At 64.2% G+C, this 113,391-nt stretch carries 109 protein-coding genes, 1 tRNA gene and 1 pseudogene (2 of these 111 only partly in view); 53 read left to right on the top strand and 58 right to left on the bottom strand.

Features of this window, described 5'->3' with window-relative positions; translation table 11 throughout:
- Window positions 1-1,158 carry the 5' portion of a M20/M25/M40 family metallo-hydrolase gene (locus tag G6R19_RS07185; RefSeq protein WP_163163715.1) on the bottom strand. It extends 147 nt beyond the left edge of the window, so only the first 1,158 of its 1,305 coding nucleotides appear in the window; it begins with the start codon at window positions 1,156-1,158; its stop codon lies beyond the left edge, outside the window.
- Between the two features lie 169 nt (window positions 1,159-1,327).
- Between G6R19_RS07185 and G6R19_RS07180 the strand changes: the two genes are divergently transcribed.
- A tRNA-Leu gene (locus G6R19_RS07180) sits at window positions 1,328-1,410 on the top strand.
- A gap of 248 nt (window positions 1,411-1,658) precedes the next feature.
- Window positions 1,659-2,030 carry a hypothetical protein gene (locus tag G6R19_RS07175; RefSeq protein ID WP_163163713.1) on the top strand — a complete coding sequence of 124 codons (372 nt, stop codon included), beginning with the start codon at window positions 1,659-1,661 and terminating at the stop codon, window positions 2,028-2,030.
- A 502-nt stretch (window positions 2,031-2,532) separates the two neighbouring features.
- Here the strand turns inward: G6R19_RS07175 and G6R19_RS07170 are convergent.
- The 4 genes from G6R19_RS07170 to G6R19_RS07155 form a co-directional block, all read right to left on the bottom strand.
- Window positions 2,533-2,805, bottom strand: coding sequence for a hypothetical protein (locus G6R19_RS07170; protein WP_163163711.1), 273 nt, complete (start codon window positions 2,803-2,805; stop codon window positions 2,533-2,535).
- Window positions 2,806-3,079: 274 nt separating this feature from the next.
- Window positions 3,080-3,697, bottom strand: coding sequence for a hypothetical protein (locus tag G6R19_RS07165; protein WP_163163709.1), 618 nt, complete (start codon window positions 3,695-3,697; stop codon window positions 3,080-3,082).
- Between the two features lie 703 nt (window positions 3,698-4,400).
- On the bottom strand, window positions 4,401-4,817 hold the full coding sequence (locus tag G6R19_RS07160) for a CBS domain-containing protein (RefSeq protein ID WP_163163707.1): 417 nt from the start codon (window positions 4,815-4,817) through the stop codon (window positions 4,401-4,403).
- 356 nt (window positions 4,818-5,173) lie between these two features.
- Entirely contained in the window at window positions 5,174-5,695 is a 522-nt protein-coding gene (locus G6R19_RS07155) for a GNAT family N-acetyltransferase (protein WP_240341789.1), read from the bottom strand.
- 218 nt (window positions 5,696-5,913) lie between these two features.
- On the opposite strand from G6R19_RS07155, the gene G6R19_RS07150 reads away from it, so the two are divergent.
- Entirely contained in the window at window positions 5,914-6,606 is a 693-nt protein-coding gene (locus G6R19_RS07150; protein ID WP_163163705.1) for an SGNH/GDSL hydrolase family protein, read from the top strand.
- A gap of 30 nt (window positions 6,607-6,636) precedes the next feature.
- Here G6R19_RS07150 and G6R19_RS07145 read toward each other — a convergent pair whose 3' ends face one another.
- From G6R19_RS07145 to G6R19_RS07135, 3 genes are all read right to left on the bottom strand, one after another.
- Window positions 6,637-6,852 carry a hypothetical protein gene (locus tag G6R19_RS07145; RefSeq protein ID WP_163163703.1) on the bottom strand — a complete coding sequence of 72 codons (216 nt, stop codon included), beginning with the start codon at window positions 6,850-6,852 and terminating at the stop codon, window positions 6,637-6,639.
- Window positions 6,853-6,924: 72 nt separating this feature from the next.
- Window positions 6,925-7,896, bottom strand: coding sequence for a glycosyltransferase family 9 protein (locus G6R19_RS07140; RefSeq protein ID WP_163163701.1), 972 nt, complete (start codon window positions 7,894-7,896; stop codon window positions 6,925-6,927).
- The gene (locus G6R19_RS07135; protein ID WP_163163699.1) at window positions 7,893-9,035 is read right to left on the bottom strand and encodes a glycosyltransferase family 9 protein; all 1,143 of its coding nucleotides are present in this window, start codon (window positions 9,033-9,035) and stop codon (window positions 7,893-7,895) included. Before G6R19_RS07135 ends, G6R19_RS07140 begins: the two co-directional genes overlap by 4 nt.
- 208 nt (window positions 9,036-9,243) lie before the next feature.
- Between G6R19_RS07135 and G6R19_RS07130 the strand changes: the two genes are divergently transcribed.
- A complete protein-coding gene (locus G6R19_RS07130; protein ID WP_066275770.1) occupies window positions 9,244-9,546 on the top strand; it encodes a DUF4193 domain-containing protein in 303 nt (100 codons plus the stop codon).
- Between the two features lie 86 nt (window positions 9,547-9,632).
- Here the strand turns inward: G6R19_RS07130 and G6R19_RS07125 are convergent, their stop codons facing one another.
- Window positions 9,633-10,097: a GatB/YqeY domain-containing protein gene (locus G6R19_RS07125; protein ID WP_163163697.1), complete on the bottom strand. Its 465-nt coding sequence runs from the start codon at window positions 10,095-10,097 to the stop codon at window positions 9,633-9,635.
- Between the two features lie 113 nt (window positions 10,098-10,210).
- Here G6R19_RS07125 and G6R19_RS07120 point away from each other — a divergent pair, with 113 nt between their 5' ends.
- The 4 genes from G6R19_RS07120 to G6R19_RS07105 all read left to right on the top strand — a co-directional run bounded on the left by G6R19_RS07120 (window position 10,211) and on the right by G6R19_RS07105 (window position 14,454).
- Window positions 10,211-10,969: a M50 family metallopeptidase gene (locus G6R19_RS07120; RefSeq protein ID WP_163163695.1), complete on the top strand. Its 759-nt coding sequence runs from the start codon at window positions 10,211-10,213 to the stop codon at window positions 10,967-10,969.
- A gap of 9 nt (window positions 10,970-10,978) precedes the next feature.
- Window positions 10,979-12,070 carry a glutathione S-transferase family protein gene (locus tag G6R19_RS07115; RefSeq protein WP_163163693.1) on the top strand — a complete coding sequence of 364 codons (1,092 nt, stop codon included), beginning with the start codon at window positions 10,979-10,981 and terminating at the stop codon, window positions 12,068-12,070.
- A 30-nt stretch (window positions 12,071-12,100) separates the two neighbouring features.
- Window positions 12,101-13,210 (top strand): serine hydrolase domain-containing protein, encoded by a 1,110-nt coding sequence (locus tag G6R19_RS07110; protein WP_163163691.1) that lies wholly within the window; start codon window positions 12,101-12,103, stop codon window positions 13,208-13,210.
- A 146-nt stretch (window positions 13,211-13,356) separates the two neighbouring features.
- Window positions 13,357-14,454, top strand: a complete 1,098-nt coding sequence (locus tag G6R19_RS07105; protein ID WP_163164140.1) for an FUSC family protein — start codon at window positions 13,357-13,359, stop codon at window positions 14,452-14,454.
- On the opposite strand, the gene G6R19_RS07100 is transcribed toward G6R19_RS07105, so the two are convergent.
- The 3 genes from G6R19_RS07100 to G6R19_RS07090 are packed head-to-tail and all read right to left on the bottom strand — an operon-like array spanning window position 14,437 to window position 18,059.
- The gene (locus tag G6R19_RS07100; protein WP_163163689.1) at window positions 14,437-15,348 is read right to left on the bottom strand and encodes a MaoC/PaaZ C-terminal domain-containing protein; all 912 of its coding nucleotides are present in this window, start codon (window positions 15,346-15,348) and stop codon (window positions 14,437-14,439) included. The two genes, G6R19_RS07105 and G6R19_RS07100, sit on opposite strands and share 18 nt — an antisense overlap.
- Complete coding sequence (locus G6R19_RS07095) at window positions 15,345-16,685, bottom strand: 3-oxoacyl-ACP reductase (RefSeq protein WP_163163687.1); 1,341 nt, start codon at window positions 16,683-16,685, stop codon at window positions 15,345-15,347. The genes G6R19_RS07100 and G6R19_RS07095 overlap by 4 nt, the downstream gene beginning before the upstream one ends.
- A gap of 9 nt (window positions 16,686-16,694) precedes the next feature.
- The gene (locus tag G6R19_RS07090; RefSeq protein ID WP_163163685.1) at window positions 16,695-18,059 is read right to left on the bottom strand and encodes an acetyl-CoA C-acetyltransferase; all 1,365 of its coding nucleotides are present in this window, start codon (window positions 18,057-18,059) and stop codon (window positions 16,695-16,697) included.
- An 85-nt stretch (window positions 18,060-18,144) separates the two neighbouring features.
- On the opposite strand from G6R19_RS07090, the gene G6R19_RS07085 reads away from it, so the two are divergent.
- Both G6R19_RS07085 and G6R19_RS07080 read left to right on the top strand, forming a co-directional pair.
- Entirely contained in the window at window positions 18,145-18,819 is a 675-nt protein-coding gene (locus G6R19_RS07085; RefSeq protein WP_163164139.1) for a TetR/AcrR family transcriptional regulator, read from the top strand.
- 61 nt (window positions 18,820-18,880) lie between these two features.
- Window positions 18,881-20,995 carry an acyl-CoA dehydrogenase gene (locus G6R19_RS07080; RefSeq protein ID WP_163163683.1) on the top strand — a complete coding sequence of 705 codons (2,115 nt, stop codon included), beginning with the start codon at window positions 18,881-18,883 and terminating at the stop codon, window positions 20,993-20,995.
- A gap of 70 nt (window positions 20,996-21,065) precedes the next feature.
- Here the strand turns inward: G6R19_RS07080 and glgA are convergent, their stop codons facing one another.
- A complete protein-coding gene (gene glgA / locus G6R19_RS07075) occupies window positions 21,066-22,280 on the bottom strand; it encodes a glycogen synthase (protein ID WP_163163681.1) in 1,215 nt (404 codons plus the stop codon).
- A 102-nt stretch (window positions 22,281-22,382) separates the two neighbouring features.
- Here glgA and glgC point away from each other — a divergent pair, with 102 nt between their 5' ends.
- From glgC to G6R19_RS07060, 3 genes are all read left to right on the top strand, one after another.
- On the top strand, window positions 22,383-23,792 hold the full coding sequence (gene glgC / locus G6R19_RS07070) for a glucose-1-phosphate adenylyltransferase (RefSeq protein WP_163163679.1): 1,410 nt from the start codon (window positions 22,383-22,385) through the stop codon (window positions 23,790-23,792).
- A 95-nt stretch (window positions 23,793-23,887) separates the two neighbouring features.
- Window positions 23,888-25,339 (top strand): SDR family NAD(P)-dependent oxidoreductase, encoded by a 1,452-nt coding sequence (locus G6R19_RS07065; RefSeq protein WP_163163677.1) that lies wholly within the window; start codon window positions 23,888-23,890, stop codon window positions 25,337-25,339.
- A 16-nt stretch (window positions 25,340-25,355) separates the two neighbouring features.
- A complete protein-coding gene (locus tag G6R19_RS07060) occupies window positions 25,356-25,823 on the top strand; it encodes a pyridoxamine 5'-phosphate oxidase family protein (RefSeq protein WP_163163675.1) in 468 nt (155 codons plus the stop codon).
- Between the two features lie 65 nt (window positions 25,824-25,888).
- On the opposite strand, the gene G6R19_RS07055 is transcribed toward G6R19_RS07060, so the two are convergent.
- The 3 genes from G6R19_RS07055 to G6R19_RS07045 are packed head-to-tail and all read right to left on the bottom strand — an operon-like array spanning window position 25,889 to window position 29,280.
- Window positions 25,889-26,740: a transglutaminase family protein gene (locus G6R19_RS07055; protein WP_163163673.1), complete on the bottom strand. Its 852-nt coding sequence runs from the start codon at window positions 26,738-26,740 to the stop codon at window positions 25,889-25,891.
- The gene (locus tag G6R19_RS07050) at window positions 26,737-27,663 is read right to left on the bottom strand and encodes an alpha-E domain-containing protein (RefSeq protein WP_163163671.1); all 927 of its coding nucleotides are present in this window, start codon (window positions 27,661-27,663) and stop codon (window positions 26,737-26,739) included. Before G6R19_RS07050 ends, G6R19_RS07055 begins: the two co-directional genes overlap by 4 nt.
- A gap of 60 nt (window positions 27,664-27,723) precedes the next feature.
- Entirely contained in the window at window positions 27,724-29,280 is a 1,557-nt protein-coding gene (locus tag G6R19_RS07045; RefSeq protein ID WP_163163669.1) for a circularly permuted type 2 ATP-grasp protein, read from the bottom strand.
- Between the two features lie 173 nt (window positions 29,281-29,453).
- On the opposite strand from G6R19_RS07045, the gene G6R19_RS07040 reads away from it, so the two are divergent.
- Window positions 29,454-30,449: a putative sulfate exporter family transporter gene (locus G6R19_RS07040; protein ID WP_240341808.1), complete on the top strand. Its 996-nt coding sequence runs from the start codon at window positions 29,454-29,456 to the stop codon at window positions 30,447-30,449.
- Between the two features lie 19 nt (window positions 30,450-30,468).
- On the top strand, window positions 30,469-33,114 hold the full coding sequence (pepN, locus tag G6R19_RS07035) for an aminopeptidase N (protein ID WP_163163665.1): 2,646 nt from the start codon (window positions 30,469-30,471) through the stop codon (window positions 33,112-33,114).
- Between the two features lie 76 nt (window positions 33,115-33,190).
- Here the strand turns inward: pepN and G6R19_RS07030 are convergent, their stop codons facing one another.
- The 6 genes from G6R19_RS07030 to G6R19_RS07005 all read right to left on the bottom strand — a co-directional run bounded on the left by G6R19_RS07030 (window position 33,191) and on the right by G6R19_RS07005 (window position 37,961).
- Window positions 33,191-34,282, bottom strand: a complete 1,092-nt coding sequence (locus tag G6R19_RS07030; RefSeq protein ID WP_163163663.1) for a biotin/lipoate A/B protein ligase family protein — start codon at window positions 34,280-34,282, stop codon at window positions 33,191-33,193.
- 115 nt (window positions 34,283-34,397) lie between these two features.
- On the bottom strand, window positions 34,398-34,655 hold the full coding sequence (locus tag G6R19_RS07025) for a type B 50S ribosomal protein L31 (protein WP_090956047.1): 258 nt from the start codon (window positions 34,653-34,655) through the stop codon (window positions 34,398-34,400).
- Between the two features lie 142 nt (window positions 34,656-34,797).
- Complete coding sequence (locus tag G6R19_RS07020) at window positions 34,798-35,607, bottom strand: RNA methyltransferase (RefSeq protein ID WP_163163661.1); 810 nt, start codon at window positions 35,605-35,607, stop codon at window positions 34,798-34,800.
- A gap of 7 nt (window positions 35,608-35,614) precedes the next feature.
- Window positions 35,615-36,400 carry a sulfite exporter TauE/SafE family protein gene (locus tag G6R19_RS07015; RefSeq protein ID WP_163163659.1) on the bottom strand — a complete coding sequence of 262 codons (786 nt, stop codon included), beginning with the start codon at window positions 36,398-36,400 and terminating at the stop codon, window positions 35,615-35,617.
- Window positions 36,401-36,417: 17 nt separating this feature from the next.
- Complete coding sequence (locus G6R19_RS07010; RefSeq protein ID WP_163163657.1) at window positions 36,418-37,203, bottom strand: ABC transporter ATP-binding protein; 786 nt, start codon at window positions 37,201-37,203, stop codon at window positions 36,418-36,420.
- A 68-nt stretch (window positions 37,204-37,271) separates the two neighbouring features.
- Window positions 37,272-37,961 carry an LmeA family phospholipid-binding protein gene (locus G6R19_RS07005; protein WP_163163655.1) on the bottom strand — a complete coding sequence of 230 codons (690 nt, stop codon included), beginning with the start codon at window positions 37,959-37,961 and terminating at the stop codon, window positions 37,272-37,274.
- A 63-nt stretch (window positions 37,962-38,024) separates the two neighbouring features.
- Between G6R19_RS07005 and G6R19_RS07000 the strand changes: the two genes are divergently transcribed.
- Window positions 38,025-38,915 carry a class I SAM-dependent methyltransferase gene (locus tag G6R19_RS07000; protein ID WP_163163653.1) on the top strand — a complete coding sequence of 297 codons (891 nt, stop codon included), beginning with the start codon at window positions 38,025-38,027 and terminating at the stop codon, window positions 38,913-38,915.
- 14 nt (window positions 38,916-38,929) lie between these two features.
- Window positions 38,930-39,823 (top strand): phosphoserine phosphatase SerB, encoded by an 894-nt coding sequence (gene serB / locus G6R19_RS06995; protein ID WP_163163651.1) that lies wholly within the window; start codon window positions 38,930-38,932, stop codon window positions 39,821-39,823.
- A 71-nt stretch (window positions 39,824-39,894) separates the two neighbouring features.
- On the opposite strand, the gene G6R19_RS06990 is transcribed toward serB, so the two are convergent.
- Window positions 39,895-40,656 carry an SDR family oxidoreductase gene (locus G6R19_RS06990; protein WP_163163649.1) on the bottom strand — a complete coding sequence of 254 codons (762 nt, stop codon included), beginning with the start codon at window positions 40,654-40,656 and terminating at the stop codon, window positions 39,895-39,897.
- Window positions 40,657-40,847: 191 nt separating this feature from the next.
- Here G6R19_RS06990 and G6R19_RS06985 point away from each other — a divergent pair, with 191 nt between their 5' ends.
- On the top strand, window positions 40,848-41,306 hold the full coding sequence (locus G6R19_RS06985) for a DUF5655 domain-containing protein (RefSeq protein WP_205484287.1): 459 nt from the start codon (window positions 40,848-40,850) through the stop codon (window positions 41,304-41,306).
- On the opposite strand, the gene G6R19_RS06980 is transcribed toward G6R19_RS06985, so the two are convergent.
- A complete protein-coding gene (locus tag G6R19_RS06980) occupies window positions 41,252-41,977 on the bottom strand; it encodes a beta-ketoacyl-ACP reductase (protein ID WP_163163647.1) in 726 nt (241 codons plus the stop codon). The two genes, G6R19_RS06985 and G6R19_RS06980, sit on opposite strands and share 55 nt — an antisense overlap.
- A gap of 152 nt (window positions 41,978-42,129) precedes the next feature.
- Here G6R19_RS06980 and G6R19_RS06975 point away from each other — a divergent pair, with 152 nt between their 5' ends.
- The 4 genes from G6R19_RS06975 to G6R19_RS06960 are packed head-to-tail and all read left to right on the top strand — an operon-like array spanning window position 42,130 to window position 44,207.
- Window positions 42,130-42,564 carry a DUF3099 domain-containing protein gene (locus G6R19_RS06975; RefSeq protein WP_163163645.1) on the top strand — a complete coding sequence of 145 codons (435 nt, stop codon included), beginning with the start codon at window positions 42,130-42,132 and terminating at the stop codon, window positions 42,562-42,564.
- Window positions 42,561-42,830 (top strand): hypothetical protein, encoded by a 270-nt coding sequence (locus G6R19_RS06970; RefSeq protein WP_163163643.1) that lies wholly within the window; start codon window positions 42,561-42,563, stop codon window positions 42,828-42,830. The genes G6R19_RS06975 and G6R19_RS06970 overlap by 4 nt, the downstream gene beginning before the upstream one ends.
- On the top strand, window positions 42,831-43,727 hold the full coding sequence (locus tag G6R19_RS06965; protein WP_163163641.1) for an SURF1 family protein: 897 nt from the start codon (window positions 42,831-42,833) through the stop codon (window positions 43,725-43,727).
- Window positions 43,728-43,730: 3 nt separating this feature from the next.
- Window positions 43,731-44,207 carry a YbaK/EbsC family protein gene (locus G6R19_RS06960; RefSeq protein ID WP_163163639.1) on the top strand — a complete coding sequence of 159 codons (477 nt, stop codon included), beginning with the start codon at window positions 43,731-43,733 and terminating at the stop codon, window positions 44,205-44,207.
- Window positions 44,208-44,340: 133 nt separating this feature from the next.
- On the opposite strand, the gene G6R19_RS06955 is transcribed toward G6R19_RS06960, so the two are convergent.
- Window positions 44,341-45,939 (bottom strand): ABC-F family ATP-binding cassette domain-containing protein, encoded by a 1,599-nt coding sequence (locus G6R19_RS06955; RefSeq protein WP_163163637.1) that lies wholly within the window; start codon window positions 45,937-45,939, stop codon window positions 44,341-44,343.
- A 260-nt stretch (window positions 45,940-46,199) separates the two neighbouring features.
- Here G6R19_RS06955 and G6R19_RS06950 point away from each other — a divergent pair, with 260 nt between their 5' ends.
- Entirely contained in the window at window positions 46,200-46,622 is a 423-nt protein-coding gene (locus G6R19_RS06950) for an SRPBCC family protein (protein WP_163163635.1), read from the top strand.
- 20 nt (window positions 46,623-46,642) lie between these two features.
- Here G6R19_RS06950 and G6R19_RS06945 read toward each other — a convergent pair whose 3' ends face one another.
- Window positions 46,643-47,770, bottom strand: a complete 1,128-nt coding sequence (locus tag G6R19_RS06945; protein WP_163163634.1) for a serine hydrolase domain-containing protein — start codon at window positions 47,768-47,770, stop codon at window positions 46,643-46,645.
- 180 nt (window positions 47,771-47,950) lie between these two features.
- On the opposite strand from G6R19_RS06945, the gene G6R19_RS06940 reads away from it, so the two are divergent.
- The 5 genes from G6R19_RS06940 (at window position 47,951) to G6R19_RS06920 (ending at window position 53,591) form a co-directional block, all read left to right on the top strand.
- Entirely contained in the window at window positions 47,951-48,634 is a 684-nt protein-coding gene (locus tag G6R19_RS06940; protein WP_163163632.1) for a hypothetical protein, read from the top strand.
- Window positions 48,631-50,973, top strand: coding sequence for a multicopper oxidase domain-containing protein (locus G6R19_RS06935; protein WP_163163630.1), 2,343 nt, complete (start codon window positions 48,631-48,633; stop codon window positions 50,971-50,973). The genes G6R19_RS06940 and G6R19_RS06935 overlap by 4 nt, the downstream gene beginning before the upstream one ends.
- A gap of 29 nt (window positions 50,974-51,002) precedes the next feature.
- Entirely contained in the window at window positions 51,003-51,425 is a 423-nt protein-coding gene (arfB, locus tag G6R19_RS06930) for an alternative ribosome rescue aminoacyl-tRNA hydrolase ArfB (protein WP_163163628.1), read from the top strand.
- 132 nt (window positions 51,426-51,557) lie between these two features.
- Window positions 51,558-52,622: a spore photoproduct lyase family protein gene (locus G6R19_RS06925; protein WP_163163626.1), complete on the top strand. Its 1,065-nt coding sequence runs from the start codon at window positions 51,558-51,560 to the stop codon at window positions 52,620-52,622.
- A gap of 159 nt (window positions 52,623-52,781) precedes the next feature.
- Entirely contained in the window at window positions 52,782-53,591 is an 810-nt protein-coding gene (locus tag G6R19_RS06920) for a hypothetical protein (protein WP_163163624.1), read from the top strand.
- Here G6R19_RS06920 and G6R19_RS06915 read toward each other — a convergent pair.
- Window positions 53,588-54,535, bottom strand: coding sequence for an alpha/beta fold hydrolase (locus tag G6R19_RS06915; RefSeq protein WP_240341788.1), 948 nt, complete (start codon window positions 54,533-54,535; stop codon window positions 53,588-53,590). The genes G6R19_RS06920 and G6R19_RS06915 overlap by 4 nt on opposite strands.
- 127 nt (window positions 54,536-54,662) lie before the next feature.
- On the opposite strand from G6R19_RS06915, the gene G6R19_RS06910 reads away from it, so the two are divergent.
- The 3 genes from G6R19_RS06910 to G6R19_RS06900 all read left to right on the top strand — a co-directional run bounded on the left by G6R19_RS06910 (window position 54,663) and on the right by G6R19_RS06900 (window position 56,873).
- On the top strand, window positions 54,663-55,157 hold the full coding sequence (locus G6R19_RS06910) for a hypothetical protein (protein WP_163163620.1): 495 nt from the start codon (window positions 54,663-54,665) through the stop codon (window positions 55,155-55,157).
- 105 nt (window positions 55,158-55,262) lie between these two features.
- Entirely contained in the window at window positions 55,263-55,763 is a 501-nt protein-coding gene (locus G6R19_RS20380; RefSeq protein WP_240341787.1) for a hypothetical protein, read from the top strand.
- 246 nt (window positions 55,764-56,009) lie between these two features.
- Entirely contained in the window at window positions 56,010-56,873 is an 864-nt protein-coding gene (locus tag G6R19_RS06900) for a CPBP family intramembrane glutamic endopeptidase (protein ID WP_163163618.1), read from the top strand.
- A 32-nt stretch (window positions 56,874-56,905) separates the two neighbouring features.
- On the opposite strand, the gene G6R19_RS06895 is transcribed toward G6R19_RS06900, so the two are convergent.
- Window positions 56,906-57,934: a DUF808 domain-containing protein gene (locus G6R19_RS06895; protein WP_163163616.1), complete on the bottom strand. Its 1,029-nt coding sequence runs from the start codon at window positions 57,932-57,934 to the stop codon at window positions 56,906-56,908.
- A 223-nt stretch (window positions 57,935-58,157) separates the two neighbouring features.
- On the opposite strand from G6R19_RS06895, the pseudogene G6R19_RS06890 reads away from it, so the two are divergent.
- Window positions 58,158-58,572, top strand: a pseudogene (locus tag G6R19_RS06890) (VOC family protein).
- Window positions 58,573-58,684: 112 nt separating this feature from the next.
- Here the strand turns inward: G6R19_RS06890 and G6R19_RS06885 are convergent.
- Window positions 58,685-59,458 carry a class I SAM-dependent methyltransferase gene (locus G6R19_RS06885; protein WP_163163614.1) on the bottom strand — a complete coding sequence of 258 codons (774 nt, stop codon included), beginning with the start codon at window positions 59,456-59,458 and terminating at the stop codon, window positions 58,685-58,687.
- A 613-nt stretch (window positions 59,459-60,071) separates the two neighbouring features.
- Between G6R19_RS06885 and G6R19_RS06880 the strand changes: the two genes are divergently transcribed.
- Together G6R19_RS06880 and G6R19_RS06875 are read left to right on the top strand one after the other, a co-directional pair.
- Window positions 60,072-60,497, top strand: coding sequence for a hypothetical protein (locus G6R19_RS06880; protein WP_163163612.1), 426 nt, complete (start codon window positions 60,072-60,074; stop codon window positions 60,495-60,497).
- A gap of 623 nt (window positions 60,498-61,120) precedes the next feature.
- Window positions 61,121-61,441, top strand: a complete 321-nt coding sequence (locus G6R19_RS06875) for a hypothetical protein (protein WP_163163610.1) — start codon at window positions 61,121-61,123, stop codon at window positions 61,439-61,441.
- Between the two features lie 208 nt (window positions 61,442-61,649).
- On the opposite strand, the gene G6R19_RS06870 is transcribed toward G6R19_RS06875, so the two are convergent.
- The gene (locus G6R19_RS06870) at window positions 61,650-62,204 is read right to left on the bottom strand and encodes a suppressor of fused domain protein (RefSeq protein WP_163163608.1); all 555 of its coding nucleotides are present in this window, start codon (window positions 62,202-62,204) and stop codon (window positions 61,650-61,652) included.
- Between the two features lie 250 nt (window positions 62,205-62,454).
- Here G6R19_RS06870 and G6R19_RS06865 point away from each other — a divergent pair, with 250 nt between their 5' ends.
- Window positions 62,455-62,949 (top strand): DUF2199 domain-containing protein, encoded by a 495-nt coding sequence (locus G6R19_RS06865; RefSeq protein WP_346010077.1) that lies wholly within the window; start codon window positions 62,455-62,457, stop codon window positions 62,947-62,949.
- On the top strand, window positions 62,946-63,635 hold the full coding sequence (locus G6R19_RS06860) for a hypothetical protein (RefSeq protein ID WP_163163604.1): 690 nt from the start codon (window positions 62,946-62,948) through the stop codon (window positions 63,633-63,635). The genes G6R19_RS06865 and G6R19_RS06860 overlap by 4 nt, the downstream gene beginning before the upstream one ends.
- Before the next feature lie 207 nt (window positions 63,636-63,842).
- Here the strand turns inward: G6R19_RS06860 and G6R19_RS20370 are convergent, their stop codons facing one another.
- The 4 genes from G6R19_RS20370 to G6R19_RS06840 all read right to left on the bottom strand — a co-directional run bounded on the left by G6R19_RS20370 (window position 63,843) and on the right by G6R19_RS06840 (window position 67,665).
- The gene (locus G6R19_RS20370) at window positions 63,843-64,106 is read right to left on the bottom strand and encodes a hypothetical protein (RefSeq protein WP_240341786.1); all 264 of its coding nucleotides are present in this window, start codon (window positions 64,104-64,106) and stop codon (window positions 63,843-63,845) included.
- Between the two features lie 301 nt (window positions 64,107-64,407).
- A complete protein-coding gene (locus G6R19_RS06850) occupies window positions 64,408-64,932 on the bottom strand; it encodes a hypothetical protein (RefSeq protein ID WP_163163602.1) in 525 nt (174 codons plus the stop codon).
- A gap of 936 nt (window positions 64,933-65,868) precedes the next feature.
- Window positions 65,869-66,198: a carboxymuconolactone decarboxylase family protein gene (locus G6R19_RS06845; protein ID WP_163163600.1), complete on the bottom strand. Its 330-nt coding sequence runs from the start codon at window positions 66,196-66,198 to the stop codon at window positions 65,869-65,871.
- Between the two features lie 21 nt (window positions 66,199-66,219).
- On the bottom strand, window positions 66,220-67,665 hold the full coding sequence (locus G6R19_RS06840) for an MFS transporter (RefSeq protein ID WP_240341785.1): 1,446 nt from the start codon (window positions 67,663-67,665) through the stop codon (window positions 66,220-66,222).
- A 1,757-nt stretch (window positions 67,666-69,422) separates the two neighbouring features.
- On the opposite strand from G6R19_RS06840, the gene G6R19_RS06830 reads away from it, so the two are divergent.
- The 3 genes from G6R19_RS06830 to G6R19_RS06820 all read left to right on the top strand — a co-directional run bounded on the left by G6R19_RS06830 (window position 69,423) and on the right by G6R19_RS06820 (window position 72,910).
- A complete protein-coding gene (locus tag G6R19_RS06830; RefSeq protein ID WP_163163596.1) occupies window positions 69,423-69,860 on the top strand; it encodes a hypothetical protein in 438 nt (145 codons plus the stop codon).
- A gap of 1,096 nt (window positions 69,861-70,956) precedes the next feature.
- Complete coding sequence (locus G6R19_RS06825; RefSeq protein ID WP_163163594.1) at window positions 70,957-71,148, top strand: hypothetical protein; 192 nt, start codon at window positions 70,957-70,959, stop codon at window positions 71,146-71,148.
- A 1,078-nt stretch (window positions 71,149-72,226) separates the two neighbouring features.
- Window positions 72,227-72,910, top strand: coding sequence for a DUF4166 domain-containing protein (locus G6R19_RS06820; RefSeq protein ID WP_163163592.1), 684 nt, complete (start codon window positions 72,227-72,229; stop codon window positions 72,908-72,910).
- A 154-nt stretch (window positions 72,911-73,064) separates the two neighbouring features.
- Here G6R19_RS06820 and G6R19_RS06815 read toward each other — a convergent pair whose 3' ends face one another.
- The 3 genes from G6R19_RS06815 to G6R19_RS06805 all read right to left on the bottom strand — a co-directional run bounded on the left by G6R19_RS06815 (window position 73,065) and on the right by G6R19_RS06805 (window position 75,134).
- Window positions 73,065-74,033: a hypothetical protein gene (locus G6R19_RS06815; RefSeq protein ID WP_163163590.1), complete on the bottom strand. Its 969-nt coding sequence runs from the start codon at window positions 74,031-74,033 to the stop codon at window positions 73,065-73,067.
- Between the two features lie 104 nt (window positions 74,034-74,137).
- On the bottom strand, window positions 74,138-74,662 hold the full coding sequence (locus G6R19_RS06810; RefSeq protein WP_163163588.1) for an RNA polymerase sigma factor: 525 nt from the start codon (window positions 74,660-74,662) through the stop codon (window positions 74,138-74,140).
- Window positions 74,663-74,897: 235 nt separating this feature from the next.
- Complete coding sequence (locus G6R19_RS06805; protein ID WP_163163586.1) at window positions 74,898-75,134, bottom strand: hypothetical protein; 237 nt, start codon at window positions 75,132-75,134, stop codon at window positions 74,898-74,900.
- A 696-nt stretch (window positions 75,135-75,830) separates the two neighbouring features.
- Here G6R19_RS06805 and G6R19_RS06800 point away from each other — a divergent pair.
- A complete protein-coding gene (locus G6R19_RS06800; RefSeq protein WP_163163584.1) occupies window positions 75,831-76,193 on the top strand; it encodes a hypothetical protein in 363 nt (120 codons plus the stop codon).
- A gap of 1,063 nt (window positions 76,194-77,256) precedes the next feature.
- Here G6R19_RS06800 and G6R19_RS06795 read toward each other — a convergent pair.
- Window positions 77,257-77,421, bottom strand: a complete 165-nt coding sequence (locus G6R19_RS06795; RefSeq protein ID WP_163163582.1) for a hypothetical protein — start codon at window positions 77,419-77,421, stop codon at window positions 77,257-77,259.
- 1,401 nt (window positions 77,422-78,822) lie between these two features.
- Here G6R19_RS06795 and G6R19_RS06785 point away from each other — a divergent pair.
- The 3 genes from G6R19_RS06785 to G6R19_RS06775 are packed head-to-tail and all read left to right on the top strand — an operon-like array spanning window position 78,823 to window position 80,829.
- Window positions 78,823-79,467, top strand: coding sequence for a biotin transporter BioY (locus tag G6R19_RS06785; RefSeq protein WP_163163578.1), 645 nt, complete (start codon window positions 78,823-78,825; stop codon window positions 79,465-79,467).
- Between the two features lie 10 nt (window positions 79,468-79,477).
- On the top strand, window positions 79,478-80,209 hold the full coding sequence (locus tag G6R19_RS06780; protein WP_163163576.1) for an ABC transporter ATP-binding protein: 732 nt from the start codon (window positions 79,478-79,480) through the stop codon (window positions 80,207-80,209).
- Window positions 80,206-80,829 (top strand): energy-coupling factor transporter transmembrane protein EcfT, encoded by a 624-nt coding sequence (locus G6R19_RS06775; protein ID WP_163163574.1) that lies wholly within the window; start codon window positions 80,206-80,208, stop codon window positions 80,827-80,829. The genes G6R19_RS06780 and G6R19_RS06775 overlap by 4 nt, the downstream gene beginning before the upstream one ends.
- Here the strand turns inward: G6R19_RS06775 and G6R19_RS06770 are convergent.
- Together G6R19_RS06770 and G6R19_RS06765 are read right to left on the bottom strand one after the other, a co-directional pair.
- On the bottom strand, window positions 80,826-82,025 hold the full coding sequence (locus tag G6R19_RS06770; RefSeq protein WP_163163572.1) for a thiolase family protein: 1,200 nt from the start codon (window positions 82,023-82,025) through the stop codon (window positions 80,826-80,828). The two genes, G6R19_RS06775 and G6R19_RS06770, sit on opposite strands and share 4 nt — an antisense overlap.
- Window positions 82,015-83,421 carry an AMP-binding protein gene (locus tag G6R19_RS06765; RefSeq protein ID WP_163163570.1) on the bottom strand — a complete coding sequence of 469 codons (1,407 nt, stop codon included), beginning with the start codon at window positions 83,419-83,421 and terminating at the stop codon, window positions 82,015-82,017. The genes G6R19_RS06770 and G6R19_RS06765 overlap by 11 nt, the downstream gene beginning before the upstream one ends.
- A 59-nt stretch (window positions 83,422-83,480) precedes the next feature.
- Between G6R19_RS06765 and G6R19_RS06760 the strand changes: the two genes are divergently transcribed.
- Window positions 83,481-84,359, top strand: coding sequence for a neutral zinc metallopeptidase (locus G6R19_RS06760; protein ID WP_163163568.1), 879 nt, complete (start codon window positions 83,481-83,483; stop codon window positions 84,357-84,359).
- 82 nt (window positions 84,360-84,441) lie between these two features.
- On the opposite strand, the gene G6R19_RS06755 is transcribed toward G6R19_RS06760, so the two are convergent.
- From G6R19_RS06755 to G6R19_RS06730, 6 genes are all read right to left on the bottom strand, one after another.
- A complete protein-coding gene (locus G6R19_RS06755; RefSeq protein WP_163163566.1) occupies window positions 84,442-84,774 on the bottom strand; it encodes a metal-sulfur cluster assembly factor in 333 nt (110 codons plus the stop codon).
- A 14-nt stretch (window positions 84,775-84,788) separates the two neighbouring features.
- Complete coding sequence (gene sufC / locus G6R19_RS06750; RefSeq protein WP_163163564.1) at window positions 84,789-85,577, bottom strand: Fe-S cluster assembly ATPase SufC; 789 nt, start codon at window positions 85,575-85,577, stop codon at window positions 84,789-84,791.
- Between the two features lie 79 nt (window positions 85,578-85,656).
- A complete protein-coding gene (locus G6R19_RS06745; RefSeq protein WP_163163562.1) occupies window positions 85,657-86,016 on the bottom strand; it encodes a non-heme iron oxygenase ferredoxin subunit in 360 nt (119 codons plus the stop codon).
- A 24-nt stretch (window positions 86,017-86,040) separates the two neighbouring features.
- Entirely contained in the window at window positions 86,041-87,324 is a 1,284-nt protein-coding gene (gene sufD, locus G6R19_RS06740) for a Fe-S cluster assembly protein SufD (protein WP_163163560.1), read from the bottom strand.
- A 2-nt stretch (window positions 87,325-87,326) separates the two neighbouring features.
- Window positions 87,327-88,790 carry a Fe-S cluster assembly protein SufB gene (gene sufB, locus G6R19_RS06735; protein WP_163163558.1) on the bottom strand — a complete coding sequence of 488 codons (1,464 nt, stop codon included), beginning with the start codon at window positions 88,788-88,790 and terminating at the stop codon, window positions 87,327-87,329.
- On the bottom strand, window positions 88,790-89,623 hold the full coding sequence (locus G6R19_RS06730) for a helix-turn-helix domain-containing protein (RefSeq protein ID WP_163163556.1): 834 nt from the start codon (window positions 89,621-89,623) through the stop codon (window positions 88,790-88,792). The genes sufB and G6R19_RS06730 overlap by 1 nt, the downstream gene beginning before the upstream one ends.
- A gap of 206 nt (window positions 89,624-89,829) precedes the next feature.
- Here G6R19_RS06730 and G6R19_RS06725 point away from each other — a divergent pair, with 206 nt between their 5' ends.
- The 3 genes from G6R19_RS06725 to G6R19_RS06715 are packed head-to-tail and all read left to right on the top strand — an operon-like array spanning window position 89,830 to window position 92,562.
- Window positions 89,830-90,792: an ABC transporter ATP-binding protein gene (locus G6R19_RS06725; protein WP_163163554.1), complete on the top strand. Its 963-nt coding sequence runs from the start codon at window positions 89,830-89,832 to the stop codon at window positions 90,790-90,792.
- Window positions 90,789-91,610 carry an ABC transporter permease gene (locus G6R19_RS06720; protein WP_163163552.1) on the top strand — a complete coding sequence of 274 codons (822 nt, stop codon included), beginning with the start codon at window positions 90,789-90,791 and terminating at the stop codon, window positions 91,608-91,610. The genes G6R19_RS06725 and G6R19_RS06720 overlap by 4 nt, the downstream gene beginning before the upstream one ends.
- A gap of 7 nt (window positions 91,611-91,617) precedes the next feature.
- Window positions 91,618-92,562, top strand: coding sequence for a COX15/CtaA family protein (locus G6R19_RS06715; protein WP_163163550.1), 945 nt, complete (start codon window positions 91,618-91,620; stop codon window positions 92,560-92,562).
- A gap of 46 nt (window positions 92,563-92,608) precedes the next feature.
- Here the strand turns inward: G6R19_RS06715 and G6R19_RS06710 are convergent, their stop codons facing one another.
- The gene (locus tag G6R19_RS06710; protein WP_163163548.1) at window positions 92,609-94,960 is read right to left on the bottom strand and encodes a bifunctional SulP family inorganic anion transporter/carbonic anhydrase; all 2,352 of its coding nucleotides are present in this window, start codon (window positions 94,958-94,960) and stop codon (window positions 92,609-92,611) included.
- Between the two features lie 208 nt (window positions 94,961-95,168).
- Entirely contained in the window at window positions 95,169-96,128 is a 960-nt protein-coding gene (locus G6R19_RS06705; RefSeq protein WP_163164135.1) for a heme o synthase, read from the bottom strand.
- 514 nt (window positions 96,129-96,642) lie between these two features.
- Between G6R19_RS06705 and tkt the strand changes: the two genes are divergently transcribed.
- From tkt to pgl, 6 genes are read left to right on the top strand one after another with little or no spacing between them, the layout of a single operon-like run.
- Window positions 96,643-98,760 (top strand): transketolase, encoded by a 2,118-nt coding sequence (gene tkt, locus G6R19_RS06700; RefSeq protein ID WP_163164134.1) that lies wholly within the window; start codon window positions 96,643-96,645, stop codon window positions 98,758-98,760.
- Window positions 98,761-98,788: 28 nt separating this feature from the next.
- Window positions 98,789-99,904, top strand: coding sequence for a transaldolase (gene tal, locus G6R19_RS06695; protein ID WP_163163546.1), 1,116 nt, complete (start codon window positions 98,789-98,791; stop codon window positions 99,902-99,904).
- Between the two features lie 6 nt (window positions 99,905-99,910).
- Window positions 99,911-101,545, top strand: coding sequence for a glucose-6-phosphate isomerase (locus G6R19_RS06690; RefSeq protein ID WP_163163544.1), 1,635 nt, complete (start codon window positions 99,911-99,913; stop codon window positions 101,543-101,545).
- Between the two features lie 14 nt (window positions 101,546-101,559).
- Entirely contained in the window at window positions 101,560-103,131 is a 1,572-nt protein-coding gene (gene zwf / locus G6R19_RS06685) for a glucose-6-phosphate dehydrogenase (protein WP_205484281.1), read from the top strand.
- Window positions 103,128-104,069, top strand: coding sequence for a glucose-6-phosphate dehydrogenase assembly protein OpcA (locus tag G6R19_RS06680; RefSeq protein WP_163163542.1), 942 nt, complete (start codon window positions 103,128-103,130; stop codon window positions 104,067-104,069). Before zwf ends, G6R19_RS06680 begins: the two co-directional genes overlap by 4 nt.
- Entirely contained in the window at window positions 104,059-104,877 is an 819-nt protein-coding gene (gene pgl / locus G6R19_RS06675) for a 6-phosphogluconolactonase (RefSeq protein WP_163163540.1), read from the top strand. Before G6R19_RS06680 ends, pgl begins: the two co-directional genes overlap by 11 nt.
- Here the strand turns inward: pgl and G6R19_RS06670 are convergent.
- The 10 genes from G6R19_RS06670 to uvrC all read right to left on the bottom strand — a co-directional run.
- Window positions 104,830-105,225, bottom strand: coding sequence for an RNA polymerase-binding protein RbpA (locus tag G6R19_RS06670; protein WP_163163538.1), 396 nt, complete (start codon window positions 105,223-105,225; stop codon window positions 104,830-104,832). The genes pgl and G6R19_RS06670 overlap by 48 nt on opposite strands.
- Before the next feature lie 110 nt (window positions 105,226-105,335).
- The gene (gene secG, locus G6R19_RS06665; protein WP_104045521.1) at window positions 105,336-105,593 is read right to left on the bottom strand and encodes a preprotein translocase subunit SecG; all 258 of its coding nucleotides are present in this window, start codon (window positions 105,591-105,593) and stop codon (window positions 105,336-105,338) included.
- Between the two features lie 50 nt (window positions 105,594-105,643).
- Window positions 105,644-106,459: a triose-phosphate isomerase gene (gene tpiA, locus G6R19_RS06660; protein ID WP_163163536.1), complete on the bottom strand. Its 816-nt coding sequence runs from the start codon at window positions 106,457-106,459 to the stop codon at window positions 105,644-105,646.
- A gap of 105 nt (window positions 106,460-106,564) precedes the next feature.
- Window positions 106,565-107,791, bottom strand: coding sequence for a phosphoglycerate kinase (locus G6R19_RS06655; protein WP_163163534.1), 1,227 nt, complete (start codon window positions 107,789-107,791; stop codon window positions 106,565-106,567).
- Between the two features lie 10 nt (window positions 107,792-107,801).
- Window positions 107,802-108,812: a type I glyceraldehyde-3-phosphate dehydrogenase gene (gene gap, locus G6R19_RS06650; protein WP_163163533.1), complete on the bottom strand. Its 1,011-nt coding sequence runs from the start codon at window positions 108,810-108,812 to the stop codon at window positions 107,802-107,804.
- 262 nt (window positions 108,813-109,074) lie between these two features.
- Window positions 109,075-109,701 carry a superoxide dismutase gene (locus tag G6R19_RS06645; protein WP_163163531.1) on the bottom strand — a complete coding sequence of 209 codons (627 nt, stop codon included), beginning with the start codon at window positions 109,699-109,701 and terminating at the stop codon, window positions 109,075-109,077.
- Window positions 109,702-109,800: 99 nt separating this feature from the next.
- Window positions 109,801-110,781, bottom strand: a complete 981-nt coding sequence (gene whiA, locus G6R19_RS06640; protein WP_163163529.1) for a DNA-binding protein WhiA — start codon at window positions 110,779-110,781, stop codon at window positions 109,801-109,803.
- Window positions 110,782-110,790: 9 nt separating this feature from the next.
- Entirely contained in the window at window positions 110,791-111,807 is a 1,017-nt protein-coding gene (yvcK, locus tag G6R19_RS06635) for a uridine diphosphate-N-acetylglucosamine-binding protein YvcK (RefSeq protein ID WP_163163527.1), read from the bottom strand.
- Window positions 111,807-112,730, bottom strand: coding sequence for an RNase adapter RapZ (gene rapZ / locus G6R19_RS06630; protein ID WP_163163525.1), 924 nt, complete (start codon window positions 112,728-112,730; stop codon window positions 111,807-111,809). Before rapZ ends, yvcK begins: the two co-directional genes overlap by 1 nt.
- A gap of 109 nt (window positions 112,731-112,839) precedes the next feature.
- Window positions 112,840-113,391, bottom strand: the end of a protein-coding gene (uvrC, locus tag G6R19_RS06625; protein ID WP_163163523.1) for an excinuclease ABC subunit UvrC. It continues 1,497 nt past the right edge of the window; the window shows 552 of its 2,049 coding nt (coding positions 1,498-2,049); its start codon lies beyond the right edge, outside the window; it ends in the stop codon at window positions 112,840-112,842.

Genomic DNA, 113,391 nt, shown 5'->3' with positions numbered 1-113,391 from the left:
CAGCCTGCTGAGCGACTTGTTGTCCGTGCCGCCCGACAGTGTGTAAGGCAGCACTTTGGCGCCGGGATCCTCGGAATGCAGGGCGTCGATCATGGAATCCACCAGATTGCCGGCGAAGGGCACTTCGAGGGAGACATCGTTGTGGACGTAGCTCACGTCCACGCCCGTTCCGGCCAGCTCCCGGACGATTTCCAGGACGTGCTCCTGCTGGCCGGGCAACGTGCGGCAGTCGATGAGCGCCTCAGCGGACTCGGGGATGACATTGTGCTTGTAGCCGCCCTTCACGAGCGTGGGGTTGGTGGTGTTCTGCAGGGTTGCGCCCACGAAACGTGCCACGGTCCCCAGCTGGTTCAGCAGGAGGTCGGGATTGTCGGCGTCGAACTCAACGCCCGTGAGTTCCGTCACGCCGTCCAGGAACTGCCTGGTGGTGGGCGTTAGTGCGATGGGCCACTTGTATTCGCCGATGCGGGTCACTGCGGCCGCGAGCCGGGTCACGGCGTTATCGGTGTTGATCTGTGAGCCGTGGCCTGCCCTCCCATGGGCTACCAGGCGCAGCCAGGAGATGCCCTTTTCGGCGGTCTGCAGCAGGTAGGTGCGCTGACCTCCGATGGTTGCCGAAAACCCGCCCACTTCCGAGATGGCTTCGGTTGCACCCTCAAAGAGCTCCGGGCGCTTGTCCACGGCGTAGCGGGCACCATACGCGCCGCCTGCCTCCTCGTCCGCGAAGAAAGCAAAGATGATGTCCCTCTTGGGCTTTTTGCCCGTGCGGGCAAAGCTTCGCAGGACGGCGAGGATCATGGCGTCCATGTCCTTCATGTCGACGGCGCCGCGGCCCCAGATGAGCCCGTCCTTCAGTTCGGCTCCGAACGGGTCCACCGACCACTGGTCGCGAAGGGCAGGAACCACGTCCAGGTGGCCGTGCACCACCAGGGCGCTGGCGGAAGGATCCTCGCCGGCCATCCGAGTAACCACGTTGGCCCGCCCTGGCGCTGACTCAAAGATCTCAGCCTCCATACCGACTTCCTCGATGAGCCCTGCGGCGTACTCTGCCGCAGCCCGCTCCCCCGGACCGGACCCGTCGCCAAAGTTCGACGTATCTATCCGGATGAGTTCCTGGCAGATACGGACAACTTCATCCTCGGGCAGGACGTCAGGCATTGAGAGCTCCTCACTGGGGAATGACGGGATTGCAGCGCTGGATTGCTGCCCTCAGCCTACCCACTTGGCCCGATTCGATGTTTCGGGAAAAGTCGTGTTAGAGTTTTTCTCGCTGCTTCGGAGAAACCCGAAACGCTGAAAGGCGGAAACGGTTCCCGAAATACCACCTGCGCGGGTGGCGGAATGGCAGACGCGCTAGCTTGAGGTGCTAGTCCTCGAAAGGGGGTGGGGGTTCAAGTCCCCCTCCGCGCACAAACGGAAGCCCCGGAAAATCACTGATTTTCCGGGGCTTCTTTGTGTCTCCAAGCACGCGAGCCCGCGTCTCTAGCCACGAGACCGCAAGGGGGTGCCACGCATACGCGGCAAATACCGGGCCACCAAGCTTCGCAAGCTGCGGGGCTCCCCGAAGGCTGGCATTTCCGGCGCCGTTGACATCAACCTTCTGGAACTGGGCCAGGAACGCCCGGGTCAGCCCGGAACACCCCGATATGATTCCAATCATGTCTAATCAGGACAAGCAGTTCCGCAGGCCGGACGGCACGCCATATGACCCGAGCCCCTTCAACGTGCGCCAATACGAGAAGCAGTACGGTCCCGGCGGAGTCCCTGACGGATATTCAATGGGCGCCATCACACCGCTCCAGGACCCGACCACAATCAGGGTGGCGGCCTGCTTCCTTGCTCTCATCGGCAGCGGAATGCTCACAATGGGCTTCTACTGCTTCACCCTGCCTGACGAATCGTGGACTGGTATCTGGAGCAGCATCCTCGGGCTCGCAACCTTCGTCATGGTCTGGTGGGCCTTTGTTATCGCCAGCCGCCGGCAGCGCTGGCTGCATGCCCAGAAGGCTAAGACGGGTCAGGAGCCCTGATGGAGTACTTGGTGGGCTTCGGCTGCCTATTGGCGGCCATGGTGGTCTTGCGAGTCCTGAACGCTTACTGGCAGGGAAAGCACCGCCGAACCCGTCCGCCGCGGCACCAGGGCGAGCCGCAGTCCCAGCGTGGCCGTGTCTACAAGGACCCTCCGTCCACCAATCACAACGCGGACCCATACAGCGGCTGGCACTAGCCGAACGCCCGTGTCCAAAGCCTGAGAGGCCTCAGCGCTGACGAGCTCCGGGCGCAGATGAAGGAGACAGTCTCTCTAGAGAAGGTGCACATGAAGGAATGGCTCGACTCCCGCGACTGTTGCATCATCTCCCGGGCCGGTTGCCGGACGGCCCGGACGAGGACCCCATCCCTGCAACCGGCTGGGCCGGACTGAATTAATGAGGCCCCAACAGGAACTGTGGCACGCGCAGCCAGACTTCCGGCTCCGACGGCTAATCGGCGGACACAAGAAAGCCCCGGACCAATCGGTCCGGGGCCTACTCATCACCGCTCGATGGTGACGCTGAGATCCAGGTGGATGTCGTCGGTGGCGAGGCGGCCCTCCAGGAATCGGGCAAGGCTTTCGTCAGTCGCGGTGTGTGCGCCCTTAGGGACAGCGCCGCGGAAAACCGCCTGGTTGTTCGTGGACCGGAGTACGTCCAGGGGCACCCGCGGGAGGTGCCCGTTGTTCAGCCGCTCGATGTCGGTACGGAAGGTGCGTCGGTGGTCGGCGCGGGCCGAAGCGCGCATGGTGAATGGAATGAAAGCGCTGGGCAAGAGGTCCTTTCGTGGGTCAGCCAACCGAAGGCCAGACCCATTGAAGACAAGCCCCTTTCCGCCAGCGCTATTCCCCCCACAGCCCCGCTGAGTCGAGTATCACGGGGACGTTCTCACTGGAACCCATGCCTCGAAGCTACTGCCCGGGAGCAGCGAGCCGATGGGATGCTCCGGCAATCTCGTTGCGCGCGTCTGGGTTTGGTGCACTGTCCCCCACTGTCATCTTTTCCGGGCAAACTGCAGTGTGCGCAGCGCCCTAGTGATGGAACGTTCATCAGTTGGTCGGCCACGGCCTGACGTGCACGATGATGACTTGGGTGTGCTTGGAACCGTCGTACCGGAGGTCGTAGGTGATTTGGAGCCCTGTTGAGGTGCCAGGCTGGATGGCGAAGTCGCTCTTGTCCCCCGGGCGGTTGGAAATCGATTCGATCCACCCTTCGGCCGACTCCTTGTTGATGCCGTAGCGGTCCACGCCTTCGCGTATCAGGGCAACGTACCCATCCAATGACTGGGCCGTTAGGAAGTAGGTAACCTCGGTGAACTCGGAGCGGGTGTTCATGCCGTTCAGGCGAAGCCGGTCGGTCTTAGCGGTCACGGTCCCGCTCGGGCCCAGAATCTCCAGGTTCATTACGCCGTCCCGTATCAGGACGTCAGGAGCCTCGCTGCTGCCATCCTCCAGGCCGACACTTGCCTTGGTCAGCCCCCCGGAGGACATATCGAGGCGCGCTTCCTTGGAGGCCTTGATCTGGGCGATGCCGGCTGCGTCCAGGCGGGCGTAGCCGTCACCGGGAATTGCCGTGGCAGTACCCCTGAGGTTCTCACCGCCATAGGGCACGACGCAGCCGGTCAGCAGCAGTGGTGCGGCGATCAGTACGGCGGCAAGGCTTTTCATAGGTCCCCCAAGGATGATCGGGCGGCCGTTTCAGGCTACCTGCGCGGCCGGCCAGAGCTAACCTATCGCAGGCGGGAGTCGGAGTCAGTCTTGTCGCCGAGGCAGGCCGCTTCAATCAGCCCGTTCTCTGCCGGGACATCGGAGCCGCCAACCCCTTGCTCTTTCGCAGTAATCTGCGGTGCCAGAGCCATAGGAGAAGCCACAGACCCAGGACCGGGATGTGAATTGCGGACCAGGTGGCCGAACTGATCAGGGCCTCTTCAGCATCAGGGCGTGACGTGATCTCACCGCTTAGGTACATGGGCATTAGCGAGAAAACGTGTTGCACGTACATGAAGGTGATGAACACCAGCAAGACCAGGCCGAGCTCAAGAGGAATCTTGAGGACCAACAGAAGTTTCCTGCGATGCCATAGGGCAGTTGCAGTTTGAGGACCGCCAGCGCCTCTCGACATCTTCTTCTCCCGCGCCCGCATGGTTAATGGCAACGGCCAAGACTGCGCCCTGGAGGACCATCAGTCTTCCAGCGCTGCAGCGGCGAGGGACCGCTCGGGCTCCAGACGCAGGTCTTGGCGGACTAGGCTACGCGGTCCCCTGCCTCCCTCGCCAGGGGTCAGTACACTGAAATTATTGCTGTGCTTACAACTGTTCCGGGCTGACACGGGGCCCGCGGTAGCGGCTTCCTACGTGCGTTTGGAGTGCACTCAGTAGAAGGAAATGAGCTCGACGAGTTCCCCGACTCTGTCCTCCGGGTAGTTGCGGGCGATGTCTGCCTGGGTGAGAATGCCGACCAGATCATGGCCGTCAATGACTGGCAGCCGGCGCACCTGATGCTCCTGCATTGTGCTGATCGCTTCTTCAATGGAATCGTCCGCACCGATGGTGACAGGCTTGCCCTGGCCAAAATCGCCTGCCTTTGCCGTACGGGGATCGCCGCCTTCCGCGAAGCACTTGATGACGATGTCCCGGTCCGTAATCATGCCCTTGAGCCGGTTGTCCTCGCCGCAAATCGGCAGTGCACCGACGTTCAGGTCTTTCATCTTCCGCGCCGCTGCTTCCAGAGTTTCATTTTCACCGATGCATTCAACGCCGCCGGTCATAATTTCACGTGCTGTGGTCATGGCAATCTCCTTGGGTTCCGCCCGAGCGGGCGTTAGAAGTTCCCCGGTCCCGGGGTCCTATGACTTCGTCGCCCTGCGTCAGGTAATTTGCCGCCAGATCCGATGAAGTCCCTGAATTTCCGCAGGTCCGCCCTGACCTGCGCGCCAGCAATAATCAGCTTTGGCACGGATCTCCGATAGGTTCCTCCTGTCCTGGCTGGACGGCCCCGTAACGTGGACCGGAAGCAGTGGGTTGCCCGGAATGCTTCAGTCTAAGTCGATGCGCGCCGTCCTGACAGACCGGGTTTCATCCGACCTTGCGCCGAGGACCCTGCCCACTTCGAACGGCAAGGGCACCAATCGCGCTGACGCCGTTTTCAGTAGAGGATGCGCTGGTAGAGGTTATGGTCCTGCCACGTGCCGGCAATTTTCAGGTAAGCCGGCGCCACTCCTATCCATTCGAAGCCGGCACGTTGGAGGATCTTTTGTGAGGCCGCATTGTGCAGGAGGGTTGCCGCCTGGATGCGGTGCAAGCCCATCTTGTTCTTTGCATAAGCGAGCACATGGGTCAGTGCAGCCGAGCCGATTCCTCGCCCGGAGTACTCGTGGTCTACCCAATAGCCAACGTTGGCGCTGCAAAAAGGTCCGAGCACAATTCCTGTCAGCGTTATGGCACCGATAATGCGGTCCACATCGAGAATCACCCACGGTACTTCAGACCCGGCCGCGTAGGAGACCAAACGCGTTTCTGTAATTTTGTTCTGCCCGGCCACAGTAAAAAAATCCTCGGGGCGTGCTGGCTCCCAGGGAGTGAGGTACTCCCTGTTCCGCAGATAGGCGTCTTTCATTTTCCGGGCGTCACTGGAGCGCGATATCCGGATCTCTATGCCGTCGATCAAGATGTTCCTGGATGAGGTCACTTCGAGACTCTACCTTTACTCCCAGGGCTCCCATCCGGGCCTCATAGGTGATGAACTCCCTACCGGTAGATGCGAAGTGGGAGCGAGCCATTCGGCCCTGCTCTCACTCCGGTGGCTTAGCGGGTTCCACGAAGGGCGAGACCCTGCCCCACTGACAGAGGTGGCGGTGACGCGTGCCAGGGTGGAACATGACCCTCATGGACTTTGGAAAGGGTAAGGAGACGGGCCACGTGGTCCTGCTGGGCGATTCCATCTTCGACAACGCTGCGTACGTGGACGGCGGCCCCGACGTCATCAGCCAGCTGCGCCAGGAACTGCCGGGCTGGAAATGCTCGCTCCTGGCCATCGACGGGGACGTCATCACCGGTGTCGCCCGCCAGCTCCGCGACCTCCCCCGGGACGCCACCCACCTGGTGGTGAGCGTTGGTGGAAACGATGCCCTCGGCTATGCGCCGTTGTTGCAGGAGCGTCCCGGCTCCGTTGCCGAGGCCCTGCTCATGCTTGACGCCGGAAGGGACAGGTTCGACGCCGACTACCGGGCCATGCTGCCCGGCGTCCTGGCTCAGGGCCTGCCCGCGGCGGTATGCACCATCTACGACACTCCCCCATCGGAACCGAACCAGAAAATCGTCAGGGCAGCATTGTCCCTCTTCAACGATTCGATTACTCGGGCAGCCTTTTCCAGCGGCACGCCAGTGATCGACCTGAGGCTGATCTGCAGCGAAGACGCCGACTACGCCAATCCCATAGAACCTTCAACGCAGGGTGGCCGGAAAATTGCGCGCGCCATTGCCACCCTGGTCCGGGCCGGCCACCCCAACCCCCACTCGGTGGTGATCGCCGGTGCGGCCCGGTCCAAATCTGCTCCCCAACCACATGGGGTGGGGTAAGCAGACGATGCCATCCGCCCTGGGTGCAGGCTAACGGGTGTGCGCGTGCCTTCTGTGGCCCAGCAGCCGGGAGCCGGGCGCAACCGGGCGGTACTGGACGCGGCGTTGCCGCTCCCGGTCCGCCCTGCGCTCCTGGCGCCGTGCCTTCCTCTCCAGCCGGTCGATCCCGGACAAGATGGCGAAGGTGCCCACGACCCACACGAACGCCATCGTCAATACCAAGGCAATTTCGATCTCAGTGCCCATGGCATTATTTTAGGACTTTCCGGCGTCCGGCAGGAGGCCTGGCCGCCCCCGGCTTGACGTGCCTGGGCAGCCCTAGAAAACGCCCAGCCCCCGGACTGCAGCCAGAACATCCGGTACGGTGATGGCCAACAGCGCCGGGTCCGGCTCGGCCGCGAAAGTGTCCCCCCGCCGCAGCTCAGCGCGGGTCAGGACGATGTGCGGACCCGGGGGCGGACCCCAGATCTCGGGCGGAGCGGGCCCGAACAACACCACAGATGGCGTTCCATACGCGGAAGCCAGGTGCGCAGCCCCCGTATCGGCGGAGACCACCAGGCGGGCCGCCGCGATGGTCGCGGCGAACTCCGCCAGGCCAAGCCGTCCCGCCAACACTGCATCCTCCGCAAGCCCTGACCGAAGGCACACGTCAAGGGCCCGGTCCCTCTCGCCGCTGCCACCGGTGAAGACAACATTGTGCCCAGCCGAGTCAAGCGCTGCGGCAACAGCTGCGAACCGCTCAGCTGGCCATAGCCGGCTGCCATAGGCGGCCCCCACATGCAGGACGGTGGCATCCGGTACGGGGCTGGGCACATGCGGAGTATTCAGGTGGATATCCAGGGGGTCGGCCTCGATGCCGTGCCATGCCAGGAGGCTGACCCAGCGTTCCCTCTCATGCAGCTCGGCCCGCCACGGCGGCCCGTCGCGGTACTGGCTCCGGTGGCCAATGGTGTGCCGGGCCTGCAACGCCTCAATCCTGCCCTGGCTTTCCGGCCCGCTGCCGTGCAGGTTCACTGCCACGTCCACGACGCCGGGTTCCATGGCCAGCGGCTCGTCCAGGCCGTGCGTGGGCAGAAGTTCATAACCGCCCACGAGCCCCAGCGCCTCAGAAAGCCAGCCTTGCGCCGCGTACCTCAGCCGGTGATCCGGGAACTCACGCCGGAGCGCCTTCAGGGCCGGCACTGCGACCAGCAGGTCCCCAAGCTTCAACGCCCGAAGGACCAGAAGCTCCGGTTTCCCGTCGTGCGGCTCGTTGACTTCCCCCACCGCGATGCTTTCCGTCGCGCTCATGCCAGCTGCCTGGTCACTTCGGTGGCCGCCAGACTGCGGACATCCTCGTGGACATCCCGCGCCGCAATGCCGGCCACCACCGAATCGTCGTGGGAGCAGCGCGGGGCCGTCCAGCCCACTTGGGTCACGTCTATTCCGCAGGTGGGGCAAGCGGTCACCCAGGAAGCATGGATCCGGTGCAGGCTCCGGCCCAGTGCACCGGCATTGATAACGTTGCCGGCCCAGAAGATACCGACGGTGGGAACCCCCAGGGCCTGGGCGAGATGGCGCGGGCCGCTGTCATTTCCGACGACCACCGCCGCACGGGCCAGCAGCGCCACCAAGCCTGCCATGTCCAGTTCGCCGGCTACCGAACGTACCTGGCCCGAGGCGGCCAGTTCGACGATCCGCCCGGCAAGTTCCTTCTCGCTCTCATCGCCCACAACCACCACCTGGAAGCCGTCCCCGGCGCAGGCGACGGCAAGTTCAGCAAACCGCTCCGCTGGCCAACGACGGCGGGGATCCGTAGCGCCGGGATGCATCACCACCAAAGGCTGGCTATCGTCGTCGGCCGCCTGGGGAGAGGGGCGCAGTCCCTCCGCCGGGGCCAACCGTGCTTCGAGATCCACCGGGAACGCACCGGCGAACCCGGCCACCTCCAGGGCCCTTAGCGGTTCATGCTGGTAATAGAGGTAGGGCACAGTGCGCTCCAGGCTTGCTGCGTCAGGCGTGCGCGTCCCTACCGTGTGGCGGGCGCCGAGCCGGAGCAGGAAGGGATTGGAATACCGCCCGCCACCGTGAACCTGGACCGCCAGATCGAAGCGGCGTGCCCGCATCTCCTCAAAAAACCGCTCTAGGTCATCCTCGTCCTCGACTCCGGGCCGGACACCCTCGGAAAAGGGAAGGACCTGAACCTCATCCACCGGGCTCTTCGTCGCGGCGATCAAAGCCTTGTGCGCAGGGGTGCCGAGGAGGGTTATGGAGGCCTGGGGGTATGCCGCTTTCAATGCGGCAATGGCGGGAATAGCGAAAATGAGGTCGCCGAGGCCCCCGCCGCGCAATACGGCTATCCTTGATACCGACTCAAACTTTTCCAGGATTGGACCAACGCCAGTGCCGGTCCGCCCGGCGCCCCCGAATTCTGCAGTGAGCTGCTCCACATATACCCCTTCAGATAGTGCGGAGACCGCAGCGTTCGCGGCGACCTCCCCTGCCCGTACAGCCACAGTAGGGTGATGAACCTTGAGGCCGCTTCCTTAAACCTCTACCCAAACGGCGGTCAATATACTCCGGCTATTGGGGAATACCCGGATGATGCTGTACGTTTCATACGCGACAGACGAACCAAAGAAAAGAGAAGCACCTAAAGTGGCAACCGATTACGACGAACTGCGTTCCGACGTCAAGGAATCGCAGGACAACTCTCTCGAGCAGCTCCAGTCAGCCAATGCTCCCGACGCGCGCAGCGTTGTCCTGGAGCTGGACGAAGCTGACGGCCTCGACGGCGCGGGCGTACCCGGCGGCGAGTTTGTCGCTGAGGAGCTCGTAGTACAGGTCATCCCCCAGGCCGAGGACGAATTCACCTGCTACTCCTGCTTCCTGGTCCGCCACCGCTCGCAGATTGCGCGCCAAAAGGACGGCCACAGCTACTGCACGGAGTGCGAAGGCTAAATCAGGAAGTCAGGCGGGACGGCCCCATTCAGCCGCCCCCACTGAGCAAAGGCACGCCCACTATCGAGTGGGCGTGCCTTTCCGCTTTAAGCGAGCTTTTGGCGCACCAGCTGGCTGACTTCCTTGCCATCGAAACGCCCTGCCACCTTCGCCGTCACGGGCTTCATCACTTCGCCCATCTGCCGCGGCGTCAGTTCGCGCCCTTCGGCGCGGAGCCCGTCGAGGACCTCGTCCACAATTGCCTCCACCTCCTGCAGGGACAGGGGCTTTGGCAGGTAAGACTCGATCACCTCGGCTTCAGCAATTTCCGCCGCCGCCCGCTCCGGCTGTCCGGCTTCCGCGTAGATGCCGGCCGTGTCCCGGCGCTTTGCTGCTTCCTTCTGAAGCAGGGACGTCACCTGGGCGTCATCAAGCTGCACGGGTGTCTTCCCCGATTTCTCACGGGTTTCAATCTCGCCCAGGACGTTCCGGACAGTGGTCAGCGCAGTCTTATTGCGCTCCTTCATATGGATGACGACGTCGGCCTGCAGCCGTTCCTTCAAAGATGACACGTTTCCTCTGTTCCTGTGTTTTTTCTGTCATTGGGACCGGGCGCCGCAGGGCGCCGCGGCAGCGTCCACCCATCCCTAGTACCGTAGGTGCTTATGGCCGAAAATGACCACTCATGCCCGGGCAGCATTCGGTGAATCTTGCCAAGGACCCTTGGAACACGTTCAACAGTTCCTTCAGCCGCACCGATCTTCCCGTCATTACATTCACTGAGCTGATGCTCGCCCTGGGCATAGTGACTGCCCTGTCGATCCCCCGCCAGTCCTGGAAGTACGTGGGCCTGCTCGCAACAGCCACCCACGAGCTGGGACATGCCTTCGCAGCCGTCACGAGCGGCCAGCGGCTCTCAGGGATACGGCTTCGGTTGGACCATTCAGGCACCACCACCACGTACAGCCGGAGCAAACTCGCCACCGTGTGGTCCTGTTTCTGGGGGTATCCCGTCCCGGCCGTCGTCGGCGCCGCGTTCGTGTGGTGCGGCTTCACCGGGTGGGGCCCTGCCGCCCTGGCCGCCAGCACGGTAGCCCTCGCAGCCACCCTGCTCTTCCTCCGGAACCCCGCGGGGTTCCTCATCACCGCCGCTACGATAGGCGGCAACATAGCCCTTATTTTCCTGGTGCCGGACGGTTTCGTGGGCCATGTGTCCGTCATCCTGGGCCTGGTACTGCTGGTGGGTGCTGTACGGGACCTCATAAAGCTCATGCATGTGCACCTGCGGCGCAGGGACCGGCTTGCCAGTTCGGACGCGTACCTCCTGTACCGTACGACGGCGATTCCCTCCGTTGTGTGGATCCTCCTGTTTACGGTCCTCGTGGGCGGGTCCTGGCTGGTCGCCTGGCAGCCTATCTCCGCAGTCCTGCCGGCGGGCGTTTAGGGTGGTTTCATGAGCCAGGAAACGGAAAGCACCCAACAGGTGGAAAGCGGCCGTACCGCAGAGCACAGCACGCGCGGCGCCTACGTAACCGGTGGCGCGGAGTTCAACCGCGACACCAACTACATCGAGGACCGGATCACCGCAGACGGCAGGCCGGGGCTTAACGGGGAGCCCGGTTGGCCAGCGGAGCCGGGACGGTACCGCCTGATCGCCGCCAGGGCGTGCCCGTGGGCAAACCGGACGGTTATTGTCCGCCGCCTGCTGGGGCTGGAGGATGCCATTTCGCTCGGACAGCCCGGCCCCACGCATGACGCGCGGTCCTGGACTTTCGACCTGGATCCGGGCGGCGTTGACCCGGTCCTGGGCATCGAACGCCTGCAGGAGGCGTACTTCAAGCGGTTTCCGAACTACCCGCGGGGCATTACCGTGCCGGCGATTGTTGAGGTGGCCAGCGGCGCGGTGGTCACCAACAACTTTCCGCAGATCACACTCGACTTCTCGACGGAATGGACGAAGTTCCATCGGCCCGGCGCACCCCAGCTGTACCCCGAGCATCTCCGGGAGGAGATCGACGAGGTCAACAAGCGGGTTTTCACCGAAGTCAACAACGGGGTCTACCGCTGCGGCTTCGCCGGCTCCCAGGAGGCGTACGACGCCGCTTATGCGAGGCTTTGGTCCGCCATGGACTGGCTGGAAGAGAGGCTCTCCAGGCAGCGGTACCTGGTAGGCGACACCATCACGGAAGCCGACGTAAGGCTTTTCACTACCCTGGCACGATTCGACGCCGTGTACCACGGCCACTTCAAATGCAACCGCCAGAAACTCAGCGAGATGCCTGCCCTCTGGGGCTACGCGCGCGACCTCTTCCAGACTCCCGGGTTCGGCGACACCACCGACTTCGTGCAGATCAAGCAGCACTACTACATCGTGCACGAGGACATCAATCCCACCGGCATCGTCCCTGCCGGCCCTGCACTGGATGGTTGGCTTGACGCCCACGGGCGCGAGTCCTTGGGTGGCCGGCCCTTCGGGGATGGGACCCCGCCGGGGTCGGTGAAGGCCGGGGAAGAAGTTGCGCCGGGACACGGGGCGAACTCCTGAAGGAAAGCGCTTTCTGGCTAAACTGGCCGGATGCAGACAACTCAACGCCACGTAGCGCCCGGCTACGAAAATGTCCTGGAGCTCTTCGAATCATTCCTGGCGAAGGACCCGCAGTACAGTGCGCAGCTGGCGGCTTACGATCACGGGAAGCAGGTGGTGGCACTCGCAGGTGGACCGGACATGGACGAAGGTACGATAACGGGCGCATACTCCTGCTCGAAGGGAGTCGCAGCCATGGTGGTCGCACTCCTGGTCCAGGACGGGCTGCTTGACCTTGACGCCAGGATTGCCCACTACTGGCCGGAGTTTGCCGTCCATGGCAAGGACCGGCTGCTGGTACGGGAAGCCCTGTCCCACCAGGCGGGAATCATGGGGGTGGAAGGCGGTTTCGCCCTGGACGAGTTCACTACCCCTAGTGCTGCCGCCCGCCTCGCCGCGGCCCGCCCAGCCTGGCGGCCTGGCCGCCAGTTCGGCTACCACGCCCTGACCATCGGGATCATCATGGAAGAGCTGTGCCGCCGCGCGGCGGGAGAATCGCTGCAGGACATCTATGACCGCCGGATCCGGACGGCACTGGACATCGATTTCTACCTTGGCCTGCCGGAGGAGTTGGAGCCCCGTTACCGGGACGTCCTGTACACCATCGATCCGCAACAGCCATGGGTCGATCCGCTCAGCCTGGACGGGCTGAACAGCAACGCACCCGTCAGCACCATCATGGAGCTCCCCAACGTCCGCGGTGTCCGCCGGGCAGGCATGTCGGCGGCCGGCGGGGTGGGATCTGCTGAGGGCCTGGCCCGGCTTTATGCCGCAGCCACCACCGGAGTCAACGGCGGGGAAGGATTCCTGGCTCCCGGGACGGTGGAGTTGATGTCCCAGGAACAGGTGTGGGGCCTGGACCGTTCCTCCGGCCTGGACAACGCTTTCGCCGTGGTTTTTATGAAGCCGCATCCCTCCCGGAACTTCGGCAGCCACCGCGCTTTCGGCCACGAAGGTGCCAACGCTGCCCTCGGGTTCGCGGACCCCGCCTACGGCTTGGGATTCGGCTACATCCCACGGCGGGCGGAGGACGGACGCACCCCTGGGAAGGCGCACCAATTGGCCGCAGCCGTGCGCCGTTCAGCGGCGGCTTTGTCCTAAAAGTTCCGCCCGCCGCCTTTTACTGCCGCCCTGACCAGCAGCTTTGTCCCCTCCCCCACAGGCCCCCTAGGGTGGATCGGATGGGCAAATCTCAAGCACGTCCGGCAGTCCGGTGGGCCAAGGGGACCCAGTTTCTGAAGCAGGCAGTGGAAGGACTGTCCGCAGCGTTCGCTGCACAACGCCTCCAGTTGGCGGCCAAAGCCGCCCTGGCCGCAGGGTTGGCATTCCTCATCGCCCCGCTCATGCCCGGTGCAGCCGCGAACTATCCCTACTACGCGCCACTGGGAGCGCTGGTGGCGATGTACCACAACGTGGCCGGCTCAGTCCGGCAAGGCTTCCAAGCCCTCGCCGGACTCAGTATGGGAATAGGCCTCGCGGTCATCCTGGTGAACATCGCCGATCCCTCGCCCCTGACGGTCGCTTTATTCATGGGCATAGGCGTACTGCTGGGCGGGTTGCCATGGATCGGCTCGGGCAGCGATTGGATTCCGACGGCGGCCCTGCTGGTGCTCCTCGTGGGAGGCAGCAACGCTGACGACTTTTCCTTTGGCTACCTCGTGCAAATGGGCGCCGGCGTTGCCGTGGGCATCGCAGTGAACTTCCTGGTCTTTCCCCCGCTGCACCTGAGTGCCGCGGCGGCCAGCCTCGACGAACTCCGCCTTGCCTTGGGCAGGCAACTGACGGACATGGGCGCGGCGCTGGAGGAGGAATGGCCGCCCGAGCATGAGGAATGGTCGCGCCGTTCGGATGAGCTGGCATCAGCAGCGCGCACGGTACGGCATCTCGTGAAGGAAGCCGACGCAAGCCGGCGTGCCAACCCCCGCCGTAAACTCCACCCCCGGGACATTGACCGTGACTACCGTAATCTTCGCGAGCTGGAGAGGGTCACCTTCCACATTCAGGACATGACGGACGTGCTCTCCGACGTCATCTGGGAAAGCGACGTGCCGTACACCGTCCCGCTGCAAGACAATGGTCCCCTGGCCGGAGCCATTACCGCCACAGGCGAATTGCTGCGCTCATTCAGCAATGAAGACCCGCAACAGCAGGAGGATCTTTATCAGGCCGCCAGCACGGCGGTGGAAGCCTGCATGGCATCCACCGCCACCCGGGAGCTGGACGAAGGCGCGGTTCCGGCGTCCGAATCGATCCTCCTGAGCCTCCACCGGATCCTGCGCGCCGTCCACCCGCCAAGTGATTCGGGGGCACCGCCCCGGCGGGAACCTCTAGAGGGCGGCGACTGAGCCGCTGAAGTGACGGCGGCCGGAGCGGGGGTTCCACGCCACGAAGTCGGAACGTTCCCAAGCTCCTGCCGCTTCCTGCACGGTACTGATGTCCAGGGCGACGCGGCAGGGAAGGAAAACCGGCGCCTCGAAGTCGACTTCCCAGGTGAAGGAATCCCCGCGGACGGCGCCGACGTCGGCGAGTGCCCTGGCCGCCAGATACATGCCGTGGGCGATGGAGCGGCGCATGCCCAACGCCTTGGCGGACAGCACGCTGAGGTGGATCGGGTTAAAGTCGCCGGACACCGCCGCGTACGCCCTTCCGGTGTCCACGCCGAGCTGCCACAGCGCGGTGGGATCCGGCGCCGTGAACTCCGGCCGTGCCGGGGCGACTGTCGGTTTGTCGATTCCCGGCAGGAAAACGCCCTTGGCCAGGTAGGTGGAGACCCCCCGCCAGTAGATTTCCTCAGCCGGGGCCCTGCGGACCTCGGCCACGAGGTCCACTTGTGTGCCCGACCGGTGACCACGAAGGTTCTCCACGTGCGCGGCGATGACCAGGGTATCCGTGAAGAGGAGCGGCCGCCTGTGTTCCACGACGTTGCGCAGGTGGATCATGCCGAGCAGCGGCAAGGGAAAATCGTCCCGGTTCATGACGCTCATGGCGAGCGGAAACGCCACGGCATGGATGAATCCTGCGGGCAGGACATCACTCGCCGTTTCGCCAATGAGGTGCTGGTACGCCGTAAGGTTCCCGACGTCAACCGTGACACCGCGGACTTCGTGGCTCTCTGCCGGAAGGACTGATCCGTCATGCGTCCCCAGCAGCCGGCGTCGGGCTGCCTGGGCGGCAGCATTGACGTAGAGCTTGGAAAGCGACGGCATCTCCCCCAGGATGAGCGGCTGTACAGGCGTCATGCCCCCACCAGGTTCTGGCCGCAGACCCGGAGCACCTCGCCGTTGATACCGCCAGCCGCGTCGCTGGCCAGGAAGGCTATGGTCTCTGCGACGTCGGATGGCTGGCCACCCTGCTGGAGCGAGTTCAGGCGCCGGCCCATCTCCCGCAGTGCAAAGGGTATCCGGGCCGTCATCTCGGTTTCGATGAACCCCGGCGCGACGGCGTTGATGCTGCCGCCTTGCCCGGCAAGAAGCGGAGCAGCCGCCCGGACCATCCCCATGACACCGCCCTTGGACGCCGCATAGTTCGTCTGCCCGCGGTTGCCGGCGATGCCGCTCGTGGAGGCAACGGAGACGATCCGGGGAGAGCTGCGGAAGTGTTCAGAGGCCAGGAGGGCCTCATTGATCCGCAGCTGGGCGGCAATGTTGATGTTGATCACGGAGTTCCAGCGGCCCTCATCCATGTTGGCCAGGAGCTTGTCCCTGGTGATGCCGGCATTGTGGACCATGATGTCCAAGCGCCCGTGCCGCTGGGCGGCGTGCTCCAGCATCCGTTGTCCGGCATCCCCCCTGCTGATGTCCAGCTGGAGGGCTGTCCCCCGCACCTCATTCGCCACCGCAGCCAGCTGGTCGCCCGCCGCAGGGATGTCCACCAGCACCAAGGTGGCGCCGTCCCGGTGCAATGTGCGGGCTATGGCCGCGCCGATGCCGCGGGCTGCCCCGGTGACGACGGCGACCCTTCCGGCCAGGGGCGTCTCAGGATCCGCGGAAAGTTCTCCCGCCGTCGTGGACACCGTGACGAACTGGCCGTCCACAAAAGCGGAGCGGCCGGAGAGGAAGAACCGGACTGCCGCCAGCGCGCTTGGGCTCGTTGTGTTGACGTCCCGCGCCAGGAGAATGCCGTTGCCGGTGGCACCACCACGCAGTTCCTTGGCCAGGGAACGCAGGAACCCGTCCACCCCCTGGCGTGCGGCTGCTGCCGCCGGCGAGGGTGCGTCCGAGGCGGGCCGGGACACCGTCATTACACGGCCGCCCGGGGCGAGATCGCGCAGGGAGGCTGCAGCGGCGAGAATCGGCTTCCCGAGGTCTCCAGGTTCAGCCACTTCGTCCAGCACCAGGATGATGGCACCAAGCTTCTCCCGCGGAACGGCGTGGCGCCTGACGTCAAGGTCCCAGGAAAGCAGTTCGGCGGCCAGGCTGTCGGCGCCGGCAGTGCCGCCCTGGACCAGGATTGGCCCGGCAATCAACGGCTGGCCGGGCTCGTACCGGCGCAGTACTGCCGGCTGGGGCAGCCCGAGCTTCCTGGCCACGTTCCTGCCCAGGCCCTGGTTGACCAGTTGTGCGTACTTGTCTGTCATGCGTTCCCCCTACAGTGATTCAAGAATCGCCGCGACGCCAAGTCCGCCGGCTGCACAGACCGAGACGAGGCCCCGTACTGGACGGCCTTCGGTGCTGGCTTTTTCGTGGAGCGTCTTGGCGAGCGAAGCCACAATCCGGCCGCCGGTAGCGGCGAACGGATGGCCCGCGGCAAGCGAGGACCCGTTGACATTCAACTTCGACCGGTCGATTTTGCCAAAGGCACCAGGCAGCCCCAGCCGGGTCCGCCCGAATTCCTCGTCCTCCCAGGCTGCCAGCATGCTGAGGACGGTGGCCGCGAAGGCTTCGTGGATTTCGATGAAGTCAAAGTCGTCCAGGGTGAGTCCGTGCCGGGAGAGCAGCCTGGGCACGGCGAAGACCGGTGCCATCAGCAGGCCGTCCTTCCCGTGCACAAAGTCCACCGCGGCGGCTTCGGCGTCCACCACAGCGGCCAGCTTGGGCAGGTCGCGGGCGTCGGCCCACTCTTCGGAGGACAGCAGCACAGTGGAGGCGCCGTCCGTCAACGGGGTGGAGTTGCCGGCTGTCATGGTCGCATCGGCACCGAGGTTCCTGCCAAAGACCGGCTTCAGGGTTGCGAGTTTTTCCAGCGAAGTATCGGGCCGCAGGTTGCCGTCCCGCGCCAGCCCCCGGTACGGGGTGAGAAGGTCGTCGAAGAATCCGGCCTCGTAGGCGGCAGCGAGGTTCCGGTGGCTGTTCAGGGCCACTTCATCCTGCGCCTCCCGCGAAATCTTCCACTGTGCCGTGGTCAGTGCCTGGTGCTCCCCCATGGACAGCCCCGTCCTCGGCTCGGCCGTTCCGGGCGCCAGCGGCGCCAGGTCCTTGGGCCGCAGGCGGCTGAGGATCTGCAGCCGCTGTGGAAGGGTTTTTGCCCGGTTGAGGTCCAGGATCACCTCACGGAGTCCTTCGCTGACCACCACGGGTGCATCAGAGGCAGAGTCGACGCCGCCGGCGATCGCGGAGTCGATCTGGCCCAGCTTGATCTTGTTGGACAGTCCTACGACAGTTTCCAGCCCTGTGGCGCAGGCCTGCTGGAGGTCGTAGGCAGGCGTCTCCGGGGACAGTGCGGATCCGAGGACGGCCTCACGGGTGAGATTGAAGTCCCTTGAATGCTTCAGCACTGCACCGGCGCCCACTTCCCCGATGCGTTCATCCTGCAGCCCGAACCGTGCGATCAGTCCGTCCAGGGCAGCAGTCAGCATGTCCTGGTTCGAGGACTTGGCATAGGCCCCGCCGGACCGCGCAAACGGGATGCGGTTGCCTCCCACAATGACGGCCCTGCGGGGTGCAGGGGCGGAGGTTGCGGCGGGAGTTCCGGCGGCGTCGGGTCCGGTGGTGGGCTGTCCGTCAATGGACATGGCTATCTCCTCGGGTCACGTTCGATTACCGATACCCAGCGTACCTGATACGCTGGGTATCGTGAACATCCAGGAAGCAGGGCAGATGCCCGCCGTTGCCGCCGGGCCTGGTGACGGCCGCTCGTCCCGCTGGCAGAGCCACCGGGAGGAGCGGCGCAGGGAGCTGATCAAGTCAGCCCGCCGGGCGGTGCACGCACTGGGCAGCGACGCCTCCATGGAGGACATTGCCGCCGCCGCGGGTACCTCCAAGTCTGTCTTCTACCGCTATTTCGGGGACAAGGCCGGGCTGCAGCAGGCTGTGGGCGAAGTTGTCCTCAGCCAGATGCAGCGCCGGATCCAGGAGGCTGCACAGAGCGCCGTCACTCCGCGTGAAGGTTTGCTGGCAATGGTCACCGCCTACCTTCAGATGGCCAGTACGAGCCCCAACGTCTACACCTTTGTGACACGTCATGCCGCAGCGGAACCGGCAACTACGCGGGATCCTGCGGCGGGATCGGCTGCGCTGGGACACTTCTTTGAAGCCGTCGCCGACATGATTGCCACCCCCATGCGTTCGCATTTGGGGGACGGCAAGGAGGCCGTCATCGGCTACTGGCCCAAAGCGGCAATCGGGCTGGTCCGGAACGCCGGTGAACAGTGGCTAAGTACGCCGGACTCCCCAACAAAACCAGGGCAGGAGGCGATGGCGCGGCAGATCACCGCCTGGCTGTGCGTTGGCATCGCTCCTGAACTGCCCAAGCTGTCCGCCCCCGACGCGTGATCCCCCTTGCTTTGCCGCAGCACCACCAACCCATCTGTCAGCACCAACGAAGGACATTGACATGACTGAACTAGTGGACCGTCCCGCTGGAAACAGGCGCCGCCCCACCACGGTGGCCGCTGCCGCCTCCGGAGCAGCCTCCGCACAGCCCGCCGTCGACGTCGACGCGCTGGGTGAGCAGCTCCTTGGCAAGTGGGCCGCAGTGCGGCTCCAGGCCCGGAACCTCGCAGCGTCACCCGAGCTGCACAAGATCGAAGGCCTGACGCACACTGAACACCGCGCCAGGGTGTTCGGCCAGTTGCAATACCTCGTGGAGAACGAGGCCGTGCACCGCGCGTTTCCCGAGTCCCTGGGCGGCTCGGACGACCACGGCGGGAACATTGCCGGTTTTGAGGAACTGGTGGTGGCGGACCCTTCGCTGCAGATCAAAGCCGGCGTCCAATGGGGGCTCTTTGGTTCCGCGGTTATGCACCTCGGGACTGCCGAACACCACGCCAGATGGCTTCCGGGCATCATGAACCTCGAGATCCCGGGGTGCTTCGCCATGACGGAGACAGGGCACGGCTCGGACGTGGCCAGCATCGCCACCACCGCCACCTACGACCCCTCCACTGACGAATTCGTCGTGCACACCCCCTTCCGTGCTGCCTGGAAGGACTACATCGGAAACGCGGCCACTGACGGCCTGGGCGCAGTGGTCTTCGCCCAGCTGGTTACCCGGGGCGTCAACCACGGGGTTCACGCGTTCTATGTGGATCTCCGGGACCCCGCGACAAAAGAATTCCTGCCGGGCATCGGAGGCGAGGACGACGGTGTTAAGGGCGGCCTCAACGGCATCGACAACGGCAGGCTGCACTTCACCAATGTCCGGATCCCCCGGACCAACCTGCTGAACCGGTACGGGGACGTGGATGCCGACGGCCGGTACAGCTCCCCCATCGCCAGCCCCGGCCGCCGCTTCTTCACCATGCTGGGAACCCTGGTGCAGGGCCGGGTATCCCTCGATGGCGCCGCCGTGGCCGCATCCAAAGTGGCCTTGAAGGCGGCAATCCAGTACGCCACCGAGCGCCGCCAGTTCAATGCCTCATCCCACACCGAGGAGGAAGTGCTCCTCGATTACCAGCGCCACCAAAAGCGCCTGTTCACGCGGCTGGCCACCACGTACGCGGCCAGCTTCGCGCACGAGCAGCTGCTGGAAAAATTCGACGACGTGTTCTCCGGCGCCCATGACACGGACGAAGACCGCCAGGACCTGGAAACCCTCGCTGCAGCACTGAAACCGCTGAGCACCTGGCATGCCCTGGATACCCTGCAGGAATGCCGCGAAGCCTGCGGCGGCGCCGGGTTCCTGATCGAGAACCGCTTCGCGTCGCTGCGGGCCGACCTGGACGTCTACGCCACCTTCGAGGGCGACAACACCGTGCTGCTGCAGCTCGTCGCCAAACGGCTGCTGGCTGACTACGCCAAGGAATTCCGCAGTGTCGACTTCGGAGTGCTGGCCCGTTACGTGGTGGGCCAGGCTACCGGCGCCGCCATCCACCGCACCGGCCTGCGCCAGGTGGCACAGTTCGTCGCGGACACCGGTTCCGTGCAGAAGGCGGCCATTGCGCTGCGGGACGAGGAAAGCCAGCGCGCGCTCCTCACCGACCGTGTCCAGACCATGGTGGCTGAAGCTGCCACAGCGCTTAAGGGCACGGGCAGATTGTCGCAGGAGAAGGGTGCGGCCCTATTCAACCGGCACCAGAATGAACTCATCGACGCAGCCCAGGCGCACGCCGAGCTGCTCCAGTGGGAGGCGTTCACGGACGCGCTCCGCGCTGTCACCGATCCCGGCACGAAACAGGTGCTGACCTGGCTGCGCGACCTCTTCGGCCTCTCCCTGATCGAAAAAAACCTGTCCTGGTACCTCATGAACGGCCGCCTTTCCATGCAGCGGGGCCGCACGGTGGGCGAGTACATCAACCGGCTGCTGGTCAAACTCCGCCCGCATGCCGTGGACCTGGTGGACGCCTTCGGTTACGGCGAGCAGCACGTGCGAGCAACCATCGCCACCGGTGCCGAGAAAAAGCGGCAGGACGAGGCCCGCGCCTACTTTCGGAGCCAGCGCGCCAACGGCCAGGCCCCGGTGGACGAAAAGGTGCTGATAGCCCGTACCGTTGCAGGCAAGCGCAACTGACCGTCCCCTAATGCCAGGAACGACGACGGCGCCGCTCCCCTTGCGAGGGGGCGGCGCCGTCGTCATTTAGCTACGAGGGCTGGCCCTGTGCCGGAAGCACTGAACGGTACACCTCAAGCGTGGTCTCGGTGATGGATTCCCACGAGAAGTGCTGTTCGGCCCGCAGCCGGCCGGCCTGTCCCATGGCGCGTGCGCGCTCCGGGTCCGAGACGACCTCAGTGAGGGCAGCGGCGAACTCGGTGACGAACTTTTCCGGGTCAAGGGGTGTTCCGGTACCGTCCGTCACCTGCTCAAGGTCAACCAGGAGGCCGGTCCGGCCGTGATCCACCACCTCGGGGATACCGCCGGTGGCGCTCGCCACAACTGCTGCGCCGCAGGCCATGGCTTCAAGGTTGACGATGCCGAGGGGCTCGTAGATGGAGGGGCAGGCGAAGGCCGTGGCGTGGCTGAGGACCTGGATGAGCTCGTTGCGGGGCAGCATGCGCTCGATCAGGACAACGCCGGTGCGCTCCCGCTGCAGGTCCTCGATCAGGCGGGCAGTCTCCGCGGCCAGTTCCGGAGTGTCTGCGGCGCCCAAGCAGAGGACCAGCTGGACGTCGGCCGGAAGCTTCGCGGCGGCCCGCAGGAGGTAGGGAACCCCCTTCTGGCGGGTGTTTCTCCCCACAAAGACCACGCTTGGCTTGTCCGGATCGATACCCAGGGCGCGGACGGCGTCGCTGTTCTCGTCGCGGTTCCATAGCTCGACGTCGATGCCGTTGTGGACCACCCGCACCTTGGCCGGGTCCACGTTGGGGTAGCTGCGCAGGATGTCCTGACGCATGCCCTCCGACACGGCGATGATGGCTGCTGCAGCCTCATAGGCGGTCTTCTCCACCCAGGAGGACAGCGCATAGCCTCCGCCGAGCTGCTCTGCCTTCCACGGGCGGAGCGGCTCGAGGCTGTGGGCGCTGAGAACATGCGGAATCCCGTGGAGCAGGGACGCGAGGTGCCCGGCCATGTTGGCGTACCAGGTATGCGAATGGACCAGGTCCGCACCTTCGACGTCCGGGACGATCCGCAGGTCAACGCCCAGCGTCTGCACCGCGGCGTTGGCCGAGCCGAGATCCTCCGGCACGGAGTAGGACGTCACCGCCGCGCCATGATAGTCGGCGTCGCGGGGAGCCCCAAATGCACGAACGTGCAGGTCAACGTGCTTACTAAGCACCCTGCTCAATTCGGCCACGTGGACACCCGCGCCACCATAGATCTCCGGCGGAAACTCTTTAGTCACAATGTCTATTCGCACAAGACCCAAGGTAGTCCTTCACGCATAACTGTTCTAGTGTGAAGGAGTCCGGGCATGCCGGACTGTCTTGGGGAGTTACGAAGGCGTACAGGAGCGACCATTATGCCGTTGAACAAAAGAGTCCTGGCCATTGTCCTCGCAGGCGGCGAGGGAAACAGACTGATGCCACTGACGGCAGACCGCGCGAAACCCGCGGTGCCCTTCGCGGGAAGCTACCGCCTGATCGATTTTGCCTTGTCCAACCTGGTGAATTCCCGCTACCTGCAGATCGTTGTGCTCACCCAGTACAAATCGCACAGCCTGGACCGGCATATCTCCGAGACCTGGCGCATGTCCACGCAGCTGGGCAACTACGTTGCCTCCGTCCCGGCGCAGCAGCGCGTGGGCAAGAGCTGGTTCCTCGGCAGCGCCAACGCCATCTACCAGTCGCTGAACCTCATCCATGACGCCAACCCCGACATCGTGGTGGTGGTCGGCGCGGACCACGTTTACCGCATGGACTTTGCCCAGATGGTGGCGCAGCACGTCAACAGCGGTGCCAAGGCCACGGTCGCCGCAGTGCGGCAGCCCCTGCACATGGCGGACCAGTTCGGCGTCATCGAAGTGGACCAGAACGATCCCCAGAAGATTGCCGCCTTTGTGGAGAAGCCCGCCAGCACCCCTGGCCTCGCAGCGGACCCCTCACAGTTCCTGGCCTCCATGGGCAACTACGTCTTCGACGCCGACGCACTGGTCGCGGCGCTGCATGTCGACGCCGAGCGGCTCGACACCAAGCACGACATGGGCGGGGACATCATCCCCTACTTCGTGAACCAGGGCGAAGCGGGCGTCTACGACTTCACCCTCAACGACATCCCCGGCTCCACCGAGCGGGACCGCACCTACTGGCGCGACGTCGGCACCATCGACTCCTTCTACGATGCCCACATGGACCTCATCTCCCCGCTGCCGGTCTTCAACCTGTACAACTCCGAATGGCCCATCTACACGCGGCAGAGCATTTCGCCGCCGGCCAAATTCGTCCGCGGCCAGAACAACACGGTGGGCACTGCACTGGACTCGATCGTTTCCAGCGGCGTGGTGATTTCCGGCGGTGTTGTGGAGGGCTCGGTCCTCTCCAACGACGTCTTTGTGGCAACCAGCAGCCGGGTTATCGATTCGGTGCTGATGGACAAGGTGCAGATCGGCGAGGGCGCGGTTATCAACCGGGCCATCATCGACAAAAACGTCAAGGTGCCGGCCGGCGCGGCGATTGGGCTGGACCCCGAACTGGACCGCGCCCGCGGCTTCAAGGTCACCGATTCCGGGATTACCGTGCTGTCCAAGGGCCAGGAAGTTCCGGAGCCCGGCGAAGAAGAGCGCAAGCTCGCGGCCGCCAACCTGCATCTTGTGCCCAACGCCGTCAAGGCCGCAGCCGCGCAGTACCCGGACGTTCGCGAGTCCGTCGACAAGGTCGCCAAAACGCACGCTGCGGCAGCGGCGGAAATGGCGCCTGGCGCGAGTATTTCCTGATCGCCCGCCGGGAGCGCCCGGGCCGGGCGCTCCCCCGCTGCCGGCCCTGTTGATGGTGGGGCCGGCGGGGACTCCCAGGCTGTAAAATCGGTACAATGAGCTCCCCCGATCTGACGCCTGAGGAAATCCAGGCCTGCCTCAAGGTCCTCAACACGATCCACGCCTATGACGAGGAGCATCCGGACTACGTTTCGGTGCGCCGTGCCACCGGCAAAATGTTCAAGGCCGTCAAGAGGCACCGCCGCGTCACCAAGCGGGACCTGATCTCCGAGACGGACCGGGCAGTGATTGCCCAGACTGCCACCGCTGCGCCGGACCGGATCGACGACGAAACCCGCGGGAACAAACTGGCTCCTTCCGCCACCGGCAAGGTGGCCGGCCATCTCATCCGGTCCCGGCCGTGCTACATCTGCAAGCAGCACTACACCCAGGTTGACGCCTTTTACCATCAGCTCTGCCCTGAGTGCGCCGCGTTCAACCACGGCAAGCGCGACGCCCGCACGGACCTGACCGGCCGCCGCGCGCTGCTCACCGGCGGGCGGGCCAAGATCGGTATGTACATCGCGCTCCGGCTGCTCCGTGACGGCGCCCATACCACCATCACCACACGGTTCCCCAAGGACGCGGCCCGCCGCTTTGCCGCCATGGAGGACAGCGGCGAGTGGCTGCACCGGCTCCGCATCGTGGGCATCGACCTGCGCGACCCTGCCCAGGTCATGGCATTGACCGACTCACTGAACGAGGCCGGCCCGCTGGACATCATTATCAATAACGCTGCCCAGACGGTGCGCCGGTCCGGTAACGCCTACAAGCCGCTGGTGGACGCTGAGGACGAACCGCTGCCCGCAGCCCTGGAGCAGGCCAACGGCGGCCCCGAGCTGGTCACCTTCGGCCACGCCCACGACAAGCACCCCCTTGCTTTGGCAAGCAGCGTCACTGAGCACCCGGTCCTGGCCGGCGATGCCATCACCTCGCTGGCGCTCTCCACCGGTTCCGCTTCGCTGGAGCGGATCGCCTCGGGAACAGCGATCGACGCCGGCGGACTGGTTCCGGACCTCGCGACGATTAACAGTTGGACGCAGGTGGTGGACGAGGTGGACCCGCTCGAAATGCTCGAGGTGCAGCTCTGTAACGTCACGGCGCCGTTCCTTCTGGTCAGCAGGCTGCGCTCGGCCATGAAGCAGTCCACCGCGCGGCGGAAGTACATCGTGAACGTCTCCGCCATGGAGGGGCAGTTCTCCCGTGCCTACAAGGGCCCCGGCCACCCGCACACCAACATGGCCAAGGCGGCGCTGAACATGATGACCCGCACCAGCGCCCAGGAGATGCTGGACAGAGACGGCATCCTGATGACCGCCGTCGATACCGGCTGGATTACTGACGAGCGGCCGCACTTCACCAAGGTACGGCTGATGGAGGAAGGCTTCCACGCGCCCCTGGACCTGGTGGACGGGGCTGCACGGGTCTACGATCCGATCGTGATGGGCGAGAACGGCGAGGACCAGTACGGCGTGTTCCTCAAGGACTACAAGCCAAGCCCCTGGTAGGCGTATGCTCGGCGGCATGAGCCACGAGACTGCCCCCGACGTACAGAATCTGGAACACCACGAGTGCTGGGCCATGCTGCGGACGGTGTCCGTCGGCAGGCTTGCTGTCCTGGCCGACGGGCGCCCGGATATTTTCCCCATCAACTACACAGTGGACGGCGGAACACTTGTTTTCCGCACTGGGGAAGGCACAAAGCTCGCTGGCGCGTCGAAAGGCGCGGCGGTGGCACTGGAGGCCGACGGCGTGGATCCGGACACCGCATTGGCCTGGAGCGTGGTGGTCAAAGGCACTGCCGAGGTGGTCACTGGAACAGACCAGGTCCTGGCTACTGCCGGGCTTTACCTTTTCCCCTGGCAGGCGGGCAACAAGGATGCGTTCGTCCGGATCGCACCGGACAGCGTCACCGGCCGGCGGTTCAAGGTAACGGAACCGCTCACGTGGTGGACCCAGCTCAGCGGAGTCGCCAAGGCATCGCCGGAGTAAACACCAGGGGCGTCCACGGATGTGGACGCCCCTGGTGTTCACTGCTGTTGGTCCGGGCCTGCCGCTCAGGCCAGCTGGGTGATCTCCACGCTGACGTTAAGAGCCGACCCGCCGCCACCGGACAAGATGCCTTTCAGCGGGGGCACATCGCGGTAGTCCCGCCCCCGTGCCACGGTGACGTGGAAGTCGCCGGCAGGCTTGTGGTTGGTGGGATCCCAGCTGCGCCAGTCACCGTCCCAGAACTCCAGCCAGGCGTGTGACTGCCCGGCGACCGTTTCGCCGATGCCGGCGCTGGAACGCGGGTGCAGGTAGCCCGAGACATACCGGGCCGGGATTCCGCAGCTCCGCAGCGCGCCGATGGCGAGGTGGGCGAGGTCCTGGCACACGCCCTGGCGCTGCCCCCAGGCCTCCTCTGCGTTCGTGGTGACAGCGGTGGAGCCGGACATGTAGGTCATCTCGCCGCGCATCCACTCGAAGACTGCCATGGCGGCGTCGTGCGGGTTCTTCCCCGCCACCACCTCCGGGATGAGGCCCAGGACCTCGTCCCCGGGACCGCTCAGCCGGGACTGGGGCAGCCAGTCGCTGTACGTATTGAGCGTCCCGGGCGAGGCGAGGACATCCCAGCCCACGATGTCGGACTCGGAGGGGATCTTCTCGGCACGGTGTACTTCCACCGTGATGTTGGAGACCACCTCGAGGTGCTCGTGCGGCATTTGCATGTCGAATGCCGTGACCCTGGTCCCCCAGTAGTCGCGGTACGTGCTCACCGCAGCCTGCGACGGCGAGACCTTGACCACCGATTCCAGCACCACCTGCTGGGAATCCGTGAGGGGCGTCATGCGGGCCTCGTTATAGGACAGCGTGACCCGCTTGTTGTACTTGTAGGCCGTCTTGTGCACGATGCTCAGCCGGGTCATGAAACTTCTCCCACCCAAGCCAGTTCGTCGGCCTGATTGAAGTACTTACGGGAAATGGCGTCCGAGGCCTGGGATACTGCCTTCTGCACGCGTTCCATGTGTTCGGGCAGCTCGGCCATGAGGTCGTCCGTGCGGTGGAACTCAAGGAACGTGCGGGCCTGGCCCACGATCCGGCGGGCGTCGTTGATGAAGCCGACGCGCTGCGCAGACGGATCCAGCTTGGCGAGGCACTCGTCAGCGTCCCGCAGCGCGTAGACAATGGACCGCGGGAACAGCCGGTCCAGGAGCAGGAACTCGGCGGCGTGCTGGTCACCGAAGGCGGCGCGCCGGGTACGCAGGAAGGATTCGTAGGCACCCGCGCACCGGAGCATGTTGACCCAGGACATGCCTGCTGACAGGACGTCGCGGGTGGAGAGCATGCGCGCCGTCATGTCGGCCCGTTCCAGGGAGCGTCCCAGCACCAGGAAGAGCCAGCTTTCGTCATGGCTCACCGTGGTGTCCGCCAGGCCGCTCACCATGGCGGTGCGTTCCAGCGTCCAGTTGCAGAAGCGGTAGGTGCCCACCACGTCCTTGCGGTGCTGGCTCAGCCCGTAGTACGTGGTGTTGAGGCTTTCCCAGAGGCCGGAGGAAACCGTTTCGCGGGCACGGCGGGCGTTCTCGCGTGCGGCTCCCAGTGAACCGGCAATGGAGGTGGCGCTGGTCTTGTCGTAGGCCAGGGCGTGGAGCAGTTCCGGCAGCCCGAAGTCCTCGCTCTGCGGGCGGGCGCCCATCACGGCCAGGAGTTCCTGCGCCACGCTTTTGCGTTCGTCCATGGGCAGGTGGTTCAGCCGCTCCAGGTGCACATCGAGGATACGCGCCGTGCCATCGGCACGCTCCACATAACGGCCAATCCAAAAAAGGGACTCGGCAATTCGGCTAAGCATTCGCGGCTACCTCCTGCAGGCCCGACACTGAAAAGGACATTGGCGCGGTCATGGGCCGGTTCACTGCTGCTGCTCCGACTGGCGGTCGCGCCAGTTGCTTTCGACCGGCCACACGGACACCCGCTCGCGGACGGAGATGGACTGCCGCGGCACGGTCTCCACCGGCAGGTGGGGCGAATCGGCAAGGACCCAGGTGTCCTTGGAGCCGCCGCCCTGGCTGGAGTTCACGATCAGCGACCCTTCCTTCAGTGCCACGCGGGTAAGGCCGCCGGGGAGCACCCAGACGTTGTCGCCGTCGTTCACGGCAAAAGGCCGCAGGTCCACGTGGCGGGGGCCGAACTTGTCCCCGCTCAGCGTGGGCACGGTGGAGAGCTGCAGCACCGGCTGGGCGATCCAGCCGCGGGGGTCTGCGATGACCCGCTGGCGGAGGGCGTCGAGTTCGTCCCTGGAGGCGTCCGGGCCGATAACCAGGCCCTTGCCGCCGGAGCCGTCCACCGGCTTGACCACGAGCTCTGACAGGTTGTCCAGGGTGTACTCGCGCGCTTCCTTCTCCTCCAGGCGGAAGGTGTCCACGTTCGCGATGATGGGTTCCTCGTTGAGGTAGTAGCGGATGAGGTCAGGGACGTAACTGTAGACCAGTTTGTCATCCGCGACGCCGTTGCCCACTGCGTTGGCGATGGTCACCCCGCCTGCCCGGGCGGCGTTGACGAGTCCGGGACAGCCGAGCATTGAATCGGCCCGGAACTGCAGCGGGTCTAGGAAGTCGTCGTCGATCCGTTTGTAGATGACGTCCACGCGCTGCTCGCCGGCCGTGGTGCGCATGTAGACGCGGTTGCCGCGGCAGATGAGGTCTCGGCCTTCCACCAGTTCAACACCCATCAGGCCCGCGAGCAGGGTGTGCTCAAAGTAGGCGCTGTTGAACACCCCGGGGGTCAGGACGACGACGGTGGGATCGTCCACGCCGGCGGGCGCGGTTTTGCGCAGGGCCGAGAGGAGCCGGCGGGGGTACTCCTCCACCGGGCGGATGAGCTGCTGGCCGAAGGCTTCGGGCAGGCCCTTGGCCATGGCGCGCCGGTTTTCCAGGACATAGCTGACGCCGGAGGGGACGCGCACGTTGTCCTCCAGCACCCGGAAGGTTCCGGCTGCATCACGGACAACGTCGATGCCGGAGATGTGCACGCGGACGCCGCCGGCCGGTTCGAAGCCGTGGACCTGGCGGTGGAAGTGCGCGCTCGTAGTCACCAGCTGCCGGGGTATCACGCCGTCGGACACCACGTTCATTTTGTCGTACACGTCGTTGAGGAAGGCCTCGAGTGCGTGCACGCGCTGGGCGACGCCGCGTTCAAGCACGTCCCATTCCGCCGCGGGGATCACCCGGGGGACGATATCGAGCGGGAAGGGGCGCTCCTCGCCGGCGAAGTCAAAGGTGACACCACGGTCCAGGAAGGTGCGCGCCATGGAGTCCGCCCGCGCGCTGACGTCGGCGAGGGAAAGCTTGCGCAGGGCGTCCGCCACCTGCTCATAAGAGCCCCGCGCTTCTTGCCCGGGGGCGAACATCTCGTCGTAGGCTCCGGTCCGGCCGGCGGCCACGGAGTAATCCTGGAATAGGTCTGACATGTCCAATAGCCAACCATCTTTTTGTTTCGAATTCATTACTGCCATCCATTCTGGCGTGTTGGCGGACGTGGTGTGGTTCGTGGATTCCGTGTCCTTTCCGGCACAGTAGGTGAGTGCCAGTCAGCAGAAGCCTCCCCACGCCCGGCCCGGGCATCCCCGGCGGCGCTGACCGGTTGCTCCCAGGCCTGGCCACGGCGGCTGTTGCCCTGGCCGCAGCGCTCCTGGTCCACTGGCTCGTTCCCGTTCTCCCGGCCATGACCCTGGCCGTGGTCCTGGGCGTCCTGGCCGCCAACCTGCCGGCGGCCGGAGTCTGGACTGCCGGCAGGGCGCGCCCGGGGCTGGACTTCGCCGGCAAGCACCTGATGCGCGGCGGGATTGTCCTGCTGGGCCTGAAGGTGAGCGTTATGGACGTCCTGGGACTGGGCTGGCTGGCCCTGGTGCTGATCGCGGGGGTGGTGGCCGTGAGCTTCGGCGGAACCTACCTGATCTCCCGGCTGTTCCGGCTGCCCCCGGTGACCTCGCTCCTGGTGGCCACAGGGTTCTCGATCTGCGGTGCGTCCGCCATCGGTGCGATGGCCGCCGTCCGCCGCATCCGGCATGTGGACACCGTCCTGCCGGTGGCGCTGGTGACGCTCTGCGGGACCCTCGCCATTGGGGTTATGCCCCTCCTGGTCCACCCCCTGCAGCTCAGCGCGCCGGTTTTTGGCGCCTGGACGGGCGCCTCGGTGCACGATGTGGGCCAGGTGGTGGCTACGGCGCAAACCGCAGGGACGGCGGCGCTGGGCATCGCCGTCGTCGTCAAACTCACCCGGGTGCTGCTGCTGGCACCCGTGGCGGCATTGGCGGGTGCCCACCAGCGGCTGTTTGCAAATCCCGGCCCGGGCGCAGAGGGCACGGACGCGAAACTGCCGCCGGTGGTTCCCCTGTTTGTCCTGGGCTTCATTGCCATGGTGGGCCTTCGCTCCACCGGTTGGCTTCCGGCCGGCTGGCTTGAGGCCGGAGCAGCGCTGCAGGACATCCTGCTCGGCGCCGCGCTGTTCGGTTTGGGCTCCGCCGTTCGGGTGCGCACGCTGCTCCACACCGGCGGCCGTGCGCTCCTGGCCGCCCTCGTATCCTGGCTCCTGATCGCACTCCTGGGACTCGCAGCGGCCCTGCTGATCGCCGCATAACCCGTGATTAGATAGCTGAGTGTCAAATGAGAATCTGCAGCGCGACGAAGCCGCCGAACGTTCAGCCCTGATCAGCACCACCAGCTACGACGTTTCGCTGGACGTGCGCCAGGCCGGGGACCCGGACGTGGCGGGCTACCCGAGCCGCAGCGTCATTACCTTCTCGGCGGCACAGCCCGGCAGCTCGACTTTCCTGGACTTCATCGGCGATGTCCACAGCGTGTTCCTGAATGGCCGGGAACTCCGTGTGGAGGACGCTGTGGACGGCGCCAGGATCAGGCTGGACAACCTGCAGGCCCGGAACGAGGTGACCGTCAGCGGAACCGCCCTCTACAGCCGTTCCGGCGAGGGCATGCACCGGTTCGTGGATCCCGCCGACGGCCAGTGCTACCTCTACACGCAGTACGAGCCCGCCGACGCCCGCCGGGTTTTCGCCAACTTCGAACAGCCCGACCTCAAGGCCACGTACACCTTCCACGTCACGGCTCCCGCCGGGTGGCACGTCGCCTCCAACGGCGCGGAGACGGGCCGGACCTTCCTTGCCGGCGACCAGTCCATCGCATCCTGGGACTTCGCCACCACCGAACCCATGTCAACCTACATCACCACCCTGCTGGCCGGGCCCTACTTCAAGGCGGAGGACCGCTGGCAGGCGACGCTCGACGACGGCACATCCCTGGACGTGCCGCTCGCCCTGTACTGCCGGGCTTCCATGGCGGATTCCTTCGACACCGACGAGCTGTTCCGGCTCACGAAGAACGGACTGGACTTCTTCAACCGGCTCTTCGACTACCCGTACCCCTGGGGCAAGTACGACCAGGCCTTTGTGCCCGAATACAACCTCGGCGCCATGGAGAACCCCGGCCTCGTGACGTTCACGGAGAGCTACGTCTTCACTTCCCGCGCCACCGACGCCCAGTACCAGGCCAGGGCCAACACCCTGATGCACGAGATGGCGCACATGTGGTTCGGGGACCTCGTGACCATGCAGTGGTGGGATGACCTGTGGCTCAAGGAATCGTTCGCCGACTACATGGGCACCCTGGGCGTTGACCGCGCCACGGACTGGGACACCGCCTGGGTGAACTTCGCCAACAAGCGCAAGGCCTGGGCCTACGTCCAGGACCAGCTGCCCACCACGCACCCGATCGTGGCGGACGTCCCGGACTTGGAGGCCGCCAAGCAGAACTTCGACGGCATCACCTACGCCAAGGGCGCGTCGGTGCTGAAGCAGCTCGTGGCGTATGTGGGGTTCGAGGCGTTCATCGCCGGCTCCCGCGCGTACTTCCGCAAGCACGCGTACGGCAACACTTCCCTGGCTGACCTGCTGGCAGCCCTCAGCGCCTCCTCCGGCCGGGACCTTGCCGGCTGGGCGCAGCAGTGGCTGCAGACCTCCGGCATCTCCAGGCTGTCCCTGGACATCACCGCAGACCCAACGGACGACGGCGTGCTGGGCAGCGTGTCGATCGTCCAGGAGGCAACCGATCCCGTCACCGGACGCGAGGAACTGCGCCCGCACCGCCTGCGCGTGGGCTCCTACGATTTCGACGCCGACGGCGCCCTGGTGCGCACCGGAAGTATCGAAACCGATGTGGCAGGGGCACGGACCGGGCTCCCCCAGCTCTCCGGTGTGCCACGGCCCGCGCTCCTGATCGTGAATGACGACGACCTGACCTATGCCAAAGTCCGGCTGGATCCCGCCTCCGAGGCGACGGCCCTGGCCGCACTGGACCGGATCGTGGACCCCATGGCCCGTGCCCTGTGCTGGACGGCGCTCTGGAACTCCGCCCGCGATGGCGCAAGCCCTGCCGCGCGGTACGTCGAAGCTGTGGCTGCCTTCGGACCGGCTGAGCCGGGCATCGGCGTCCTGTTGAACATCCTCGACAACGCAAGCACCGCCGTCGAACGCTACACATCGGCAGCCGGCCGCGAAGCCGTCCGGGCTTCGTTCCTGGCAGCCGCTGCCGCGGAACTGGACCGCGCCCAGCCCGGCTCGGACCAGCAGTTGGCCTGGGCCAGGACCCTCGCCACCGTCAGCAGGAACGATGACGCCATGCTGCCCCGGCTGAAGGGCCTGCTGGAGGGCACGTCGCCGGTGACCGGACTGGCCGTGGATGCGGAGTTGCGGTGGCACTTCTGGCATGCGCTGGCGGCGAACGGCCAGGCCATCGCGGCGGAACTGGACGCCGAGCTGGCCCGTGACACCACGGCCTCAGGGCGGGCCGGCCACGCCACCGCCCTCGCTGCCCGGCCGGACCCGGACGTCAAAGCAGCAGCGTGGAAGAAGGCCGTTCAAGGAAACGAACTGTCCAACCAGCTGCTGACCGCCACCATCACAGGGTTCATGACCGCACCGGCGGAGCTGCTGGAACCTTACGTGGAGCCGTACTTTGAGTGCCTGTGCGCAGTCTGGGACGGGCGGAGCATCGAGATTGCGAGCCGGATTGTCCGTGGCCTGTACCCCCTGGCCCAGGACCTGGCCGACGGGGCGGAACCAACGGAGCATCCCGTCATTCGGCGCACGGACCAGTGGCTGGCCGACAACGTCGAGGCGCCCCGTGCACTGCGCCGCATCATCGTGGAGCAGCGCAGCCACCTGCTGCGGGCGCTGACGGCCCAGGCCGCCGTCATCAAAGCCCCGTCTTCGAGCGTTCCTGCGCAGTGAAGCCCCGGTTGGGTGCGCAGGGGCGGCCCCTGCGCACCGAACCCTACCGCCAAGGCAGTTACGGTCCAGTCAAAGCTCAGGGAACCCGGTGGAGCCATTCGTCGGTGCCGAACTTCGTGTCTACCCGCTCCCGCGCCGTGGCCAGTTCCGCCTCGGTCAGTTCTGAGGGCGTGGCGCCGTAGCGCTCCGTGAAGACTTCCATCATGGCCGCAATGATCTCAGCCCGGGCCAGGCCGGTCTGGCGGCGGAGCGGGTCCACCCGTTTCTTGGCGCTGCGGGTGCCCTTGTCCGAGAGCTTTTCCTTGCCGATGCGGAGCACTTCCACCATCTTGTCGGCGTCGACGTCGTAGCTCATGGTGACGTGGTGCAGCATGCCGCCGTTGGCCAGGCGCTTCTGTGCCGCGCCGCCGATCTTGCCCTGGTCCGTGGCGATGTCGTTCAGCGGCACGTAGAACGCAGTGATGCCCAGTTTCTCCAGCGCGGCCATGACCCAGGCATCCAGGAAAGGGTAGGAGTCGGCGAAGCTAAGGCCGTCCACCAGCGTCTGGGGCAGGTACAGCGAGTACGTGATGCAGTTGCCCGCCTCCATGAACATCGCTCCCCCGCCGCTGATGCGGCGGACAACGTTGATGCCGTGCTTCGCCACGCCGTCGGGATCCACCTCGTTGCGGTACGACTGGAAGCTGCCGATCACCGTTGAGGGCTCCTGCCAGTCCCAGAACCGGAGCGTGGGGTTGCGGCGGCCGTCGCCCACCTCCTCGGTGAGGACCTCATCGAGCGCGACATTGATTTCGGTGGGCAGGACAGTGGGCGGGATGAGGTTCCACTGGTGGTCCGCCCAGGAGGTGGCTTTGGCGAGGGCACGGCGGACAGCGATCGCCACGGCGTCGGCCGAGAAGCCGAACAGGGCGGCGCCTTCCGGCAGCGAAGCCGTGACGGCGGCGGCAAGCTCGGCCGCCGTCGTTGTGTCCGGCAACCCCGCCAGCCCGCGGTTGATGTCCAGGAGCGCTTCGTCGGGTTCCAGGAAGAAGTCCCCGCTGACGGATACGTCGGCCAGCCGGCCGTCCACAACGTTTAGGTCGACCACGACGAGCTTGCCGCCGGGGACTTTGTACTCGCCGTGCCGGCGGGATGTGGAATCAGCAGCTGGAGCTGGCGTGGCAGTCATGCTTCCCATCCTGCCCCAGAACGGCCCGGCCCCTGAAACGATGCCGGCCGTTAACGCGAAAAGCCCGCACCGTCGCCGGTGCGGGCTTTCCCTGTGAAGCTTGGAGGGAAGTGAATTACTTCTTGCCGCCGAAGCCCTTGAAGCGAGCGTTGAAGCGCTCGACGCGGCCTGCGGAGTCCATGATGCGCTGCTTGCCCGTGTAGAACGGGTGGGACTCAGAGGAGATTTCGACGTCGATGACCGGGTAGGTGTTGCCGTCTTCCCACTCGATGGTCTTCGAGGAAGAAACGGTGGACTTGGTCAGGAACTTGACGCCGGAAGCCAGGTCGTTGAAAACAACAGCTTCGTACTTCGGGTGGGTATCAGACTTCATAATGGGACCTTTGTTCGCACAACTGGATTTTGCCAGCTGCCAGGTATGAATGGGATGGCCGCATTCCGCGCCGCAAGACGCAGGGCAGCCAGCTATCAATAATAGCGGATAACCGGGGTGCCCGCGAACCGCCTGCCGGCCCCTAATCCCGGGGGCGCAGCTCCCAGAAGGCAACGGCCGATGCCGCCGCAACATTCAGCGAATCCACGCCGTTGCGCATCGGGATCTTCACGGCGAGGTCGACGGCGGCGAGCGTCTCGGCGCTCATGCCGGCACCTTCGGTGCCCAGCACCAGGGCGAGCCGCTCCGGATTCTGCGCAGCGACCGCGTCCACGTCCTGCGCATCCGCCGTCAGCTCCAGTGCGGCCACGGTGAACCCTTGGTCCTTGAGCAGATGAAGGTCCTCCGGCCAGCTGGTGAGGCGGGCCCACGGCACCTGGAACACGGTGCCCATGCTCACGCGGACGCTTCGCCGGTAGAGGGGGTCGCCGCAGCGCGGCGAAACAAGGACAGCGTCAATGCCCAGGGCGGCGGCGGAGCGGAAAATGGCACCCACGTTGGTGTGGTCCACGATGTCCTCCAGGACGGCCACCCGCCGTGCTCCGGCCAGCAGTTCGGGCAACGGGACAGGCGCCGGGCGCTGCATGGCGGCCATGGCACCGCGGTGGAGGTGGAACCCGGTGATCTCCTCCAGCAGGGCTGCACTGCCGATGAAGGCGGGAACCTGCGGGTAGGCGCCGAGGATGTCCTGGAGGTCGTCCAGCCACTTTTCCGCGAGGAAGAAGGACCGGGGCTGGTGCCCCGCGGCGAGGGCACGGCGCAGCACGCGGGACGATTCGGCGATGTACATGCCCTCAGCCGGTTCGCGAAGCTTGCGAAGGTGCACGTCCGTGAGCTGGGTGTAGTCGGTCACGCGAGGGTCGGCGGCGGACTCGAGATAGTGGATTGTCACCGGGTGATTATTTCAGCAGATTCGCGATCATGAATCCGAGGGCCACCAGGCCAAGGACAAAGATCACACCGCGGAGCACTGTCGGGGAAAGCCGGCGGCCCACCTTGGCACCCAACAGGCCGCCAATGCTTGAGCTGACGGCGATGAGCAGCACCACCAGCCAGTTGATCCGGTCGAATGCGAACAGCAGGTAGGAGATGGCTGCCACCAGGTTCACGCCCAGCACCAGGATGTTCTTCATGGCGTTGGCGTTCTGGATGGTGCCGGTGAGGAACACGCCCAGGATACCGACGAGCAGGATTCCCTGCGCAGCCACGAAGTAGCCGCCGTAAACACCGGCAAGGTAGACGAGGATCACCAGGAGAACGGTGTGGCGCTTGTCCCGTACGGCGTGCTCCGGATTCTCCTCGCGGTTGCGGACCCAGGCCTGCATCCGGGGCTGGAACACCACCATCAGGAGGGCCAGGACCAGGAGGACCGGGGCGACGTAGTGGAAGACCTGTTCGGGGAGATGCAGCAGCAGCCAGGCGCCGGAGATGCCGCCCAGGAGGGACGCCGGCAGGAGCCGAAGCAGCTGGCGGCCGCGGCCTTTCAGTTCCCGGCGGTAACCGAAGGCACCGGCGGCGGTGCCAAAAACAAGGCCCATGGCGTTGCTCATGGAGGCCACAACCGGGGTGACGCCCAAGGCGATCAGGACGGGGAACGTCACCAGTGTTCCGGAGCCCACCACAGCGTTGATGGTGCCGGCCCAGAGGCCGGCGATGGACACAAAGATGCTGCTGAGAAGATCCAAGGTGCTGCGGTGCCGCCCTAGCGGCGTGCGACGGCGGTGTACCGGCCGCCGTTGACGGTCACATCCAGGTCCAGCCCGAAGGTGGTGCTGAGGTGTTCGGCCGTCAGCACGTCCGTGATGGGGCCAGCGGCGACCACTCCGCCGTCGCGCATCAGCATGGCGTGGGTGAAGCCCGGCGGGACTTCCTCAAGGTGGTGGGTGACCAGGACCATCGCGGGTGCTGCCTCGTCCCGGGCGAGTTCCCCGAGCTTGTGGACGAGTTCCTCGCGGCCGCCGAGGTCCAGGCCTGCGGCGGGTTCATCGAGCAGCAGCAGCTCGGGATCAGTCATCAGTGCGCGGGCGATCTGGACGCGCTTGCGCTCACCTTCGGACAGCGTGGCAAAGGTCCTGTTCAGGAGCGGCCCCATCCCCCAGTCGTTGAGCAGGCGGAAGGCCCGCCGCTCGTCGTCGCGCTCATATCCTTCCCGCCAGCGGCCGGTGACGCCGTACGCGGCGGTGACCACAACATTGAGGACGTTCTCGTGTTCGGGGATCTGGGTGGCAAGGGCGGCGGAGGAAAGGCCAATGCGGGGGCGGAGTTCAAAGACGTCCACCCGGCCCAGGATTTCGTCCAGGATTCCGGCTTTGCCGCTGCTCGGATGCATCCGGGCGGCCGCGATCTGGAGGAGAGTGGTTTTGCCGGCACCGTTGGGCCCGAGGATTACCCAGCGTTCGCCTTCGTTAACTTCCCAGTCAATCTTGTCCAGCAGGGTCTTTTTACCTCGGACAACGCTAACGGAAGCCAATTCCAGAACATCACTCATAGGAGTAGACACTAGGACAAAAAAGAGGCTGACTGATAACCGGTGTCCCGGCCGGACAGGACGTGAAGTTACCGGACGAGCCTGACGTCTTCGCCCCGGAGGTTGGCCCGGAAACCGTCGCCTTGAACGGCGACGTCCTGGAGCACGAGGCCGTTGGGCAGGCCCTCAATGTCATGCTCTATGGTTACGAGCCCCCGCACGACGGCGGCGGTGGCGTCGGAGAGGAAAGCCGGCCCGCCGAAGTCGATCGAGCGTGGCTCGACGACGAGCCTGCCGGCCTCAACCTGGACCGTGCCGGTGGCTATCACGCGCAGTTCACGGCCCAAGGCTTCGACCGTGCGAAGCACCATGGCCTGGCCGCCGTCAGCGGCACGGACCTCGGTCCCGTTGCCAAGCTCTCCGGCGACAACCTCGAAGGGCACGGTCGCATCTACAGCAAGCCGGGAAGCAACCGGCCCCTGCGGTCCCGTGGTCACGTCCTGCCCCACAACCCGGACGTCGCGGAGCGTCGAGCCCGCGGCTACCACTGTCCCGGCATCCAGCGAAAGGTCGGCCAGCCACACCTCGTCCTCGCGCAGGCCGGCAGGAGGCTCTGCGCCTGGCATGCGTCCGGTGCCTACCGTCGGCGACGGCACAGGTCCTGCCTCCCCGGCGGCCGGTTCGCTCGCCACCCACCACAGGATGGCAATCGCGGCCCCCAGGACGAGGAGCATTCCAATAGCACCGATCAGCCAGTCCTTCGCGCGCTTCCACTCCATCGGGACAGTCTGTCATTGGGGAGGCAACAAGTGATCCCGCTTGCCGTTGCATAGACTCGCCCCATGAGTAACAGCCGGATTGCAATCGATTGGGATGCCGCGCGTGCGAGTAACCGTGCCAATTGGGAAGACAGGGTTCCCCTGCACGAGAAGGCATACGCGATCAGCGAGTTGGACGACCCAAACCACCTCACCGGCGTGATCCGGACGGACCTGGCCGCACTCGCGCCATTCCTCCCTGGCGGCACCGTCTCCGGCCTGGATGTATGTCATCTTCAATGCCACATAGGCACCGACACACTTTCCCTTGCCCGGGCCGGGGCCCGCGTCACCGGCGTGGACTTCTCACCGGGCGCCCTGGCATCCGCCGCCGGCCTGGCACAACGTTTAGGCCTTGATGCCACGTGGGTCGAGTCGGATGTCCTTGAGGCCCGTGACGCCGTCGATAGTGACTTCGACCTCGTGTACACCAGCATCGGAACCATTAATTGGCTGCCGGACCTGGGCCGCTGGGCCGGGCAGGCAGCAGCGCTTCTGCGGCCCGGAGGAACGTTCTACATCCGCGACGGGCACCCTGCCCTCTACGCCATTGATGAGCATGCCGACGGACTGCAGCTTCGATATCCGTACTTCGGCAATGGCGAAGCGCAGCTATGGGACGACGAGTCCACCTACGACGGCGACGGCAAGGTGGCCCACTCCCGGACGTATCAGTGGGCACACCCCTTGTCGGAAATCATCAACTCCCTCATCGCGGCGGGACTGCAGATTCTTCATCTGGGCGAGGACAAAACACTCCCGTGGAAGTTCTCACCCCGCATGGTGGAGGTGGCAGGCGGGTTCGCGTGGCCGGAATCCGAACGTGACCTTGTTCCCTGTACCTACACGATCGTCGCCCGGAAGGCAGGCGGGCAGCCGCCGCGCAATGAATTCAAGGGACCCCTCCCCCGCTGACTAAGATTGCAGGCATGACTTCGAACGTGACCGCCGTCAGCTATGGCCTGAATGTGACCCCAACCGGGCTGGAGCAGCTGCGTTCCGTCCTCACCGGACAAGGGGCTGCCCTGCTGTCCGAAACGGACCGTGGTGACGAGCGGTACCAGGTGCACGTGGCCGAACTTCAGCTTTCGGACGCCACTGCGGCCGGGATGGCTGCCCTCCGTCACGCCGTCGCCGAGGCGTCGATCGCCGGACTGGACACCGCGCTGGTCCCCAACGGCCTCCGCTCGGCAGAACGCAAACTCCTGATCATGGACGTGGATTCCACCCTGATCCAGCAGGAGGTCATCGAACTCCTCGCCGCCTACGCCGGGAAGCGCGAAGAGGTGGCTGCTGTCACCGAAGCTGCCATGCGCGGCGAGCTGGACTTCACCCAGAGCCTCCACGCCCGGGTGCAGGTGCTCGCGGGGCTGCCGGCCGACGTCGTGCATTCCGTCCGTGAAGAGGTGAAACTCAGCGAGGGGGCCGCCGAACTCGTGGCGGCTTTCAAGGCCGCGGGCCATGTGGTGGCCGTGGTGTCGGGCGGGTTCAACCAAATCCTGGAGCCGATAGCCGCTGAGCTGGGGCTGGACTACTGGCAGGCGAATGAGCTGGAGATCGTCGACGGCGCCCTGACCGGCAAGGTGCTGGGCGCAGTGGTGGACCGGGCGGCAAAGGAAAAGTACCTGCGTGAATGGGCGGCCACCGAGGGCATCGCCATGGAACACACCGTGGCCGTGGGCGACGGCGCCAACGACCTTGACATGCTTGGCGCCGCCGGGATCGGCGTCGCGTTCAACGCGAAGCCTGCCGTGCGCGCCGTGGCCGACGCCGCCGTCAACATGCCGTACCTCGACGCCGTCCGCCACGTGGCAGGCGTTTAGTCCGCTTAAGCGCGATAGGCCCACACCATCAGGATTCCTTGACGGTGTGGGCCTATCCGGCATTCAGGGGCCTAGCTGGGCTGGCCCGCGCCCTTGCCGAAGTAGTCGGCGCCGCCGGCGTATTCGGTGTGGCCGGACTCGACGTCGGCGGTAGCCATGCCGGCCACCACCTCCGCGAACTCTTCCACGGAGTAGAGCTTTCCGGCTTCGGCCCGGCGCGCTTCGATGGCACCGGGGGTGGAGCGGTCAAGGAGCGTTGCGGTGACCGTGCCCTCGATCATGTCGCCGGACACAACCACCAGGGTGATGCCCTTTTCGGCGAGGCTGGGGATGAGTTCCCGCAGTGCATCCTCCCCGGCACGCTTGCTGCGGGCCACGGGCTCGTAGGCCTCCATGGTGGGCACGGTGTTGATGAAGTGGGCCTGGTGGCTGGTAACGAACACCACGCGGGAGCCTTCCTTCATTAGGGGTACGGCTGCGTTGAGCATGTTGACCTGGGCGTCGCGGTTCAGTTTGAGCGCGTAGTCCTCGCCCATGCCGGTTTCCATGCCGCCGGAGGCGTTGAGCACCAGGATGTCCAGCGTTCCGAAGTTTTCCATGGCGGCGGAGGCCAAGGCCTGGACGCCTTCCTGGGTGGTGAGGTCCGCGCCAACGGCCACGGCACGCCCGCCGGCGGCTTCAATTCCCTGCACTACCTTGTTGGCGCGCGGCGCCTTCTGGCGGTAATTAACCACGACGGCGGCACCCTGGCCGGCGAGGATCTTGGCTACGTCAGCCCCGATGCCGCGCGATGATCCGGTGACGATGGCGGTCTTGTTGTCCAGCAGTCCCATACGAGCTCCCTTTGTTCGAAACGTCTAAATCGCTGAAGGTCTGCAGTCCATCATGCCAGCGGCCGCTCCCGATCCGCTTGTGTGACCCCCACAAATAAGGTGGCGACGGCTTAGTTGGGGCGGTCCGCGCCCGGGCGCCAGGACCGGTGAAACGCGCCGTCCGAAAGAGTGACCCGGCGTAGGCTCGGCCTATGGAAAAGCAGGCGGGCGCGTCCGGTGCCGCTTCCACTCCGGAGCAGGTTTTCAGCGGTTCGCCGGAAGGGCTGCAGATCTGCGCGGCCGTCCAGCGCGTCATAGCTCATCAGGCCACGGTCCGGACCACCACCAGCCAGGTGGCTTTTCGGAACCGGCGCGGGTTCGCCTATGTCTGGAACCCGCGCCGATACCTGATGACCAACGTTCCGGCGGTGCTGTCCATCGCCCTGCCACGGCGCCTGGAATCCGGCCGGTTCAAGGAGATCATCCATCCGTCCCCTGGTGTCTGGATGCATCACCTGGAACTGAACGGCGTGGACGAGGTTGACGGCGAGGTGGCAGATTGGCTGGCGGAGGCGTTTACGGCCGCCGGTGATGGTGCTGCTGTCCCGCTACCGGGTCAGTGGCCCATGCCCAGGCCGCCGTCCACGGGAATGACAGCGCCCGAGATGTAGGCGGCTTCCTCGCTGGAAATCCAGCGGACCACGTTGGCAACCTCTGTGGCCTCGGCAAATCGGCCTGCCGGGATGCTGGACAGGTAGTCCTTCTGGGTGGCTTCCGGAAGTTCAGCGGTCATGTCCGTGTTGATGAAGCCGGGGGCCACCACATTCGCGGTGATGCCGCGTGAACCCAGTTCGCGGGTCAGTGAACGGGCAATGCCCACCAGGCCGGCCTTCGAAGCGGAGTAGTTGATCTGGCCGGGGGCGCCGTACAGGCCGGAGACCGAAGAGATCAGGACCACGCGGCCCTTGCGCAGGCGGATCATGCCCTTGGAGGCGCGCTTGATGACCCGGAACGCGCCAGTGAGGTTGGTGTCGATGACGGACGTGAAGTCGTCTTCGCTCATGCGCAGCAGCAGGGTGTCCTTGGTGATACCGGCGTTCGCCACCAGGACTTCCACCGGCCCGTGGGCTGCTTCCACTTCCTTGAAGGCGGCATCCACGGACGCCTCATCGGTGACGTCGGCCTTCACACCCAGGATTCCCTCCGGCAGCTTGGACTCGCTGCGGTAGGTCACGGCCACCTTGTCCCCGTTGGCCAGGAACGCTTCGGCGATGGCCAGGCCGATGCCGCGGTTGCCGCCCGTGATGAGGACGCTGCGGGGGGCGGTGGCTGCTTCAGTCATGGAAAAGGCTCCGGATTTCTGCGGCAGTGGGCCGCTGTAGAAGAGGGGTGATTTGGCTGACTTCGATCTTAGCGTCAGGCCCGGGCCTGGTTTGGGTGCCACTGCCGTTGGTGAGAGAATTGACGTAAGCCTTTGGAGCGTGATCAATCACCGTGACCCTTGAAAACCATGCGGGACAATCCGCGCCTGGAGAACCCGAGCGGTTCTCCGGCGATTCGGAAGTCCACAGCATCACGGATGCCGCGGGAGGCCATTCCGAGGACATGCACCAGCGCATGGTCAAATACGCGCTGGCCATGGGAATCCGCATGGTGTGCCTGATCCTGATCTTTGTGGTGGACGGCTGGCTTAAGATCGTTATGGTTGCCGGAGCAGTGTTCCTGCCCTGGATTGCGGTTGTTATAGCCAATGGCAACGACAAGGCCGAGGGCCACAGCGACCTGCTGCTGGATTCTGCCCCGCTGGCCGAGATTGAGAGCCCGCCCGCTCCCACACCGGATGACGGGCATGGCAGCGAGGTCCTTCAGGGCGAGTTGATTGATGACGACGACGAAACACCATCCGGGCAGGAGCGAAGGGCATCATGAGTATTTTTGACTTCGCAGCGGGAACCGATCCCACCGTGGCGGAAGCCGCTGCCATTTGCTCCCGGAAGGCGTGCCGGGCCCAGGCATCCTGGCAGCTCCAGTGGAACAACCCCAAGATCCACTCCCCCGAGCGCCGCAAGACCTGGCTGGCCTGTGCAGACCACCGGGACTGGCTGGAGGATTACCTCCAGACCCGCGGGCTGTGGAAGGAAACTCTGCCGCTTGCGGGCCAGGGCGTATCCGGTGCCTTGGAGCAGGACAGCTGAATGTACCGTTTCCTTTTCTCCAGCAAGTGGCTGGGATACCTCCTGCTGGCTGCCATCTTTGCGTCCGCCTGCGTTTTCCTGGGCCGCTGGCAGATGGACCGGCGCGCGGAGACCCTGGCCGAAATCAACCGTGTGGTGACCAACTACTCCGCCACGCCCATCCCCTTCTCTGATGCCAAGGAACAGTTCAGCAACCGGCTGGACCCTGCCATGGAGTGGACGCAGGTAGAGCTGAAAGGCTCGTACCTGGCGGATGAGCAGCGCGTCGTCCGGAACCGGCCGATGAACGGCCAGCCAGGCTATGAAGTGGTTGTCCCGTTCCGCCTCATCACGGGCGAAACCGTCGTGGTTGACCGCGGATGGCTGCCCATCGGCAACAAGAATCCGGGCAGCCCTGATTCGGTGCCCGAACCTCCTGCAGGTGAAGTGACCGCCGTCGTGCGTTTGAAGCATCCTGAGCCGGAACTGCAGCGTGGTGCGCCCGAAGGCCAGCTGGCTTCCATCGACCTCGCCGCCTATTCGGCCCAGCTCGGGCACCCCCTGCTCACCGGGGCGTACGGCCAGCTCGCCTCAGAGACGCCGCCTGCCGCCGAGATGCCACTGCCGTTCCCGAAGCCCTCCACCGAGGAGGGCACGCACCTGTCCTACTCGCTGCAGTGGTTCGCGTTCGGCGTGCTGATGTTTGTCGGCTTCGGCTACGCAGCCCGCCAGCAGGCCCGCAACGCAGCGATCGACGCCGAGGACGACGACGAAAGCACGGACGAATCGCTCGCCTCGGGCAGCCCCATCCACTCGGCTGCCGCGGCAGCCCGCCGCCGTCCGCCAACTCCCCGTAAGCGGAAGAAAGCAACATCCGAGGAAGAGGAAGATGCACTCCTGGACGCCCAGGGTTACTGACGCATGACGGAGTACGACGGCGGCCCGGTCGGCCGGGTGAGCTTGGCGTTAGTACGCTCCGGCCTTGGCGACACTGTGCGGACCTTTTCGGCCGGCGTCCCGACAGCAGCCGCGGCGGCGGAGGCTTTGGGATGCGACCTAGCGGCAATCACCAACAGCCTGATCTTCGACCTCAACGGAGAACCCCTGCTGATCCTTGCCAGCGGCGCAGCCCGCGTGGACACAAAGCTGGTGGCTGAGCAGTTGGGTGAAGGCCGAATCCGCCGGGCTTCCCCCGACTTCGTCCTGAAGCACACCAGCCAGCATGTAGGCGGAGTAGCCCCAGTTGGCCACCCCGAAAAGATAAGGACCCTCCTGGACAAGTCGCTCCAGAAGCACGAGCTCCTCTGGGCAGGAGCAGGCGACCACAACTCAATGTTCAGCATCACCTACCGGCAGCTTCAAGAAATAACCGAAGCGCTGGAACTGAAGGTGCGTTGAAGCGTAAGGCTTCAGAGGCACGAGCGAAGCGGCGTAGGTGATTTATGTAGCGTGCGTCAAAGGCGACGAAGGAGCCAGCACGCGGGAAATCACCTGCGCCGCGGAGCGGACGTAAGGCAGGCAGCGAGACGGCTCAAGCCAGCGTAATCAGGTCCAGGTAGTCTTCGTTCCAGTGGTCCTCGACGCCGTCGGGCAGCAGGACGACGCGCTCGGGGTTGAGGGCTTCGACCGCCCCTTCGTCGTGGCTTACCAGGACGACGGCGCCGCTGTAGTTCTTGAGGGCGCCCAGGATCTCTGCGCGGCTGGCGGGGTCGAGGTTGTTGGTGGGCTCGTCCAGGAGCAGGACGTTGGCGCTGGATGCCACGATGGTGGCCAGGGCCAGGCGGGTCTTCTCGCCGCCGGAAAGCACGCCGGCGGGCTTGTCGACGTCGTCCCCGGAGAACAGGAAGGAGCCCAGGATGCCGCGCACCTCCGCGTCCTTCATGTCGGGAGCAGCGGACCGCATGTTTTCCAGGACGGTGCGGTCGACGTCGAGAGTCTCATGTTCCTGGGCGTAGTAGCCCACCTTCAGGCCGTGCCCGGCGATCACGTCACCGGTGTCGGGCTTGTCCACACCGGCCAACATGCGCAGGAGGGTGGTCTTGCCCGCGCCGTTGAGGCCGAGGATAACAACCTTGGAGCCGCGGTCGATGGCAAGGTCCACATCGGTAAAGATCTCCAGTGAACCGTACGACTTGCTGAGGCCCTCGGCTGTCAGCGGAGTCCTGCCGCAGGGTGACGGGTCCGGGAAGCGCAAGGCTGCTACGCGGTCCTGCTCGCGGACGGCCTCGAGTCCGCTCAGCAGGCGTTCGGCGCGCTTGGCCATGTTCTGTGCTGCGACGGCCTTGGTGGCCTTGGCGCGCATCTTGTTGGCCTGGTCAAAGAGGACCTGGGCCTTCTTCTCAGCGTTGGCACGTTCCCGCTTCCGGGCACGCTCGTCGGTTTCGCGCTGGGTGAGGTATCGCTTCCAATCCATGTTGTAGAAGTCGATCTGGGCGCGGTTGGCATCGAGCAGGAAGACCTTGTTGACGGTGGCTTCGAGCAGTTCGGTGTCGTGGCTGATAACGATCAATCCGCCCTGGTGGTTTTTCAGGAAGTCGCGAAGCCAGGCGATGGAATCGGCGTCAAGATGGTTGGTGGGCTCATCGAGGAGCATGGTCTCGGCATCCGAGTAAAGAATCCGCGCGAGCTCCACGCGGCGCCGCTGGCCACCGGAGAGGGTCTTGAGCGGCTGGTTCAGCAGACGGTCCGGCAGCGCAAGGTTGGAGCAGATTGCCGCCGCCTCGGCTTCGGCTGCATAGCCGCCCGCCGCCAGGAACTCGGACTCGAGCCGGTCGTAGCGGTTCATCGCCTTGCGCTGGACAGCAGCGTCTTCGCTGGCCATCTCTTCGTGGGCCAGGCGGAGCTTGCCGACGGCGATGTCCAGGCCCCGGACGGACAGGATCCGGTCCCGCGCAAGCTGCTCCATGTCCGGGGTGCGGGGATCCTGGGGCAGGTAGCCGATCTCGCCGGTGCGGGTGACTTTGCCGGCAGCAGGGAGCCCCTCCCCTGCGAGAACCCGGGTCAGCGTGGTCTTCCCGGCGCCGTTGCGGCCCACCAGTCCGATCTTGTCTCCCTTGTCGATGCGGAAGCTCACCTGGTCCATCAGGAGCCGGGCGCCGGCGCGCAGTTCAAGATCCTGGACAGTAATCACAGCAGGTAAAGCCTTTCACAGAGGGATAAGCCGCAGCCCAGAGCGTCTGTGGTGGGCGTGGGCGGCAATGGCCGGAGAACGGCCCATCCAAGTCTACCGTCCGCGCCTGCGCTGCAGAACCGCAGGACGGGTGGGGATTGTACGGTTCCGGCTGCCGGGCGGGGATCGCGGTTTGCACCTGCACCATGTCGGGCAGGGAAACGAAGAACTGCCATACTCTGACAATGGCCGTCTACTTTGAGTGCACAACGCGGACAAGCATGCCCAGGCTGGAGCTGTTTGACCTTGCCCGGAGCGTCGACGCCCATAAGGAATCGATGGCGGAGTCCCGTGAGGAAGCCATTGCCGGTGTGACTACCGGCCTCATCTCGCTGGGCGACGAAGTAACGTGGCGGGCCTGGCATTTCGGCCTTCCGCTAAGGATGACAAGCCGGATCACCGAGCTGCAGTCGCCCAATTATTTTGTGGATGAGCAGGTTCGGGGACCGTTTCGGCGGTTCCGGCACGTGCACGAATTCAGGGAAGATCCTGCCGGAACCACAATGGTGGACCGGATCGAGTTCGAGACCCCCTTCGGACTCATAGGTCGCCTTATCGAAAGACTGGTCCTTGCCCGCTACCTCCGGAAGCTCATCGAGGGACGGAACCGTCACCTGGCCGGTGCTCACACTCGCGGGCTTTAGCTGCGCGAACTTGATAATGATCATGCCCAGGGCAGGCCCTTGAGCTGGGTGAAGAGGCGGTCGACATCCCACGCGGCTGTTGTGTTGGCCATGGCAACCAGGGCCAGCCGGTCCTTAGGGTAGATGCGCATGGCGTTCCAGAAGCCACCACCGGTCCCGTAGTGTTCGACGAATGCAGGGCTGCGCGTGGCATCCGCCGGTTTGCGGAACCATCCGATGCCGTGGTCGAATCGCTTGCCGAAGGCGTGGATAGTCCGCATCTCCTCGATGTCGCCCTGTCCCAGAACCGGGTGCGGGTCCGTAGCCGCGGCGGCATGGGCTGCGGCCAGCCGGGAGGCGTCGGCAGCAGTGCCGAGGAGGCCACCGTACGCGGCGCCGTTCACCACGAACGGGTTCAGGCTGGTGTAGGGACCCACCTGCGGCCCCACCACCCCTTTCGGCAGAATCCGGACCAGCACCGGCCGAAGGAGAGGTGCCATGCGCACATATCCCACCGCGCGGGGAGCCGCGCTGTTATAGCCGTATCCGGTCCTGGTCATGCCCAACGGGTCGAGCACCAGTTCCTGGACGCATTCCTCCACCGGGCGTCCAGCGGCGGCCTCCATAACCTCGCCCGCCAGCAGGTAACCGATGTTGGAGTAGGCTGCCCGGCTGCCAACCGTTGTGTGTGGTGCCCCGTGCTTGCGGACTATGCGGGCCAGCCGGTTTGGGACTGCCGCGTGATGTTCGGGGCGGACCCACCGCACCGGCAGGGGGTTGCCCAGTCCCGCAGTGTGGGTGAGGAGCTGCCTCGTGGTGGGGTGACCGTGCCGCGGGTGTGGGCGGTAGCCACGGAGATAGGTGCCAATCGGGGCCTCAAGGTCGAGGAGTCCGTCGGCGTGCAGCCTCATTGCGGCGGTGGCGGTGGCGATTTTGGTCATGGAGAACCACAAGTACTGGTCCTCGGGCCGCGCCTGACGATGTCCTGCGAGATCGGCGTATCCAACGGCGCCTGCGTAAAGGACCTCGTCCGGTGTGGCCACTGCAATGGAAATTCCTGGGATGTTCGCGGCGGAAGCAATTTCCTGGGCGATGGCCCGGACCCGTTCGGCGTGCAGTTGGCGGGGCTGCCCGCCCGGCTCCGGAGACGGCTGGTCAGCAGTATTCATGACTCAGAGTGGCAGCCAGGGCACCGTTGCACCAGTGGTTTCGGACCCAACCGGTGAACTGAATGACATTGCCGCAACACCCCTGCAGAACCGCATCGAGACACCCTCCTAGCTGCCCCCAAGGTTTCCGCAGGTGGTTGCCAGCAGGATGATCCCAATCCGCAAATACAGGGAGATGACATGACTTCTCAACCAGGCCATTTCACTAGTCGAAGCCTAAGTCGCCGCCAGTTCGGATTGGTGCTGAGTGGTGGCGCTTTCCTGCTGCTGGCCGGCGGTACCTATGGCATTGCCGGGCGGAGCCGGGAGAACACAACCACGAGCGTGGCCACGGCGTTTGGATCCCTGGCAATTGTTCGGGCCGGACGCCTTGCCCGACTCGATGCCCAGGGACAACCAGCTTTCAAGACCTTGGCGGCCGCTGCCTCGCGACTGAATGCCGGCGGCGGCACCGGAGGCGACATGCGGATTCGGCGTGTCAGTAGCACAACGCAGCCCAGCCCCGACGTTCACGGCCACGACGACGGGACGTTGGGAGGCGCGGCGGGGCCGGAACCGTTGAACCTCACCTGGGCCGACGTCGTACTGCTCGAGGTGCAACTTCAGAATGCCGGGGCGGTGCCAGTGCTTTTCAGCCCGGGCCAGCTCCGGCTAAAGCTGGGTTCATCGGTTGTAACAGTCACGCCGCGGGATTCCGACCGGGACCCCGGCCCGATAGCACCGCACAGCTCGGAGCACCTATTGATCAGCTACCTGGCGCCGCGTGAGTCCCCAGAGCTGGCGCTGGACTACTCCGACGAGCAGCAGGACCGGACCTACCGGCTGGCGCTCCCGTCCCTCACAACGAACGAGGTTCGGTCATGAGCATCTTGGACTTCCATATCAATGAGGGGTATGTGCCGATGGTGGACGGTTCCCTGGTCTACCACCGGGGCTTCGGCGAGCGCCGCTCCATCGTGTCGGACGTCAGTCCGTCCCTGTCCATGGGCCCGCGGGTCTTCACGGCTGCCGGAGACGTCGTGGCAAGCCGGACTTATCCCCTCACCGCTCCGCCGCCTCCGCACGGCAGGCCAGCCCCGCTGCAGCCCGACCCGGCAAATCCCGGACAGTATCTGGTGAGGAAGGAATACTGGGCCAGCTACTTTCCGGACCGGACCCTCGTTGCAGAAACAGGAAGCAAAATCCGGATTATGGTGCACAACCATCTTTCGCAGGAACACGAACTCCGGTTCCATATCGCCCCGGCGGGCGGGGATAAGGGCACGGGCGCCATAGCTCCCGGAGCATCAACTCTCCTTGAGTTCGAAGCGCCCCCACCTGGAACCTATCTGTTCTCGGACCCGGGCAACGAACCCGTGGAACGGACCCTTGGCCTCTACGGGGCGCTGGTGGTCATAGACCCGGCCAACGCCTGGCGGCTCTTCCCCGGCGGGACCGAGTTCGAACGGCAATGGCTGTGGCTGTGCCATGACGTGGATCCTAACTGGGCCCGCATCGCTTCCCGCGGCCAAACGGTCAATCCCGCCTCTACACCGGCCGTGCCACGGTACTTCACACTTAACGGGTACTCCGGCTTCCAGTCGCTGGCAGTTACCACCAATGAAGAATTCAACGAACTCCGGGAACAGGACACTCTGCCCTCAGGCCACCCGCGCGAAACCGATGTGCGCAACTTCAGCGCCTCGCCGTCCCTAGGTGGCGTCCGCACCGGCCAGCTGATGAGGATGGTCAACGCCGGCATCGTGGACCACCAACTGCACTACCATGGCAACCACGTCTGGACTGTGCGGGCCAACGGCTATGACTTCCCCCGAAGCGGTGGATCGGTCAGCGCGGAGGGTGACGTGCTCCTGCAGCACTGGGAGGACACCGTACAGCTGGAACCGATGGACCGAAAGGAGTCGCTTCTGCCCGTCCGGCGCCCGCCGGAGGTGTTGGATCCAGTGTGGGACGCCCGAACCGAGGACTGGAAGTATCCGATGCACTGCCATGCGGAGCCCTCGCAGACCGCGGCCGGCGGACTCTACCCGGGCGGTCTTGTCGCTGACTGGGTACTGGCCGCCGGCGCGATCCCCGAGCCGGGGCTCCCGGGCACCGTGTCAGGCGGCCATCACCAGTACCGGAGCCAGGTGGAGTTCGCCTCGGACCAGCCTCATGAGGGAAGCCCGGAAACTGAGTTCCGCCAGCGCCCGGACGTCAGCATGGTGTTCGATTTCTTTAACCGGAAATTGAAGGTGCCGAACGGCCCCGAAATCGAGTTTTGGAGTTTCGAGGACGAGAGATCGGGACGGGGGCTTCCCGGACCGCTGTTGCGGCTGACGGAGGGCCAGCTGTTCCATGGCACTGTGGAACCGAGCAAGAGGGTGCACACCATCCACTGGCACGGCATTGAACCCGACCCCCGGAACGACGGCGTGGGCCACACTTCCTTCGAGGTCACCGGGGAATACACCTACCAGTGGAGGCCGGAGGTGGGCGTACCCGGGAACCCCAACCGCGGCTCTGCCGGGACCTATTTCTACCACTGCCACGTCAACACACCCCTGCACGTCCAAATGGGAATGTTCGGGCCCATCATCGTTGATCCGCGGGTCAGCTCCACAGCCCCGCCGCCGAAAGGAACCCGCCGCCACTCGACGGACGGCCCGCTGTACGACATCGCCACCGAGACGTTGATTGCCCCCTATTCGATCGACCCGCGTTGGCACGAGCTGAACCATGCAGCCGGGTTGTCCGGGGACGACGCAGGCCTTAACCGTTTCGAACCCAAACACTTCGTTCTCCTCGGCGGCACGGTCCCCACCCGGCCCAGAGGGGACCGAATATGGGCGATCAGCGCGATGCGCGCGAACGTCCCCAGGCCCGGCTACGAGCCCACCCTCGTCCGCATGGTGAATGTGGACTACTTTCCCACCCTTACGCGGTTTCTCGACGCTGCGGGCAATCCGGCTGAGATCGCCGAACTTATCGCCCACGATGGGCGCCCCTTCTGGAATACCCCCAACCCGGCCGGTCCGGCGGTTCAGCCCTCACTGGCCGGCCAGCCGCTGGTCACCAGCGTCCTCAAGTCGGGTGCGGCCGAGAAGTTTGACTTCCTGCTGCGCCCGCAGGCTGCAGGACGATACACCATCGCGGTTGACTTCCTGCACTGGGTCACGGGGCAGGTTCTGGCGACCCGGACCGTGACCGTCACCGCTTTTTGAACGTTCCAGATCCATGTAACGCTAGTCGCATGGATCTGGACGTGGTGCCCGGGCTCACGATTCCCGCGTCGGAGCTCGACTGGCGGTTTTCGCGTTCGTCCGGGCCAGGCGGTCAGCACGTAAACACTTCGGACAGCCGCGTCGAACTCTCGTGGGACGTCAGGGAATCATCTGCGCTGTCAGACAGCCAACGGCTGATCCTGCTGACGCGTCTCGGACCACACCTCATCGGCGGGGTCGTCACGGTGTCCGCTTCCGAGCGGCGCTCGCAGCTGCGCAACCGCGAGATCGCCCTGGCCAAGCTCGCCGACCTTGTGGCAGGGGGCCTTGCTCCTGCTGCACCCGGCCGCCGGGCAACCAAACCTACCCGCGGTTCTGACCGCCGCCGCCTCGTCGCCAAGAAACTGCGGTCAACAACCAAACAGCAACGCAAGCGGCCGTCCGCCGATTAGCGGACGGGCGCTGAAGACATTGCGGAACCGAAGGCGTAACCGGGACCCAGGGAAATAGCGGTTCGCCGCCAGCGCAAGATGCCGTGGGCTTAACCGGCCTCGGCATCTTTGGCACCTTGGGAGAATGAAGTCATGGAATTCAACCGGCTGCTGCAGATCCGCCGCATCTATGCGCAGCCTGCTGCCCTGGAGCTGCCCCGGGGCAAGGAGATCGTCGAACGCTGGCCGGACGCCGACGTCGTGCTTGTGGAAAACCACTGGAACATCCCGGAGGTGCACGGCGATGAAACGAACGTGCCGCGCTGGTCCCGCATCAAGACCGAGGCGCTGGTCCTCGGCGTCAAGAAGGCGCTGACCGTCAAGCCGAACGGCCGGTCAGCGGATTTCATCGCCCCCTCCACCGCGAACGGCTGCGCCATGGCATGCGCTTACTGCTACGTGCCCCGGCACAAGGGGTACAGCAACCCGGTGACCGTGTTTGCGAACATCGAGCAGATTGCCGGGGCACTTGAGCGCCACGCCACACGGCAGGGCATGAAGCTGGAGCCCAACCAGTGCGACCCAGAATTGTGGGTCTACGACATCGGTGAAAACAGTGACTGCTCCGTCGACGCGCTGATCAGTGACAACGTGGAGGATCTCGTCAGGCTTTTCGGCGGCCTGCCCACAGCCAAGCTGTCCTTTGCCACCAAGTACGTGAACCCGGCGATGCTCGGCTGGGACCACGGCGGCCACACCAGGATCCGCTTCTCCCTTATGCCTGCTGACCTGGCGAAGTCGGTGGACGTCCGGACCTCACCGGTGGCTGAACGCATGGCTGCAATCAACGAATTCGTTGATGCCGGGTACGAGGTGCACGTGAACTTTTCCCCCGTCATCGTTACCGACACCTGGCTCAGCGATTGGGAGGACCTGCTGCGCCAGCTCGATGCCACCCTGACGGATGCCGCAAAAGCCCAGCTCGCGGCGGAAGTCATCTTCCTGACCCACAACGCGCGGCTCCACGAGGTCAACCTGGGGTGGCATCCGCAGGCCGAGAACGTGCTGTGGCGTCCGGACCTGCAGGAAGCGAAGGTCTCCTCCAACGGCTTCACCAACGTCCGCTACCGTTCAGGAACCAAAGGACACTACGTGCGGCAACTGACGGCGCTCATTGAGCAGATCGCGCCATACTGCCGGATCCGCTACGCGTTCTGAGGAGCAAAGTCAGCTCCCGACGACGTCACGGCACCCTGACAGGTCTCCTCCCGCTTGCGGGACCGCACCGCAGCCCCTGCCGGAGTGGCGCTGTCGGCGGCCCGACAGGATGGCCCTCCCCTGCCGGGGCCCGACGCGCCGCGCTAAACTGGACCAATCATGATCGGTGCCCGAACCCGTCTTCTCGCCTGGCTCCTCGCCTTGGCGGCCTTCCTCGCGGGTTGTGTGCCCGCGATCGGCCTCGATGACGCCGATACCGACCGTCCGGCCCCGGCTTCCTCGGCACCTTCAGCCGCCGTCGACGTCGCCCTCCCGCCTCAGGCGGCCCCCACCCCCACTCCGACGGCGGTTCCCGCGCCACCCCCTGTGCCCCAGCCCTTCGCCCTCAACCTCTACCAGGAGGGGGACTTCGTGCCGCAGCACACCTTCGACTGGTGTGTTGCAGCGAGCATCCAGATAGTTCACAACCTGATAGACGACACCGGCGGCGGCACGTGGGGCGACCCTACCCACCAAGGCGAACTCTGGGAGATGGCCCGCGCTCGATCGTCCAACTCGTTCAACGGCGCGAATCCCTTGGGCTGGGCGCAGGTCCTGACCGAAGTTGGGATGGGGCCGTACTCCGTTGTCAGCGTCCCCGATTATGAGGACGCGCTTCAGACGGCGGCCCGCGCCATCGCTGACACCGGCCGGCCGGTAGGGCTGGTCATGTGGAGCGGCCGCCACGCGTGGGTGATGAGTGGCTTCGAGTCACTCGGAGATCCGAAGCAGTTCCCGGAGTTTTCGGTCACCGGCATCCGCGTCCTGGATCCGCTCTACCCGCACGGCAGCGGGCAGTGGGGTCCGTCGCCCGCGCCCAACAGCCTGCTCACCCCCGAGCAGTTGGCGACGCAGTTCGTGATCCGCGAGCCGCGGCGCTGGAGCACCGAGTTGCCAGCCGGCTACATGCTGGTGCTGCCGCAAGCCTAGGCCTGTTCACGGCTTCGCGCCCCGTGGGCTGCGCCCGGTTTGGCCGCGATATCTTCGACTGCCCGCGTCAGTGCCGCCATGGACGAAGGGCCGCCATGCCCCTCATCCTCTATGACGACGAGGCGGCTTGATTCCCAACGCCGGTGCAGCTGCCAGGCTGTAACGACGGGGCTGCTGATGTCACGCCGGCCATGAATTAGGTAACCGGCGATGCCGTTGAGCTCGTGAATCCGCGGGAGAATCTCTCGTCCGTCGACCAGAAACCCGTCCCTGGCCCAGTAGTGCGTCACCAGAAGAGCGAACGTCATACGCTCCCGCTCGTCTTCAAACAGGGGGCCAGGAAGCCAGCTGGGGTCCAAAGATATATGCGTGGACTCCCAACGGTCCCAGGCCAGGGCAGCCAGGCGGGCGTCGTCGCGATCCTGGCCGGCCAACCGGCGAGCGTACGCCTCGACCACTCGTTCACCGGGGACTGCCTTGGCAGCTTCCGCAAAGTCGGCCCAAGCTTCAGGAAAGATGCGTCCCACATCCTCTGTGATCCATTGGATCTCTTCCCGGCTGCTTGTTGTCACCGCCACCAAAGCGATACCCAACACCCGACCCGGATGTTCCAAGGCATAGGCGAGGGCAAGCGTGCTGCCCCAGGAAACACCGGTGACTATCCACTTTTCGATGCCCAGGTGCTCCCTGACCGCCTCAATGTCTTCGATCAGAGTTTGCGTGGTGTTCTCCGACAGGTGGTCAAGGTCGTCCTGCGCAGCGGGTGTGCTCTTGCCACAACCGCGCTGGTCCAATCCGATGGTGCGGAATCGGTTGTGGTCGTGGCGTTGACGGTAGCCGCCTCGACCAAGGGAACCCCCAGGGCCGCCGTGCAGGTAAAGGACTGGAATGCCGGCAGGTTCGCCCGTTGCTTCCCAATAAATTTTGGCATTGGGCACGGTCACCCAGCCGGATTCTGTCGTTGTTTGTTCGCCCGTCACCCATCCCACAGTATTCGACGTTTCCCTTGACAGGCCTACAGCCAGGGGACTCTTATCGAGTACCAATGTGAAAAGAGAGGGGGTGGCGGCTATGCCTGCCATCCAAACTACCTCGGCGAAGGAATCCCGCCTCCGGACAGGAGCCGCTCTCATGGCGCTTGCCGGGCTGGCTTTCGTGGGGTACGCCGCCGTCTTCCTGGTATCCAACTTCACGGGCGCTTTCCTTGAGCTGGGGATTGGCCCCGATCAGGTGGACAAGGGGAAAGCTGAGGTCGAGGCGTTCAGCCCGGAGCTGTACCACTACATCAGCCATCTGCACATCGCGCTGAGCGGCTTCATCGCTGCCACAGGGCTGGCCATCGCAGGCTTGTCCTGGTACGGGGTGCGGAGAGGAGTACGTTGGGCTTTCACCACAGCTGTGTTCGTCCCGACCGTCGGACTCGCAGTAGCCCTCCCGGCGCATTACCCGTGGGGCCTGGCCACGCTGGGACATCTCGGCCCGGTCTACCTCGCGGTGCTCATTTTCCTAGCAGGAGTCGTGGCAGCCTACAGCGGAATGCGAAGCCCTGCGGTGAATCCTAACTGACCCACGTGCGAGTGCAGCTGCAGCAGGCGTAGTCAGCGGTAACGATCCGGGGACGGATGCCCCGCTTTTCGGGCGGTGCCGTGCATGCAGGACAACAATGTGTACATGAAGCTCCCCTACAGGCTTCCCACAAGAATGAAGCAGTTGTTCTTCGCCCTTGTGTTTGGTGCTGCCCTGCTAGCCCCTGCAGGCGCCTGCTCCTCACGCTTCCCTGATGAGGCAACCGGCGGCGGGCCCCCTTGCCTTCCGCCTTCCTATTCGGTGAGTCCAACAAGCGCCAGGCCCGGCGAGAAAGTGACAGTCGCAGCACCCGCAGCCGACTGCAACCCGCGGTACGGCGGCACTGCCCGGATTGCAGTGGGTGTCACCGATGCACGCGGCAACAAAGTCATCAACGCAACGGCTCCAATGACTGATTCCGGTGAATTTACGTATACGTTCACAGTGCCCGAAGAAATAGCGGTTGGCCAGGCGACGGTGACTGCAATGCCGCACAATATCGACTGGTGCGACGACACCGGCAGAAACAACCGTGCAGAAGGACCTGTGAACTTCGAGCGTGCCTCGTGTGCAGAGCCGGTGAAGGCCCTCACAATCACGCCTTGACCCGCCGATACTCATTCAACTGAACTTTCCAGCGGTGCAGGGCCGTTCCTTCATACTTTTGCTTGTCCGCGGTTCATTGAGGGCAGAGAATGGTCCTGATTCCCGTGTCAGCGGCTCAGCGCTTCTTCGGCACGTGGCGGCATGCGCTGCGGTGCCTTCCCTAACCGGAAAATCTGAACGGCGGTATTGCTGATGAGCTCGCCTGGTGCTCGTGGCGCTCCCCTGTCCCTCATCAAACATCATCCGGTGGCAGCCTTCGTGCTCATCGTCCTCCTGCTGTCCTGGACCGGCCAGATCCTGTCCCTCTTACTGTTGGGGGACATCCTGCCGGGAATCCTCGCCGAGCTGCTGATACTGCTGGGAACGGCCATCCTGGTCACAGGCGTCGCAGACGGCAGACCCGCGGTCCGCGAGCTGTTCCGCCGGGCTTTCCGTTGGAGGGTGGCCCCGGCCTGGTACGTGGCAGCACTGCTGGGCCTTCCCGCGCTAACGGTGCTCATTGCTGCAGCCACCGGAACGTTCCACCCGCCCGCCGGTGGCTGGGGGCTGTTGCTAGGCAACTATCTGCTGAACACCCTGATCATCGGTGCCCTCTTGGGCAACATCTGGGAAGAGCTCGCCTGGACCGGCGTGGTGCAGGACCGGATCATGGACCGGCGCGGACCGGTTACTGCCGCCCTGCTGACCGCCATCCCGTTCGCACTCATCCACTTGCCGTTCGCCTTTGCCGAGAGGGGCTTCTCCGGCACGCCCTGGAGCGACGTGGCAATCTCCTGGCTGGTCCTGTTCCTTTTTGCCCCGTTCTTCCGCTTACTCATGGGAATCGCCTACCTGGGAACGGGGTACAGCCTGTTCATCGTGGGGCTGCTGCACGCTTCCTTCAACGCCTCAATGTCAACCAAGCTGGACGTATTCGACGGCGAGTGGCAGCAGATCGCCGCCCTGATCCTCCTGTTGGGAGTGGTTGCCGCAGCCAACGCCTTCCGCGCCTCCCGCCTTAAGCGGGCACCTGCCGGTGGGGACCCCGACGTCCGCACAGCACAGCATCCCGCCGCCGGCCTAGGGCGAACCTCTGCGACGGACGGCGATAGCCCACAAGCCCCCGCCTGACGGACGCACTGACTTTCCCTGTGGCGTGTGAGCTAGGAGGAGGGATCGGCGTTGCGTTTCGTCGTCGGCCGGTAGCCGGCGAGTTCGGCGCGGACGTCGCCCTCCTCGTGGCTGCCCTTCTTTTTGCCGAAGGGCAGCGCTTTGAGCAGCGGATGCACGATTGCCATGACGACGATGCCCCAAGCGAGCCCGACAACGGCTGAGCACAAGGTGTTCACGAGCCAGGCCAGGAAGCTGCCAACCACTGCGATCCCGGCGAAGGGGTGCTCGAGGACATGGACCAGGTCATACGGTCCGTGCCAGCCGAGGTCGTAGGCCCCCTGCAGCATGATGTGGCCGCCAACCCACAGCATGGCGATGGTTCCGATGAATGTGATCGCCGCCAGCACGGCGGGCATCCCCTTGACCAGCAGTTCGCCGAAGCGCTTGGCGCCCGCTGAATCTTTGGCGGCAAGGTGCAGGCCGATGTCGTCCATCTTGACGATCAGTCCGACGGCACCGTACACGAGCACCGTGATCACCAGGGCCACGACCACCAGGATAATTGCCCGGGACAGCAGGGAATCTGCGGCCACCTCGTTCATGGCGATGACCATGATCTCGCAGGACAGGATGAAGTCCGTGGTGATCGCGCCCTTGATGACCTTGGCCTCAGCCTCGGGGCCGCGTTCAACCGCCGGCGCATCTTCCTCCGCGGTGTGGTGGCCGCGGAGTTTGTGCCAGACCTTTTCGGCGCCCTCGTAGCAAAGGTAGGTGCCGCCCAGCATGAGGATGAACGGAATGGCCCAGGGGACGAAGGCGCTGACCAGCAGCAGTGCCGGCAAGATGATCAACAGCTTGTTCCGGAGCGATCCCCAGAAGATCTTCTTGATCATCGGCAGTTCGCGGGACGGGTCCGCCCCGGAGACGTACTGCGGGGTGACGGCGGCGTCGTCGATCACCACGCCGGCGGCCTTGGCCCCCGCCTTGGCGGCCCCGGCAGCGACGTCGTCCACTGAGGCGGCCGCTATGCGGGCCAGGGCTGCGACGTCGTCCAGCAGGGCGACGAGACCGCCGCTCACAGACCGCTCCCGCACTGCGCAAGGATGGACAGCTGGGCGTGGAAGCCTCGTTTGCGGCGCGTAATCAGCATGCTCAGATTATACGGTGGCGGGCAGTCCGCGACGGGCACTGGCACTGGCAAGCCCCGGGCGTCGCTCGCCCCTGAACTGGCTCGCGGGGCTTGTTTAATCAGGTCCCGCCCGTCACTGGAGGTAACTGATCGGCCTTGGTAGGTTTCGACACCTGCCCATCAAACTTGGGAATGTCGGTATCGCTGTTCGCGACCTCGAAGCAGCAATCGCCTTTTCCACCGACCTCGGGCTTACGGTCGTGGGCCGTGACACGGTCAGCGGGGAATGGACTGACCCTGCCGTTGGACTTGATGCTGCAGACCCCGGACGGCTACGGTCGGCTTGAGCTCTTTGAATACATCCACCCCAAAGCGACCGAGTCGGAGCCAACCCGTCCCAACGATATAGGCATGCATAGTATGGCCTTCTCGGTCGACGACATCGACAAGGCCCTTGACGAAGCTGCAAAGCACGGGTGTCGTCCGATGCGTGGCGTGGCAACCTACGGCGAGCTCTATAAGCTCACGTACCTCCGCGGTCCCAGCGGAATCCTGGTGATGGTCGCCGAAAAACTGAAACAAGACTGACCCGGGTCCAGGCGAGGAGCCCTGATCGGACAGGCATGTCACGCTCAGCGGGAGGCTAATCGGACAGGTCATACGGGCTGTACGCCAGGCGACGGTGAGTTGCTGTGGACTCCTACCCCCTTAGGCAGAAATACGCCATCCCGAGTACGCCTCGGTAGCCCTCTTCATAAGCAGCGCGCTGTTCCTCATATTGCCGACGGACCTGGTCTGCGGCGGGATGGTCGACATCATGTGCTTCTAGCCACCGGGTAAACCTGTCGCGATATCCGGCCTCGAAGACGTCCCACTCCAGAACGCTTGCATGGTCGTCGTCCACCACCTCGAAACCAGCGGCGCGGATCTGCTCGCGTAACGCATCTGCTGTTAGGTACTCGTCATCACGTCCAGCCAGAGGGGCGATAGCAGCCGGATGAGGTGTTGCTGACCAGATCGCCTCGCCGTAGACGAGTCGGCCGCCGGGGAGCACCAGAGCTCGAAGGGCGTGCAGGGCTGCGGCGTAGTCGAGCGGCTGCGCGTCCTCTACCGACGGCCCCCAGATCTGGCTCGCGCCGATGCAGATGACAGCGTCTGCGGGGCGATCCTGGGCTTCTACCCCAGGCATCAAATCAAACGTCGCTCTATTGAGCAGCCCACGAGTCAATGCTTGTTGCCTCGCTCGGTCGATGGATGCGGAGGCACTGTCCACTCCGCGTCCCCGTGCCTGCGGGGCCGACGCCAAAACCCGAAGTAGTAGTTCGCCCCATCCGCACCCCATGTCCAGAACCTCAGCCGGCGCCGGGTCGGAAAGGAATGCCACAAGGTGAGCGGCACGTTCCTCGGAGAGCGGGGTGAGCCAGGTTAGGGACTTATATAGGGGCGGCAGTTCAAGCAAAGTATCGTCGGTCATTCAAATGATGTTCTCACGATTCATAGAAGTGACTGCTTGGGATATCCGCTTGTCCGGCAATGGATCCAGCGGAGGAACCTTCTTCGGGTCCGATGTCTGGCTACGTCGTAAATTCTTCCACCGATCTCGACGATGCTGAGGTGTTGTCTCTTTACGAATCTGTGGGTTGGTCTGCTTATACGAGGGATCCGGGGCTGCTCTTTAGCGCGATCCTAGGTTCCTCGCTTGTCGTATGCGCCCGGTCTGCGGTGAGCTGGCTGGTCTGGTACGGGCAATTTCTGACGACGCGACGATTTGCTATTTGCAGGACATCTTGTGAAGCCAGCGTTCCAGAAAGAGGGAGTGGGGGGCTTTGCTTTCCCGCGTCCTGGAGAAATACCAGCATGTCCGGCAAACCGTTCTAATCACAGATGACGAACCAAGGCAGCGATCGTTTTACGAAGCTCTGGGCTTCACCGACGGCGCGGACTTGGACCTGAACCGATTCGCGTCTTTGCAGGGAAAAGCACAAGGGTCATCAAGACCGTGGTGGATGGGGCGGATTTCGGCGCGATCCTAGACAGCGGTAGATTCAAAGGAGAGCAAGCCTGAGAGAGCCAGGGAGGAATCCATCATGGTAGATGAGCATTTCAATGCTGGTTCAACACCAGAAGGTCCCGGAGGTCTGACTGAGAGAGACCTGCGCCTGGGTAAGCGAGCGGTGAGGCTCAAGACGCAGTTGTGTGCTTTTGCATTTTTGGTTTGTGTGGGAATCGCAATCTTCGTCTTCTTGAGCGTTCCGATCGATACGCGGATGCCTTACGAGGGGAGGTTCAATCGGAGCGGAGCGGGAATTCCCGTGCCTGCTGCAATGCTTCCATCGCTAATCCTGCTATTTCTGCTATGGCGTTCAGGAGCCAAGCCAGATTCGCATCACATGGGAAAAGGATCGCGAATAGCGTATTACATTCTTGCTCCAGTCATGATTTTAGGGTGCGTGGTTGGGCAATGGACCTTCGCCAGGTCCATTTTGGAAGCTAGTGGGTTTTTTGCTGGCTGACGACGTCACGTCGTAGCCGAGCCCGGTGTGCGTGAGCCGGCGCGAAAGGCTGCGGCTCAAAGCGAGTTGGCAAAGCCCGTAGGACTCGTCCATGAGCAGCACGAGACAACCGTCGAAGCCGTCCGGCACGTAATCATCTCCGCAGTTGCAGAAGTACGGTCTGTCGCACAAACGGAGCAGGACAAGCATCGGAACCACGCTGCAGACTCGCCCGATGGACAGTTCGCCGGCGTCAGGGACCGGCGCGTTCTCCGTGGGGCACTTCGGATGCTCTCGGCAGTCTCTACCGAGGCGGCATGGGTTCAGCCCAAGATGTCGGCACCTCAGCATCCTCTCAGGCTGTCAGAAGACTGTATCGAGCACTGCCGGAAGGGCCGTTCTGGTTCCTCCGCAACTCGTGACACACACCCACGGTGGCCAACGGCATGCCCCAGAGTCGTAAAGGTGCTCGTCTCGAAACGCTAGGGTTTCGAGGCGCCGAGGCTTCGAGACAGCCGGAGTGGGAATGCTGAACGAACACTTGAAGCGAACCCGACGCGCAGGGACAGCGATGTCTCTCTGGGTGCAGCGCGGTACTTATGCCCAGGGAGTAGTGCCTCCCGTAGGCAGCGTAGGCTTCAGAAATGCTCAAGGAGATCAGCAACGACGGAAAGGTACTTGGGGTGACCGTTTTGGATATCCAAGACTTGCCCGGTGAGGAGTCCGTCGTTGTCCTGCTGAATTACATGGAGATGGGAAATGGCCCCGTTCGCAATCTCGTAAAGCTTCGCCACTGCGGGGAGACTGTGTGGGTAGCGGACCTTCCGGATACAGGCCCTCGGGAGTGCTACGTATCGATGGACTTGTCGGGTGCCGGCCAAGTTTTCGCCAACACCTGGAATGGGTACCGCGTTGCTATCGACTCGGAGACAGGCAGAGTACTCGGTAGCAAGTTCACCAAATAGTCCCCGTTTAGATGGCTGAGTTGGATTCCCTGCAGGGATCCAGGTGACGAACCCTAAAGGGGCCCGTGCCCTTCTCAGACCGCACATCGGCGGCAAAGTTCTTGGGCGAAGGTCCGCTGTCACGTGCCTGGGTAGAGGACATGGAGCACCAGGACCGGGGGGGTTGCGTCCCCGCTTTGAACCGGAAGTGATGGGGTTCAAGGGTATGTCAGACGACGGAGGGCCTTTTTACGTCATAGGGGTCCCAGCCGAGCTTCCAAAAAGCCTCGAGCCCTTGATCGTGAATGTAACGGCGCTCGGCCTCGTGGATTGGGAAGAGGCAGCAAATGTTGATTGGTCGAGTCTCTCCAACGTTGATGTCGGCAAAATCCGCGCGCTCCAGGACGGCCGGTGCAAAGATGACGAAGGCAGTCATTGCAGAGTCGGGCGCGATCCTCTCTCCGAGATTGATCGTGTCGCCGTAGTGGAACGGGTTATCTCCACGTTGGGTCTCTCCGATGTGCCCGAGGACAAGTGGCCAGCGGAGGTCATCAGACTTTACGCTGATACAGAGCTCAGGCCTACCAAGTTGCCAGTGGGGATGGTCAGCCAAGCTGACGCCATAAGTGAATCCTGTAATCATCCCGGATTCGGGAACGTCGTCGTAGACCATCACAGTCACAGGGGGCAAATCACGAACTGCTTCGAATGGAAAGAATCGCGGCTCGATCCCACCGCTAAGACGGTCCAGGTGGGAGACGAACTGCTCGACGCGAGTGGGCACCTCGCTACCCTAGCAACATCCACTTCAGGGCGGATGTCTCGAAACCTTCCCGTCTCAAATCGCTAGAGTTATCAGACTCGTTGTAGCCCCTGATCCATCCGGGTACTGCCAAAGTCAGCTCGACAACCCGAATCGTATCCGCATGAAAGTCCGACCGAGGAGTCACTCGTTTTAGGCCGGGCTACCTTGTGCTAGTTCGCCTGGACCCGCGACGTAGACTCACCTGAGCAACTACAAATTGGGGGATGTGATGTTCGGTAAGAATCGCGCGTGCGGGATGTGCGGGCAAGCTCTGGCGGCCCACGATAGAGATGTTCGGTTCCGTCTCCCGGATCCAGTGCTAGAGAGCCCTGAACAGCACCGGGTCGAGGACAGCTGGCTGAGCGACCCTGACCCCAACAAGGCCACGCTCATGCAGATCCCGAATATCAGTCCTTTCGTCCGTGCCCTGCTTCCTATCAAGCTGCAGGGCGGGCACGAGTTCCGGTTTGGGGTCTGGATTGCCATCCACCCCGATGACCTCCAGCACGCCTGCAGGGTCTGGAACGCGCCCCAGTACGCCGACCTGAAACTTACTGGGTACCTGGCTAACAGGATCCAGCCCTGGGGTCTGTTCGCCGTGCCAGTAGATTTGGCTGTCCTCAACGTGGACCAGACGCCTTACTGTGTGTCCAGCTCGAATGAGGAGCTGAACGAGGTGCTAACCCGGGAGTGGCCACATGACATCGTGACGTCACTGCCGTGATTCAGCAACGGCGAGTCCGCCACCAATGGCCGTTCGCCGCGGTCTGCGTGATGGTGCCCTCGCTGACGCTTCTGGTGTTCGGCCTGACGCAGGTGCCAGTGATCGACCTATTGCCCGGGTACGTGGCCACCTACGTGCTAATCGGGGTGTGCATCTTCGGCCCGACCGGCAAACTCCCGTCACCGGGGCAGGCCGCGGCGTTCCTGCTTCCCGGTGCCCTGCTCGTGGTCCTGGCGCTGCTGGACCTGGGTTTTTGGTGCGGCGGCTGGCTGCTCGGGCTTCCGGCCTGGGGGCTGCTGCTGAGCCGATCGACTACGGCAAACCCGCTCCGGGCCGTGGACGTGTTGAAATTCCTTGGGCTGCTGGTGCTGGGCCTGGCGCTCTTCACGTTCAACATCATCTGGGTGATTTTCAGCCTCGGCCTACTCCTGCTCCCGATAGTCCCCCTGGTCCGACTGGCCTACCCTGAGTACCGGGCCAAGCCTCTGCAAGCGGCCGTGGAGGTACTTCTGGCCGTGGCTGCCGTCGTGATTGCCTTTGCCATTCCCACCCCCGAAGGGTCATGGTCCTCGCCCTGGGTATATGCGGGCGGGGCCGCGACGGCTGGACTCATGATCACATATTGGGCCTGGAGCCTCCCCCGCCGCTCCCGGCACCCGCAGCTCAATAACGGAGGCATCGTCTAGCCCCGGTCTCCTAACGGGGATTGGTGCTGAGGCCCTGTTTTATAACCCCTGTGTCCCGTATCCCTAGGGTTTTGAAACGCAGGGGTTTCGAGACATCGAACGGGCTCAGAGAACGAGTCGGCCGTCCTCAGCCGGAACCTGCAACGGGGCCGCCGATGGCCCTACGGCTAGGGTGAGCCTAGATGTCCTTGAACTGGTAGGCCTGCTCTAGCCGTCGGAGACCAGAATATTCTCGTGGATTTTCGTCCAGCCGGATTGCTCTAGCTCTTTGGTGTCGTACCCGTCCGTAACAAGAATGGACGCTTCCTGATCAGGTCCATAAGTTTTAAGGATTTCTCCCTCACGTGTTCCGGCACTTACGCATCCGCTGTGCCAACCCGTTGGGTTGTTCACAGGAAAGGTGCCGAGGCATGCCCGAAGCTCCTGATCGTCCTGACCGAGGAAGTATTTCTTGCCGTTCGCTTCGGCCACAAGGAGAACTTTGTCCAGCTTTGTCTCGGGACCGAAGTTAGCGCCATCAGGAAGCGCATCGTCCGGTGTAGCGACACGCTCCAGTGCTTTGAACCCCGAGGCGTCTGAGCAACTGCTGAGGACCAGTCCGGGTATGAGCACAGCGATTAGAAGTGGAAATTTGCGGTATCTGATGGCGCTGCCCCCTCAGGCTCTTCTGTAGCACGATGCTACTCTCATCCGATCTCGGCTCGATTATCTAACCCTCCATGGGACAGCCTTCGCATTCGGACTGGGAATCTTGCTTGTGCGCGGTTTGGTCTTAGCTAGACAGGTGCTCCAAAAGCCTCAGGGCTGCTAACTGAGGGTAGTCGCCCTGCGGCATTTTGGTTTGGTAATCATCCAGCCAGTAGCTCATTGCCCTTTGCTCGGTGAGGCTGAGGAACTCGGGATTTTCAACCAAGAACTTTTTGTAAGCCTCCTGGAGGCCGGGCCGGTGGGGCAGGTCGCGGTTAAGGAAGTCATACACGTCTTCCCCTACCTCGATGACGTACTCGCCGCAGAGTTGAACTACGAAGGGGATGGTCCAGGAGACGTCCGAGGCGAAGACCAGGGACAGGGCTTTTTGCCGTGCCCGCCCGTCGTGGTGCCGGGTCATCCAGCAGGCAAGGACTAGCTGTTCATCGGGTGCGAGTCGCGACATCACATGCTCTTGGGGCCAGGAGTAGTGGATGCGGTAGGGGATCTGCACAAGCTCGCCTTCGACGTAAATCTCCGGGTAATCGGCCACGTGCCAGTTTGTGTCCTGGACTAGGCAGGTAGAGGTGGAGATTTCGGGTCGATCCAAGAATCGCATTGTCCGCTGAGCGGAAGGACGGGCACTCAGAGGAATCGAACGCAGCAGTAGGGGATCTTTGAACCAGGGCTCCTTCATCCGCTCATTGAATCATTCCTGCAGGTTTCGGCGGCAAGAAACCGTGGCCAGCCGAAAAACCCTCAGTAGACAGATTTCTCTGCTGGGGCGGACTCGGTACGTAGTGGTCGGGTTGTCACAACTGCAAACACTGCTCCTGCAATCATGGCGAGCGGGAGCCACCAACTTGCAGTATTGGCTAGCGCGGAAGGTCCCAGAGCTACAAGCGGGGGAACGAGGATTCCTAATGCTCCTCCAACCCCTGCGGCAAGAGCCCGCGTAAGTCTTTTAAGTTTCTTGGTCAGGGAATGCAGGGCAAGAGAACCAGCTGCGGATCCGCCTCCAAGTACCGCTCCCGTACTGGCTCCAGATAGGAGAACCAGCGAAAGCTTGCCAGCATCGAGACCGGGGCTGCCAAGCGGCAGTAGATGTGTAATGACGGAAAGTGCAGTTCCTACTGCCACGCCGACGATGACTGTTTTGAAAAAAATGGCTGAAAGCGGCGTGGTCGTATTCCCCTCATTGATCCCCATGACGGGAGCCTACTCCTAGGTGAATCGCTGGCTTAACACCATTTTCTCTAGTAGTTCTCTTTGATTTGGCCGGAGAGGCCCGTCCGCACGTCGTCCCGATAGCCGGTCGCTGGAAGGGCACACCGCCTTGAGTTCTCGCCTTCGTGTGCCCCTGGCGGCCGGGAGCCCGTATGACCTGTCCGATTAGCCTCCCGGTCAGCGCCTCTTAATCGAGGCACCTAGGCTGTCTCATAACCCTTGTTTTTCGAGATACAGAGGTTTCGAGACACTGGTTGTCTGCCGTTCCTGCGCTTCCTCCAGGTCAACGACCCGCATGTCCGTACCTGCTTCGCGTTATTCAGTCCCCTTCGGCGATGCTTCTCATCGCTTTCCACCCGTGGGTTACTCCACCGCCGGCACGCAATGCGGTAGCAACCATGACAGCCTCCGCAATGTCGGCTTTGGAGGCTCCTGCGGTGACGGCACGCTTGGTGTGATCCTCGATGCAGAAGGGGCATTGGGTGGTAACCGCGACACCGACCGCGATGAGTTCCCGGACAAGGGGGTCAAGGCCGCCGGTCTTCTTGCCGAAAACCGCCTTGTCGAACGCAAAGAACGCGGAGACCATCTCCGGCGCGCTCTCCTTCAGATCCTTCATGTACTGGGCATCTGCTTGGTGATCATGCATTAGTTAGCCTTTCGTCGGGTGCTAGTGGCTCGGCTGGTCAACCGCAGCCACAGCGGAATTGCCACCGGCTTGTGCCGTTGGTTTGGCGGGCAGGGTGGTGGCGGCCAGTAGTGCAGCTGCTGAGAGCATGCCGGTGGCCACGGCGAGTGCACTACCGTACCCGGCGACCAGTTGAGTGGCCTCTGTTGCGCCGGGTTCGGACGTCCCGGTGACGGTTGCGGCGATGCCAGCCAGAACCGCCAGTCCCAGGGCCACCCCGATTTGCTGCGCAGAGTTGAGCAGTGCGGAGGCAATGCCGGCCTCGTGGGATGCCGTGTTGTAGACCGCGGCCTGGGTCAGGGCGATGACGCCGAGGCCGAACCCGAGGGCGAGGAAGAACATGGCCGGGGCAAGGTGCAGCCAGTAGCTCGTGTCTACCTGGATGAAGGAGAACCAGAAGGCTGCCGCCGCGCTGAGCAGGGCGCCAGCTGATGCGATGGTGCGCGGAGCCAGCTTGTTGAGCAGTTTGGGGGCAGCGCCGGCTCCGACGACTATCCCGGCAGCGAAAGGAAGCCAGCCCGCGCCGGTCTGCAAGGGGCTGTAGTGCTGTACCTGCTGGAGGTAAAGGGTGATCACATAGAAGGTGCCCATCGGCCCGACGGCCAGCAACAGCATGGACGCGTAGGCGCCGGCGCGGCCGCGGTCCCGGAACAAATTCAGTGGGACCAGCGGCGTGCGGCTGCGGGATTGCGTAGCGATGAATGCTGCAAGCAGCACCAGTGCGGCGCCGAGGAGCCCGAGCCCGATCAGGTCGGTGAAACCATCTTCACCAAAGCGGGTGATGGCATACACCAGGGCAACCATGCCGCCGGTTCCCAGCACTGCGCCCCTGATATCAAGGCTGCCCGGGTGACGCTCGGCTTCAACAAGCGTGCGGCTGCCGAGCAGCACCAGGATGCCGATGGGGATGTTGATGAAGAAGACCCACCGCCAGCCCAGGGTGTCGGTCAACACGCCCCCGAGGAGCAGGCCGATCACGATTCCGAGGCCGGACATCGCGCCGTACAGCGCCAGGGCGGCGTCCCGTGTCTTGCGCTCGGCGAAGGTGGTGGCGATCAAGGCCAGCGCGTTTGGCGCGACCAGGGCCGCTCCTAGCCCTTGGACGGCCCGGGCGCCTATGAGCGCCCCACTGTTCAGGCCGAGACCGCCGACCAGTGACGCGAGCACGAAGATAGCGAGGCCCGTTTGCAGGGCACGCCGGCGCCCGTAGAGGTCGCCGATCCGCCCGCCCAGGAGCAGCAGGGCGCCGAACGCGAGGATGTAGGCGTTCACGATCCAGGGCAGATGCACGGCGTCGATCCCGAGTTCCTGCTGGATGCTCGGCAAAGCAATATTAACGATGGAGTCGTCCAGCACCAGCATCAGCTGCGCGGCGGCTATCACCAGCAGCGGTATCAAACCCCGCCGCTGTCCTGTTTTCTCTGTCACAACATTTCCTTCAAAAATATGGGGAGGCAGCGCGGGGGCGCGCAGTGACTTTCGTCTGCTCACGCATCCCGCATGGATGCCGAAAAATTAGTTTTGGGGACAAGCTGCCGCGGCAGTGAAGGGTGCAAAGCACCCCATTGCTGCTTGGCGGTGCTGCCCAGGCCGAAGCCTCGTTCGTCGCCGTGGCCGGTGCAGCTTGTCGGGTTTCAGCACGCCTGCGCCCACGGCCTCGCCGCTGCCGGCCACGGGGAATGATGGCCTGGCACAGCGTTTCGGCCGCTCAAGTCCTGGAGCAAAAGGGAGACCGCGATTCCGCACGGTTGACTGCTGGGGAACCGCGGCGTGCTACCGGCTCAGTTGCTGATAACGGAGTAACCGGCGGAAGTGACGGCATCACGGACAGCGCCGCCGTTGACTGGACCGCTGACAACCAGACGGGAAGGGCGGCCGGGAACGAGCTCGATGGAGGTAGATTCCACACCCTCAAGCGCCGAGACAGCCTTCTCAACAGTCTGGACACAGTGCCCGCACGTTAGACCTTCAACAGTGAACTCAACGCCGCCGGTGCCAACGCGCGAGGAGGATGGTTCGGATGAGCAGCAGCCGCACCCTCCAGCCGACGAGGCGAGAGGCAGCTCAGTGCGTTTTTCAGATTCAAACACGTCAGTTTCCATTCCTTGACGAAGCATCAATGGGTGCTGGGGATGACGGCTGTAAAGGCGGGCACAGAACACCGGCCGGGACACACCATGTCACTGACAACAACCCGAATATACCCCCTGGGGGTATAGAAAGGCAAAGGCGCGAAAATACTGCCAGCTGGGGTCCTCCCACGAAGCGCCCCCTAGTGTCTCGTAACCCTAGGGTTTCGAGGCACAGAGGTTTCGGGACACCGAGCTGGAGAAAGAGTCGTCCCCCTCAGAAGGAAACCCTCTACGGGCAGTTTCCAGCACGAACATCATCTGAGTCTGTTGGCGCCCCGCTACCGGCGCGGATCTTGGCAAAGGGGTCTTTCTCCGATCGGCCCCGAGCACCTTCGGCACCGCTTTCAGGGAGGAATGAATTCCGCTCGGAACCAATATTTGACTGGACAGTCCCGAGGTGCCAGGAGCTAGCGACGCGAATACTCAGACAGTCGACTGCGTGAGCGCTGTAAAAGCACTAGGGCTAGTCGCGAAACCAGCGTTCAGTACTAACCAGTCGGCCGATTACCGCTATCAATCCAAGGCTGGAAATCACGATGAGCGGCATGTAACTGTTATAGATCCCAAGGATGAGGAAGATGAGTAGGGGCAGCGCGCTAGTAATAGCAAGAAACCTAGAACGTTCCCGGTAAGTCCAAACTTGGCCCTTTTTTGGAAAGACCATTATCTATCAGTCCCCTTAGTGTCTGTGAAGAAGCGGTAGCAGCCGGCCGCTTTCAACGCGTCCTGTTGCGGGGCCTGTCAGGTTCCATGGCTTGAGCGTAGCCATATCCTAGGACTGAAGGAAGAAGTGGATATTCCAATATGCGCCCGCGCTCTCCCGTCTGGGATCCAGGGGAGGAACCTCTGATGGGTTATCAAAGCCCTGCCGTCTCAAATCCCTAGGGATTTGAGGCGCTGAGGTTATGAGACAAGGGGTTCAGCTTGTTCGAGAGGATCCGCATATCGGTTTCATTGCGGAATAGCTGAACTGGCGCTTCGGTTCTGCTGCAGCTTTAGGCTGGGAAACACAACAATTCTGCTTGGGGGGTAGAAATGACGAAGCGTGGATGTTTGCTAGAAGTCGCCGTATCAACGCTTTTGGTGGCGGTCCCGCTCACGGCGTGTGCGCCGCAGGACCAACCGCGAGGCGAGAACTTACGAACTTTCAGTTCTATCGATGAGGCTTACGTTGCCGTCAATGAGATCCTGGGCTGTGAAGCTGATCCTGCTGGCGAACCGATCGTTCCGATAGGTGACGGTGTTCCGCTGACGTCAGCACAGAAACTGTGCTTTGAGAATGTCCAGTTAGACCTTTACCCGGATCAAAAGGCCCTTCAGGAAAGCTACCGGCTCTTGTCTGACTCGAATCAGGGCAAGATCCATCTCGTACACGGCATGAATTGGATGGTCGTCGACTTCAGCCGCCTGGGAAGTGGACAACCTTCAACCTGGAACGCCGAACGACTTGCGAAGGAGCTGAACGGCGAATACGCCAGCGTAGGCACATAGCGGGAACCTCCCCGCACCCTTGCAGGGACCCACATGACAGGCGGCACTAATAAAGATTCCGGCGCCCTTGGGCCGCAAACTGTTTTTGAGGCGCCCAGTGCAGGATCCTTTACCGGCCGCCGGCACCGTCGCAGGCAAGCTGTTTCTAAACCCTAGGGTTTCGAGGCGGCAAGGTTTCGAGACACCGAATGGGCTAGCTGCTTCCACCCTCCGGGAATCGGGTATGTGGTGGAGCGGGGCCGAGACCGATCCAACGAAGGCTGTCCTGTATTCATAGGTGCGGTTAGGGTTTGGGCATGCGTGATGACGAATTCGGGTCTGAGCACAGAAAGACTCCGCCGTATCCAAGGATGCGTCTGTTTGTCACGGTCCTGTATCTGGTAGGGGCAGCGATCTGGACGGGCTTAGCGCTCTCGTCAAAAGGAGAGGCCCAGATTTGGTCTTATCTCCTCGTCGCTATATTCCTCTGCCTGGCCGCCATCAACTTTTTCTCGAGCAGAAAGTTGCTCAAGCGCAACGAGGGCCCAGGTGTAGGCCTACGACAGCGCTGAAAGCTACTGGTCAAACCGGTTGTGTAACCTTCACCGAGACATCGACGGTTCAGCTATGGCTTAGGGAATCAGCTTCACTAGCAGCGCGATCTCTTTCGGCCTGCTTAGCCGCAAGGATGCCATCTCGTGTCGCCGCCCGGATTACTCCATAGAGGACGTAAAAGAAGATGGCCGCGAAAACGACCGGCAAGACGATATCCATGATTCTTCCCCCAAAGATTTATCTGCCCAGAAGGACCATGCCAGCCTACTGCAGGAGCAAGCTCGTGGCCTGGTTAGCTTCCGAGGGGAACCCTTTACGGCACTGTTTCCGGGATTTGATTGGAACCCACGGAATGCTTCGGTGTGGAGTGGCGGTAGATACCATCACAAGCATGACGACTTGTTCTGTGTTGCGCTGCTCTGAGGCACCTACTGGCGCGTTCGAGTTGATCCCAGGGTCCCGGAGGGAAGCTCCTGTTTGCGACGGACATCGGGCCGCTTTGCAGCAGGGAGCGAGTTGGATGCTGCACGGTGGCACGGGTGTCGAGGATCCTTGCATTCTGATGGGAGAAGACCTCCCTCAGAACCGCATGGATGGGTTCGGCGTTAGCCGGACGGTAGGAGATGTGCCGGGCTTCGCCATTGAAGTAAATATCGAAACCCCCGAAGGGCAACAGCAAGTCTCCTTCTGGACGACGGCAGAGGTCGGCAAACGGCTGGGATCATTCCTGACGAACCCGCCGGCGAAAGATTGAAAGCTTGCTTCCCCTATCCTTCAAGGCCCCTGTAGCGGTCGGTTGGTCCCGCCGGGCCGGCACATATGGTGTTGGTATGGAAGCTATGACCGGTGCGAATCATGTTCCCTCCTAGAGCCAGAAGGGAATTCCCCCGACGGGCAACCGGCCTGTCATAAACCAACCTTGTACGGGACGGTTGGTCTTGTTGGCATTCAGATCGTGGTGACACTAAGAACTTGTGCGTTGTGTAGGCCTTAGTGGTCGTGCGCGTGCTGCCTTTATGATGCTGCAGTGGGGGGAAAAATGCGCCGGCCAGTTTCTGTGTCACGTAGGCCGATTTACGTTGAGGTTGGCATTCGGGCCGCAATGGATCGGGCGTGGAAGCTTAGCCAGGACCCGGATTTGCACCCTCGATGGGATTTGCGGTTCTCCCGAATCACCCCGGTTGAGCAAGACGACCAGGGACTTCTTCATTTCCGTTATGAGTTCCGCCTTCCCCTATATGTCATCCAAGGAACGGGTGCATCCCTAGGGCACCGGTTCCGGCCCGATGGGCAGGCCACCTCGGTTTTGAAATTCGACACTGCTGACCCTTTGTCACCCATCGGGCCTGGCTCCGGTTATTGGCGCTATATCCCAACAGAGGACGGTCTTCGGTTCATAACGGGGTACAACTATCAGCGGGAATGGGTGCTCTCGGAAGGGCCCTGGACTCCTGGGTCTTCCGCCCCGCCTTGGGGTGGGCGACGGCAATAAGCTTTGACCGCCTGAGAATGTGGGCGGAGTCTGAAGTTGAGCCCAGCGACTCCCGCAACCACTGGTTGATCGATGCCGCAGCCAGGTCATGCGGCGTTCTCACCGCCTGCGTCCTGTTCCGCCGCGCCCTGGCGGGACGAACCGCCGGCCCCGCAGCACTCGGCCTGACAGTAGGGGCGGCCTCATTGATGCTGCCACCCCACTGGACCGTACCCCGCGCAAGACGCTGCCTGCGGCAGGCGCCCGACTCGCGGTCCGGGCGTGCCCCGTCAGCACTTGCTGATCTGCCTGAACCAGCCACACCTGGTCTGAGCGCCAACCCGGGAGGGCAGGAATAACCGTGGCGTCAATATTTGAGTTAGCACTCGGCGATGACTTCCACCGTCTGCACCCAATGCTGCAGAAGCGCTTTGGCGTTGACACGGAAGCAGGCTACGCGTGCGTGGGACGCGGGACCTTCTCCGAAGTCCGCCGTGGGGCGTGGTGGACAGTCCCGTTTCTGCAGCTGGGGGCGTACCGCAACATACTCTTTCCCGACCAGGGAAAGAACATTCCTTTCACGATCGAGAACTACCCATACATCGATGGCTTCGGCCGGCCTACCGTCACCTTCGTCAGGACTCTGGAACTAACCAACTCCAAACGTCGCCGCTTCGACGCGACCATGGTGCACAGCAACGATACCGGCGGCATTGTCGACTACCTCGGCACCCACCAGCACGTTGCTACTGACTTGGCTTTGGAGGTCATGGCTGACGGGTCACTACATCTGCAGTCAGCGGCACAGCGGTTCTACGAAGGCTTCGCGGCATTCGAGTTTCCCGCCGTCTGCACAGGCACGGCAGACCTCTACGAGAGCTTTGATGATGCCCGAGGCGTGTTCACAATCCAGATGCAGGTCCGGAACCCTATCCTCGGGTTTCTCTTCGGGTACCGCGGCGAGTTCACGTGCACCTATCCGGCCCTCCAAGACGGTGGAATCCCCGAGCACCTCAAACCTGTGAGAGAAGAACGCCGCGAATAAGAGACCGTCACCGAACGATAAATGAGACGGCTGGCATATTGCCGCGGGTGAACAGCTCAGGAAAGTCGCCGTCCGTTCGCTTGTGCTTGGCGATCTCCAGCACCAGCAAACCTTGAAGGGGAACCTTCAGTGAAACAAGAACCGTGTAGTCGTCTTATTGGGGTGCCTTATCCACAATTCGGTAGTCGATGGCGGTGTGGCCCATAACTTCGTTAGAGCCGAAGCCGAAGGCTGCGTACGTCATGATCCTTCGTTCGCCTATGACCAGGCCCGTGGCCGGGTCAATGATCATTTCCGCTCTTTGTCCTGCACGAAGAGGTTCTGTGCGGCCTATGGCTATGCCCACCTTGCCGTCGAAGTTCGTCTGTTCGCTGGCAGTTACGCCTGGAATCAGGGCCAAGGCCTCATAAAGACCTGCACGGAGTTCAGCGGGGACGAGTCCCAGCCTCAGAAGGTCAGTAATACGGACAAAGTTGTCCTCATCGCGGGAGGCAGAACCGCCCTGATATTGGGCGTTGAAGTGGTCGTACAACGCCTGCCCATCGCGTGGCAGGGCATCCAGCTCTTCGTCACTTAGCGGTGTCCAAGGACCTCCATAAAAGTGCCCGTCCTCAGCCCGGATTACACCGTCATCCACGGGGGCGGGGCCCACGTCTCCCCAGTCCCGGTCGAGCACCCATTCCTCGTCACGGTTGCCGGGGACATAGACGTCGATGGTCTGTGCATTCATCCTCGTACTCATGTTTCCGGACGTGTCCTGGCTGGTGAAACTCCAATTGGCGTGTGTGTGGACCAGTAGGTATTCGCCCGGTTTGGCTACCGGATCCACAAACGTCATAGATTGCACTGCCGCAGCGCGCAGAACCCCAGCGGCGTGGGCGCTTTGAGCAGTGATGCTGATCTGCCCAACGACAAGGACCCCCACGGCAGCCGTAGCGGTGGCCAGCAGGACACGCCTGGCGATGGGACGAGGCGCCGGTGCGCCCTTGAATTGCAAGCGGGAATCTGAATTCCCGGAGCTGCGCGGGAATCCGGCCACGCGCCCCCAATGACGCCTGGCTGGGCGGGTACCGAGACGTTCGATGGATCCGCCGACGGCGATGTGCGTGACATCGGTATCCATGACTGCCAGGCTTCTCGCCCGGCTACGGGCCAGCTCATCGTTAGTTATGGTCAGGGCTGGGTCAGTTGCTTTCAAGCCTCGAATGACGGATTTTTCGTTCTGACTCATCGCTGTGCTTCCTCTGACTCTCGCTCTGTCTGAAGTAGTTTGCTTAGTTCTTTCCGGGCCCGGTGCAGACGCATCCTGATCGCGGTCGCGCTGACATTGAGCAGGTCCGATACCTCGCTGGAAGTGAAACCGTCCCAGTAAGTCAGGAGCAGCACTTCACGGTCGTCGGGCTTGAGCCGGTCCACCGCCTCCCGGACGGTTGTTTCCGCAACCTCGTCGTGAGTGCGTTGCCCCTCTAGATGCTGGAGGAGGTTTGCAGAGCGTGCGGCTGAACGCCGGTGGTTCCGGAGGACGTTTCCGGCGATGCCGAAGACCACCAAAACCGACAGGTCCTCGTGTTGACGGGATATTTCCCAGGCAATCCGGAAGACTTCCGCGGAAAGGTCTTCGGCCGTAGCCGGGTCCTCCGTTCGGCGCCGGAAATAACGATACACACGGTCATGACAAGCCGCATGAGCCGCCAGGAACCGCTTCTGCCTGCCCGAATCCACGCGATCCCCTTGGTCTGTCTGCAAGCTCATACCCCGTTAATGTCCGGCAGCCCCGAAAGTGTAACGAGAATCAGAAAAAAATTTGGGATCGAGCCGCACGCCATCGGCAGCAATGGGCCTCTAGCCTGCGCCGTCGTCTTCTCATTGGCTGGCAGTCTCGTCACACAGGGGGCGAACTAAGGCCAAGGGCTGTGCCCTGCTGCGCTTTTCGAGGAACGCCAAGCGGTCAGTCTGAGACACGGTTCGGTCCATGAGCTTCCCCGGCCTATGAGGCGCGGATGAGAAAGTAGTAAATGGCGAATGCCACCCCTACCGTGACGGTGAAAACTCCGTACTGCCGTGCTTTCCGCTCTTTTCGCCGCTGATACTGAGCCGTCTCATCATCGGGCAAGAAGAAGTTAGTTTTCGCTCCGAGCCTTGTGAGAGGGCCGGAGGCAAAGATCATGGTGAGGCCGAGTAAAACAATAAGTGAAACCAATGGAACTGCTTCGATGCTGATCACGTCCAATCAGGAGTCAAGGGCCTCAGCCCGGCACGACGTTGCACTCACCATAACCGGCCGGTTTTATGGGCAACCCATATCGGGACAAGTCGCGCCGGGATACATCCGCATTTGGCAGCAGCCCGCAAATTGCTAACCGTACTGCGCCAGGACGCGAACAACGAAGGCAGAAAAATGTTCTCGCCGGGCGAGCAAAGGCAGCGTGGGCTTACCGCCTTTTGGACTTCATAAGCATAAGGAAGTTAGCCACTGCCAGGGTAAGTGACATGACAACCAGGGCACCGTGCAGGAAGTTCAATTGTCCTCCGCTACGGATGACAAATGACAACCACAGTACGAACGACGCGGACCAGAGGATTGTCTGGAACAGGAGCCACTTGGGACTTTGCGCCGGCGGTTTTTTCCCAGGTTCGGTCAAGCCTGCCCTGTCTGTCATGCGCAGCCACATGTTGCGAGAACCGGGCTCTGTCATTCGGCAAGTATTGCAGTGGCACCGGCGCTCAAGGAAGCCCCAAGAGTCCAGGGAAGCACGTAGCGGCAACCCTCAATGGAACCCTCTACGAGACAGTTTCGCGCAAATGCTGATTCCGAGCCGATGAATGGCGGCAGGATTGTCTGACTCGGGATAGTAGAGACGAGAATCCTCTCAGGTGGCACTTGCGGGCGCCACCATCATTCGAATGAAGGGCAGCTCCGATGACAAACTACAACGCCTACGAAGAGGCTCTTCATGACCTGCTGGAGCTTCGTTTCCCGGTGGGCAGCGTCCTGGAACGTCTGTCGAAAATTCAAGCTCCGGGCGAGACAAAGCCCGTGATCCTCACGTTGCGAGGGCTTCGGCAGGTGTTGGACCTCCATGCTGCCGGATGTCTGGACGACGAATCCATTGAGCGCTGGGCCGAGGCCGTCCATACTCTTGACGATATTGAACTTGCCGATGTCGAGCGAGCTTTTCTTGCGGAAGCGCTGTTCGAATTGTCGAGCCCAGAACTCTTCGGACCCATTTCACAGATTGTCAGTGAGCTGCGCATGAAAGTTAAGGGAAGCGGCGGGGTCTGAAGTAGGGGCCCCGAGTTCTCTATCAGCTAACCACTTTCGGAACCGTCCGATCTCATAGTCCACTGTTCTTGGCCCTTATGCATCGTGCTCGGCCTAGTACCACCGGATCCACCGTGAGAGGCTCGACAATACGCTTCATCGAATCCACCTAGGAGTGAATCAATGAGCACGGGACGATGGGTTCTTATTGCACTAGCTACAGTGATTCTTGTTATCGCTGTCGCCCTCATCCTTCAGGGATCCGCCTATATGTGGTTCACCGCCGCAGCTATGATTATCCTCATTTTCACCACCTTGCGCGGAGGCCAAAAGGCGAAGAATCAAGATAGACGTTGAGGGTGACCGAAGGGAAGCTCCAACGGGACGTGAACAACAGCCGCCCGTGTGGGAAACCAATGACTCACAGCTCTGAACGCCTTCTTTGGCGAATCGTATGGACAGCCCGGATGACCATGTACAGGCAAGCTGCAGTCATCAGGAAATAGGCATACATCCGCCAGGAAGCGTCGTCTGAAAACAACTCCATTAGTCCGAAAGCCCCCCACATCAAAGTTCCAATCCCCGCAAACACGAGCATTACTCGGGGCGCTTCAAGCGGTTTCATGGCCTCTCCAGATTTGGTCAATTAGCCCGTAATTTGCCTTCCATAACTGGGCCAAGGCTACATTCATCGCGCTACTCGGCCTAGTGCAAGAAACACAAATTAGTAGACCCAGTACGTGAAAGAAGCCCCTGCTCCCGGTGGTCGGCTCCGGAAGAGGATTGTCCGCACGTCGTCCCGTAAGCCGGTCGGTCACCGCACGGCTGGTTTGAAAGATCAGGCGTGGCGAGGTCCTCCTTACTGATTCCCATATGACCTGCCCGATTTATCACTCAGTGAAGGTCCCCCGACTGGAGCCAGCAAACCGTCTCGTAACCCTTGGGAAACGAGACGTCTCAACGAGTGCAGAGGCGTTTGACCTGCACCGTCGCAGATTTTCTGCAGAATTCGGGACGTGCCATCGCATGGGCAATTCTCATAACTATGTCTCGAAACAAACTGGTCGAATCCGCGTAGCAGCTGTTAGTTATGAGACACCGAAAATATGCCAACCCAGGAGGGAACAATCCCGGACTGCAGCTGGCTGGGCGCATCGGGATTAGGGACGGCGGCCATGAACTCTCCAAAGCGGATGTAGAACTCTTCCACACGGTGATCGGGCACGTGGACGGTAACAGGAATAGTCACTCGGACTCCAAGGGGGTTGTAACTGAGGTTTACGCTTTTTACGGACGCTGTTCGATGATTGCAGGCGATTTTGGTCGAGGATGGCGGTCGGGCATGCCTTACGACCTTCAGTGTTGCGCGCGGACTAGCCGGTGAGTGCGGCGATATCCCCGAATTCCACTTTCACCGGACACCCAGCTGCCTCTGAATACCTGCGCTCAAGGCTGGCGACGTCCGAAGTGGCCCCGACTAATTCATCCAGCGTGACGGTCAGGTGCGACGCATCAGGCGACACCGAGGTGATGTTCACGGCAGGGTCTGAGGCCAACAGCTCGCTGGCAAATTGGTTGAGTTTCCCTGGAGAACAAGCGGTTGGCTGCACTGAAATGTCTGCTCTTGGGAACTGGGCCAGTAGGTCCCGTAGCTTCGTGCCCACCGGGCCGTGCCAATGGACGATAATTCGGTTCCCCTCGATCACTTCGACTGAGGCGAACTGTGCATCCCCTGCCAGCTCCCGGCTCAGCGTGCTGGCCGTATAAGAGGTTGCTCCGTCCGCCGGCCCAACTTCGGGGCTGACCAGTGAACTAGCAGGAGGTTGCATTGGTGTCGGCTGATAAGTGGACGGCTGCGCGGCTTCACCGCCCGGACCTCCAGACCCCGTTCCGACGCAGGACGTAGCGAAAAGAGAAAGACTGAGTAGGACAACCGTTAGGGGCCAAATCAACTTTGAACCTTCATTTCGCACGGCCACACCTCATGCTATTGATCAATCTGTAATGGAGCTACCCACCGCTGCGCCATTGGGGAACCATCTACGCGACGTACTCCAGCGTTTTTCCAGGAGGCAGCGTCATATCGCTTGTGGCGGCTCCGTAGCCCTCCGGGTTACTGCGAAAACTGTTGGACCGCGGTCGGTATGAACCCTAGGGTGCTAACCAGTGCCAGTGTGGCTATGCCGTACCCAACTGCGAGGGCAGCGATCGCCAGGCCTTTGCCTCGCTCGCCTCTGAGTTGGATTTGATTCAGGGCAACGTGTCCGGCGCCCACTGCAAAAACAGCAAGAACCGCAACTCCAAAAACCCAAAACCCCGATGCTGCCATGACTGCAAAAACAATCGCTGCAAGGGCCAGTTTGTTCAGCCGACCGCTAGATGCACGGGTCGGCTCTGTAGGTGTGCTCATGTGGTCCCCCAACCTAGAAATGAATTTGAGTCTAGCTGGGCCCAGTCTCTGCAATGAGCAGGACGTGAGCCGGTCGGGACGCCGAGCACTTAGCTCCGGGGCCTTTTCGAATAATCGTTGTGCCCAGCCCTCAGCGCCCGGCACCGGCTTTAGTAGACCCTCTACAAAATAGAGGCACTCGCACCGCAGTAACGTCGGCAGTACATTAGATTCCGCTTGTACAACCCCGACAGGACTGCCATGAGCAACACCGACACTGCCGTCAAAAACACCTTGAACACCGGGCGCCGCCGCTGGAACGCCACCGACCTTGGGCTGATCGCCGTCTTCGCCGCCCTCGTCGCCGGCGCAGCGCTGGTGCCCGGACTGGCCGTCAACGGCTTCGGCGTGCCCATCACCTTCCAGACCCTTGCCGTGATGCTCACCGGCCTGGTGCTGGGCCCCGGAAGGGGCTTCGCCGCCGTCGGACTCTACGTCCTGCTAGGCCTCGCCGGCCTGCCCATCTTCAGTCAGGGCCGCAGCGGCCTGGGCATCCTTGCCGGCCCTTCCGCCGGTTACATCATCGCCTTCCCCATCGCCGCGGGCGTCGTGGGATGGCTGGCCACGGTGGTCATCCGCCGCACCACCAAAGCCCGGGCCCTGTGGCTGTTCCTGTCCGCAACCGTCACCAGTGTTGTGTTTGTGCACTCACTGGGCCTCGCGGGCATCGCCCTGAATACGAAGGCCACCCTCGAACAGGCCTTCCTGAGCGACGTCGTCTTCTACCCGGGAGACATCATCAAGAACATCCTGGCAGCAGTCATCGCCGTCGCACTCCACCGCGCCTTCCCGGACATCCTGGTGCGCCGCGTCCGGCGGAGCGCCACCCAGCCTGCGAAGGCCTGAGGACCGTCCCATGCCCGCAGTGACCTTTGACCAGGTAACCGTCGCCGTCGAGAGGGACCACGCCCCGGAGCCCAAAGTCCTCCTTAACGAGGTCAACCTCCGGCTCGAGGAACGACGGATCGGCGTTATCGGCGCCAACGGCTCCGGGAAGTCCACGCTGCTGCGCCTGGTCAACGGCCTCGTCCAGCCCACGGCGGGCACCGTCTCCGTCGACGGCGACGATACCGTCCGTGCCGTCCGCAAAGTGCGGCGGAACGTCGGCTTTGTCTTCACCGATCCCCTGTCCCAGCTGGTGATGCCCACAGGCCGGGAGGACGTGGAATTGTCACTCCGGCGCGGTGTCAAGAACGGCGCCGAGCGGCGGAACAAGGCTGAAGCCGCGCTTGAAGGTTTGGGGCTCCAGCACCTGGCGGACCAGAGCATCTATGAGCTCTCCGGCGGCGAACGCCAGCTCATGGCGCTCGCCGCCGTGCTCGCGGTAAACCCATCGGTCCTGGTCCTGGACGAGCCGTCCACCCTCCTTGACCTGCGCAACCGTGAGCTCCTCCGCCGGACCCTGTCCGGGCTCGACCAGCAGATCATCATGTCCACCCATGACCTCGACCTCGCCCTGGAAATGGACCGGGTGCTGGTCATCGAACAGGGAGAAGTTTCGTTCGACGGCGGCCCGGCGGAGGCCGTGGCAGCATACCGGGCCTTGTGCATGGACGGCTTTCAAGCGCGGGGACCGGTCAACCAATGAGGGGCCACGGCTTCCTCCTGGCCAACTATGTGCCGGGCAACTCCCTCATTCACCGGTCACCGCTGGCGCTGAAGTTCCTCCTGGTCTTCAGTTGCGGGCTGGCCTCGTTCATCATCGTTGACTGGCGGGTTTCGCTGGCAGTACTGGGCGGTCTTGCCGGCCTCTTCCTGCTGGCAGGCGCCGGCCTGAAACGCCTCTGGACTGCCGTCCGCCCGCTCGCCGCCGTCCTGCTGGTCATCGGACTCTTCCAGTGGTGGCAGCTCGGAGCACCTACCGCTGCCCGGATCGTACTGAATATCCTCGTTTGTGTGGTGGCGGCGTCGCTGCTGACCGCCACCACACCGGTGCAGAGCCTGCTGGACGGAGTGGTCAAAGCGGCCACCCCCTTCCGGCGGTTCGGCGCCGACCCCGAGCGGTTTGCCCTCACCATCGGCATCATGCTGCGGAGCATCCCCTACATCGCGGGCACGTTCGCCGACGTCCGTGATTCCGCCCGGGCACGGGGGCTGGAGCGCAATCCCCGCGCCCTGATCCTGCCGGTATTCATCACGTCCGTGGCCTTCGCCCGGCAGACGGGCGAGGCGCTCGCCGCCCGTGGACTGGGCGACGCCGAAGACTAGGCTCCCGGGAGAGCGCCCTGAAGGCGTTCGTATTGCAGCAAGGCGGCGGTACCCATTCCGCCGGCGATGCTGATCATTGCCAGCGCCAGGCTCCCGGGCGTTCCGGTCCTCCGCGCCTGGGCCAGCAGGCGGGTCACCAGGACAGCGCCGGACGCTCCGTATGCGTGCCCTAACGCCAGCGCGCCGCCGTCGAGATTCACCCGCTCGGCGTCAATCGTCAACTCGTCAAGGCAGGCAAGCGTCTGGGACGCGAAGGCCTCGTTGAATTCCACCAGGTCCAGCTCATCCGCTTCCACTCCCGCGGCCGCCAACACGCTGCGGGCAGCAGCGGCGGCGCCGACGCCCAGCAGCTCGGGATCCACGCCCGCCGTCCCCGTGCCGAGCACCAGCAGACCGTCAGTGGCGCCCGCTTCCCGGGCCCGCTGCAGGGAAGTGATAACGACGGCGGATGCAGCGTCAGCGTCGAAGCAGGAGTTTCCGGCGGTGACAGTTCCCCCGTCCACAAAAGCGGGCGGGAACCGCGCCATTACCGCCGCGCCCAAGCCCCGCCGCGGCCCATCGTCCGTAGCAACAGTACCGGCAGCTGTCTCCAGCGGGACCAGCTCGCCGTCGAAATGTCCGGCTTCCGCGGCGGCAAGAGCCAAGCGGTGGCTGCGCAGCGCAAACACATCCTGGCGGGCCCTGGTGACGCCAAACTTGCGCGCCACGCTCTCCGCGGCCACGCCCATGTCCGGGTCTCCGAAGCTGTCCGGCACAAACTGTGCCCGAGCGTAAAACTCCGGCCCGCCGTCGTCGTTGCGGTGCGCCCGCAGGGGCGCGGTGCTGGTGCTTTCCACTCCCCCGGCCAGATACAGGGGGTTGCCGCCGGCTGCCACCAGCCCGGCGGCGAGGACGATCGCGTCCAGGCCGGAGCCGCACTGGCGGTCAACAGTGAGGCCGGGGACCGTAACCGGCAGGCCGGCCTCCAGCAATGCAAGCCGGGCCACGTTTCCGCCGCCGCCCACCGCGTTCCCAATCACCACATCCGTGACGGCGCCCGGATCCATTCCCGGGCCCGCCACGAGCTCGCGCAGGACGGGCACCAACAGCTTGTGTGCACGCATCTGCCGCAACGCTCCGTTGGTGCGGCATACCGGGGTGCGGCGGGCCGCAATGATGACGGGCTGGCGGTCCGGCGGAAGGAGCTCAGCCGCCAAGGTTCCGGATCCTCTGGTCCCCCGAGCTGATCCAGTCCAGCAGCAGGTTCCGGCTGATCTTGCCCCGGTCCGTAATCGGGAGTTCGGTGACAGCGTAGTACTGCAGCGGCCACTTGTCGCGGGCCAGGATATTATCCAGGCCCGCCCGCAGCTGGGTGGCAGTAACAGCGCCGGCGGACGGGACAACCCCCGCAACCACCCGCTGTCCCCGCAGGTCATCCGGCATCCCGGCCGCCACAGCGGCTGCAACGCCGGGCACCGCGGCCAGCGCCAGTTCCACCTCGTGCGGGTACACGTTCTTGCCGGCAGTGAGGATCATGTCCGAGCGGCGCCCCAGGATGTGGAGCTCCCCCGCCTCCAGGTAGCCCTGGTCCCCCACGGTGAACCATCCGTCGAAGGACCTCAACGCTTGGCCGTCGTCACCCCAGAGGTAGCCATTGCTGACCATGGCGCTCCGCACGCAGATGTTGCCGGCAGCCCCGTCCGGAAGGGCGTTGCCCGAGTCATCGAGGATCCTGACATCCACGCCGGGAAAGGGACGCCCAATGCCCGTCCCGCCCACGGACGCCTCTTCGCCCGCAGCCAGGCCGGCCCCGGACACAAAGCTCAGCTCAGAAGCGCCGTAGTACTCGTAGATGGTGGCGTTCGGGGCCCAGCGTCTCGCAGCTTCGAGGGTCCGCGCATCGAGTTTGGAGCCGGCACAGATAATGCTGCGAATACCGGATGCGTCCACGCATCCAGTCAATCCGCGCTCGCTCAGTATCCTCAGCATCGTGGGCACCAGCACCAGCCTGGTGACCCGGTCGTACGAAATGGCTGCGTGGACGGCGCCGACGTCGAAGGTGTCTAGGGTCTGGAATTCTGACCCTGCGTAGAGGCACTCGGCCAGGGCATAGAGGTTGAGGCTGGCAGCCAGCGGCCCCGGCGCCAGGGTGACATCGTCCTGGCGGAGCCCGAAGAACTCGATGGACGCGTCGAAGGACTCCTGCCAGGACCGGCGGGACCGGGTGAAGGCCTTCGGGACGGAGGTGGTGCCGGACGTCAGGCCGATGAGGAACGTCGATTCCAGCGCACCGTCCGCAAGTACATCGTCCGGGGACACCGCAGCGGGCTGCGCCGATGACTCGATGCGGCGGACGACGTCTTCCTGCAGCGGAGCAGGCCAGGTGGGGTCGAGGACGGCGCACTGCCGCCCTCCGGCCAGCGCAGCGGCGAACTTAACGGCGAAGCGGACGGAGTTGGCTTCACAGAGTGCGGTGACGGCCTTCGTTTCGGCCACCAGGGCAGCGGAGGAATCACGGAGCTCCGCCCACGTGAGGTGTTGACCCGCGACTACGACGGCGGTGTCGTGCGGCCGTTCGTCGGCCCAGCGCTGGAGTCTGTTGAGGAAAGGCATCGGATCAACTTTACCGGCCGGCACGGATTGAGCTTCGGGTCCGCGGGTAATGTGACTTTATGAGTTTCAACGACAATGTGCAGCTGGATCCTTCGCAGGTCCAGGACCGGCGCGGCATGGGCCGCGGAGTGAAGGTTGGCGGTGGCATCGGCGGCGGGCTCATCCTGCTCATCGCTGCGCTCCTGGGCGTCAATCCGCAGTTGCTGGAAGGACTGGCAGGAGCAGGGCAGGCGCCGCAAAGCCAGGGCACCGCCCCGGCCTGCGATAGGGGGGCGGATGCTGATGCCCGGGTGGACTGCCGCATCACCGGCACCGTCAACAGCCTGAACGCGTTCTGGCCCGCCTATCTGCAGCAGTACAACGTGCAGTACCCGCGGCCGACCACAGTGATCTTCGAGCAGGGGGTCAATACAGGTTGTGGCGCGGCTTCCAGCGCTGTTGGCCCGTTCTACTGCCCGGCCGACACCACCGCCTACTTCGATCCCGGCTTCTTCCAGGAGCTCGTGGACCGGTTCGGTTCCTCGGGCGGTCCGCTGGCGCAGGAGTATGTGGTGGCCCACGAGTTTGGGCACCACATCCAGAACGTGCTCGGGAACCTGGACCAGGCACAGCAGGACCCGCAGGGCCCGGAGTCCGGCGCTGTCCGCGTTGAGCTTCAGGCCGACTGCTACGCGGGGCTGTGGGCCAAACACGCCTCAACCCAGCCCGGCCCGGCAGGCGAGCCGTTCCTGGAGACGCTCACCCAGCAGGACCTGAACGACGCACTGTCCGCCGCTTCGGCCGTCGGCGACGACCGGATCCAGGAGGCAGCAACCGGGCGGGTTTCCCCCGAGGCCTGGACCCACGGCTCCAGCGAGCAGCGCCAGCGGTGGTTCTACAAGGGCTACGAGACCGGCGACATCAACCAGTGCGACACTTTCTCGGCGCCCACGCTCTAACTCCTGATGCTTCTGCATTAGAGACGACGACGACGGCGGGTCACCTTCCCGGGGAAGGTGACCCGCCGTCGTCGTACTCTATTTAGATGTTGAAGCCGAGGGCCCGCATCTGGTCCTTGCCGTCGTCGGTGATCCGTTCCGGACCCCATGGCGGCATCCAGACCCAGTTCAGGCGCCAGTCGTCAACAACGCCGTCCAGGGCCTGGCCCACCTGCTCCTCGAGGACATCGGTGAGCGGGCAGGCGGCGGTGGTCAGGGTCATGTCGATCAGCAGCGCGCCGTCGTCATCGGAGTACTTCAGGCCGTAGAGCAGGCCGAGGTCCACAATGTTGACGCCGAGCTCCGGGTCGATGACATCCTTCAGCGCCTCTTCGATGTCCTCGAGGCTCGTGCGGGACGCGTCGATTTCGGTCATGGCGAAAGTCCTTACTAGGCCTGTGCGGCGACGGGTGCAGCGGCGGCGCCGGCGCCCTTCGCGTAGCGGTCGTAGCCTTCTTCTTCCAGGCGGTCGGCCAGCTCGGGGCCGCCTTCCTCAACAACCTGGCCGTCCACGAACACGTGCACGAAGTCCGGCTTGATGTAGCGCAGGATCCGCGTGTAGTGGGTGATGAGCAGCGTGCCCATCTTGCCTTCGGCGTGGGCACGGTTGACGCCCTCGGACACAACCTTCAGCGCGTCAACGTCCAGGCCGGAGTCGGTCTCGTCCAGGATGGCGAACTTGGGCTTGAAAAGTTCCAGCTGCAGGATTTCCACGCGCTTCTTCTCGCCGCCGGAGAAGCCTTCGTTCACGTTGCGCTGTGCGAAGTCGGCGTCGATGCGGAGCTGCTCCATGGCAGCCTTGACGTCCTTGGTCCAGGTGCGCAGCTTGGGGGCTTCGCCGTCGATCGCGGTCTTGGCCGTGCGCAGGAAGTTGGTCATGCTGACGCCGGGGACCTCCACCGGGTACTGCATGGCCAGGAAGACACCGGCGCGGGCGCGCTCGTCAACGCTCATTTCCAGGACGTCTTCGCCGTCAAGGGTGATGGAGCCGCTGGTCACGTTGTAACGCGGGTGGCCGGCGATGGTGGAGGCCAGCGTGGACTTGCCGGAGCCGTTGGGGCCCATGATGGCGTGGGTTTCGCCGGTCCGGATGGTCAGGCTGACGCCCTTCAGGATTTCCTTGGTGCCCTGCTCCGTCTCAATGCTGACGTGCAGGTCCTTGATCTCAAGAGTAGACATGTGTCTTGTTCTCCTCTGCACCGTGCCTGGCGGCTGCGGTGCGGTCTCTGTCTGGAAGTTGGTTCGTAATTCTGTGGTGCTAGCTGAAGTTGGGGGCTTCGGCGCCGTTGAGGATGTTGGTGAAGTCCACATAGACCTCATCACCCCGGATCTCGACGGCGAAGACCGGAACGGGATCATAGGCCGGCAGCTGCAGCGGTTCCCCGCTGCGCAGGTCGAACTGGGAGCCGTGGCCCCAGCATTCGATGGCGCAGCCCTCCACCTCGCCCTCGGACAGGGAAATGTCCGCGTGCGAGCAGGTGTCACCGATTGCGTGGATCTCCCCCATGGAGTCCTTGACGATCGCCACAGGGTAGTCGTCGATCAGGATCCGCAGTGCCTGCTTCAGCTGGATTTCATCCACCTTGCAGACAAGCTCGCCCTTTGGCTGGTCAGTCATGTTTAAGCCCGTGCCCCGTTACCTCTAGTTGTCCGTCAGTGCGAGTTCATGCTCAACAGCCTCGGTCAGCCGCTCCTCGATGGAGGGGACCTTGATCTGCTGGATGATCTCGTTCAGGAAGCCGCGGACCACCAGGCGGCGGGCAACCGATTCCGGGATGCCGCGGGCCATCAGGTAGAAGAGGTGCTCGTCATCCATCCGGCCGGTGGCGCTGGCGTGGCCGGCACCCTCGATCAGTCCGGTCTCGATTTCGAGGTTGGGCACGGAATCGGCGCGGGCGCCGTCGGTCAGCAGCAGGTTGCGGTTGGCCTCGTAGGTGTCGGTGCCCTCTGCTTCCTTGCGGATCAGGACGTCACCAACCCAGACGGCGTGCGCGTTGCGGCCCTGCAGTGCGCCCTTATAGAGCACGTTGGACTTGCAGTTGGGCACCGCGTGGTCCACGAACAGGCGCTGCTCCAGGTGCTGGCCGGCGTCGGCGAAGTACAGGCCAAACAGCTCAGCCTCGCCGCCGGGGGCGGTGAAGCGTGCCGACGGCGTGACGCGGACCAGGTCCCCGCCGAGGCTGACCATGACGTGCTTGAGCTTGGCGTCGCGGCCGATCTTTGCCTGCTGGGAGGAGGCGTGGACGGCGTCGTCGTTCCATTCCTGGAGGGAGACAACCGTCAGGCTGGCACCGTCTTCCACGATGATCTCAACGTTCTCCGATACAACGGCGGATCCCCTGTGGTTCAGGACCACAACTGCCTTGGAGAACTTTTCCGCCACGATGACCAGGTGCTGGGCTGCTGCCTCGAGGGACGTGCCTTCGATGTCGACGGAGATCTCCGTCAGGGCTTCGAACTCAGCCGGGATGGTGACGACGGTGGCTCCGGCGAAGTTTTCCCAGGCGTTGGCTGACACGCGGTCCTCGGGGATACCGGCGGTACCAATCCGCTGGTCGTCACGGTTGACGCTTTCCACGGTGACCTGCTCGGGACCGGTGACCACCACGGTGGGTGCGGCGCCGGCGAGGACCTCGGAGTGCAGGCCGCGGAGGCGCTTCAGCGGGGTGAAGCGCCAGTCTTCCTCCATGCCGGTGAGCGGCTTGAAGTCGGCAAGCTTGTAGGAGGTCAGCCGGCCGGCCCGTGAGCTGTCCGGGATGCCGACGCCGCCGCCGTGGGAGTGGCTCTTGGCCGAAGCACCCGCAAGCGGTGCTTTGGAGCCGGCGTTGATCGGCGAGAGGCTCTCGCCTTCTTCGGTGAAGCCGTCGATGAACGGCTGGGCTGAGGGCGCGCCGATGCGTGCCTTTTCAGTAGTGATTTCAGTCATCGTTATCCGACGGACCCTTCCATCTGCAGTTCAATCAGGCGGTTCAGCTCAAGTGCGTACTCCATGGGGAGCTCGCGGGCGATGGGCTCGATGAAGCCGCGGACGATCATCGCCATGGCTTCGTCTTCGCGCATGCCGCGGGACATCAGGTAGAAGAGCTGCTCTTCGCTGACCCGGGAAACAGTTGCCTCGTGGCCCATCACAACGTCGTCCTCGCGGATGTCGATGTACGGGTAGGTGTCCGAGCGGCTGATGGTATCAACCAGCAGGGCGTCACAGCGGACGGTGTTGGCGGAGTGCTTGGCGCCTTCGCGGACCTGAACCAGGCCGCGGTACGCTGCACGGCCGCCGCCGCGGGCCACCGACTTGGAAATGATGGAGCTCTTGGTGTTCGGCGCGATGTGCACCATCTTGGACCCGGTGTCCTGGTGCTGGCCCTCGCCGGCGAACGCGATGGACAGGGTTTCGCCCTTGGCGTGCTCCCCCACGAGGTAAACGGCCGGGTACTTCATGGTGACCTTGGAGCCGATGTTGCCATCGACCCATTCCATGGTGGCGCCCTCTTCGCAGATGGCACGCTTGGTCACCAGGTTGTACACGTTGTTGGACCAGTTCTGGATGGTGGTGTACCGGACGCGGGCGCCCTTCTTCACAATGATCTCCACCACGGCAGAGTGCAGCGAGTCCGAAGTGTAGATCGGAGCCGTGCAGCCTTCGATGTAGTGGACGTAGGAGTCCTCGTCCGCGATGATCAGGGTCCGCTCGAACTGGCCCATGTTCTCGGTGTTGATGCGGAAGTATGCCTGCAGCGGGATGTCCACGTGGACGCCCTTGGGCACGTACACGAAGGAGCCGCCGGACCAGACAGAGGTGTTCAGCGAAGCGAACTTGTTGTCGCCCACCGGGATCACCGTGCCGAAGTACTCCTGGAAGATCTCCGGGTGTTCCTTCAGGGCGGTGTCGGTGTCCAGGAAGATGACACCCTGCCGCTCCAGGTCCTCACGCAGCTGGTGGTAAACCACCTCGGACTCGTACTGGGCGGCGACACCGGAAACCAGGCGCTGCTTTTCGGCCTCGGGGATGCCCAGCTTGTCGTAGGTGTTCTTGATGTCCTCGGGCAGCTCTTCCCAGGTGGCAGCCTGCTTCTCCGTGGAGCGGACGAAGTATTTGATGTTGTCGAAGTCAATGCCGGAGAGGTCTGCACCCCACGTGGGCATGGGCTTGCGGTCGAAGTACTTCAGGCCCTTCAGGCGCAGGTCAAGCATCCACTCCGGCTCGCTCTTCTTGGCCGAAATGTCCCGGACCACTTCTTCGCTGAGCCCACGGCGTGCGTTGGCGCCGACGTCGTTCTTGTCAGCCCATCCGTACTCGTAGTTGCCGATGCCGTGAAGCTCGGGATTCTTTTCCAGAATCTCCGAGATCACAGTGTTTTCGGCTACCGCTTTCTCTGATAGTTGGTCCGTCATCACGGCCTTTCTTGCTGATGGTTGTTTACTTCATTCAGGCTGGCGGGGGCTGCCGTGGACCTCGGAGGTCCTTGGGCAGACAGCCTGCCTGTGGGTATATGGGTGGTGCACACGTGCCCGCCGCGGGCCAGTGTGGAGAGGCGGCGCACGTCCACACCCACCAGCCTCGAGAACACTTCGGTCTCCACGTCGCAAAACACAGGGAACCGGGCGGCAAGCTGTTGGATGGGGCAGTGGCCCTGGCACAGCTGCACGCTGGAGAGTGCCGCCGGGAGCGGGGGCTTGGCCTCGATGGAGGCTGCCGAGGCCACGAAGTTGTCGCGGCTCAGGGCATCCGCCAGGGCTTTGGCGCGGTCGGTGATGTCCGGGCCCGCCTTGTCGATTTCCGGGGCGTAGCGGCGCTCCATGTCGGCGAAGCGCTCGACGGCGAATGCCCGCACTGCGTCCGGCCCGGCAACTTTCTGGAGCTGCTGGAGCGCGAGTGCTGCGATGTCCAGGTAGTCGTTGCCGAGGCTCGACTGGCCCTGGGAGCTGAGCACATAGCGCCGTGCGGGACGGCCTGCCCCGGCGCCTGACTTTGCCACGCGCTTGACTTCAATAACGCCTGCACGGGATAAATGGTCCAGGTGCCGCCGCACCGCCGCCGGAGTGAATCCCAGCAGGTCGCCGAGTTCAGCGGCGCTGACGGGTCCGTGTTCCAGGACGGCCGAGAGGACCCGGTCGCGGGTGCGCTCGTCGGCGTCAGCCACCGGACCGGCGGCCAGGGGGCCGCGGTCTGCGGGAGCCTGTGAGGCCCCGTGCCCGGCAAAGGGCACAGCAGTAGCATTGCTCATGGAATACACAACACAATCATGTCGTAATTTACTCCCTCGCTCCAGTAAGGGCAGGCTGACCTGAGCAACCCGGGCCCTCGGAGTTTTTGTCCACGTATGCAGGCCTGGCCACGACGGAAGTCCGCATATCTGGACAAAAACCCGTGGAGGTTCCTCCCGCGCCGTCGAAGGACGTCGGAAAATACTACATCCCGTAGAATATTCGGGTGCGATCCCCCCAATCCCCGGTTCTGTCCATCAGCGGGCTAGTTAAGGATGTAGGCCCGCTTGCAAGCCTGGACGGAAAAATGCTCCGGGTGGTGAGCGGGGTCTCCCTTGTCGCTGAGCGCGGCCAGGTCACCGCCCTCCTGGGCGCCAATGGTGCCGGGAAAACCACCACGCTTGAATGTGCCCAAGGCCTTCAAAAAAGAAGCGGCGGCACAATCTCCCTGTTGGGCCAGGACCCCGCAACGGCAGGGGCGGAGCTGCGCTCCCGCGTAGGCGTGATGCTTCAGGACGGCGGGCTGCCGCCGTCGTCCAGGCCTGTTCCCTTGCTGCGGCACATTGCCGGACTCTATGCACGGCCCTGGCCCGTGGATGACCTGATTGAGCGCCTGGGCATCGGCGCGTTCAGCCGGACCACCGTCCGGCGGCTCTCCGGCGGGCAGAAGCAGCGCCTGGCCCTTGCCGCTGCGCTGATCGGCCGGCCGGAAGTCCTGTTCCTCGACGAGCCCAGCGCCGGCCTGGATCCGCAGTCCCGCCAGCTGGTGTTCAACCTCATTTCCGAGCTGCGCGATGCCGGGATGGGCATCATCCTCACCACGCACCTGATGGACGACGCCCAGCGGCTGGCCGACTACGTTTACATCATCGACGGCGGCCGCAACGTGGCCGAGGGCACGGTCCAGGAACTGCTCCAGCGCAGTCCTGCCGTAGAAACGGAGCACATCCGTACGCTCGAGTTCGAGGCGCATCCAGGGCTGGATTTTGCCGGGCTCCTGCCGGCCGGCATTGCCGTCTCCGAGACCCGCGCGGGCAGCTACTCCGTTACGGGCAGCCTGACTCCGGGCCACCTCGCAGCACTGGCGCGGTGGTGGGAAACGCATAACATCATGCCGGCCTCCATGACCCTGCAGGCGCGTAGCCTTGAAGACGTCTTTCTGGATATTTCGGGAAAGGACATCCGATGAACGGATCAGCATCGGGCGCTGCCGGTGCCACTCCAGGCAATGGTCCAGGCACCACCCTGGGCGGCGTTTCCGGCCGGCAGGATCCTGCTTCCCTGCTGCGCCGTGTTCTGCTGCAGGGCAAGTACGAGTCCCTGGCCATGCTCCGGAACGGCGAGCAGCTGATCCTGGCAGTAGTGCTGCCGCTCCTGGCGCTTGTCGGACTGACCGTGACGCCGTTCCTGGACGGGATGGGGGCCAGCCGCATTGACGTTGCCGTACCCGGGATCCTGGCCCTTTGCGCTATGTCCACGGCATTCACAGGCCAGGGCATCGCCACCGGCTTCGACAGGCGTTATGGCGTGCTGCGTTTCCTTTCCACTACTCCCCTGGGACGCGGGGGCCTGATCGCCGGCAAGGCGCTTTCGGTCCTGGCCGTCCTCTGCCTGCAGGTGGTTGTGGTCACTGTGGTGGCCCTGTCGTTGGGATGGCAGCCGCAGGCATTCGCCTGGATGCCCGCCCTGTTCCTCCTGGCACTGGGCGCCGCGGCGTTTACCGCACTGGGCCTGCTGGTGGCCGGGACCGTCCGGCCTGAAGCCACGCTCGCCATCACGAACCTACTCTGGATCCTGCTGGGCGCCCTGGGCGGAATCGTCCTCCCGGCGGAACGCCTGCCTGCCGGCGCCCAGGCAATGGTGGAGTTCCTGCCCTCCGGCGCACTGGGTGAATCCCTGCGGGAGGCTTTCCTTACCGGCACGCTGAATGGCGGCGCCACCCTCATCCTGCTGCTGTGGACCGTCATTGCCGGGGCAGCAGCCATCCGTTGGTTCAAGTGGAATTGAGATATCCGTGAGCACGGCCGCACGCCTCCCCCAGTTTGTTAACCGCCTGTCGTCGCGGCTGCCCCGCACCGTGGACGTCCGGGTCCGCCGCCTGGCGGTTGCCTCCCTGATCGGCCAGACCCTCCTGGTGGTCACCGGCGGTGCGGTGCGGCTGACGGCATCCGGCCTGGGCTGTCCCACCTGGCCGCGCTGCACGGACACGTCCCTGGTGAACACGCCGGAAATGGGCATCCACGGGTTCATCGAATTCGGCAACCGGCTCCTCACCTTCGCCCTTGCCGCCGTCGCAGCCCTGATGCTGGTGTACCTGTGGAATCTGCGCAAGGAGCGCCGGGACCTCTTCCTGCTGGCACTGGGGCTGCTGGCCAGCATCCCGGCCCAGGCCGTGATCGGCGGCATCACGGTGCTGACCAACCTCAACCCCTGGGTGGTGGGCCTGCACTTCCTGGTCTCCATGGCGCTGGTGGTGTTCGCCACGCTGCTGGTGAACCGTGCCTTTGGCCGGACGGGCCGGTTCCGGACCGTCGCCCACGCCGCCCTGCCGGGCATCATGCGTCCGGTGACGGCCGCCGTTGCGCTCTTCTCCGCGCTTGCCGTGATGCTCGGTGTGGTGGTGACCGGGGCTGGTCCGCACGCGGGCGACGCCGACGCTCCCCGGAACGGGCTGGACTGGGACCTGTTCTCCCACATCCACGCCGTTCCCGCCTACCTCATCACCGCTGGAACCCTGGTGGCACTCGCGCTGGTTTTCCTGCGCCGGATCAAGGGGTCCTTCCGCACCGCCGTCCTGGGTCTGCTGGGCGTGACGCTCCTTCAGGCCGTCATCGGCTTCACCCAGTACTACAACGGCATTCCCGCACTGCTGGTCGCCGCCCATATGCTGGGGGCCGCTTTGCTGATGGTGGCTGCAACCAACGCCTGGGACGTCGCCCGGTCCAGCCCCGTGGCGTAGTTCCCCCCGCTTCCCAATCTGCAATGCCAAGCCTGCTTCCTCCTGGTCAGCCTGCAGGCGTCCCTGCGGGGGCAGGCAGCCGTGGGGCGGCCTGGGCCGGGTCGAGGAACTGGATGCCGGCCGGTTCCACCAGCAACACCCGGGCCGTGGCGATGTCGTAGAACAGGCCCGTCGCCTGTACGCTGCCGCAGGCAAGTGCCGGGCCCACCACCGGATGGTTTTCCAGCTTGCCCAGCTGCACGGCCACATTAACCATCGCCAACTGGTCCTGCCGGCTGTAGCCGGCTGCAGCGGCAGCCAATGCCACCGGATGGTCCGTCAACAGCTCCCGGTAGCTTGGCCGCGCGTGGTCCAGCCAGGCGTCGAACCCGGCACCAAGGGAAGGGTTTCCCTTGCCACTGGCGTCGTCGATCAGGGCTTTCATGGCACCGCAGTTGGAGTGCCCGCAGATGACGATCGACTCCACGGCCAAGCCTTTCACGGCGAAGGACAGGGCTGAGTCGATCGAGGCATCCTGGCCGTCGTGGCACACCACGTTGCCGATATTCCGCAGGGTCAGCAGGTCACCCGGGCCGCTGCTGGTAATCAGGTTCGGGTTCACCCGCGAGTCCACGCAGGCCACGAACAGGGTGTCCGGGTTCTGGCTGTTCGCCAGGTCCTGGACCAGCGGACGGACCTGGTCCGCGAAGCGGCGGTGATACTTGTCGATGCCCAGCAGGAGCGGTTGCAGCGGACGTGAGCCTTCCCCCACGTGGTCCCCGGCTTCACCTCCCGGGTCCTGTGAACCTGCAAGGTCTTGCCAGAAGGCCCTTGGGGGCAGCGGAAGCTCCCGTGCTTCCTGGCGTTTGGGCGCCTGATCTGCCGCGTCCTGGAACAGCGTGTTTCCGTGTTCCTCAAGGGAGACTGTCCCGCCGGCCGCCTCATGCTGGTGCTGCCAGGCGAGCAGGGCCTCGCGGAATGCGTGGTCCACGTAGTCCGCATTCAACTCCACCACCACGTTCACTCCGGCCGGAACGGCATGCAGGACCCGGTTGAGTTTCGGCAGGGCAAAGAAGCTGCAGGACCCGCCGATGGTGACCCGCCAGGCGTCCGACGGCGAGGCGGGCCGATGGGATTGCACTGCCGCCCGCAGCACGCGCCACAGCACGCTGGCCGCCGCCAGAGCCAGCCCGATCATGACGCCCTCGAGGAGGTTCAGGAACACAACACAAAGGAGTGTCACCGCGTAGATCAGGAGATCCCCCGTGCGGAGGCTCGTCCTGATGTCGGCCACCTTGATCAGGCGCGCGCCGATCATCACCAGCAGGCCGGCCAGGACGGACAGCGGGATCAGCTGGATCAGTCCGGCGAACAGGGCGGAGAAAGCCAGGACCCACACGCCGTGCAGGACGGCGGACAGGCGGGTTGCCGCGCCGGCCTCCACGTTGGTGGCGCTGCGGACAATAACTCCCGTTACCGGCAGCCCGCCGAGCGACCCGGAAACAATGTTGGCCGCCCCCTGACCCACCAGCTCCCGGTTCAGGTTGGTGCGGGGGCCGCTCTGCATCTTGTCCACGGCGACGGCGGAGAGCAGTGACTCGATGCTGGCAATAAGTGCCATCGAAATAACGGCGAAGGCGACGGCACGCCAGTTGCCTTCCGGCAGCTGAGGCAACGCGACGGCGTCGAAAATCGACCCCGTGAAGGAGATCCGCTCAACTCCCGGGGCAAAGGCGACGGAGAGTGCGGTGCCGGCGGCGACGGCAGCCAGTGGCCCGGGGATCCGCCGCACCGCAGCCGGAAGGTGCTTCCAGGCAAGGAGGATCACCACGACGGTCAGCCCAAGCAGTGCGGCGTGCAGTTCGACGTTGGTGATGGCTGCAGGCAACGCCAGCAGGTTGTCGAGGGCGGAACCGGCCGGCTGGTCACCGAGCAGGACCCGGACCTGCTGCAGGATGATGGTGATGCCAATGCCGGCCAGCATCGCTTTGACCACCACGGGAGAGACGGCCAGCGCTGCCCGCCCCACCCGGCTGATACCAAGCAGCAGCTGCACGACGCCGGCAGCTGCGGTAATTGCGCACGTGACCTGCCAGCCGAACTCCTGGACGAGCCCGGCGACGACGACGGTGAGGCCCGCGGCGGGGCCGCTCACCTGAAGGGGTGACCCGCCCAGGCTGCCCGCTACGATGCCGCCCACGGCGGCGGCAATGAGGCCGGCCATGACGGGCGCGCCGGACGCTGCGGCGATGCCCAGCGAGAGCGGCAGTGCAACGAGGAACACCACCAGTGAAGCCGGGACGTCGGCCCCGGGATGGCTGAAGACGCCCGGACGCCGGCGTTTCCTGCCGTCCCTTCCGGACGGCGGCGGACCGTGGATTGCAGCTGGGACAGTAGAGGGATCAGGTGCCTGTGCCATGGATTTTCCTTCGCTCGCGGGCAGGATCCTTCCCAGAATAACCAGGCGGTCACGAGCGGTGACAGACTAAAGTGAGCAATATGACATATCTGTCATATGAGATGTCAAGTGTTCCCCCTGCCGCTTTCCACACTTACCGGACTCCTTAACGGGTCAAGCCTCCCCCGGCAGAACCGGGAGAGGCTTGATGTGCGGCAGGACGGCGTCGTTAGCCTGCCATGACCGCCGGCCCGATGAACGGATCAACCGCCAGGGCAATGAAAAGCAGGGTGAGGTAGCTGATGGAGCCGTGGAAGACCTTCATGGCCCGTTTGTCGGAGATGTCCTCGCGCTGGGCCCGGTTGTACAGGGAATGGGACTCGTAGAGGAACCAGGCGCCTGCCAGGACGGCGGTGGCGGTGTAGACCCAGCCCGCTCCGCCGGCGGGAATCATCAGCAATGAGCAGGCCACCATGGCCCACGCGTACAGGACCACCTGAACGGAGACCACTTTGGCGCCGGCGATGGCTCCGAGCATGGGGACCTTGGCGTTGCGGTAGTCCTCGCCATAGCGCATGGACAGGGGCCAGTAGTGCGGAGGCGTCCAGAGGAAAATCACCATAAAGAGAATCACGGCCGGCCATTCCACCGAGTTGGTGACAGCCGCCCAGGCAATCAGCACCGGGAAGCAGCCTGCAGCGCCGCCCCACACGATATTCTGCGCGGTACGCCGCTTAAGGATGATCGTGTAGATCACCACATAGAAGAAGATGGCCCCCAGCCCCAGCCAGGCGGACAGCGGATTGGCTCCGAACCAGAGGATGGCGATGGCGGCCGCGCCCAGGAGCCAGGAGAAGACCAGCGCTTCGCGCGGCGTTACCTCACCGGTAACCAGCGGACGGTTTTCGGTCCGGTGCATCAGCTTGTCGATGTCGCGGTCGATGTAGCAGTTGAACGCTCCGGCGCTGCCGGCGGCGAAGGCGCCGCCCACCAGCGTGGCGAGGATGAGCCCGATCGAGGGAAAGCCGCGCTCCGCATAGATCATGGTGGGAAGGGTGCTCACGAGGAGCAGCTCAATCACGCGGGGCTTGGTGAGGGCAAGATACGCCTTGGCCTTACGGGCAATCCCGGCGCTTGTTGCCCGGGATGCGTTCAGCGGCGTATCTGTTGTGCTCACGGTGGCAGTCACCCGTTCTGTTGGCAGTTCTGTCTGGCTGTCCAGCTGTGTCATGAGGCCCGCCCGTCGGGGCGCCGGCGGAACCGTAATCACCGATCCTCGCCATGGCCGGGAGTCGCGGGAGCTAAAAAGGTCCGCCACCCGGCGCCGGCCTCCAAATATCATACCGTGCCGGTCCCCTCCCAACGGCCCGTCATTTGGTGCTGGTGATCGCTCGCGCATCGATTCGAGCAGATTAACTCAACCTCACTTCAGAAGGATTCATATAAGCCGAAATTGCGTCCAAAACGTGAGATTTCGGCCGCCCGTAGAGTGGAATAGAGCTAAGCTGTCACCAGATCAGCACGCAGCAAGGAAGCAGTGGAAAACGCATTCCCGGACTGGCCAGTGGCTGAGTGAAAAGATCAACGTTTCGATGGTGAACGGCTGGTACACACCGCAGCGGGCGCCACACAGCGTGCCTCCAAACGGATCCGGTGTGCCATCTGCCATCAGCACAGAGAGGGGCCCGGTTTTCGTGCCACATTTGGAAGAGCAAGAACTGTCTTGGACCAGCCTGGACGAGCGCGCGGTGGATACCATCCGCGTGCTGGCAGCAGATGCCGTGGAGAAGGTGGGCAACGGCCACCCGGGAACGGCAATGAGCCTGGCGCCGGCCGCGTACCTCCTGTTCCAGAAGCTGATGCGGCACGACCCGCGGAATCCTGACTGGCTGGGCCGTGACCGCTTTGTCCTGTCCCCGGGCCACACCTCGCTCACCCTTTACATCCAGCTGTTCCTTTCCGGCTACGGCCTGGAGCTTAAGGACCTGGAGGCGCTGCGGACATGGGGTTCACTTACCCCGGGCCACCCCGAGTACAAGCACACTGCCGGCGTGGAAATCACCACCGGCCCGCTGGGCCAGGGCCTTGCGTCCTCCGTCGGCTTTGCCTACTCCCAGCGCCGGATGCGCGGCCTGTTCGACGCCGACGCCGCCCCGGGTACCAGCCCCTTCGACCACACCATCTGGGTCATTGCCTCCGACGGCGACCTCCAGGAAGGCGTCACGGCCGAGGCTTCCTCGCTGGCCGGCCACCAGGAACTGGGCAACCTCGTTGTTGTCTACGATGAGAACCACATCTCCATCGAGGACGACACCGACATCGCGTTCACCGAGGATGTCCTGAAGCGCTACGAAGCCTACGGCTGGCACGTCCAGCGCGTGGACTGGACCAAGACCGGCGAGTACAAGGAAGACGTCCAGGAGCTCTACTCGGCGCTCCTCGCGGCCAAGGCTGAGACCTCCAAGCCCTCCATCGTGTCGCTGCGCACCATCATCGGCTACCCAGCCCCCAAGAAGCAGAACACCGGCAAGATCCACGGTTCGGCCCTTGGTGCCGAGGAAGTCGCAGCCCTGAAGGAGGTTCTGGGCTTTGACCCGGCCAAGTCCTTCGAGGTGGACCAGGACGTCCTGGCCCACGCCCGCGCCGTCGTGGACCGCGGCGCTGCCGCCCGCAAGGAGTGGGAAGAGTCCTTCAACGCCTGGCAGGCAGCCAACCCCGAGGGCTCGGCACTGCTGCAGCGCATCGAGGCCAAGGAACTGCCCAATGATGTTGACGCAGCCCTTCCGGTCTTCCCGGCCGGCAAGGACGTCTCCACCCGTGCCGCCTCCGGCAAGGTCCTGAACGCCCTGGGCCCGGTCCTGCCGGAGCTGTGGGGCGGCTCTGCCGACCTCGCCGAGTCGAACAACACCACCATCGAGGGCTCGCCGTCGTTCGTTCCGGCGTCCAAGCAGACCGATGCCTGGAAGGGCAACCCGTACGGCCGTGTCCTGCACTTTGGTATCCGTGAGCACGCCGCAGCCTCGATCGTGAACGGCATCAGCCTGCACGGCCGGACCCGCGCGTTCTCCGGCACGTTCCTGATCTTCAGCGACTACCAGCGCCCCGCCATCCGCCTCGGCGCTCTGATGGGTGTTCCGTCCCTGTACGTCTGGACGCACGACTCCATCGGCCTTGGCGAGGACGGACCCACCCACCAGCCGGTGGAACAGCTCGCCTCGCTGCGCGCCATCGTGGGCCTGGACGTGGTCCGCCCCGGTGACGCCAACGAAGTGGCCGTGGCATGGAAGACCATGCTGGAGAACCACAGCAACCCGGCCGGCATCGTCCTGACCCGCCAGAACATCCCCACCTGGGAACGCGGCGAGGGCGAGGCCGACGGCGACACCTTCGGTTCCGTTGCCGGCGTCGCGAAGGGCGGCTACGTGCTGGCGGAAGCTTCCAAGGACGGCGTCACCGTCCCGGCCGACGTCATCCTCATCGGCACCGGCTCCGAGGTCCAGCTGGCCGTCCAGGCCCGCGAAGCCCTGCAGGCCGAAGGCATTGCCGCCCGTGTTGTCTCGATGCCCTGCGTTGAGTGGTTCAACAAGCAGGACGCCGCCTACCGCGAGTCAGTGCTCCCCGCAGCCGTCAAGGCCCGTGTGTCCGTCGAGGCAGGACTTGCCCTGGGCTGGAAGGAATTCGTCGGCGACGCCGGCCGTTCCGTCAGCCTTGAGCACTACGGCGCTTCCGCGGACTACAAGCGCCTCTTCCAGGAGTTCGGCATCACCGCAGAAGCAGTTGCTGCGGCCGCCAAGGACTCCCTCGCAGGCCTCCAGTCCTAACCAACGATTTCCAGGAGATAAAAAGACAATGACTACTCCCACCCAGCAACTCTCCGACGCCGGAGTTTCCATCTGGCTCGATGACCTCTCCCGCGGACGCCTGGAAACCGGCACGCTGGCCAAGCTCATCGAAGAGAAGAACGTGGTTGGTGTGACCACCAACCCGTCCATCTTCCACGCCGCGATCACCTCAGGCACCGACTACGATGCCACGATCGCAAAGCAGGCAGCAGCCGGCGCGTCCGTCGAGGACACCATCTTCGAAATCACCACCACCGATGTCGCCGACGCCTGCGACCTGTTCGCCCCCGTGGCGGCAGCAACCAACGGCGTGGATGGCCGCGTGTCCATTGAGGTTGACCCGCGCCTGGCCTGGGACACGGCAGGCACCATCGCTGAAGCCAAGCACCTGTATAAGAGGGTCAACAAGGACAACGTCCTGATCAAGATCCCGGCCACCCTCGAAGGCCTCGAAGCAATCACCGCCACCCTGGCCGAGGGCATCAGCGTCAACGTGACCCTGATCTTCTCCCTGGAGCGCTACCGCGCCGTCATCAACGCCTTCCAGTCCGGCCTGGAACAGGCCAAGGAAAACGGCCACGACCTGTCGAAGATCCACTCCGTGGCCTCGTTCTTCGTTTCCCGCGTGGACTCCGAGATCGACAAGCGCCTCGACGCCCTGGGCACCGACGAGGCAAAGGCCCTCAAGGGCAAGGCCGGCCTGGCCAACGCCCGCCTGGCCTACCAGGTCTACGAAGAGCTCTTCTCCACCGAACGCTGGGCCCTGCTGGCCGAAGCCGGCGCACTCCCCCAGCGCCCCCTGTGGGCTTCCACCGGCGTGAAGGATCCGGCCTACCCGGACACCCTCTACGTCACCGAGCTCGTCGCTCCGGGCGTGGTGAACACCATGCCGGAGAAGACCCTGGACGCCACCTTCGACCACGGCGTCATCACCGGGGACACCGTCACCGGTACCTACACCGAAGCCAACAACACCCTCGACGCGCTCGAAAAGCTCGGCATCTCCTACAACGACGTCGTCGCAATCCTGGAATCCGAAGGCCTGGACAAGTTCGTGGCCAGCTGGAAGGAACTGCTCGGCGACGTTGAGGGCGCCCTCGCCTCAGCACGGAAGGCTTCCTAACCGACAATGAGCACACTCAGCTACGAAGCCACAGGTGCCGCACAGCAGGCACTGGAACAGCACCTCCCCGCCCTGGTGGAGGACCGCATCGCCACCCGGATCTTCGCGAAGGACCACACCCTGTGGGGTCCCGACGCCGAAGCAGAGTCTGCCGTCCGCCTCGGCTGGGTTGAGGCGGCCACCGTCTCCCAGCCGCTGGTGGCGGAGATCCTGGAACTCCGCGACGCCCTCCGCGCCGAAGGGGTTACCCGCATCGCGCTCTGCGGCATGGGCGGGTCCTCGCTGGCTCCGGAAGTCATTGCGGGCACCGCCGGCGTCGAGCTGACTGTGCTGGACAGCACGGACCCGGACCAGGTCCGTGCTGCCCTGGTGGACCGGCTGGCGGAGACCGCGATCGTGGTCTCCTCCAAGTCCGGATCCACCGTAGAGACGGATTCGCAGCGAAGGGTTTTCGAGAAGGCGTTCAACGACGCCGGCATCGACGCGAACAGCCGCATCATCATCGTGACGGATCCGGGCTCCCCGCTGGACAAGGCCTCCCGTGAGGCCGGCTACCGGGCCGTCTTCAACGCGGACCCCAATGTCGGCGGCCGTTTCTCCGCGCTCACCGCGTTCGGCCTGGTGCCCTCGGGCCTGGCCGGCGTAGACATCCAGGCCTTCCTGGATGAGGCCGAGGAAGCAGCCGAGGTCCTGAACGACGACGCACCCGAGAACATCGGCCTTGCGCTCGGAACCGCGCTGGGCGGAACCAGCCCGCTGCGCAACAAGATCGTCATCGCCGAGGACGGTTCGGGCATTGTGGGCTTCGCCGATTGGGCCGAGCAGCTCATCGCCGAATCAACGGGCAAGCTGGGAACTGGCGTCCTGCCGGTCGTGGCCGGGCCATCCTCGCCCGAGGTAACCTCCGGGGCAGAGGACGTGCTGGTGGTCCGGCTGGTAGCCCCGGATGCCGACGTCGAACTTGGTGAAAACCAGGTTGCCATCGCCGGTGGGCTGGCCACCCAGATGATGGTCTGGGAGTTCGCCACGGCCGTTGCCGGGCGACTGCTGGGGATCAACCCGTTCGATCAGCCCGACGTTGAGGCAGCGAAGGTGGCGGCACGGGGCCTGCTGGACGCCCAGCCGGAACCTACCCCCGCAGCTTTCGTCGACGGTGCTATCGAGGTCCGCGGCGGCGACTGGCTCGGCAGTGCCTCAACGGCCGAGGAAGCAGTCCGCGCATTGCTGGAAACCCTCCAGCCGGACAGCTACTTGAGCGTCCAGGCCTACTTCGACCGGCTGGCGTTCGCGCAGCTCGAGGGCATCCGCGACGAGCTTGCCGCAGTCTCGGGCCGCCCGGTCACGTTTGGCTGGGGGCCGCGGTTCCTGCACTCCACCGGGCAGTTCCACAAGGGCGGCCCCGCCATCGGTGTGTTCCTCCAGGTCACAGCTGCTTCGGCCGAAGACCTTTCCATCCCGGACCGTCCCTTCACGTTCGGGGAACTGATCGCCGCGCAGGCCGCCGGTGACGCCCAGGTCCTGAGCGAGCACGGCCGTCCCGTGCTTCGCCTGCACCTGACCGACCGGGCTGCCGGTGTGGCACAGTTGCAGGACATCATTGCTGCGCTGTCCGCCAGGTCAGCCTCCGTTACTGAAAGCTAAGGCACAGAAGCAACATGCCAGAAACTGAATACGGCAGGACGTCCGGGGCGCGCCCCGGAAAGCCGCCGCGGAATCCGTTGCGGGATCCGCGTGACCGCCGCCTGAACCGGATCGCCGGTCCGTCGTCGCTGGTGCTCTTCGGAGTCACCGGTGACCTTGCCCGCAAGAAGCTCATGCCAGCCGTGTATGACCTGGCCAACCGCGGGCTGCTGCCGCCCAGCTTTGCGCTGGTCGGTTTCGCCCGGCGTGAGTGGGACAAGGAGGACTTCGCCGCTGAGGTGAAGGCCTCCGTGCAGGCCTACGCGCGTACGCCTTTTGATGAGGCGGTGTGGAACCAGCTGTCCGAAGGCATCCGTTTTGTCCAGGGTGAGTTCGACGACGACGGCGCGTTCGAGCGGCTGGGCGAGACCATCAAGGAACTCGACGACGTCCGCGGCACCCGGGGGAACCATGCGTTCTACCTTTCGATCCCGCCGAAGGCGTTCGAGCAGGTCTGCCGCCAGCTGTCCAAGCACGGCCTGGCCCAGGCTGAGGGTGACAAGTGGCGCCGCGTGGTGATCGAAAAGCCGTTCGGGCATGACCTTGAGTCGGCCCGGAAGCTGAACGACATTGTGGAGTCGGTATTCCCGGCGGACGCAGTGTTCCGGATCGACCATTACCTGGGCAAGGAGACGGTCCAGAACATCCTGGCGCTGCGGTTCGCGAACCAGTTGTTCGAGCCGTTGTGGAACGCGAACTATGTGGACCATGTCCAGATCACCATGGCAGAGGACATCGGCACCGGTGGCCGGGCAGGGTATTACGACGGCGTGGGCGCGGCCCGCGACGTCATCCAGAACCACCTGCTTCAGCTGCTGGCGCTGACCGCGATGGAGGAACCCATTTCCTTCAACGCCGATGACCTGCGGGCGGAGAAGGAAAAGGTCCTCGCCGCCGTCAAGCTCCCCGATGACCTGTCCACGCATTCGGCGCGCGGCCAGTTCACCGGCGGCTGGCAGGGCGGCGAACAGGTCCAGGGCTACCTGGAGGAAGAAGGCATCCCGGCCGATTCCACCACCGAGACGTTCGCCGCGATCCGGGTGGACATCCACACCCGCCGCTGGTCCGGCGTGCCGTTCTACCTGCGCGCCGGCAAGCGCCTGGGCCGGCGCGTGACCGAGATCGCGGTGGTGTTCAAGCGTGCACCCAACCTGCTGTTCCGTGACCACGGTGAGGATGACTTCGGCCAGAACGCCGTCGTGATCCGGGTCCAGCCTGACGAGGGCGTAACCATCCGGTTCGGATCGAAGGTCCCCGGCACGCAGATGGAAGTGCGGGACGTGACCATGGACTTCGGCTACGGGCACTCCTTCACCGAGTCCTCCCCGGAGGCGTACGAGCGGCTGATCCTGGACGTCCTCCTGGGCGAGCCGCCGCTGTTCCCGCGGCATGAGGAAGTGGAGCTGTCCTGGAAGATCCTTGACCCGTTCGAGGACTACTGGGCCACCCTGGACGAACAGCCCGAGCCCTACGCCCCGGGCTCGTGGGGCCCGGCCAGCGCTGATGAGCTGCTGGCCCGAGACGGACGAACCTGGAGAAGGCCATGATTGTAGACCTGCCGGACACCACCACCTCGAACGTTTCCAAAAAGCTGATGGCCCTGCGCGAGCAGGGCGGCGTGATCGCCCTGGGCCGCGTGCTCACCCTCGTGGTGGTCACCAAGTCCGGGCTCGAGGAAGAAGCGATCGAGGCAGCCAACGAGGCCAGCCGGGAACACCCCTGCCGGATCATTGTCCTGGCCGACGCCGGGGCTGACGCCGCCGACAAGCTGGACGCCCAAATCCGCGTGGGCGGTGACGCGGGGGCCTCCGAGGTCATCGTGCTGCGCGGCTACGGCCAGCTTGCCCACGAAAGCGAATCCCTCGTGGCCGCGCTGCTGCTCCCGGACGCCCCGATTGTCGCCTGGTGGCCGCACGGCGCCCCGGAAAGTGCCTGCGAAACCTCCATCGGCCGCATCGCCCACCGCAGGATCACCGACTCCGCCAACGAACCGGACCCGCAGGCGGCGCTGGAGAACATCCACGCCACCTACCGGGCCGGGGACACGGACCTCGCCTGGACCCGCCTGACCAACTGGCGGATCCAGCTGGCCGCAGTCCTGGACCAGGTGGACTCCTCACCGGTGACCGCCGTCGCGGTTGAAGGTGCCTCGGACTCCCCGAGCACCATCCTCCTCGCGGCCTGGCTCACCCTCACCCTGGACGCACCGGTCACCATCGTGGCGGACCCGGCCGGGACCGGCATCCGGCGCGTCCGCCTCACCCGACCCGGCGGCGACGTGCAGCTCTTCCGTCCGGGACTGTCCGTGGCCGAACTGACCCAGCCGGGCCAGCCTGCCCAGCGGATCTCGCTTCCACGCCGCAGCCTGCGCGACTGCCTTGCAGAGGAGCTGCGCCGCCTGGACCCGGACGAAGTGTTCGGCGAAGTGATTACTATGGGACTGCCACGTACCAATCTAAGGAGCGTCCGACCCAGTGAGCGTTGAGCCAAGAGTAAGCATTCATCCTGATTCGTCCGTGCTTATGGCGGCCATTGCGGCGCGCCTGATCACCAAGCTTGTTGATGTCCAGGACAAGTACGGTGAAGCTACCGTGGTCCTGACCGGCGGCACGGTGGGTATCGGCACGCTCAAGGCTGTTGCTGACTCTCCGGCGGCGCCCGCGGTTGACTGGTCCAAGGTCAACTTCTGGTGGGGAGATGAACGGTTTGTCTCCTCGGACGATCCCGACCGGAACACAAAGCAGGCGTTCGAGGCCTTGCTCTCGCACATTCCGGTGGATCCGGACCGGATCCATGAACCGGGATCATCGGACCAGTTCGGTACTCCCGAAGAGGCTGCAGAGGACTACGCCCGCCAACTGCGGGATGCTGCCGCTTCAGAGCACGCCGCGGACATGTCCGATGACCGGCCTGAGCAGCCGGCTGCACTCCCCCGCCTGGACGTTGTCCTGCTGGGGGTAGGACCCGATGCGCATGTGGCGTCGCTATTCCCTGAGCAGGCTGGAATCCGGGAAAAGGAGCTTACAGTGGTGGGCGTGCGGAATTCGCCCAAGCCGCCTCCGCTGCGCGTATCCCTGACGCTGCCCGCCATCAACACGGCGTCTGAGGTGTGGATGGTTGTTGCGGGCGAGGATAAGGCCGGTGCGGTGGGGCTGGCACTTGCCGGTGCCAACCCTGTACAGGTGCCTGCCGCGGGTCCGCGCGGAACGTCGCGGACCCTCTGGCTCATCGATGAGAACGCGGCGTCACGCGTCCCCCAGCAGCTCGTCCGGAAGGACGCTGCGGGCGCGTAGTTTTTCCAGCGCTCCAGCCAGGAGGTCTTCGGCGTCCTGGCTGGAGCGCCGTTCTTTAACGTATTCCAGGTGGCTTTTGTAGCCATCGTCCAAGCCGTCCGCCTCGGCCGCCGCGATGCCATCCCTCGCGGCCATGGCCCCGCATCGCCGGCAGTCCCACACGGCAGGAAGCTGGTCGTCAGGAAGTTTGAGGAGGACCAGCCGGGTTTCGTGTCCCTTCGGGCACCAGTACGAGATCCGGATGCGCGGGAGGAATTTCCCGTGGTCCTCGGCGGCCTGGAGGCTTGGTCCTGATCCTGCCGTGACACCCGCGCGGGTGCCCCGGAAACCTGACGTTGGATGTACCATCGGGGCTCCTGCCTCTTAAACAGAACTGTGGCTGCCGGAAACCGACAGCCACAGTTTAGTTCGCAGATCTGCGCCGCGGCAGTGCCCGCGCCGATCCTCTTGGCAGTGCTTTAGGAGTCGCCGCTCCCGGTGAACCGCATAATCAGCCCCAGGGCGATGATCACAACACCCCAGGTGACACCGAGGATGACGGTGAACCGGTTGAGGTTGCGCTCGGCAACGCCGGAGGAGCTGAGCCCGGAACTCATGCCGCCACCGAACATGTCGGACAGTCCGCCGCCCCGTCCCTTGTGGAGGAGGATGAGCAACGTCAGCAGGAGGCTGGTGATGCCCAGGAGGATCTGCAGAATGACATGAAGAACGTCCACGACGGCCTTTCAGAAAGTTGGAATTGCGGGAGTATGCGCGGCGGGACGGACTAGTCCGTCACCAAGTGACTCTCGAACCTGACAATATTAGCAAACTCGGCCGGATCGAGGCTTGCGCCACCCACCAACAGGCCGTCCACGTCGCGTTCTTTCAGGATCGCGGCGGCATTGTTGGCCTTGACGGAACCGCCGTACAGCAGACGGGTCTTCGACGCTACGTCGGCTCCGAACAGGGACTCGAGCTCGGCGCGGATTGCGGCGCACATTTCCTGCGCGTCACCGGGCCCTGCTACTTCGCCGGTGCCAATGGCCCAGACGGGCTCGTAGGCCACCACAAGCTCGCTGGCCTGCTCCGGGGTAAGACCTGCAACACCAGCGCGGAGCTGGGCCAGGGTGTGGTCCACGTGAGTGCCGGCCTGGCGGATTTCCAGCCCTTCGCCGACGCAGAGCACGGGAACCAGGCCGTGCTTGAAGGCGGCCTTCACCTTGGCGTTGAGGACGTCGTCGGACTCGTTGTGGATGGTCCGGCGTTCGCTGTGGCCCACCAGGACGTACTTGCAGCCCAGCTTATTCAGGAACTGGCCCGAGATGTCGCCAGTGTAGGCGCCGGAGTCGAACTGCGAGAGGTCCTGGCCGCCATAGGCAACGTCGAGGTCATCGCCCTGGACCAGGGTCTGCACACCGCGGAGGTCGGTGAACGGCGGGAAGACGGCAACTTCGACCCGGTTGTAGTCGTGCTTGGCGTCGGAGAGGGTCCACGCGAGTTTCTGCAGGAGGGTGATGCCCTGCACGTGGTCCATGTTCATTTTCCAGTTGCCCGCGATGAAGGGCTTGCGGTCGAAGGCGCCGTTCGTTGACGTTGTCACGTATTCTCCAAAAAGTCTTTGATAAGTGTTCGGCCGGCAGGCTGCCGCGGGGGCAACCTGCCGGCCGGAGGATGGAAGAGCCAGGTACTGCTTCCGGAGATGTTGCTACCGGTCCAGGACGCTGAGTCCCGGGAGTTCCTTGCCTTCGAGGTATTCCAGGCTGGCGCCGCCACCGGTGGAAATGTGGCCGAACTGGTCGTCAGCGAAACCGAGAGTGCGGACGGCGGCTGCTGAGTCCCCGCCTCCCACAACGGTGAACGCCCCGGTTTCGGTCAGGGATTGCGCGATGGCGCGGGTGCCGGCGGCGAACGCTTCGAATTCGAAGACGCCCATGGGGCCGTTCCAGAAGACAGTCTTGGCACCCTTGATCCTGTCCGCAAAGGCAGCGGCGGAATCCGGACCGATGTCAAGGCCGATGCCCTGGGCACCGAAGCGGCTGTTCTCGATGGCGTCGGCCGGAACGGTCTCGTGGGCTGCGTCGGCAGCGAACTTCTCCGCCACCACAACATCTGTGGGCACCACGAATTCGGTGCCGGCGTCTGCTGCCCGCTTCAGGTAGTCCTGGACCACGGGAATCTGGTCCTCCTCCAGCAGGCTGGAGGCCACCTTGTGTCCGGATGCGGCGAGGAACGTGAACAGCATCCCGCCGCCCACCAGGATGGTGTCCGCCTTGCCCAGCAGGTTGTCGATGACTGCGAGCTTGTCCGAGACCTTGGAGCCGCCGAGAACCACCACGTAGGGGCGCTGCGTGTCTGCCGTCAGCTTGCGGAGCACTTCCACCTCAGTGTGCACGAGGTCGCCCAGGTAGGACGGGAGCCGGGTGGCGACGTCGTAGACGCTGGCGTGCTTGCGGTGCACGGCACCGAAGGCGTCATCGACGTACGCGCCATTGCTGCCCGTCAGGGCCACCAGCTCGTCAGCGAAGGCGCCGCGCTCGGCGTCGTCCTTGCTGGTTTCGCGGGCATCGAAACGGACGTTCTCCAGGACCAGCACTTCGCCGTCCTGCAGGGAGGTTGCAGCTTCCTTGGCGGAGTTGCCTACCGTGTCCCCGGCGAGGGAGACCTTGAAGCCTGCCAGTTCGGCCAGGCGGTCGACGGCGGGGCGAAGGGAGTACTTTTCCTCCGGGGCGCCCTTGGGGCGTCCGAGGTGGGCTGTTACCAGCACGCGGGCACCGGCGTCCGTGAGCTTTCCCAGCACTGGCAATGAGGCTTTGATGCGGCCGTCGTCAGTCACTGTAGAGCCGTCGAGCGGCACATTCAGGTCACTTCGAACCAGAATGTACCGCCCGCGGACACCTTCAGCGATCAGTTCGTTGAGGGTGTGAGATGTCATGTGTCTAACCCTAGCCCAGCTTGGCTGCCACAAGCTCCGTGAGGTCAACGAGGCGGTTGGAGTAGCCCCATTCGTTGTCGTACCAGGAAACAACCTTGACCTGGTTGCCGATCACCTTGGTGAGGCCGGAGTCAAAGATCGAGGATGCGGGATCGCCAACGATGTCGGAGGAGACAATCGGCTCGTCCGTGTAGGTCAGGAAGCCCTGCAGGTCCTCGGACTCGGCTGCCCGCTTGAGGGCGGCGTTGACTTCCTCCACGGTGGTCTCACGGGAGACGGTGACGGTGAGGTCGGTGGCGGAACCGGTGGGGACGGGGACGCGGATGGCGTAGCCGTCCAGCTTGCCCTTGAGCTCCGGCAGGACCAGGCCGATTGCCTTGGCTGCACCGGTGGAGGTGGGCACCATGTTGACGGCTGCGGCACGGGCGCGGCGCAGGTCCTTGTGCGGGCCGTCCTGCAGGTTCTGGTCCGCGGTGTAGGCGTGGACGGTGGTCATGAGGCCGCGCTCGATGCCGAACTCGTCATTGACCACCTTGGCCAGCGGGCCGAGGCAGTTGGTGGTGCAGGACGCGTTGGAGATGATGTGGTGCGTGGCGTTGTCGTACAGCTTGTGATTCACGCCCATCACGATGGTGATGTCCTCATCCGAGGCCGGTGCGGAAATCAGGACCTTCTTGGCGCCGGCGTCGATGTGCTTCTGCGCATCGGCGGCCTTGGTAAAGAAGCCGGTGGACTCGATGACGATGTCCACGCCCAGCTCGCCCCAGGGGAGATTGGCGGGGTCGCGCTCTGCCAGGACCTTGACGACGTTGCCGTTGACGACGATGTTGCCGTCCTTGACCTCGATGGTTTCCTTCAGGCGGCCGCCGACGGAGTCGTACTTGAACAGGTGGGCCAGGGCCTCCGGGCTGGTGAGGTCGTTGACTGCAACGATCTCCAGGTCCGCGCCCTGTGCCAGTGCTGCGCGGAAGTAGTTGCGGCCAATACGGCCAAAGCCGTTGATACCAATACGGGTCGTCACTTTTTCAGTCTCCTTGGTGCTTTCAGAAGCACAACTAGTTGAGCGGGCGTTCAAGCCAACTAACAGATCCCGCACGCCATTGGGCAGAGATGATTTACAGACGGAGGGCGACCAGCCTCATTGCTGAAGGCTAACCGCCTTCCGTGACCTATCTTACGTTTAACTGGGTCCGCCCCCGCAAGTGCGGGGGCGGACGGTCCACATTCCGGGAGCTTTACCCCCTAAATGTGAACTTTGTTACATGCGTGTGAAGCGCGGGTCACTACCGGAGCGTGATGAGGCCCGTGGCGTTGGTGCGTGCGGCCTCGAAGCGCTTGGCGACGTCGGCCCAGTTCACGATGTTCCAGAATGCCTTGACGTAATCGGCCTTGACGTTGACGTAGTCCAGGTAGAAGGCGTGCTCCCACATGTCCAGCATCAGCAACGGGGTGGTGCCCAGCGCGGTGTTGCCCTGCTGGTCGTACAGCTGCTCGATGACCAGGTTTCCGCCGATGGGCTCGTACGCCAGGAAACCCCAGCCCGAACCCTGCAGGCCGAGTGCCGCCGCGGAGAACTGGGCGCGGAAGGCGTCGAAGGAGCCGAAGGCGTCGTCGATGGCCGCTGCGAGCTCGCCTTCGGGCTTGTCGCCGCCGTCCGGGGAGAGGTTGTTCCAGAACACGGAGTGGTTGACGTGGCCGCCGGTGTGGAACGCCAGGTCCTTGGACAGGCGGTTGATGTTGGCGAAGTCGCCCTTCTCGCGCGCCTCGGCCAGCTGGGCCAGGGCGTTGTTGGCGCCGGCCACGTAGGTTGCGTGGTGCTTGCTGTGGTGCAGCTCCATGATGCGCGCTGAGATGTGCGGCTCCAGGGCAGCGTAATCGTAGCTGAGTTCGGGCAGTACGTACTCGGTCACAAAATCCTCCAATATCGTGGACACTCAGTCCGGTTGGTAACTCTCGGATTGTGCATCCGGGCGTCTGGCACCCGGAATCTTTTTGATTCTAGGGGGCTGTTACTCGTCCAGCATTTCCGGCGTCACATTGGCATCCGTCCCCGGGATGCCCAGGTCCTGCGCACGTTTGTCTGCCATGGCCAGCAGGCGCCGGATCCGTCCGGCGATGGCGTCCTTGGTCATCACGGGATCGGCGAGGCGGCCCAGCTCGTCCAGGCTGGCCTGCTTGTGCGCAACCCGCAGCTCGCCGGCGTACTTCAGGTGATCCGGGACGTCGTCGCCCAAAATCTCCAGGGCACGGTCCACGCGGGCCCCGGCCGCCACGGCGGCCTGGGCTGAGCGGCGCAGGTTGGCGTCGTCGAAGTTGGCAAGCCGGTTGGCGGTGGCCCGTACTTCCTTGCGCATCCGGCGTTCCTCCCACACCATCAGCGCGTCGTGGGCGCCCATGCGGGTGAGGAGGGCGGCGATGGTGTCGCCGTCGCGGATGACCACCCGGTCCACTCCCCTGACTTCGCGGGCTTTCGCCTGGATGTCCAGGCGGCGGGCGGCGCCTACAAGTGCCAGCGCGGATTCGGGGCCGGGGCAGGTGACCTCCAGCGAGGAGGACCGTCCCGGTTCGGTGAGCGATCCGTGCGCCAGGAAGGCACCGCGCCATACGGCTTCGGCATCTGCTGCGGAACCGTTGACGACGGCGGAGGGCAGCCCCCGGACGGGGCGGCCGCGCCCGTCGAGGAGGCCGGTCTGGCGGGCCAGCGCCTCGCCGTCGCGCACTACCCGGACGACGTAGCGGCTGGCACGGCGCAGTCCCCCGGCGGACACCACGATGATCTCGCTCTGGTGCCCGTAGACTTCGGCGATGGCAGCCCGGAGGCGGCGGGCGGTGGAAGCCAGGTCCACTTCGGCTTCGATGACGATCCGGCCGGAGATGATGTGGAGCCCGCCGGCAAAGCGGAGCATGGCGGAGACTTCAGCCTTCCGGACTGATGATTTCTTGATGTCCAGACGGGACAGTTCTTCCTTGACTGATGCTGTCAGTGCCATGGCACCTTCCTAACTGTTCCCAAAAATGTCGTTGTACGCCGTGGCCAGACGCAGGGGGTCATGGACGGGTCGGCGGCCCGACGCCCCTACTTTACCCAAGACCACCTCGGCGCCGATCATCGCGGCGGCCTTCTCGAACTCCTGCCGGTCAGGAACGGAGGCGGGGTCGGCCAGGACAACGTCGACGTTGAACTCCGGGGCGTACCGCCGCAGGACGTGCAGGTGGTCGGCCGCCGTCATGCCGGAAGTTTCCTTGGTGTCTGTCGCCAGGTTCATTGTCAGGCACCGCTTCGCCGGGGTGTGGCACAGCGCCTGCCGCATTTCGGGGAGCAACAGGTGCGGCAGCACGGAGGTGTACCAGGAGCCGGGACCCAGGATCACCCAGTCCGCGAGCTCGATGGCGCTCAGTGCTTCAGGGCAGGCCGGCGCCGCCTCTGGCAGGAGGCGCACCTGCTCCAACGAGCCCGCCACGGCGCAGCGTGCCTGTCCCCGGATGGTCTGCAGCTGTGACGTGCCGTCGGGAGCGGTGACCCGGACGTCGCCTTCGATGGTCAACGGCTGCGTGGACATGGGCAGGACCTGGCCGCGGGCGCCGAGCAGTGCGCCGGCCCACCGCAGTCCTGCGACCGCGTCACCCAGCAACTCCCAGAGGGTGACGATCAGCAGGTTGCCGGTGGCGTGGTCATCCAGCGAGCCGCCCGGTCCTTTCCCGGGACGGAAGCGGTGCTGCATCACATCGCGCCAGGTGCGTCCCCAGTCGGTGTCGTCGCACAGGGCAGAGAGCGCCATCCGCAGGTCCCCCGGCGGGAGGACGCCGTACTCGTCCCGGAGGCGCCCGGAAGAACCGCCGTCGTCCGCGACTGTGACGATCGCAGTGAGCTCCGAGGTGAGCAGGCGCAGAGCCGAGAGCGACGCGGACAGGCCGTGCCCGCCACCGAGGGCAACAACATTCGGGCCCTTATCGTGTTGGAAGGCCGCCGTTCCGGCAGGCGGAACCAGCGGCAGCGCCCCGGTGAAAAGCGACATTACTCGCGGCCCAGGTCCCGGTGCGTGGTGGTCACCGTGACCCGCGGGTACTGGGCCAGCTTCTTGGAGAGTTCGACGGCGACGGCCACCGAGCGGTGTTTTCCACCGGTGCAGCCCACGGCGATGGTGGCGTAGTGCTTGTTCTCGCGGCGGTAGCCGTCCAGGACCGGTTCCAGTGCCAGCACATAGCGGTCCACGAAGTTCTTGACGCCCTCGGCTTCGAGCACGTAGTCGCTGACGTCCTTGTCCAGCCCGGTGTGCGGGCGCAGCTGCGGCACCCAGTGCGGGTTGGGGATGAACCGGACGTCTGCCACGTAGTTTGAGTCCACGGGCAGGCCGTACTTGAAGCCGAAGCTCATAACGTTCAGCCGCAGGGCCACGGGCCCTGTTTCGCTGAAGAGTTCGGTGATGGCCGTGGCGAGGCCGTGAACGTTGTAGCCCGTGGTGTCCAGCACGACGTCGGAGCTGTCGCGCAGTTCCTGCAGCAGGTCGCGTTCGGCTGCGATGCCGTCGAGGATGCGGCCGCCGCCCTGTAGGGGATGGGGCCGGCGTCCTTGTTCGAACCGCCGGACCAGGACGTCGTCGCTGGCGTCGAGGAAAAGGACGCGGAAGGCGACGCCGCTGGCGGCCAGCGCGCCGAGGGCGGCGCGGATGTCGGCGAACAGTCCCTTGCTGCGGACGTCGATGACCACGGCCAGCCGCGGGATGGACTGCGGCGCGTGGGACACGAGCTCGGCGAGCGTGCCCAGCATCTGCGGCGGAAGGTTCTCCACGACGTACCAGCCGTGGTCCTCAAGCGCGTCCGCCGCCGTGCTGCGTCCCGCTCCGGACATCCCGGTGACCACCAGCAGTTCCGCTTCGAGCGGCTTGACGGGGAGCATCCCGTCCTGCCCTGCTCCGGATTCCGCCGTTGTGTCTGCCATTAAGTCCGCCCCGTTTCTGCTCTTGGTTTGTGGGCCGGCCCGCATCGGCCGACACCCCGCCCTCAACCCTAGCTAAGTTTCTTTGAACTCCGCGAAGTTTCAGCAGTGTCTACGAGGATTCGATGACTTCACCGGTGGTCATGTTGATGGCCGGTACGGTGGCTGCCTCCGGTCCGCCGGCGGAGAAATGGTTGACGATGGCGCTCGCGAGGGCAGGTCCGATCCCCTTCGCTTCGGAAAGTTCCGCCACTGAAGCGGCCTTGACGCCCTTCACGGATCCGAAGTGCGCCAGGAGGGCTTTCCGCTTGGAGGCGCCGAGGCCGGGAACGCCGTCCAGGGCGGAGACGGTCATCGCCTTCCCGCGCTTCTGCCGGTGGAACGAGATGGCGAACCGATGGGCCTCGTCGCGGATCCGCTGCAGCAGGTACAGCCCCTGGGATGTCCGGGGCAGGATCACAGGGAAGTCACTGTCCGGCAGCCAGACCTCTTCCAGACGCTTGGCCAGGCCCACGACGTATACGTCGTCGATGCCCAGATCTGCCAGCGCCCGGGCGGCGGCGTTGACCTGGGGTTTTCCGCCGTCCACCACCACGAGGTTGGGCGGGTAGGCGAACTTTGCGCGGGGCGCCGGCGTGGTGGTGTCCAGCAGGGCCGCGTCCGT

It is taken from the genome of Arthrobacter sp. Alg241-R88 (assembly GCF_900537115.1).
Lineage (GTDB): Bacteria > Actinomycetota > Actinomycetes > Actinomycetales > Micrococcaceae > Arthrobacter.
The sequence above is the reverse complement of the archived record's forward strand: the minus strand, read 5'-3'. Positions and strand labels throughout refer to the sequence as shown.

Coding starts and splice junctions, on each gene's coding strand:
- G6R19_RS07175 (WP_163163713.1), top strand. CDS start 1,659: ATGTCTAATCAGGACAAGCAGTTCCGCAGGCCGGACGGCACGCCATAT.
- G6R19_RS07165 (WP_163163709.1), bottom strand. CDS start 3,697: ATGAAAAGCCTTGCCGCCGTACTGATCGCCGCACCACTGCTGCTGACC.
- G6R19_RS07160 (WP_163163707.1), bottom strand. CDS start 4,817: ATGACCACAGCACGTGAAATTATGACCGGCGGCGTTGAATGCATCGGT.
- G6R19_RS07150 (WP_163163705.1), top strand. CDS start 5,914: ATGGACTTTGGAAAGGGTAAGGAGACGGGCCACGTGGTCCTGCTGGGC.
- G6R19_RS07145 (WP_163163703.1), bottom strand. CDS start 6,852: ATGGGCACTGAGATCGAAATTGCCTTGGTATTGACGATGGCGTTCGTG.
- G6R19_RS07140 (WP_163163701.1), bottom strand. CDS start 7,896: ATGAGCGCGACGGAAAGCATCGCGGTGGGGGAAGTCAACGAGCCGCAC.
- G6R19_RS07120 (WP_163163695.1), top strand. CDS start 10,211: ATGCCCGGGCAGCATTCGGTGAATCTTGCCAAGGACCCTTGGAACACG.
- G6R19_RS07115 (WP_163163693.1), top strand. CDS start 10,979: ATGAGCCAGGAAACGGAAAGCACCCAACAGGTGGAAAGCGGCCGTACC.
- G6R19_RS07110 (WP_163163691.1), top strand. CDS start 12,101: ATGCAGACAACTCAACGCCACGTAGCGCCCGGCTACGAAAATGTCCTG.
- G6R19_RS07100 (WP_163163689.1), bottom strand. CDS start 15,348: ATGACGCCTGTACAGCCGCTCATCCTGGGGGAGATGCCGTCGCTTTCC.
- G6R19_RS07095 (WP_163163687.1), bottom strand. CDS start 16,685: ATGACAGACAAGTACGCACAACTGGTCAACCAGGGCCTGGGCAGGAAC.
- G6R19_RS07090 (WP_163163685.1), bottom strand. CDS start 18,059: ATGTCCATTGACGGACAGCCCACCACCGGACCCGACGCCGCCGGAACT.
- G6R19_RS07085 (WP_163164139.1), top strand. CDS start 18,145: ATGCCCGCCGTTGCCGCCGGGCCTGGTGACGGCCGCTCGTCCCGCTGG.
- G6R19_RS07080 (WP_163163683.1), top strand. CDS start 18,881: ATGACTGAACTAGTGGACCGTCCCGCTGGAAACAGGCGCCGCCCCACC.
- glgC (WP_163163679.1), top strand. CDS start 22,383: ATGCCGTTGAACAAAAGAGTCCTGGCCATTGTCCTCGCAGGCGGCGAG.
- G6R19_RS07065 (WP_163163677.1), top strand. CDS start 23,888: ATGAGCTCCCCCGATCTGACGCCTGAGGAAATCCAGGCCTGCCTCAAG.
- G6R19_RS07060 (WP_163163675.1), top strand. CDS start 25,356: ATGAGCCACGAGACTGCCCCCGACGTACAGAATCTGGAACACCACGAG.
- G6R19_RS07055 (WP_163163673.1), bottom strand. CDS start 26,740: ATGACCCGGCTGAGCATCGTGCACAAGACGGCCTACAAGTACAACAAG.
- G6R19_RS07050 (WP_163163671.1), bottom strand. CDS start 27,663: ATGCTTAGCCGAATTGCCGAGTCCCTTTTTTGGATTGGCCGTTATGTG.
- G6R19_RS07045 (WP_163163669.1), bottom strand. CDS start 29,280: ATGTCAGACCTATTCCAGGATTACTCCGTGGCCGCCGGCCGGACCGGA.
- G6R19_RS07030 (WP_163163663.1), bottom strand. CDS start 34,282: ATGACTGCCACGCCAGCTCCAGCTGCTGATTCCACATCCCGCCGGCAC.
- G6R19_RS07025 (WP_090956047.1), bottom strand. CDS start 34,655: ATGAAGTCTGATACCCACCCGAAGTACGAAGCTGTTGTTTTCAACGAC.
- G6R19_RS07010 (WP_163163657.1), bottom strand. CDS start 37,203: ATGAGTGATGTTCTGGAATTGGCTTCCGTTAGCGTTGTCCGAGGTAAA.
- G6R19_RS07005 (WP_163163655.1), bottom strand. CDS start 37,961: ATGGAGTGGAAGCGCGCGAAGGACTGGCTGATCGGTGCTATTGGAATG.
- G6R19_RS07000 (WP_163163653.1), top strand. CDS start 38,025: ATGAGTAACAGCCGGATTGCAATCGATTGGGATGCCGCGCGTGCGAGT.
- serB (WP_163163651.1), top strand. CDS start 38,930: ATGACTTCGAACGTGACCGCCGTCAGCTATGGCCTGAATGTGACCCCA.
- G6R19_RS06990 (WP_163163649.1), bottom strand. CDS start 40,656: ATGGGACTGCTGGACAACAAGACCGCCATCGTCACCGGATCATCGCGC.
- G6R19_RS06985 (WP_205484287.1), top strand. CDS start 40,848: ATGGAAAAGCAGGCGGGCGCGTCCGGTGCCGCTTCCACTCCGGAGCAG.
- G6R19_RS06980 (WP_163163647.1), bottom strand. CDS start 41,977: ATGACTGAAGCAGCCACCGCCCCCCGCAGCGTCCTCATCACGGGCGGC.
- G6R19_RS06970 (WP_163163643.1), top strand. CDS start 42,561: ATGAGTATTTTTGACTTCGCAGCGGGAACCGATCCCACCGTGGCGGAA.
- G6R19_RS06965 (WP_163163641.1), top strand. CDS start 42,831: ATGTACCGTTTCCTTTTCTCCAGCAAGTGGCTGGGATACCTCCTGCTG.
- G6R19_RS06960 (WP_163163639.1), top strand. CDS start 43,731: ATGACGGAGTACGACGGCGGCCCGGTCGGCCGGGTGAGCTTGGCGTTA.
- G6R19_RS06950 (WP_163163635.1), top strand. CDS start 46,200: ATGCCCAGGCTGGAGCTGTTTGACCTTGCCCGGAGCGTCGACGCCCAT.
- G6R19_RS06945 (WP_163163634.1), bottom strand. CDS start 47,770: ATGAATACTGCTGACCAGCCGTCTCCGGAGCCGGGCGGGCAGCCCCGC.
- G6R19_RS06940 (WP_163163632.1), top strand. CDS start 47,951: ATGACTTCTCAACCAGGCCATTTCACTAGTCGAAGCCTAAGTCGCCGC.
- G6R19_RS06935 (WP_163163630.1), top strand. CDS start 48,631: ATGAGCATCTTGGACTTCCATATCAATGAGGGGTATGTGCCGATGGTG.
- arfB (WP_163163628.1), top strand. CDS start 51,003: ATGGATCTGGACGTGGTGCCCGGGCTCACGATTCCCGCGTCGGAGCTC.
- G6R19_RS06925 (WP_163163626.1), top strand. CDS start 51,558: ATGGAATTCAACCGGCTGCTGCAGATCCGCCGCATCTATGCGCAGCCT.
- G6R19_RS06920 (WP_163163624.1), top strand. CDS start 52,782: ATGATCGGTGCCCGAACCCGTCTTCTCGCCTGGCTCCTCGCCTTGGCG.
- G6R19_RS06910 (WP_163163620.1), top strand. CDS start 54,663: ATGCCTGCCATCCAAACTACCTCGGCGAAGGAATCCCGCCTCCGGACA.
- G6R19_RS20380 (WP_240341787.1), top strand. CDS start 55,263: ATGAAGCTCCCCTACAGGCTTCCCACAAGAATGAAGCAGTTGTTCTTC.
- G6R19_RS06885 (WP_163163614.1), bottom strand. CDS start 59,458: ATGACCGACGATACTTTGCTTGAACTGCCGCCCCTATATAAGTCCCTA.
- G6R19_RS06880 (WP_163163612.1), top strand. CDS start 60,072: ATGGTAGATGAGCATTTCAATGCTGGTTCAACACCAGAAGGTCCCGGA.
- G6R19_RS06875 (WP_163163610.1), top strand. CDS start 61,121: ATGCTCAAGGAGATCAGCAACGACGGAAAGGTACTTGGGGTGACCGTT.
- G6R19_RS06865 (WP_346010077.1), top strand. CDS start 62,455: ATGTTCGGTAAGAATCGCGCGTGCGGGATGTGCGGGCAAGCTCTGGCG.
- G6R19_RS06845 (WP_163163600.1), bottom strand. CDS start 66,198: ATGCATGATCACCAAGCAGATGCCCAGTACATGAAGGATCTGAAGGAG.
- G6R19_RS06825 (WP_163163594.1), top strand. CDS start 70,957: ATGGGAGAAGACCTCCCTCAGAACCGCATGGATGGGTTCGGCGTTAGC.
- G6R19_RS06815 (WP_163163590.1), bottom strand. CDS start 74,033: ATGGATACCGATGTCACGCACATCGCCGTCGGCGGATCCATCGAACGT.
- G6R19_RS06810 (WP_163163588.1), bottom strand. CDS start 74,662: ATGAGCTTGCAGACAGACCAAGGGGATCGCGTGGATTCGGGCAGGCAG.
- G6R19_RS06800 (WP_163163584.1), top strand. CDS start 75,831: ATGACAAACTACAACGCCTACGAAGAGGCTCTTCATGACCTGCTGGAG.
- G6R19_RS06785 (WP_163163578.1), top strand. CDS start 78,823: ATGAGCAACACCGACACTGCCGTCAAAAACACCTTGAACACCGGGCGC.
- G6R19_RS06780 (WP_163163576.1), top strand. CDS start 79,478: ATGCCCGCAGTGACCTTTGACCAGGTAACCGTCGCCGTCGAGAGGGAC.
- G6R19_RS06775 (WP_163163574.1), top strand. CDS start 80,206: ATGAGGGGCCACGGCTTCCTCCTGGCCAACTATGTGCCGGGCAACTCC.
- G6R19_RS06765 (WP_163163570.1), bottom strand. CDS start 83,421: ATGCCTTTCCTCAACAGACTCCAGCGCTGGGCCGACGAACGGCCGCAC.
- G6R19_RS06760 (WP_163163568.1), top strand. CDS start 83,481: ATGAGTTTCAACGACAATGTGCAGCTGGATCCTTCGCAGGTCCAGGAC.
- G6R19_RS06755 (WP_163163566.1), bottom strand. CDS start 84,774: ATGACCGAAATCGACGCGTCCCGCACGAGCCTCGAGGACATCGAAGAG.
- sufC (WP_163163564.1), bottom strand. CDS start 85,577: ATGTCTACTCTTGAGATCAAGGACCTGCACGTCAGCATTGAGACGGAG.
- G6R19_RS06745 (WP_163163562.1), bottom strand. CDS start 86,016: ATGACTGACCAGCCAAAGGGCGAGCTTGTCTGCAAGGTGGATGAAATC.
- sufD (WP_163163560.1), bottom strand. CDS start 87,324: ATGACTGAAATCACTACTGAAAAGGCACGCATCGGCGCGCCCTCAGCC.
- sufB (WP_163163558.1), bottom strand. CDS start 88,790: ATGACGGACCAACTATCAGAGAAAGCGGTAGCCGAAAACACTGTGATC.
- G6R19_RS06730 (WP_163163556.1), bottom strand. CDS start 89,623: ATGAGCAATGCTACTGCTGTGCCCTTTGCCGGGCACGGGGCCTCACAG.
- G6R19_RS06720 (WP_163163552.1), top strand. CDS start 90,789: ATGAACGGATCAGCATCGGGCGCTGCCGGTGCCACTCCAGGCAATGGT.
- G6R19_RS06710 (WP_163163548.1), bottom strand. CDS start 94,960: ATGGCACAGGCACCTGATCCCTCTACTGTCCCAGCTGCAATCCACGGT.
- tal (WP_163163546.1), top strand. CDS start 98,789: ATGACTACTCCCACCCAGCAACTCTCCGACGCCGGAGTTTCCATCTGG.
- G6R19_RS06690 (WP_163163544.1), top strand. CDS start 99,911: ATGAGCACACTCAGCTACGAAGCCACAGGTGCCGCACAGCAGGCACTG.
- zwf (WP_205484281.1), top strand. CDS start 101,560: ATGCCAGAAACTGAATACGGCAGGACGTCCGGGGCGCGCCCCGGAAAG.
- G6R19_RS06680 (WP_163163542.1), top strand. CDS start 103,128: ATGATTGTAGACCTGCCGGACACCACCACCTCGAACGTTTCCAAAAAG.
- G6R19_RS06670 (WP_163163538.1), bottom strand. CDS start 105,225: ATGGTACATCCAACGTCAGGTTTCCGGGGCACCCGCGCGGGTGTCACG.
- G6R19_RS06655 (WP_163163534.1), bottom strand. CDS start 107,791: ATGACATCTCACACCCTCAACGAACTGATCGCTGAAGGTGTCCGCGGG.
- whiA (WP_163163529.1), bottom strand. CDS start 110,781: ATGGCACTGACAGCATCAGTCAAGGAAGAACTGTCCCGTCTGGACATC.
- yvcK (WP_163163527.1), bottom strand. CDS start 111,807: ATGTCGCTTTTCACCGGGGCGCTGCCGCTGGTTCCGCCTGCCGGAACG.
- rapZ (WP_163163525.1), bottom strand. CDS start 112,730: ATGGCAGACACAACGGCGGAATCCGGAGCAGGGCAGGACGGGATGCTC.